Origin of the sequence: Luteibacter anthropi (assembly GCF_023699965.1) — a bacterium.
Taxonomy (GTDB): Bacteria; Pseudomonadota; Gammaproteobacteria; order Xanthomonadales; family Rhodanobacteraceae; genus Luteibacter; species Luteibacter anthropi.
Map to the genome: position 1 here is coordinate 3,568,780 of NZ_CP077072.1, position 115,343 is coordinate 3,684,122.

At 63.1% G+C, this 115,343-nt stretch carries 100 protein-coding genes, 1 tRNA gene and 1 riboswitch (1 of these 102 running past the window's edge); of the genes, 43 read left to right on the top strand and 58 right to left on the bottom strand.

Annotation, left to right across the window (positions count from 1 at the left end; all coding sequences use genetic code 11):
• Positions 1-13 precede the first annotated feature (13 nt).
• From KR767_RS15365 to KR767_RS15410, 10 genes are all read left to right on the top strand, one after another.
• A complete protein-coding gene (locus KR767_RS15365; protein WP_250876874.1) occupies positions 14-2,341 on the top strand; it encodes a DNA translocase FtsK in 2,328 nt (775 codons plus the stop codon).
• Positions 2,342-2,347: 6 nt separating this feature from the next.
• Complete coding sequence (locus KR767_RS15370; protein ID WP_166948406.1) at positions 2,348-2,776, top strand: hypothetical protein; 429 nt, start codon at positions 2,348-2,350, stop codon at positions 2,774-2,776.
• 31 nt (positions 2,777-2,807) lie between these two features.
• A complete protein-coding gene (gene lolA, locus KR767_RS15375; protein ID WP_250876875.1) occupies positions 2,808-3,455 on the top strand; it encodes an outer membrane lipoprotein periplasmic chaperone LolA in 648 nt (215 codons plus the stop codon).
• A gap of 153 nt (positions 3,456-3,608) precedes the next feature.
• Positions 3,609-6,437, top strand: coding sequence for a DUF2339 domain-containing protein (locus KR767_RS15380; protein WP_250876876.1), 2,829 nt, complete (start codon positions 3,609-3,611; stop codon positions 6,435-6,437).
• A complete protein-coding gene (locus tag KR767_RS15385) occupies positions 6,427-7,782 on the top strand; it encodes a DUF3999 family protein (RefSeq protein WP_250876877.1) in 1,356 nt (451 codons plus the stop codon). The genes KR767_RS15380 and KR767_RS15385 overlap by 11 nt, the downstream gene beginning before the upstream one ends.
• Before the next feature lie 56 nt (positions 7,783-7,838).
• Positions 7,839-9,170 carry a replication-associated recombination protein A gene (locus tag KR767_RS15390; protein WP_250876878.1) on the top strand — a complete coding sequence of 444 codons (1,332 nt, stop codon included), beginning with the start codon at positions 7,839-7,841 and terminating at the stop codon, positions 9,168-9,170.
• Between the two features lie 166 nt (positions 9,171-9,336).
• Complete coding sequence (gene serS, locus KR767_RS15395) at positions 9,337-10,617, top strand: serine--tRNA ligase (protein WP_250876879.1); 1,281 nt, start codon at positions 9,337-9,339, stop codon at positions 10,615-10,617.
• Positions 10,618-10,705: 88 nt separating this feature from the next.
• Positions 10,706-10,795 (top strand) — tRNA-Ser (locus tag KR767_RS15400).
• 204 nt (positions 10,796-10,999) lie between these two features.
• Complete coding sequence (locus KR767_RS15405; RefSeq protein WP_250876880.1) at positions 11,000-11,356, top strand: hypothetical protein; 357 nt, start codon at positions 11,000-11,002, stop codon at positions 11,354-11,356.
• An 85-nt stretch (positions 11,357-11,441) separates the two neighbouring features.
• Complete coding sequence (locus tag KR767_RS15410; RefSeq protein WP_250876881.1) at positions 11,442-11,870, top strand: NTF2 fold immunity protein; 429 nt, start codon at positions 11,442-11,444, stop codon at positions 11,868-11,870.
• Between the two features lie 199 nt (positions 11,871-12,069).
• Here the strand turns inward: KR767_RS15410 and KR767_RS15415 are convergent, their stop codons facing one another.
• Complete coding sequence (locus tag KR767_RS15415; RefSeq protein WP_250876882.1) at positions 12,070-12,651, bottom strand: DUF308 domain-containing protein; 582 nt, start codon at positions 12,649-12,651, stop codon at positions 12,070-12,072.
• Positions 12,652-13,070: 419 nt separating this feature from the next.
• On the opposite strand from KR767_RS15415, the gene KR767_RS15420 reads away from it, so the two are divergent.
• A complete protein-coding gene (locus KR767_RS15420) occupies positions 13,071-13,658 on the top strand; it encodes a TetR/AcrR family transcriptional regulator (protein ID WP_250876883.1) in 588 nt (195 codons plus the stop codon).
• A gap of 45 nt (positions 13,659-13,703) precedes the next feature.
• On the opposite strand, the gene KR767_RS15425 is transcribed toward KR767_RS15420, so the two are convergent.
• From KR767_RS15425 to KR767_RS15435, 3 genes are all read right to left on the bottom strand, one after another.
• The gene (locus KR767_RS15425) at positions 13,704-13,940 is read right to left on the bottom strand and encodes a hypothetical protein (protein WP_250876884.1); all 237 of its coding nucleotides are present in this window, start codon (positions 13,938-13,940) and stop codon (positions 13,704-13,706) included.
• Between the two features lie 397 nt (positions 13,941-14,337).
• Positions 14,338-14,979 carry an NAD(P)H-binding protein gene (locus KR767_RS15430; protein ID WP_250876885.1) on the bottom strand — a complete coding sequence of 214 codons (642 nt, stop codon included), beginning with the start codon at positions 14,977-14,979 and terminating at the stop codon, positions 14,338-14,340.
• Positions 14,976-15,770, bottom strand: coding sequence for an inositol monophosphatase family protein (locus KR767_RS15435; protein WP_166948267.1), 795 nt, complete (start codon positions 15,768-15,770; stop codon positions 14,976-14,978). Before KR767_RS15435 ends, KR767_RS15430 begins: the two co-directional genes overlap by 4 nt.
• A 71-nt stretch (positions 15,771-15,841) precedes the next feature.
• Here KR767_RS15435 and KR767_RS15440 point away from each other — a divergent pair, with 71 nt between their 5' ends.
• On the top strand, positions 15,842-16,492 hold the full coding sequence (locus tag KR767_RS15440) for a TetR/AcrR family transcriptional regulator (RefSeq protein ID WP_166948265.1): 651 nt from the start codon (positions 15,842-15,844) through the stop codon (positions 16,490-16,492).
• Positions 16,493-16,656: 164 nt separating this feature from the next.
• Positions 16,657-17,094, top strand: a complete 438-nt coding sequence (locus tag KR767_RS15445; RefSeq protein ID WP_250876886.1) for a hypothetical protein — start codon at positions 16,657-16,659, stop codon at positions 17,092-17,094.
• Between the two features lie 49 nt (positions 17,095-17,143).
• Here the strand turns inward: KR767_RS15445 and KR767_RS15450 are convergent, their stop codons facing one another.
• Complete coding sequence (locus KR767_RS15450; protein WP_166948261.1) at positions 17,144-18,037, bottom strand: MASE1 domain-containing protein; 894 nt, start codon at positions 18,035-18,037, stop codon at positions 17,144-17,146.
• Between the two features lie 378 nt (positions 18,038-18,415).
• Between KR767_RS15450 and KR767_RS15455 the strand changes: the two genes are divergently transcribed.
• The 6 genes from KR767_RS15455 (at position 18,416) to KR767_RS15480 (ending at position 27,945) form a co-directional block, all read left to right on the top strand.
• On the top strand, positions 18,416-19,660 hold the full coding sequence (locus tag KR767_RS15455; protein ID WP_250876887.1) for an MFS transporter: 1,245 nt from the start codon (positions 18,416-18,418) through the stop codon (positions 19,658-19,660).
• 5 nt (positions 19,661-19,665) lie between these two features.
• Positions 19,666-20,643 (top strand): GlxA family transcriptional regulator, encoded by a 978-nt coding sequence (locus tag KR767_RS15460; RefSeq protein WP_250876888.1) that lies wholly within the window; start codon positions 19,666-19,668, stop codon positions 20,641-20,643.
• A 52-nt stretch (positions 20,644-20,695) separates the two neighbouring features.
• Positions 20,696-21,652 carry a GlxA family transcriptional regulator gene (locus KR767_RS15465; RefSeq protein ID WP_250876889.1) on the top strand — a complete coding sequence of 319 codons (957 nt, stop codon included), beginning with the start codon at positions 20,696-20,698 and terminating at the stop codon, positions 21,650-21,652.
• A 421-nt stretch (positions 21,653-22,073) separates the two neighbouring features.
• The gene (locus KR767_RS15470; protein WP_250876890.1) at positions 22,074-23,291 is read left to right on the top strand and encodes an efflux RND transporter periplasmic adaptor subunit; all 1,218 of its coding nucleotides are present in this window, start codon (positions 22,074-22,076) and stop codon (positions 23,289-23,291) included.
• Positions 23,292-23,293: 2 nt separating this feature from the next.
• Entirely contained in the window at positions 23,294-26,464 is a 3,171-nt protein-coding gene (locus KR767_RS15475) for an efflux RND transporter permease subunit (protein ID WP_250876891.1), read from the top strand.
• A 5-nt stretch (positions 26,465-26,469) separates the two neighbouring features.
• Positions 26,470-27,945, top strand: a complete 1,476-nt coding sequence (locus KR767_RS15480) for an efflux transporter outer membrane subunit (RefSeq protein WP_250876892.1) — start codon at positions 26,470-26,472, stop codon at positions 27,943-27,945.
• Here KR767_RS15480 and KR767_RS15485 read toward each other — a convergent pair.
• Positions 27,887-28,336 carry a hypothetical protein gene (locus KR767_RS15485; RefSeq protein ID WP_166948247.1) on the bottom strand — a complete coding sequence of 150 codons (450 nt, stop codon included), beginning with the start codon at positions 28,334-28,336 and terminating at the stop codon, positions 27,887-27,889. The genes KR767_RS15480 and KR767_RS15485 overlap by 59 nt on opposite strands.
• 408 nt (positions 28,337-28,744) lie before the next feature.
• Between KR767_RS15485 and KR767_RS15490 the strand changes: the two genes are divergently transcribed.
• From KR767_RS15490 to KR767_RS15500, 3 genes are all read left to right on the top strand, one after another.
• The gene (locus KR767_RS15490; protein ID WP_166948245.1) at positions 28,745-29,638 is read left to right on the top strand and encodes an SDR family oxidoreductase; all 894 of its coding nucleotides are present in this window, start codon (positions 28,745-28,747) and stop codon (positions 29,636-29,638) included.
• A gap of 158 nt (positions 29,639-29,796) precedes the next feature.
• A complete protein-coding gene (locus KR767_RS15495; RefSeq protein WP_250876893.1) occupies positions 29,797-30,099 on the top strand; it encodes a helix-turn-helix domain-containing protein in 303 nt (100 codons plus the stop codon).
• Between the two features lie 95 nt (positions 30,100-30,194).
• Positions 30,195-31,346, top strand: coding sequence for an AI-2E family transporter (locus tag KR767_RS15500; protein WP_250876894.1), 1,152 nt, complete (start codon positions 30,195-30,197; stop codon positions 31,344-31,346).
• Positions 31,347-31,362: 16 nt separating this feature from the next.
• Here the strand turns inward: KR767_RS15500 and pdeM are convergent, their stop codons facing one another.
• From pdeM to KR767_RS15570, 14 genes are all read right to left on the bottom strand, one after another.
• Positions 31,363-32,019, bottom strand: coding sequence for a ligase-associated DNA damage response endonuclease PdeM (gene pdeM, locus KR767_RS15505; RefSeq protein WP_250876895.1), 657 nt, complete (start codon positions 32,017-32,019; stop codon positions 31,363-31,365).
• Positions 32,016-34,457, bottom strand: a complete 2,442-nt coding sequence (locus KR767_RS15510; protein WP_250876896.1) for a ligase-associated DNA damage response DEXH box helicase — start codon at positions 34,455-34,457, stop codon at positions 32,016-32,018. Before KR767_RS15510 ends, pdeM begins: the two co-directional genes overlap by 4 nt.
• Positions 34,414-36,006, bottom strand: a complete 1,593-nt coding sequence (locus KR767_RS15515; protein WP_250876897.1) for an ATP-dependent DNA ligase — start codon at positions 36,004-36,006, stop codon at positions 34,414-34,416. The genes KR767_RS15510 and KR767_RS15515 overlap by 44 nt, the downstream gene beginning before the upstream one ends.
• A complete protein-coding gene (locus tag KR767_RS15520) occupies positions 36,006-37,028 on the bottom strand; it encodes a ligase-associated DNA damage response exonuclease (RefSeq protein WP_166948235.1) in 1,023 nt (340 codons plus the stop codon). The genes KR767_RS15515 and KR767_RS15520 overlap by 1 nt, the downstream gene beginning before the upstream one ends.
• 87 nt (positions 37,029-37,115) lie before the next feature.
• Positions 37,116-38,102: a phytanoyl-CoA dioxygenase family protein gene (locus KR767_RS15525; RefSeq protein ID WP_250876898.1), complete on the bottom strand. Its 987-nt coding sequence runs from the start codon at positions 38,100-38,102 to the stop codon at positions 37,116-37,118.
• Between the two features lie 8 nt (positions 38,103-38,110).
• A complete protein-coding gene (locus tag KR767_RS15530) occupies positions 38,111-38,890 on the bottom strand; it encodes a YkgJ family cysteine cluster protein (RefSeq protein ID WP_250876899.1) in 780 nt (259 codons plus the stop codon).
• 185 nt (positions 38,891-39,075) lie between these two features.
• Positions 39,076-39,846 carry a 3-keto-disaccharide hydrolase gene (locus tag KR767_RS15535; RefSeq protein ID WP_166948229.1) on the bottom strand — a complete coding sequence of 257 codons (771 nt, stop codon included), beginning with the start codon at positions 39,844-39,846 and terminating at the stop codon, positions 39,076-39,078.
• 20 nt (positions 39,847-39,866) lie between these two features.
• Entirely contained in the window at positions 39,867-40,772 is a 906-nt protein-coding gene (locus KR767_RS15540) for a hydroxypyruvate isomerase family protein (protein ID WP_250876900.1), read from the bottom strand.
• A complete protein-coding gene (locus KR767_RS15545; protein WP_250876901.1) occupies positions 40,769-41,830 on the bottom strand; it encodes a sugar phosphate isomerase/epimerase family protein in 1,062 nt (353 codons plus the stop codon). Before KR767_RS15545 ends, KR767_RS15540 begins: the two co-directional genes overlap by 4 nt.
• Before the next feature lie 3 nt (positions 41,831-41,833).
• A complete protein-coding gene (locus tag KR767_RS15550; RefSeq protein WP_166948223.1) occupies positions 41,834-42,424 on the bottom strand; it encodes a gluconate 2-dehydrogenase subunit 3 family protein in 591 nt (196 codons plus the stop codon).
• A gap of 10 nt (positions 42,425-42,434) precedes the next feature.
• Positions 42,435-44,126 carry a GMC oxidoreductase gene (locus KR767_RS15555; RefSeq protein WP_166948221.1) on the bottom strand — a complete coding sequence of 564 codons (1,692 nt, stop codon included), beginning with the start codon at positions 44,124-44,126 and terminating at the stop codon, positions 42,435-42,437.
• Positions 44,127-44,169: 43 nt separating this feature from the next.
• Positions 44,170-45,042, bottom strand: a complete 873-nt coding sequence (locus tag KR767_RS15560) for a sugar phosphate isomerase/epimerase family protein (protein ID WP_166948219.1) — start codon at positions 45,040-45,042, stop codon at positions 44,170-44,172.
• 30 nt (positions 45,043-45,072) lie between these two features.
• Positions 45,073-46,290 carry a nucleoside permease gene (locus KR767_RS15565; RefSeq protein ID WP_166948217.1) on the bottom strand — a complete coding sequence of 406 codons (1,218 nt, stop codon included), beginning with the start codon at positions 46,288-46,290 and terminating at the stop codon, positions 45,073-45,075.
• Positions 46,287-47,483, bottom strand: a complete 1,197-nt coding sequence (locus tag KR767_RS15570) for a Gfo/Idh/MocA family protein (protein WP_250876902.1) — start codon at positions 47,481-47,483, stop codon at positions 46,287-46,289. The genes KR767_RS15565 and KR767_RS15570 overlap by 4 nt, the downstream gene beginning before the upstream one ends.
• Before the next feature lie 343 nt (positions 47,484-47,826).
• Between KR767_RS15570 and KR767_RS15575 the strand changes: the two genes are divergently transcribed.
• From KR767_RS15575 to KR767_RS15585, 3 genes are all read left to right on the top strand, one after another.
• Entirely contained in the window at positions 47,827-48,918 is a 1,092-nt protein-coding gene (locus KR767_RS15575; RefSeq protein ID WP_250876903.1) for a LacI family DNA-binding transcriptional regulator, read from the top strand.
• Positions 48,919-49,051: 133 nt separating this feature from the next.
• The gene (locus KR767_RS15580) at positions 49,052-49,810 is read left to right on the top strand and encodes a hypothetical protein (protein ID WP_250876904.1); all 759 of its coding nucleotides are present in this window, start codon (positions 49,052-49,054) and stop codon (positions 49,808-49,810) included.
• Between the two features lie 212 nt (positions 49,811-50,022).
• On the top strand, positions 50,023-51,237 hold the full coding sequence (locus KR767_RS15585) for a peptidoglycan-binding domain-containing protein (protein ID WP_250876905.1): 1,215 nt from the start codon (positions 50,023-50,025) through the stop codon (positions 51,235-51,237).
• Positions 51,238-51,383: 146 nt separating this feature from the next.
• Here KR767_RS15585 and KR767_RS15590 read toward each other — a convergent pair whose 3' ends face one another.
• The 3 genes from KR767_RS15590 to KR767_RS15600 are packed head-to-tail and all read right to left on the bottom strand — an operon-like array spanning position 51,384 to position 55,288.
• Positions 51,384-53,408, bottom strand: coding sequence for a GMC family oxidoreductase (locus tag KR767_RS15590; protein ID WP_250876906.1), 2,025 nt, complete (start codon positions 53,406-53,408; stop codon positions 51,384-51,386).
• Positions 53,405-53,914, bottom strand: coding sequence for a hypothetical protein (locus tag KR767_RS15595; protein ID WP_250876907.1), 510 nt, complete (start codon positions 53,912-53,914; stop codon positions 53,405-53,407). Before KR767_RS15595 ends, KR767_RS15590 begins: the two co-directional genes overlap by 4 nt.
• Positions 53,915-53,932: 18 nt before the next feature.
• Positions 53,933-55,288, bottom strand: a complete 1,356-nt coding sequence (locus KR767_RS15600) for a hypothetical protein (protein WP_250876908.1) — start codon at positions 55,286-55,288, stop codon at positions 53,933-53,935.
• A 336-nt stretch (positions 55,289-55,624) separates the two neighbouring features.
• On the opposite strand from KR767_RS15600, the gene KR767_RS15605 reads away from it, so the two are divergent.
• Entirely contained in the window at positions 55,625-56,374 is a 750-nt protein-coding gene (locus KR767_RS15605) for an SDR family oxidoreductase (RefSeq protein WP_250876909.1), read from the top strand.
• Positions 56,375-56,381: 7 nt separating this feature from the next.
• Here the strand turns inward: KR767_RS15605 and KR767_RS15610 are convergent, their stop codons facing one another.
• Positions 56,382-57,821: a hypothetical protein gene (locus KR767_RS15610; protein ID WP_250876910.1), complete on the bottom strand. Its 1,440-nt coding sequence runs from the start codon at positions 57,819-57,821 to the stop codon at positions 56,382-56,384.
• Positions 57,822-58,033: 212 nt separating this feature from the next.
• Here KR767_RS15610 and KR767_RS15615 point away from each other — a divergent pair, with 212 nt between their 5' ends.
• Positions 58,034-60,172: a TonB-dependent siderophore receptor gene (locus KR767_RS15615; RefSeq protein WP_250876911.1), complete on the top strand. Its 2,139-nt coding sequence runs from the start codon at positions 58,034-58,036 to the stop codon at positions 60,170-60,172.
• A gap of 35 nt (positions 60,173-60,207) precedes the next feature.
• Here KR767_RS15615 and KR767_RS15620 read toward each other — a convergent pair whose 3' ends face one another.
• From KR767_RS15620 to KR767_RS15670, 11 genes are all read right to left on the bottom strand, one after another.
• The gene (locus KR767_RS15620) at positions 60,208-60,867 is read right to left on the bottom strand and encodes a ChrR family anti-sigma-E factor (protein ID WP_250876912.1); all 660 of its coding nucleotides are present in this window, start codon (positions 60,865-60,867) and stop codon (positions 60,208-60,210) included.
• Positions 60,864-61,442 (bottom strand): sigma-70 family RNA polymerase sigma factor, encoded by a 579-nt coding sequence (locus KR767_RS15625; RefSeq protein WP_250876913.1) that lies wholly within the window; start codon positions 61,440-61,442, stop codon positions 60,864-60,866. Before KR767_RS15625 ends, KR767_RS15620 begins: the two co-directional genes overlap by 4 nt.
• 158 nt (positions 61,443-61,600) lie before the next feature.
• On the bottom strand, positions 61,601-62,149 hold the full coding sequence (locus KR767_RS15630) for a lipocalin family protein (protein ID WP_345779879.1): 549 nt from the start codon (positions 62,147-62,149) through the stop codon (positions 61,601-61,603).
• A gap of 12 nt (positions 62,150-62,161) precedes the next feature.
• Complete coding sequence (locus tag KR767_RS15635; RefSeq protein WP_250876914.1) at positions 62,162-63,250, bottom strand: SAM-dependent methyltransferase; 1,089 nt, start codon at positions 63,248-63,250, stop codon at positions 62,162-62,164.
• Positions 63,231-64,028, bottom strand: a complete 798-nt coding sequence (locus KR767_RS15640; RefSeq protein WP_250876915.1) for a DUF1295 domain-containing protein — start codon at positions 64,026-64,028, stop codon at positions 63,231-63,233. The genes KR767_RS15635 and KR767_RS15640 overlap by 20 nt, the downstream gene beginning before the upstream one ends.
• A complete protein-coding gene (locus KR767_RS15645) occupies positions 64,025-64,561 on the bottom strand; it encodes a DUF2878 domain-containing protein (protein WP_166948196.1) in 537 nt (178 codons plus the stop codon). Before KR767_RS15645 ends, KR767_RS15640 begins: the two co-directional genes overlap by 4 nt.
• 20 nt (positions 64,562-64,581) lie before the next feature.
• On the bottom strand, positions 64,582-65,850 hold the full coding sequence (locus tag KR767_RS15650; RefSeq protein WP_250876916.1) for an SAM-dependent methyltransferase: 1,269 nt from the start codon (positions 65,848-65,850) through the stop codon (positions 64,582-64,584).
• Positions 65,847-66,653 (bottom strand): DUF1365 domain-containing protein, encoded by an 807-nt coding sequence (locus KR767_RS15655; protein WP_250876917.1) that lies wholly within the window; start codon positions 66,651-66,653, stop codon positions 65,847-65,849. The genes KR767_RS15650 and KR767_RS15655 overlap by 4 nt, the downstream gene beginning before the upstream one ends.
• Positions 66,650-67,930: an NAD(P)/FAD-dependent oxidoreductase gene (locus tag KR767_RS15660; protein WP_250876918.1), complete on the bottom strand. Its 1,281-nt coding sequence runs from the start codon at positions 67,928-67,930 to the stop codon at positions 66,650-66,652. The genes KR767_RS15655 and KR767_RS15660 overlap by 4 nt, the downstream gene beginning before the upstream one ends.
• Before the next feature lies 1 nt (position 67,931).
• Positions 67,932-68,888 (bottom strand): acyl-CoA desaturase, encoded by a 957-nt coding sequence (locus KR767_RS15665; protein ID WP_250876919.1) that lies wholly within the window; start codon positions 68,886-68,888, stop codon positions 67,932-67,934.
• Between the two features lie 57 nt (positions 68,889-68,945).
• A complete protein-coding gene (locus tag KR767_RS15670) occupies positions 68,946-69,749 on the bottom strand; it encodes a hypothetical protein (RefSeq protein WP_250876920.1) in 804 nt (267 codons plus the stop codon).
• A 206-nt stretch (positions 69,750-69,955) separates the two neighbouring features.
• Between KR767_RS15670 and KR767_RS15675 the strand changes: the two genes are divergently transcribed.
• The 5 genes from KR767_RS15675 to KR767_RS15695 all read left to right on the top strand — a co-directional run bounded on the left by KR767_RS15675 (position 69,956) and on the right by KR767_RS15695 (position 77,746).
• Positions 69,956-70,807, top strand: coding sequence for a CheR family methyltransferase (locus KR767_RS15675; RefSeq protein WP_166948184.1), 852 nt, complete (start codon positions 69,956-69,958; stop codon positions 70,805-70,807).
• Positions 70,804-71,973: a hybrid sensor histidine kinase/response regulator gene (locus KR767_RS15680; protein WP_250876921.1), complete on the top strand. Its 1,170-nt coding sequence runs from the start codon at positions 70,804-70,806 to the stop codon at positions 71,971-71,973. Before KR767_RS15675 ends, KR767_RS15680 begins: the two co-directional genes overlap by 4 nt.
• A 71-nt stretch (positions 71,974-72,044) precedes the next feature.
• Positions 72,045-72,782 carry a response regulator gene (locus KR767_RS15685; protein ID WP_250876922.1) on the top strand — a complete coding sequence of 246 codons (738 nt, stop codon included), beginning with the start codon at positions 72,045-72,047 and terminating at the stop codon, positions 72,780-72,782.
• 25 nt (positions 72,783-72,807) lie between these two features.
• Entirely contained in the window at positions 72,808-76,221 is a 3,414-nt protein-coding gene (locus KR767_RS15690; protein ID WP_250876923.1) for a response regulator, read from the top strand.
• A 65-nt stretch (positions 76,222-76,286) separates the two neighbouring features.
• Positions 76,287-76,348: riboswitch (Fluoride riboswitch) on the top strand.
• Between the two features lie 81 nt (positions 76,349-76,429).
• Positions 76,430-77,746, top strand: a complete 1,317-nt coding sequence (locus KR767_RS15695; protein WP_250876924.1) for a voltage-gated chloride channel family protein — start codon at positions 76,430-76,432, stop codon at positions 77,744-77,746.
• On the opposite strand, the gene KR767_RS15700 is transcribed toward KR767_RS15695, so the two are convergent.
• Together KR767_RS15700 and KR767_RS15705 are read right to left on the bottom strand one after the other, a co-directional pair.
• On the bottom strand, positions 77,743-78,996 hold the full coding sequence (locus KR767_RS15700) for a phospholipase D-like domain-containing protein (RefSeq protein ID WP_250876925.1): 1,254 nt from the start codon (positions 78,994-78,996) through the stop codon (positions 77,743-77,745). The two genes, KR767_RS15695 and KR767_RS15700, sit on opposite strands and share 4 nt — an antisense overlap.
• A 27-nt stretch (positions 78,997-79,023) precedes the next feature.
• Positions 79,024-79,965 (bottom strand): aromatic alcohol reductase, encoded by a 942-nt coding sequence (locus tag KR767_RS15705; protein WP_250876926.1) that lies wholly within the window; start codon positions 79,963-79,965, stop codon positions 79,024-79,026.
• A gap of 106 nt (positions 79,966-80,071) precedes the next feature.
• Here KR767_RS15705 and KR767_RS15710 point away from each other — a divergent pair, with 106 nt between their 5' ends.
• Both KR767_RS15710 and KR767_RS15715 read left to right on the top strand, forming a co-directional pair.
• Positions 80,072-80,458, top strand: a complete 387-nt coding sequence (locus KR767_RS15710) for a winged helix-turn-helix transcriptional regulator (protein WP_250876927.1) — start codon at positions 80,072-80,074, stop codon at positions 80,456-80,458.
• Positions 80,409-80,939 carry a hypothetical protein gene (locus KR767_RS15715; RefSeq protein WP_250876928.1) on the top strand — a complete coding sequence of 177 codons (531 nt, stop codon included), beginning with the start codon at positions 80,409-80,411 and terminating at the stop codon, positions 80,937-80,939. Before KR767_RS15710 ends, KR767_RS15715 begins: the two co-directional genes overlap by 50 nt.
• A gap of 96 nt (positions 80,940-81,035) precedes the next feature.
• Here KR767_RS15715 and KR767_RS15720 read toward each other — a convergent pair whose 3' ends face one another.
• From KR767_RS15720 to KR767_RS15730, 3 genes are all read right to left on the bottom strand, one after another.
• A complete protein-coding gene (locus tag KR767_RS15720) occupies positions 81,036-82,937 on the bottom strand; it encodes an asparagine synthetase B family protein (protein ID WP_250876929.1) in 1,902 nt (633 codons plus the stop codon).
• 46 nt (positions 82,938-82,983) lie between these two features.
• A complete protein-coding gene (locus KR767_RS15725; RefSeq protein ID WP_250876930.1) occupies positions 82,984-84,498 on the bottom strand; it encodes a hypothetical protein in 1,515 nt (504 codons plus the stop codon).
• 151 nt (positions 84,499-84,649) lie between these two features.
• A complete protein-coding gene (locus KR767_RS15730) occupies positions 84,650-85,822 on the bottom strand; it encodes a serine hydrolase domain-containing protein (protein WP_250876931.1) in 1,173 nt (390 codons plus the stop codon).
• Between the two features lie 76 nt (positions 85,823-85,898).
• Here KR767_RS15730 and KR767_RS15735 point away from each other — a divergent pair, with 76 nt between their 5' ends.
• Positions 85,899-87,068: an SGNH/GDSL hydrolase family protein gene (locus KR767_RS15735; RefSeq protein ID WP_250876932.1), complete on the top strand. Its 1,170-nt coding sequence runs from the start codon at positions 85,899-85,901 to the stop codon at positions 87,066-87,068.
• Positions 87,069-87,109: 41 nt separating this feature from the next.
• Here the strand turns inward: KR767_RS15735 and KR767_RS15740 are convergent, their stop codons facing one another.
• The 4 genes from KR767_RS15740 to dmeF form a co-directional block, all read right to left on the bottom strand.
• Positions 87,110-87,991, bottom strand: coding sequence for a GNAT family N-acetyltransferase (locus KR767_RS15740; protein WP_250876933.1), 882 nt, complete (start codon positions 87,989-87,991; stop codon positions 87,110-87,112).
• A 224-nt stretch (positions 87,992-88,215) separates the two neighbouring features.
• A complete protein-coding gene (locus KR767_RS15745) occupies positions 88,216-90,621 on the bottom strand; it encodes a TonB-dependent receptor (RefSeq protein ID WP_250876934.1) in 2,406 nt (801 codons plus the stop codon).
• Between the two features lie 77 nt (positions 90,622-90,698).
• On the bottom strand, positions 90,699-91,127 hold the full coding sequence (locus KR767_RS15750; protein WP_166948160.1) for an S-adenosylmethionine decarboxylase: 429 nt from the start codon (positions 91,125-91,127) through the stop codon (positions 90,699-90,701).
• A 609-nt stretch (positions 91,128-91,736) separates the two neighbouring features.
• Complete coding sequence (dmeF, locus tag KR767_RS15755; RefSeq protein ID WP_250876935.1) at positions 91,737-92,714, bottom strand: CDF family Co(II)/Ni(II) efflux transporter DmeF; 978 nt, start codon at positions 92,712-92,714, stop codon at positions 91,737-91,739.
• 55 nt (positions 92,715-92,769) lie between these two features.
• Between dmeF and KR767_RS15760 the strand changes: the two genes are divergently transcribed.
• The 3 genes from KR767_RS15760 (at position 92,770) to KR767_RS15770 (ending at position 95,537) form a co-directional block, all read left to right on the top strand.
• Positions 92,770-93,036: a metal/formaldehyde-sensitive transcriptional repressor gene (locus KR767_RS15760; protein ID WP_166948156.1), complete on the top strand. Its 267-nt coding sequence runs from the start codon at positions 92,770-92,772 to the stop codon at positions 93,034-93,036.
• Positions 93,037-93,138: 102 nt separating this feature from the next.
• Positions 93,139-94,938 (top strand): FAD-binding oxidoreductase, encoded by a 1,800-nt coding sequence (locus tag KR767_RS15765; RefSeq protein WP_250876936.1) that lies wholly within the window; start codon positions 93,139-93,141, stop codon positions 94,936-94,938.
• Positions 94,939-95,195: 257 nt separating this feature from the next.
• Positions 95,196-95,537, top strand: a complete 342-nt coding sequence (locus KR767_RS15770; protein ID WP_250876937.1) for a hypothetical protein — start codon at positions 95,196-95,198, stop codon at positions 95,535-95,537.
• A 5-nt stretch (positions 95,538-95,542) separates the two neighbouring features.
• On the opposite strand, the gene KR767_RS15775 is transcribed toward KR767_RS15770, so the two are convergent.
• Together KR767_RS15775 and KR767_RS15780 are read right to left on the bottom strand one after the other, a co-directional pair.
• On the bottom strand, positions 95,543-96,547 hold the full coding sequence (locus tag KR767_RS15775) for an SGNH/GDSL hydrolase family protein (RefSeq protein WP_250876938.1): 1,005 nt from the start codon (positions 96,545-96,547) through the stop codon (positions 95,543-95,545).
• A 364-nt stretch (positions 96,548-96,911) separates the two neighbouring features.
• Positions 96,912-97,934, bottom strand: coding sequence for a zinc-dependent alcohol dehydrogenase family protein (locus KR767_RS15780; protein ID WP_250876939.1), 1,023 nt, complete (start codon positions 97,932-97,934; stop codon positions 96,912-96,914).
• A 118-nt stretch (positions 97,935-98,052) separates the two neighbouring features.
• On the opposite strand from KR767_RS15780, the gene KR767_RS15785 reads away from it, so the two are divergent.
• Positions 98,053-98,976, top strand: a complete 924-nt coding sequence (locus tag KR767_RS15785) for a LysR family transcriptional regulator (RefSeq protein WP_166948148.1) — start codon at positions 98,053-98,055, stop codon at positions 98,974-98,976.
• A 147-nt stretch (positions 98,977-99,123) separates the two neighbouring features.
• On the opposite strand, the gene KR767_RS15790 is transcribed toward KR767_RS15785, so the two are convergent.
• A complete protein-coding gene (locus KR767_RS15790) occupies positions 99,124-99,486 on the bottom strand; it encodes a DUF4180 domain-containing protein (protein ID WP_345779880.1) in 363 nt (120 codons plus the stop codon).
• A gap of 226 nt (positions 99,487-99,712) precedes the next feature.
• On the opposite strand from KR767_RS15790, the gene KR767_RS15795 reads away from it, so the two are divergent.
• Positions 99,713-100,045 (top strand): acyl carrier protein, encoded by a 333-nt coding sequence (locus KR767_RS15795; protein WP_250876940.1) that lies wholly within the window; start codon positions 99,713-99,715, stop codon positions 100,043-100,045.
• Positions 100,014-101,273: a beta-ketoacyl-[acyl-carrier-protein] synthase family protein gene (locus KR767_RS15800; protein ID WP_250876941.1), complete on the top strand. Its 1,260-nt coding sequence runs from the start codon at positions 100,014-100,016 to the stop codon at positions 101,271-101,273. The genes KR767_RS15795 and KR767_RS15800 overlap by 32 nt, the downstream gene beginning before the upstream one ends.
• Before the next feature lie 695 nt (positions 101,274-101,968).
• Here KR767_RS15800 and KR767_RS15805 read toward each other — a convergent pair.
• The 5 genes from KR767_RS15805 to KR767_RS15825 all read right to left on the bottom strand — a co-directional run bounded on the left by KR767_RS15805 (position 101,969) and on the right by KR767_RS15825 (position 108,581).
• A complete protein-coding gene (locus KR767_RS15805; protein ID WP_250876942.1) occupies positions 101,969-103,168 on the bottom strand; it encodes a histidine-type phosphatase in 1,200 nt (399 codons plus the stop codon).
• On the bottom strand, positions 103,165-105,636 hold the full coding sequence (locus KR767_RS15810) for a TonB-dependent receptor (protein ID WP_250876943.1): 2,472 nt from the start codon (positions 105,634-105,636) through the stop codon (positions 103,165-103,167). The genes KR767_RS15805 and KR767_RS15810 overlap by 4 nt, the downstream gene beginning before the upstream one ends.
• 106 nt (positions 105,637-105,742) lie before the next feature.
• On the bottom strand, positions 105,743-106,810 hold the full coding sequence (locus KR767_RS15815) for a FecR family protein (protein WP_250876944.1): 1,068 nt from the start codon (positions 106,808-106,810) through the stop codon (positions 105,743-105,745).
• The gene (locus tag KR767_RS15820; RefSeq protein ID WP_166948136.1) at positions 106,803-107,318 is read right to left on the bottom strand and encodes an RNA polymerase sigma factor; all 516 of its coding nucleotides are present in this window, start codon (positions 107,316-107,318) and stop codon (positions 106,803-106,805) included. Before KR767_RS15820 ends, KR767_RS15815 begins: the two co-directional genes overlap by 8 nt.
• 69 nt (positions 107,319-107,387) lie before the next feature.
• The gene (locus KR767_RS15825) at positions 107,388-108,581 is read right to left on the bottom strand and encodes an MFS transporter (RefSeq protein WP_250876945.1); all 1,194 of its coding nucleotides are present in this window, start codon (positions 108,579-108,581) and stop codon (positions 107,388-107,390) included.
• 104 nt (positions 108,582-108,685) lie between these two features.
• Between KR767_RS15825 and KR767_RS15830 the strand changes: the two genes are divergently transcribed.
• Positions 108,686-109,120 carry a winged helix-turn-helix transcriptional regulator gene (locus KR767_RS15830; protein ID WP_425602752.1) on the top strand — a complete coding sequence of 145 codons (435 nt, stop codon included), beginning with the start codon at positions 108,686-108,688 and terminating at the stop codon, positions 109,118-109,120.
• 6 nt (positions 109,121-109,126) lie between these two features.
• Here KR767_RS15830 and KR767_RS15835 read toward each other — a convergent pair whose 3' ends face one another.
• From KR767_RS15835 to KR767_RS15845, 3 genes are all read right to left on the bottom strand, one after another.
• A complete protein-coding gene (locus tag KR767_RS15835) occupies positions 109,127-110,110 on the bottom strand; it encodes a threonine ammonia-lyase (protein ID WP_250876947.1) in 984 nt (327 codons plus the stop codon).
• A gap of 211 nt (positions 110,111-110,321) precedes the next feature.
• A complete protein-coding gene (locus tag KR767_RS15840; RefSeq protein ID WP_166948128.1) occupies positions 110,322-111,590 on the bottom strand; it encodes a carbohydrate-binding protein in 1,269 nt (422 codons plus the stop codon).
• Positions 111,591-111,932: 342 nt separating this feature from the next.
• A complete protein-coding gene (locus tag KR767_RS15845; RefSeq protein ID WP_250876948.1) occupies positions 111,933-112,754 on the bottom strand; it encodes an SDR family NAD(P)-dependent oxidoreductase in 822 nt (273 codons plus the stop codon).
• A 113-nt stretch (positions 112,755-112,867) separates the two neighbouring features.
• Here KR767_RS15845 and KR767_RS15850 point away from each other — a divergent pair, with 113 nt between their 5' ends.
• Positions 112,868-113,815 (top strand): LysR family transcriptional regulator, encoded by a 948-nt coding sequence (locus tag KR767_RS15850; RefSeq protein ID WP_250876949.1) that lies wholly within the window; start codon positions 112,868-112,870, stop codon positions 113,813-113,815.
• Here KR767_RS15850 and KR767_RS15855 read toward each other — a convergent pair.
• The 3 genes from KR767_RS15855 to KR767_RS15865 all read right to left on the bottom strand — a co-directional run.
• Positions 113,769-114,020, bottom strand: coding sequence for a hypothetical protein (locus tag KR767_RS15855; protein WP_166948123.1), 252 nt, complete (start codon positions 114,018-114,020; stop codon positions 113,769-113,771). The genes KR767_RS15850 and KR767_RS15855 overlap by 47 nt on opposite strands.
• A gap of 9 nt (positions 114,021-114,029) precedes the next feature.
• Complete coding sequence (locus tag KR767_RS15860) at positions 114,030-114,287, bottom strand: hypothetical protein (protein ID WP_250876950.1); 258 nt, start codon at positions 114,285-114,287, stop codon at positions 114,030-114,032.
• A 169-nt stretch (positions 114,288-114,456) separates the two neighbouring features.
• Positions 114,457-115,343: the 3' portion of an efflux RND transporter permease subunit gene (locus KR767_RS15865; RefSeq protein ID WP_250876951.1), read on the bottom strand. It continues 2,257 nt past the right edge of the window; 887 of the gene's 3,144 nt are visible here — the last part of the coding sequence; the start codon falls outside the window, past its right edge — the gene reads right to left on this strand; the stop codon is at positions 114,457-114,459.

Here is a 115,343-nt window from a genome sequence, read left to right on the forward strand (position 1 = left end):
CAGCGCGAAAGTCGTGAAAAAGCAGGCCAAGGCCCAGGTCAAGGCCCAACGGGAAGGACTGAGCGACGAGCTCAAGCGCCGGCTGCGCGAGGCCGGGGCGCTCCTGTTGCTGCCGCTCGCCCTCTACCTGCTGGTGTGCCTGCTCAGCTACAACGACCAGGACCCCAGCTGGGGTCACATGGGCGTGGCCGAGCACGCCACCAATTTTGGCGGCCCCGTGGGCGCCAATATCGCCAACATGCTCCGCTACATCTTCGGGCTGGTGTCGTACTGCTTCCCGTTGCTGCTGCTGGCCCTGGGCATCCAGGTGATTCGCCATCGCGGCGAGCGCAACGTGCAGGCATGGGAGCCCTCGCTGCGGCTTATCGGCTTCGTGTTCTTCTTCATCACCGCGCCGGCGCTGGCCTACCTGAACATCGACATGCCCGTGCTGCCCGAAGGCCCCGGCGGCATCGTGGGCAAGTGGGTGGGCAGGGGCCTGCACAACGCCTTCGGTGACAAGGGCGCGCCGCTGCTGTTGCTGGCGGTGGGCCTGATCGCGGTCACGCTGGCCACCGGCCTTTCCTGGTTCAAGCTGATGGACTCCACTGGCGAGCTGGTGGTGCGCATGGGTGGCTGGTTTGGCGGCAAGGTGCGCCAGGCCCCCGAGGTGATGGCCGCACGCTCGGCCCGTGCCGAGCGCGAGGTAGTGAAGAAGGCCGAGGCGGTCAAGCAGGCCAAGCGTGAGCCGGTGCGCATCGAGTCGCCGGTGAGCACCGTGGTGACCAAGAGCGAGCGTGCCGTTCGCGAAAACCAGATTCCGCTGTTCACGGGCGCATCGATGGATGGCGAGCTGCCGCCGCTGTCGCTGTTGGACGACGCCCCCCCGCAGGGCCCGGGGTATTCCGAGGAAACCCTCGAAGTGCTCTCGCGGCAGGTCGAGCTCAAGCTGCGCGACTTCAAGATCGAAGCCCGCGTGGTCGGCGTGTATCCGGGCCCGGTCATCACCCGTTTCGAACTGGAGCCCGCCGCCGGCGTGCGTGGCAGCCAGGTCTCCAGCCTCGACAAGGACATCGCCCGCGGCCTGTCCGTGGTGAGCGTGCGCGTGGTGGACGTCATTCCGGGCAAGAACGTCATCGGCCTGGAAATCCCCAATACCAAGAAGCAGATCGTCTACCTTTCCGAAATCCTCAAGTCCGAGCGCTACGACCAGGTGAAGTCGCCCCTGGCACTGGCGCTGGGCAAGGACATCGGCGGCAAGGCCGTGGTGGCCGACCTGGCGAAGATGCCTCACCTGCTGGTTGCCGGCACGACGGGTTCGGGCAAGTCCGTGGCGGTGAACGCCATGGTGCTGAGCCTGCTCTACAAGAGCAGCCCGAAAGACGTGCGCATGATCATGATCGACCCGAAGATGCTGGAGCTGTCGGTCTACGACAAGATTCCGCACCTGCTGGCGCCCGTGGTCACCGACATGAAGGAAGCCGCCAACGCGCTGCGCTGGTGCGTGGCCGAGATGGAGCGTCGCTACAAGCTCATGGCCGCCGTGGGCGTGCGCAACCTGGGTGGCTTCAACAAGAAGGTCCGCGAGGCGGAAAGCGCCGGGCAGCCCCTGCTCGATCCGCTGTTCCGCGCCAACCCCGACATGCCGGGTATGGTGGCCGAGCCGCTGGAACCGCTGCCGCACATCGTCATCATCATCGACGAGTTCGCCGACATGATGATGATCGTCGGCAAGAAGGTCGAAGAGCTCATCGCCCGCCTGGCCCAGAAGGCCCGTGCGGCCGGCGTGCACCTGATCCTGGCGACCCAGCGCCCGTCGGTGGATGTGATCACCGGGCTCATCAAGGCCAATATCCCCACGCGCATCGCCTTCCAGGTGTCGTCGAAGATCGACTCGCGCACCATTCTCGACCAGTCCGGCGCCGAAGCCCTGCTGGGTCACGGCGACATGCTCTACCTGCCGCCCGGCACCGCCACGCCCGACCGCGTGCACGGCGCCTTCGTGGACGACCACGAGGTGCACAACGTGGTGGAATGGCTGCGCGCGCAGGGTGCGCCGAACTACATCGAAGGCGTGCTGGAAGAAGTCCAGTCCACCGCCGACGGCAAGATCATCAACGAATCCGGCCTCCCGCAGGACGCCGACGGCGATGCCGACAGCGACAACGCGCTCTACGACCGCGCCGTGCGCGTGGTGACCGAGACGCGACGCGCGTCCATCTCCGGCGTGCAGCGTCATCTGCGCATCGGCTACAACCGCGCCGCCCGCCTCGTCGAGCAGATGGAGCAGGACGGCATCGTCAGCGCGCCGCAGCACAACGGCAACCGTGAAGTGCTCGCGCCGCCGCCTCCGAAGGACTAACACCCCATGACTCCCATCAAGCCGGGGACGCTGCGCCAGCGCCCCTGGGGACTGCTCGTCACCGGCGATCTCGTGCCCACCGACGAGGTGCTGGACGAAGTGCAGAGCATCTTCGAGCTGAATCCCTCCATCCCGGGCCTGGAACTGCGTGCCGACGATGGCCGCGCCTGCTCGGTCGTGCGCGAGTACGCCAGTGGCCACACGGCCGAGGTGGACGATGCGCTGGAAGTGATCTTCGCCGAACAGGCCGAGATCGCCGAGATCGTGGTGGTGGGCCAGGAAGCCCGCCCGCTTCATATCGCCACCCGCGACGCGCCGTTCTGGCATCGCGACGGCAAGGCCATCGCCGACATCAGCGAGAAGATGGAGGCCGGCGAGATATCACCCGCCGAGGCCATCGACATGCTTAAGTCGCTGTTCGAGACCGATCGCTGACAATCGCGCCGACACTTACGGAACCCATGCCATGAAACGCCTGCTGCTTGCCGCGACGATGTCCCTCCTCAGCCTGCCGACCTTCGCCGCCGGTCCGGCGCGTGACCGCCTCGATGCGTTCGCGAAGGGGCTGCATTCGATCACCGGACGCTTCAGCCAGACGCTGAGCAATGCCAACGGCGACGCGGGCAAGACGAGCACGGGCACACTGGCCTTGCAGGCCCCGCGCCAGTTCCGCTGGGAGACCACGGCACCGTACAAGCAGACCATCGTGGCCGACGGCAGCCGCGTGTGGTTGTACGACCCCGACCTGGAGCAGGTCACGGTGCGCAGGCAGAGCAGCGAAGAAGCGCAGAGCCCGCTCACGGTGCTTACCGACCTGTCGCAGCTCGACAAGGGCTTCAAGGTGACGGAGCAGGGCGAGCGCGACGGCCTGCAGTGGCTGCGCCTCACCTCCACCAGCAAGGACCCGCAGTTCGATCATGCGGACCTCGGCTTCGACGCCGGCGGCCTCGCACGCATGGAGTTCAAGGACCAGCTGGGCAACACCACCCGCATCCAGTTCGCGGGCTGGCAGAAGAACGCCGCCGTGCCGGCTGACACCTTCAACTTCGTGCCGCCGCAAGGCGCCGACGTCATCGGCGACGCCCCGGTCATCCAGACCCAGCCCATTCACTGATGCTTCCCCTGTCGGAGCGCGCCTCGCGCGCGACCGTGCATGCCGGTACATCCGGTCGCGCGCGAGGCGCGCTCCTACAGGGGTGATTCCACCCAAATATGACGGTTTCATGCCAGACTCCGCCCCGAACATCGGATGTGGAGGTGCTGGGGCATGTATGTCGTCTGGGCCATCGTTGGCACAATCATCGGCGTATTCGTAGGTCAGAGCGTTGCCGGCGCGGTTGCCGGTTTTGCCATCGGCCTGCTCTGGGCACGAACCTCCCAACTGAGCCGTGACCTCGACGAAGCCGTCCGCAAGCTGACGGAATCGGCAACGAAGCCGGCACCCGTGCAGCGCTCCGAGCAGTCAGTCACGTGGCCCACGGCGGACGAGGTCCTGGCGCGCCAGCCGGGCAGCCCGACGCACCCATCCGATCTGACAGGCCGGCCCCCGGCGCCCATCGGTGCAACAGCCTCCACGTCAACGCGATCGGTGCCCCCGCCGATGCCCGCCGAGGTCGCTACTTCTGCGCCCGCGCCCGCATCATCCACCTCCACCTCCACCTCCACCTCCACCTCCGCCTCCGCTTCGGCACCGGCACCGGCGCGGGAGGCTTCAGCGATACCCGCCGCACCCGCCGGCCCATCCTTCGCCGATCACGCCGCCTCGGCGGTGAAGCGCTGGTTCACCGAAGGCAACGTGCCGGTGAAGGTCGGCATGCTCGTGCTGTTTGCCGGTGTCGCCGCCTTCCTCAAGTACGCCTCCGACATCGGCCTGCTGCGCGTGCCCATGTCCGTGAGGCTGGCACTGGTGGCGCTCGTGGCCATCGCGGGTGTCGGTTTTGGCTGGATGCAGCGCGAGAAACGCCGGGCTTTTGCGCTGTCGTTACAGGGCGGCTCGCTCGGCGTACTGGTGATGACGGTATTTGCCGCTTATCGCATGTACGACCTGATCGGCCCGCTGCCGGCCTTTGCACTGCTGGTGATCTTCGTGGCCGGCCTGTGCGTGCTGGCCGTGTTGCAGGATGCACTCGCCCTGGCCGTGCTCGGCCTGCTGGCCGGGTTTGCCGCGCCGATCATCGCGTCGAGCGGGCAGGGCAATCACGTGGCCCTGTTCTCGTACTACGCCGTACTCAACCTCGCGATCCTGGGCATTGCCTGGAAGCGCTCCTGGCGCATCCTCAACGTGCTGGGTTTCGTGGCCACCTTCGGCATCGGCACCGCCTGGGGGGCGCTCCGTTACGACCCGATGCTGCTCAACAGCACCGAGCCTTTCCTGGTGCTGTTCTTCCTGCTTTACCTCATCGTGCCCTGGCTGCACGTGCTGCGTTCGCCGGACCGGCGCAAGGCGATCCTCGATGGCTGCCTGATGTTCGGCAACCCCATCGCCAGCCTGTTCCTGCAGGCGGCGTTGCTCGACTGGGCGCCCATGCCGCTGGCGGTATCCGCCCTCGTGGCGGCCGCGATCTACGTCGGCATCGCCTTCGCCATCCGCAAGCGCGACGACATGGGCGTGTTGCGCGAGACCTGGGCCGTGCTTGCCGTGGCCTTCGCCACCATCGCCGTACCGCTCGCACTGAGTGCCAGTGTCACTGCCAGTGTCTTCGCGCTGGAAGGCGCGGGCCTGGTGTGGCTGGGCTTCCGACAGTCGCGCCGCCTGCCACGCTGGTCGGGCGTTTTCCTGCAATTGCTGGCGGCAGGTGCATGGGGGCTCAACGCGCTGTTCAATCATCACTACGGCGACATGCCGATTCTCAATGCACAGTTCATCGGTGCATTGCTGCTGATGATCGGCGGTGCGGCAAGCGCGTGGCAGTTTGACCGCCATGGTCGTTCGCAGGGCGTGTCCAGCCTTGCTCGCGTCGGTCTCGCCTCGTGGGCACTGCTGTGGTGGTTCGTAGGCGTGGGCGTAGAGATCGCAACATTCGCCACCGACGACACCACGGCTGCGGCGTGCTGGCTGGCCGTGATCGGCATCATCGCGTGGCCCGTGGCCGAGGCCAGTCGTCGTGCGCACAAGCTCGACCTCGGCGTAGTGCTGGCTTTCGTGGTGCCGCTGTCGATCTTCGCCGGCGTGCCCGTGCTGATGGGCGCGGGGCAGAGTGGCGTGCAGCCTTTCAGTGTGTATCCGCTGATCGCCGTCGCAATATCTGCCATCAGCAGCTGGTTGGCGATGCGCGCCATCACGGCGCACCGTGTTGCGGCGGTGGCGGCGAGCGTCGCCTGGTGGCTGCGCTGGCTGGTGTTCATCGGCGTCGGCACCAGCGTGGCTTACGGCTTCCGCATGCCCATGCTCGTGGCGGATGGCTGGGTGAGCGCGGCTTTCGTTCTGCCGACGCTTGTGCTGACGGCGCTCGCACTATGGTGGCCGCGTCCGGTGGTGGCACCGTTGGCGGCGCACGCGGAGGCGATTCGCGCTGCGCTTGGTGGCTTGCTGTTCTTTGCGACGGCCTTGATCGGCATCGGCCTGCTGTTCGTCTCCGGGCAGGCGGCGCCATTGCCTTTCATTCCCGTGCTCAACCCCGTGGACCTGCTGCTGGTTGCGGTGCTTGTACTGGTCTTCCGCGCACTGTCCGACGACACATTGCCGCACGGCGTGCGCGTGACGCGACCGGTGGTCTTTGCCGTGTGCTTCTTCGCCTTTGCCACCAGCGCGACCTTGCGCGCCGTGCATCACCTGGCGAGCGTGCCGTGGGACGACACGATTACCCGATCCAGCCTTGCGCAGCTTTCGCTCACCGTGGTGTGGAGCGTGATCGGTGTGCTGGCCTGGGTGCTGGGCTCGCGTCGCGGGCAGCGCATGCTGTGGATGGCCGGTGCGGGCATCATGGGTCTCGTACTTGCGAAACTGCTGCTGGTGGATCGCAGTCACCTCGGCAACCTGTTCGGCATCGGTTCTTTCATGGCGTATGGCCTGCTGTGTACCGTCATCGGCTATCTCGCGCCGGCACCGCCGCGCCAGAGTGTTTCCCCTTCCGCGGAGCCTCCTCATGCGTCGTGACTGGCGTATCGCCTCGTTCCTTTTCGGCCTGACGACCACCCTTGCCGTGGCCGCCGATGCGCCGGGCTTCGCCTGGGCCTACACGCTCGATACGCCAGCCGGTGCCAGCGCCTATCTGATCGAACTGCCGCAGGACGCCTACGCCTGGGCCAGCCCCGATGCCGGGCTGGCCGACGTCATCGTGGTGGATGCAGACAACCGCCCCGTGGCCATGGGCCCGTATTCGGCTGCTGCCCCGGGCTTTCATCCCGTGACGCTGGATACGCCATTGCGTGCCGTCCCGCAGACGGCAAGTGGCGTGGCGGGACCACGTATCCAGCGCAACACCAACGGCGACATCGTGATCGATCCCGGCGCACCGGTCGTGCCGGGCACACCGACGCAATGGCTGTTCGACGCCCATTCGCCGGTCTCGGCCGAGCGCCTGGAATTCCCTGCATCCACGCACGACGTAAGCCTTACGGTGGACGTGGATGCGAGCACCGACCTGCAAACGTGGAGCCCCATCACGCGCGGCGCTTCCATCGTGACCCTGGGGCAGGGCGAAGGCGCGGTGGATGCGCGCGTGCTGAAGCTCAGCGGCTCCCCGATGCGCTACTACCGGGTCAGCGTCACCAAGGGCGAGGCACCCTGGGATATGGGCGGCGCATCGTCGGTGACGCTGTCCGGCACCGTGGAAGATGCCTCATCGAAGGACGAGGCGGCACTGCAATGGACAGCCGTCACGTCATCCGACAGCAAGACCAGCGGGCAGGGCGTCGATTACGACTACGACCTTCCCGCCGCGCTACCGGTAAGCCGCATTCGTGCCCGACTCGGCGGCGGCGACAACGTGGCCCGTCTGGACATCACGGCCGTGCAGGGGCCCATGAGTGGCGAATCGCTCGGCACCATCGTGCTCACCCCGGGGCAGGCCGCCGATCACCCGCTGGAAGTGCCAGTAGCCCGTCGCCAGCACCTGCGCGTGCACTCCGGCACGCCACTGCGCGAGCCGCCCAGGCTCGACGTGGGCTGGCGTGCGGACCGCTTCGTCTTCCTGCCCGAAGGCAAGGGGCCTTATCGCCTGCTGGTCGGCAGTCGCAGCCTGCGCCGCCCCAGCTGGCCCATTGCCGAAGCCATCGCGTCGTTGCGCAAGGGTGCCGACGCCAGCTGGCGCCCCGCGCTGGTCCGGGTCGACCCGGGTGAAGAGCTGGAAGGCCGCAAGGCCCTCGACGCCCCGGCGGCGCCGTTCGACTGGACCCGTCCGCTGCTCTGGGTGGTGCTGCTGCTCGGCGCGGCCGTGGTGATCGGCATGGCCACCAGCCTGCTGCGCAAGCCGCCCCCGCCGGATTCAGGGGAGCATTGAGGCATCGTGCACGGTGAACGCGCGATAATGCGCGTTCACCGAACGTAACGAGCCTCATGTTTTCCCAGTCCCCCGGTCTGTTCGCCGAACCCGAAGCGCTGAAGCCCCTGGCCGAACGCATGCGCCCCCGCTCCCTCGACGAGGTGGTGGGGCAGGCGCGCGTGATGGGCGAGGGCAAGCCGCTGCGCCGCGCGCTGGAAGCAGGCCGCGTGCATTCCATGATCCTGTGGGGCCCGCCCGGTTGCGGCAAGACCACGCTGGCCCTGCTGGTGGCGCGCTACGCCGACGCCGATTTCCGCGCCATTTCCGCCGTGATGAGCGGCCTGCCCGATGTGCGCAAGGCGCTGGCCGAAGCGGAAGGCAATTTTGCGCAGGGTCGCCGCACCGTGCTCTTCGTGGACGAGGTGCATCGCTTCAACAAGGCGCAGCAGGATGCCTTCCTGCCCTACATCGAGCGGGGCGTGATCCTGTTCGTGGGCGCTACCACCGAAAACCCCTCGTTCGAGCTCAACTCTGCGCTGCTCTCGCGCTGCCGCGTGCACGTGCTCGACGCCGTGAGCGTGGATGCCATCGTGGCCGCGCTGCGCCGCGCACTGGAAGACAGCGAACGCGGCCTGGGCGAACTGGGCCTCGACGTGGACGACACCACGCTCAAACTCATCGCCAGCGCCGCCGACGGCGACGTGCGGCGCGCGCTCACCCTGCTGGAAATCGCCTCCGAACTCGCCGAAGGCGGCAGCATCGACCAGACCACGCTGGAGCAGGTGCTGGCCGACCGCACGCGTCGTTTCGACAAGAGCGGCGAGCAGTTCTACGACCAGATTTCGGCCCTGCACAAGTCCGTGCGCTCGTCCGACCCGGACGCCGCCGTGTACTGGCTCACCCGCATGCTCGACGGCGGCTGCGATCCGCTCTACCTCGCCCGGCGCCTCACCCGCATGGCGGTGGAGGACGTGGGCCTCGCCGAACCCCGCGCCTGGCGCATGGCCCTCGACGCCTGGGACACCTTCGAACGCCTCGGCAGTCCCGAAGGCGAGCTAGGTCTCGCCCAGCTCGCCATCTGGCTGGCCGTGGCCCCGAAGAGCAACGCGGCCTACATGGCCTACAACCGCGCCAAGGCCGTGGTAAAGGAAATGGGCACCCTCGACGTCCCCATGCACCTGCGCAACGCACCCACCAAGCTGATGAAGAACCTCGGCTACGGCACCGGCTACCAGTACGACCACGACGCCGAAGGCGGCATCGCCCTCGACCAGCAATGCCTGCCCGACGAACTCGTCGACACGGTCTTCTACGAACCCGTAGACCGCGGCCTGGAACTGAAACTCCGCGAAAAACTGACCGCCCTCCGCGCCGCCCGCACCAAAGCCCGCAAACCCAAACCGTAGGAGCGCGCCTGCGCGCGACCGGTTTTCGCGAAAAACCAACATTTCGCCCATCCCGGTCGCGCGCAAGCACGCTCCTACAGCCCCCGAAACCCCAGATTCCATCCCGGCGCACTCCACGGGACCGAATTTGCGATAATCACGGGTCGAATCAAATGGAACCCGACCCATGCTGGATCCCGCCCTCCTGCGCGGCAAACTCGCCGAAACGGCCGAGCGCCTCCGCGCCGCTCGGAAGTTCGACCTCGACGTAGCCACGATCGAGCGCCTCGAATCCGAGCGCAAGGCGCTTTCCACCGAGACGCAGGAGCTGCAGAACCTGCGCAACACCCGTTCCAAGGCCATCGGCCAGGCCAAGGCCAAGGGTGAGGACGTCGCCCCCCTGATGGCCGAGGTCGCCGGCATCGGCGACAAGCTGAAGGCCAACGAGCATGCCCTCACGGAAGTGCAGGCGAAGCTCACCGATATTGCCCAGGGCATTCCGAACATCCCGGACGAGTCCGCCCCCTTCGGCAAGGACGAGACCGAGAACACGGAAATCCTCCGCTGGGGCCAGCCCCGCTCCTTCGCCTTCGAAGTAAAGGACCACGTAGACCTGGGTGCCCGCCACGGCTGGCTCGACGCCGAGGCCGGCTCGAAGCTGAGCGGCGCCCGCTTCACCGTGCTGCGCGGTCAGCTTGCGCACCTGCACCGTGCGCTCGCCCAGTTCATGCTCAACCTGCACACGGTCAAGCACGGCTACCTCGAACACAACGTACCGCTGATCGTGAACCCGGACGCCATGCAGGGCACCGGCCAGCTGCCCAAGTTCGAGGAAGACCTCTTCCACACCCACGTGGGCGAAGCCAGCCGCTACCTCATCCCCACGGCCGAGGTGGCCCTGACCAACCTCGTGCGCGAGAGCATCGTGGAGGCCGACGCGCTGCCCATGCGCTTCACTGCCCATTCGATGTGCTTCCGCGCCGAGGCCGGCAGCTACGGCCGCGACACCCGCGGGATGATCCGCCAGCACCAATTCGAGAAGGTGGAAATGGTGCAGATCGCCACCCCGGACACCAGCTTCCAGCAGCTGGAGGAAATGGTGGGCCACGCCGAAGCCGTGCTCCAGGCCCTGGGCCTGCCGTACCGCAAGGTGCTGCTGTGCACGGGCGACATGGGCTTCGCGGCGGTGAAGACCTACGACCTCGAAGTGTGGCTGCCCAGCCAGAACACCTACCGCGAGATCAGCAGCTGCTCCAACTGCGGCGACTTCCAGGCCCGCCGCATGCAGGCCCGCTGGCGCAACCCCGCCACCGGCAAGCCGGAGCTGGTACACACCCTCAACGGCTCCGGCCTCGCCGTGGGCCGCACCCTCGTGGCCGTGATGGAGAACTTCCAGCGCGAAGACGGCAGCATCGAGGTTCCCGAGGCCCTGCGCCCGCTCATGGGCGGACTGGAAGCCATCGCTTAAGCGTTCAGGTACAATCGTCGCGCTGGGGCAACCCGGCGCGACGACGCGACATCACGTGAGGCTGCAATGGCCGGCGTGCGAAAAACACGGAGAGATGGCCGAGTGGTTTAAGGCAGCAGTCTTGAAAACTGCCGTAGGTGCAAGCCTACCGTGGGTTCGAATCCCACTCTCTCCGCCAAATTAAAGTTCTTCTCGCTCTATCCGACGCTTACAAGTGCCTTTATTAGAGCCGGCCGGGCCGCTCGGCTGGCTAACTCCAGGTATGCATTTTTCTCATTGCCTCTTGCGGCAAGGAGATCAGGCTAGCCATATTCCCTTCTTGGCGAGGACCAGACGATACGGCCCCATCGGGCAACCCTGGCAAGGCCATAGGACTACCTACATGACGATCCAAATACGCTTAGGCGCTTGGGCAGTGATCGCCGCACTGGCGCTTTCCGGCACGGCCGGCGCCAGCGACCATGGCTCTATCAGCGTCCGTACTGAGACCTATCCTCGGCCGCCATATTCTGGAGCGACCTATTACATCTACGAGCGGGATGGAAACGTCATCTGCACGAAACTAGCCGTATGTAACAAATACGACGAATGCGACACGAGCTATCACGCTGGAGTGTTCAAGGATCCGGAGGATGTCCAGACCGGCGAACCTTACGGCGGTTCGCCAGCGGTGACCATCCCGGAAGCGAAGTTACGTAAGCATCAATGCGTGACCAAGTTCGTGCCGGATGCACTCTAAGCTACCAGCCGTTTTGAAGGATCACGACGCCTTCTAGAACGGGCGAAAGGATCCAGGGAGTAAATTCAGCAACCAAGGATTCGAGATGACGGATGATGATTTGGAACAAGCGCGAAGCGCTTTGCGCACATTCATGTCGGACATGAAGCGGTGGGAGTTGGGTTTCTATCATGAAAAGCTCGACGCAGTGAAAAACGGGCGCGACGCCACACTCATAGACAATCAAGGTCGTAAAGAGCTTTCGGAGGTTCTGGAAAAATGGTCGCTCCAGGATAAAACAAACCAAGGTCGTCTAATTGATCTTGGTTGCTCTGATCCATCGACGTATGACCCGGACAGCGATATTGAAGGTAGTGCGGAATTTACTGATGGTGATGCGATTTTCACCATTCACCAGAAAACTGGACTCCAAACGATATCTCGATTCACATTGAATCTCGAATCTGGCGCGTGGAAAATTAAAAGGAAAGAATTCCTCAACTACAAGGATAAATGGCAGCGTTCTGTACTGTGAGTCCAGCCTTGCTAGATGTGCTGACGGCAGGATGTGTTACCTCACGATGCATGATTGAGAGCAGTGCGCGATCACGTTCGGGTTATCGAGGTGCCCCTCAGTAATGTCAGTTCGCATGTCTGACCGTGAGGGCACCTGAAGAGTTCAAGTGCGCTGTCAATGCACGACAACGCATTCCATGTCCGGCATCCAGCGCCCTTCAGTCGGCCAACGCGGATCGCTGGCGAAAATTCTTTACAGTCATCCAGACCGCCGAGATGAGGAAGTAGAACGCGCCAAAGGCGGCGTAGGGCGCAATCGTGGTCACGTCCAATGGTGCGCCGCTATGCGCCTGATGAAACATGAAGCCGCCTGCAAGCGCTGACTGAGTGCCGCTGAGAACCATCGGCCATTGGCCGCTCGTGGTTTTCCAGCGCCGTACGGCAGTGGCTAGCTGCAATAAGCCGGAGAAGATTGCCCAGGCGCCGAATACGGTGATGACGGCGGGCATGCCGACGGTAAGCGCCCAGCAGACGGCAAGCGCGATGACGATGCTGACGATGAAGTTGAACTTCTGCGATGGATTGGCGCCAAGACCACCGCTTCTGCGGGCATCGAGATAATTGGCGAACGCGTCCCACGCCGGGTAGACGACAAGCAGGGTCGCTCCGATAGCGGGGTTGTGCCTGCCCACGAGTGCCGCCAGAGCGATCCATGCTATCGAGGCTCCCGTTCGCAGGAAGTAGTAGGTCTGGAGCCATTTATTTAGTGATCGATCAGCGGCTGGGGCGGGGCTTTGCATGTCAGTTCTCCAGGAGGTTGGCGATGTAGGAATCGCGTATATCTAGTAGTAGGTAGGTTACGGAATCGTAGCGTCCCTGGCTTTTGCCGAGAGGCCGGGATCAAGTTTCAAAGCATCAAGCTAGGGGTTGTCTGAATGGAAGCGCTTTTCCGTCACTTTTTGAGCGTGCCCATAGATGCTAGCCTACTAGTAGGTAGATATTCAATATGCCGCTACGGGGCCGTCGGTCGGTGTTAACAAGCCTCACGAGCTGCGCTGCCTTTCTATTCCGGGCAAGCCCAACCAAGGGCCGGAATAGTCGATATACAGCGTATATTGCTGACGCAGACTGGCGCAAAGAATCCGCCACGGCGGCTCGATTTTGATCAATTACCTACCTACTGGTAGAATCGTTCAAGAGCAACTTGGATGGTATGGCCATGTACGCAGAGCTTTCCCCGAAAGCCGCCGAAATCGTGTCGGTCACTCGCGCACTGCTGGAGACGGGCGGATATAACGGCTTCAGCTATGCGGACATATCCGCAAGCGTGAAGATCAGCAAGGCCAGCATTCACTACCATTTCCCCGCCAAGGCGGACCTGGTACGCGAGGTGATAGCGCGGTATCGGGCAGAAGCCCGCGAAGGGCTAGCCCTGCTGGATCGGCAGATCGCCGACCCGGCGGCAGAGTTGAAGGCTTATGCCGACTACTGGTCCACGTGCATCAGGAATCGCACGTCTTCGTTCTGTATCTGCGCCATGCTGGCCGCGGAGATTCCGAGCCTTCCCGCCGAGGTGGTCTCGGAGGTGCAGGGGCACTTCGAGGATCTTACGGCGTGGCTCACGTCGATCCTGGAGCGCGGGGTGGCCAAGGGACAGTTTCGTCTGAAGGCCAGCCCTCTGATCGAAGCGAAGTTTTTCATGTCTTCGATACATGGGGCCATGCTGGCCGCGCGAGGGTTCGGGGATCCGCGCGTGTTCGAGTCGCTGGTACAGGTATCCATGCAGCGTCTGACCCTGAATACCTGAGTGCCTGGCGGGTATCGACAGCTACGCTTCACCATCGCGGGAAGTTCAAGTCAAACCGAGATTCCTGCCAACGGCAAAGGTGGCGAACAACAGGCCCGCGGCCAATGCCGCGAAGACGACGGCCACTACAGCCAGCTTGCCAGCCACGCGTAGTAATGCGCGCCTGTCGATCTTCCGTCCCTTCTTCCCCTGGTCGTAATGCCACTTGATGGCCAGGAACATGCCTGTACCGAAAACGAGAACCTTGAAGGTGATAAAGGCTATGGGGATCCAATCCAACATGGTGTATTTCCAGGCTATTGCTTGTCACTGTCGATCATGAGGATCCTTCCCTAAGACGCTGCTTCAGCAGCTCCATTTCTAACTATTACCAAGGCGTCGTAGTTAAATCTTTATCGCACCAACCCAGGAAATGACGCCGGCATCCGGCGAGTGTTACGACGAAGTAGATGAAAGGGGGGGAAGCGCCAGGGCCTGCCATACATGAGTGATGCTTCACCCTCTAAACCATGCTACCTAAAAACAATTTCCATACATCGGGACAAATTGTCCCAGCTCTGAACGGAGGTCGCAGGCAGGTCGCTGAAGGCGGATGCCACGCTTCATCGTCGGGATTTTCGAGGTTGATACGCGTCACCCGGTGACGGAAGGCACGTCGTCATGGATGTTGGCCAGGGCATCAGGCGTTTCTTTCTGAGGCAACATCCCAGGTGGCACCCTCGTAGAAAGTCCCTGCCTCGGCTGCGTGCACCATGAGATACGCCAGTTCCTGACGGGAAATGTGTGGCTTCATCCCCAGTCGCTGGCGCGAGCTGGGCTTGAGCGTGCTGCCATGGGTCAGCTTTGCGTCATCCAGCCTCGGTGCGCGCACAATGATGTAAGGGATGCCGGATTGCTTGAGGGCCTCCTCGCGCTCAAGCACGTTCTCCTGCATGCCTGGTTTTACGGCGTTGAGTAGCCACCAGATCCACGAGAAATCCTCGGCACCGATGACGGAGAGGAGCACGAAGCGCCGGGCGCCTTTCTTGATCGCGGCTTCCATCGCATGGATGCAGCCGCGGACCATGACGCTATGGATATCGGCCCTGGGCTTTCGAAACCCATGCGTGTCGACGGTAAAGAATACGGTGTCGATCCCATCGCCTAGTGCCTTTTCAAGCGAAGCTGCGTCCTGGACATCGGCAGCCACCGGGGTGACATTGTCCCGGGCTGCCACTGGGCGCCGGGATATCGCGATGACGTGATCCCCACGGGCCGACAGCAATTGGGTGATCGCTTCGCCGGTGCCGCTGCTTGCCCCGACTACGGCATAGCGAGTCATGCCATCTCTCCGAGGCCATGCAGCACGTGTGGATGTAATGCCGGGCCGCTTGCAACAAAGCCCTCCGAACCAAGGTGCCAGTCATTGCCGGCGGTGTCGGTAACGATGCCACCTGCCTCGCGTACCAGGAGCGCACCTGCCGCCAGTCCCGATCCAACGCCGGCATGCTGCCAGAACGCGTCGATTCGTCCTGCAGCCAGATCCAGTAGTTCCATGGTGGATGGCACGGACGTGCGTACGAGAAGGGCTCTGTCGAGCATGCGCTGAAACATCCGCGACATCGCCTGGTGGACGGACGCATCCTGGAAAGGTTTTGCCTGGGCGGTGGCGACAATCGACGCGCGCAACTCGCTCTTGCCAGACACATGCAGGGTCTGCTGCCGCTCTGTGGCGCCATGGCCGGCTTCTGCGGTGAACAGTGCTCCCGACAAGGGCACATAGATGGCCGCCAGTACGGGCCTGCGCCCCTCCAGCAGGCATGCGGTAACCGCCCAGCCTTCGCGTCCGTGGACGTGGTTGACGTTGCCTTCCACGGTGTCCACGACCCAGCCATGACCGCCATCCTCAGAGGGCAGGGGCTCTTCATCGTCCAGCAGGATGCTTCCGGGAACGGCTGCGAGCAGGGCGGCTTCAAGCGTCTTGCCGACAGCCTGTTCATTGGCGGAAGCCGCTTCCATCAGCGCTTCCATCGTCGAAGGGCGGGCGCTTGTATCGAAGCGCTTTAGCAGCATCTGGCCGGCGGCCTCGATAGCGGCGCAGGTAGCGGCAAGGGTTGTCGAGGGGTAAGTCATGGACATTTCCTGGGGACTGAAGACCCTTCTATAATGTGAGTCATCACTTAGGTTTTCTACTCGCATTCCCTATGGACAAGCCTTCCCGCCACACGCCTTCGCGCCCCCGCAAAAAGCCTGTCCAGGCCCGTTCCCTGGCCACGGTTACGGCCATCCTGGATGCGGCAGCTCACATTCTGGAGTCGGCGGGTCCATCGGCCTATTCGACCAACGCGGTGGCCGCCCTGGCCGGGGTAAGCATTGGATCGGTGTATCAATACTTCCCGACCAAGGACGCCATTACGCGGGCACTGATAGATCGCGAGACAGGCGTCTTGCTGGAAGACGTAAGTCGTGCCGTCGAGAATGCCCATGGCGCGGAGGCCCTGATGGCCTTGATCGGGGTGGCCGTGCATCACCAGCTCCGGAGACCTGCGCTGGGCAGGATTCTCGACTACGAAGAAGCAAGGCTGCCCATGCAGGAAGACATGGCGCAGGCAGCCGAGGGAGCCAGGGTCCTTATCCTTCGGTGTCTGCAAGAGCTGAAGGAACGCGTGGAAAAACCGGCGGAGGCTGCCGCCGACGTCATGTCGATCATCAAGGGCATGGTTGATGGAGCGGGTCAGCGTGGGGAGGTCGATGAAACAGGATTGCGTTGCCGCGTAGAGGCGGCGGTGACCGGCTACCTTGGACAGATCTCGGCCAAGGGATCAAGTCGTCCGGCTTCGTCGCGCGGTTCGTGATGGCGATGAATGCCGACACGAGCCTCGCAGAATAAGGACCATTTGACGGGTCACATGGATAGCTCGATATATGCGTGCTCCGGAATCCTGCCGTCAGCACAGGCGAAGAACGGCTCATCTCCGCTACGCTCGCACCTCCAATACCTATGAAAGGAGTCAGTCGTATGCGTAGCTCTCGTTTCGTGTCCTTCCTGGGTCTGCTGAGCGTATGTGCCGTGGCCGGAACCGCTTCCGCCGCTGCCGCCACGTCCTCGGGTACCGGTCTGGGGCAGTCATGGCCGAATGTCCCTGACGTCAGCAGAAATGGCAGTTTTCATGCATATGTGTTTGAGCGCAATGGAATTCGCTTCATCCAGATCAATGACTCCAACGGTGCGGTACGGGGTGCAGTAGCCTACGTTGCCGGAGAGGTCCTGACGCTGCCCATCGGACTCGATGCCGGAAACGTCGTCGTGGGTGAGGATGGTTCGGCTCCGTCGGGAGGGCAGTCTGTCTATCAGGATGGTGAGGTTTCCATCAACGTATCGGGTCAGCCGAATGGAGCGATGCAACTCATGGTCGAGCCCTGCAATCCGCTGGTCTGCTCAGTAAAGGGGCAGTGACTTCATTGATGCATTTGGATGGAGGAGGGTGATAAACCATCCTCCATCATTATGATTTAAGTATCCGACGCGCAGTCTGCGCAGATGCCGAGCGTGCACGGGTCAGCAGCGCACCTGAGATGATCAGGGCCAGGATCGCCTGGGCCTGAAGCGTTGAAGGGTCGACGAGCAGTGTCGGCGCGGTAAGCGCGAGTGCAATGCTCGCAGCCATGCCGCCCAGGGCCGTTCCGTGCCACCCATGTCGCCAGGCAACGCCAAGCATGGGAACCATCAACAGCAGGCGACACGTCTGGCGGAGCCCGGGCTCATGAGCATGCAGCGCGAGCCACGTCATGAAAGCCATTGCAGGTATGGCCCACCATAGAAGGTCGCGGAAGAGCGCACTGCGCCAGATTCGCATGCCGCTCACCGCTTCGCCCCCGAGATCCCGATAGCGTTCATGGAGCGCAAGGATGGCTGGTGTAAGGGTCAGGGCCCCGAGATAGGCGCCAAGTGTGTATGCGAGCAGATATCCCGGCCACGCCGTATTCGGATCGGGCCATTCGCCTGTGGGTGAACTCAAAATGGACGCAAGCGCGGTAAGGAGCGTTGCAACTGCGGTGATGGCTGCCACGCCCAGCGCGGCGCCGAGCATGAGCGGCATGCAAACGCGGCCGTTGGCATCATGTAGCGCCCATCGCTGTCGTAGCGGCTTCATCAGGGCCATCCACAGAACCACCATGGGAACCGATTCGGAAATGGCCCATGGAATGCCCAGATCCGAAACGCAAAGCAATGAGGTTTCCAGAAGCGGGATTCCTTCGCCAAGCGCCAGCGCGGGCCAGTAGCGCAAAGGCAAAAGGAACAGGCAGGCAAGGCGTAGGCCCGCGGTAATCATCCACTGGGGAAAAGAAAGATGGCGTGCGATCTCATAGGCGGCGCCGTAGGCTGCCGCGATCGCCATGTGTTGTCCCCAAATGCTCCAGTGCACGTGAGTGCTGAACCGATGTCCTGCGCTTCCCTTCACTCCCGTCCCCTAGGTCGTGTTGCGATGGTAGTCCTTGCTGATCCTTCACCCCATCAGGAAATCATGCCACGAAAACAACCATAAGTTGGGTGTTTGCGGAATCTGGCGTGGCGACCTGCCGAATATGCATAAACTGGCCGTTGGATGAGCCACTCGTAACGTAGCCACACGTTAACCGGGCTCGCCTGCCTGCAGGCATGATAGTCCCGCGATCCCCACGCCGCTGTCCTGAAACAAGGGAACCACGTCCTTTCGTCGTTGCATTGCCCGAAGCGACAATGCCGCCCATCTCCCTGAGCCCGACGAAGCCGTTCCATGACAACATCCCCGCTGCGCGAAGCCGCCCCGCGTACAGCGACACCGGATTTAGTGCCCTCGACGCAAACCGTGGTATTGGCCATCGCACAGGCCTTTTTCACTGCGGCATTGGCGGTCGATCTTACTCTTACCGGCATCACGGGCTACCAGTTGGCGCCCTATAAAGCCCTCGCCACGCTTCCCTTCGCCACCATCACGGTAGCCGGCGCACTGGCAACATGGTTCGCCGCGCAACTCATGCGTCGCATCGGGCGCCGTCGTGCCTTCATCACCGGGGCGGCGACCTGCGCGGTGGGTGGTTGCGTCAGCGTCTGGTCGGTTATTCATGGCGACTTCTGGTTGTTCTGTCTCGGTACGGCCGCCGTGGGTGCGTTCCAGGCCTTCGCCCAGTACTACCGGCTGGCGGCTGCCGACTCGGTGGGCGCAGGTGCCAAGGCGCGGGCCATTTCCACCGTGCTTGCCGGCGGCGTGCTGGCCGCGGTGCTTGGTCCTTTGCTCGCTGCCTGGAGCCGGAACTGGCTGTCGACGGTTTTTGCGGGTTCCTACCTCGCCGTGGCCTTGCTGGGCACCGCGTCTGTCGTCCTGTTCCTGATCGCCTATCGCGACCAGCCCGATGATGCGGGGCCTGTTGTCGTCGGTGTGGAGGATGTGCGCACGTTGCCTGCCATCCTCACCACGCCGATCTCGCTTGCGGCCCTCGCCAATAACGCCATCGGCGGCGTCGTCATGATGTTCATCATGACAGCGGCCCCGCTTGCCGCGATGGAAGCCCATTATTCGGTGGACGACGGAGCCTCCGTCATCCAGTGGCATCTCGTGGGCATGTATGCGCCGTCGCTGTTCGCGGGTCGCCTGATTGATCGCCTGGGTCTTCCATGGGTGCTGTTTGCGGGCATCGTGCTGAGTGCGCTTTGCCCGCTGGTTGCACTCGCGTCGGGTACATTGATCGCCTATCACGCGGCGCTTCTGTGCCTGGGTATCGGCTGGAATTTCATGTTTGTCGGTGGCACGGCGTTGCTTGCATCGTCCTACCGGCCTGCGGAACGCACGAAAGTGCAGGGGGCCGCGGAGTTGCTGCGCTATGCCACCACTGCCGCCGCAACACTGGCTGCGGGGCCTGTGCTGGAGCGCTTTGGCTGGGTGGCGCTTAACGTCTGCATGCTTCCCTTGCTTGTTCTCGCCACGGTGATGACGCTGCACTGGGTACGAAGCACTTCGCGCACAAGCCGCTACGTGGGATGAGCGCAGTGCGCAGCCACGATGTCGCTTTCGTGGTCTTCCCCGGGTTCCAGATCCAGGATCTCGGCGGTCCGCTCGCCGTATTCGAATGTGCCGGCAATCTGGTAGATAGTGCGCCATATCGCTGCCATGTGGTGTCGCAGTCAGGCGGCCCCGTGGCAAGCAGTTCCGGGCTTGTGGTGTTGACCACGCCGTTCAATAGCCAGCGCTTCGATACCGTGGTGGTTACGGGCGGGGATGTGTCGAACGAGCCATCGGGTCATCCCGTGCTCGCGGCGCATCTGGCGCGCCTTGCCGCTATCGGCAAGACGCGTATGGCCAGCGTCTGTACGGGTGCTTTTATCCTGGCCGAGTCTGGCCTGCTCGATGGTCGCCGTGCAACGACACACTGGCGCTACGCGCTCCTGCTCCAGCGCCGTTTCCCGGCTTTGCGGGTGCATAGCGACGAGATGTATATCAACGACCGGGGTGTATGGACGTCTGCAGGCGTTACCGCGGGTATCGACCTGTCACTTGCACTGATAAGCGACGATCTTGGCGTGGATGTCGCGAGGGAGACATCGCGTCAGATGGTGTTTTCCCATTACCGACCGGGTGGTCAGGCACCGTTTGTCTCGTCGAACGAACGGGAGCCCGTCACCGATCGGATGCGTGGGGTGATGGACTATATGTCAACCCATCTCGCAGAAGACCTTTCGACCGGACGTCTTGCAGGCATGGCAAGACTGAGCCCTCGGCAGTTCTCCCGGGCATTCTTCGCCGAGACCGGCTACACGCCGGCCAAGGCGGTTGAGCGTTTGCGCGTGGAAGCGGCCACCCCGCTCGTAGAGGCGGGTCATGAGCCCATCGAACGTATCGCGACAAACGTCGGCTTCATCGATCCGGAGCGCATGCGCCGCGCGTTCATCCGGGTCACCGGTCATCCGCCGCAAAGCATCCGCCGCATGGCCCTGCACTCGGGTTCAGTCCCTCGGCCGGTCGGCTGATGGACAAAAGGCCGCATGGCGTGAATTGAGGAACTCCCTTATAAAGGGACGCATGAACCGAATCGCGTTTTTCGTATCCCCCGGTTTCTGGCTGCTCGATCTGGCCGGCCCCATGGGAGCGTTCGAGGCTGCGTCGGCGGTGGCGGAGCAGCCGCTCTATGAACTCGCCATCACGTCGGCAGAGGGTGGGGCGGTGACCAGTAGTGCAGGAGTGTCGCTCCCCACCATGGCCCACGGCAGCTTCTATGCCGACACTGTCGTATTTGTCGGCGGCCAGATCGAACCCATGATCGCGCCGGAGGTGGTCAATGCGGCGAAAGCGCATGCCGCGCACGCCAGCCGCGTCGCCAGCGTGTGCACGGGTGCGTTCCTGCTTGCAGAAACCGGCCTGCTCGACGGCCGGCGTGCCACCACCCACTGGAAGAAGGCCCTGCAATTCCAGCAACGCTACCCGTCGGTGCGAACAGAGGTCGATGCCATCTTCGTGTCCGACGGACCCATCTGGAGTTCTGCGGGCGTCACGGCGGGTATCGATCTCGCCCTGGCGCTTATCGAAGCCGACCAGGGTCCGGAGATCGCACGCTTGGTCTCGCAAAGTCTCGTGGTCTATCACCGTCGTTCCGGTGGGCAGTCGCAGTTTTCCGAGATGTCACAGATGGAGCCGGCATCGGACCGGATTCGTCGCGCGCTCACCTTTGCGCGGGAGCACCTCAACCAACCCCTTCCCATCGAGCGCCTGGCCGAGGCTGCGAATCTGAGCGTGCGACAGTTTGGTCGTGCGTTTCGCCAGGAGACGGGCGAGACCCCGGCAAAGGCCGTCGAGCGCTTGCGCGTCGAGGCGGCCCGCTCCCGGTTGCGCGATGGCGCGGAGCCCGTGGAGCGGATTGCTGCGGCGGTCGGTTTCCATGACCCGGAGCGGATGCGCCGGGCCTTCGTCAAGATTCATGGCATGTCGCCACAGGCCATGCGCCGTGTCGCCAAGGGCATGCCCGAAGAACAACACGCCTGACGCCGGATTCCCCTACGGCTTCTTCTGCTGTGCTGGGGTGACTCAAGATACGTCAACGGCGCCGAGATACACGTCAATGGCGGGCAGCACGTCTAGCAGAAACCACATCATGTGGTGAGAGATGCAGGATTCTGTGTCTCTCGGTACGTCTTCACATCTTCAAGCGGGAGCGCACTCACACGACATGTCTTCGTGTGATCGATGCTGCGCATTGATATGCGCGATGCATGGGCAAAAACGAGGGAAGTTCGTCCTTTCGTCATGAGCTGGCGTTGACGAGAATCCGGGCCTTGATCGGCATACGAGACAAACCTCCCATGAAACACATGATGTTGCCTGGCCTGCGGGGCATGACCGCATGAGCAAGCCGTCTGAAAAATCAACCGTCCCGAATAGTGCATCGAACATGCGGTGGCGCTCCGTGGCGTCACTTCTGTGCATCGCTGTTCTGGCGGGCATTGGCATCGTCGTCGTGCCCGCTACGAAAACATCTGCCGCATCGGTAGCGCCGCTGCCCACGGTATCCGTGGCCAAGCCGCTACATCGCGAAATTACCCAATGGGACGACTACGTTGGACGCTTCGAGCCAAGCCGCACGGTCGATATCCGGCCTCGCGTCTCGGGTCAGGTGGCCGCGGTCCATTTCACGGATGGTGCGCTGGTGCACAAGGGGGATCTGCTTTTTACGCTCGACAAGCGCCCCTTCGAGGCAGCACTTGCCGAAGCCCGGGGCAACCTCGCTTCGGCGCAAAGCGACCTGGTGCTGGCCCGCGCCGACCTCACCCGCTCCGAGCATCTGGTCGGCGATGACGCCATGGCTCAGGGTGAAATGGATCGCCTGAAAGCGCGCGTGGGTGCAGCGACGGCGGCGGTCACGAGTGCGACGGCCCGGGTGCAGGGCCGATCGCTGGACCTTGAATTCACTGAGGTCCGTTCTCCCATCGACGGTCGTGTATCGGACAGGCGTGTCGACCCCGGCAACCTCGTGGCCACCGGCGACGGTCGCAACGGCACGCTGCTGACGACGGTCAATGCACTCGACCCGATCTACTTCGTGTTCGATGCATCGGAGGCGATGTTCCTGAAATCCCGGCGTGCGGAAAATGCAGGGAAGAGTGAGGCGGTAGCCGACGTCCGGTTGCAGGATGAAGCCGACTATCGCTGGCATGGCCGGGTGGATTTCATCGATAACGGACTCGATCCCCGCGCGGGAACGGTTCGCATGCGTGCCGTCATCGATAACCCTGCGTACTTCCTGACGCCGGGCATGTTCGGAAACATGCGCCTGGCGGATCGTGGTGCGGCGTCCGCGTTGCTTGTGCCGGATGAAGCCATCCAGACCGATCAGGCCGACAAGCTTGTCCTGGTCGTGACCACCGATGGCACAGTCAAGGCGCAGCGCGTGCAGACCGGTCCGCTGGTTGAAGGACTTCGTGTCGTCGAATCGGGGTTGTCAGGCAACGAATCGGTCGTGGTCAGCGGAGTGCAGTACGCAACGCCGGGCTCGAAGGTTGAAGGCAAGCCCGTGACCATCTCACCCGTAGCGACACCCCCCGGCGTGGCGGCACCCCTTGCGGCTAGTGAGGCGACCCTCGTCCCGCAAACGTCCCCGCATCGCCTGACATCCCAGGGATCATAGCCATGCGTCTATCACGATTCTTCATCACGCGGCCGATTTTTGCCGGTGTGCTGGCCGTCATCATCACCATCATCGGTGCCATTTCCTACTTCCGGCTGCCTGTGTCGCAGTACCCCGACGTCATTCCTCCGCAAGTCGTCGTTTCCGCCCATTTCCCGGGTGCCACGGCCGAGACGGTGGCCGAAACGGTCGCTGCGCCCATCGAACAGGAGATCAATGGTGTCGACAACATGCTCTACATGTCGAGCCAGTCAACAGGCGATGGCAAGGTAGCCATTACCGTCACTTTCAGGATCGGCACGAAACTGGATGCGGCACAGATGCTCGTCCAGAACCGGGTCGCATCCGCCACGCCGCGACTGCCCGAGGAAGTGCAGCGCCTGGGCGTGACTACCCGCAAGACGGCGCCCAGTGCGCTGATGGCCGTCAATCTCGTTTCTCCCGACGGTACGTTCGACCAGAGTTACATCTCGAACTATGCGCTGACGCAGGTGCGCGACCGCTTGAGTCGCATCGACGGCGTCGGCGATGCGGTGATCTTCGGCAGTCGCGAGTTCGCCATGCGAATCTGGATCGACCCGGGTCGCGCTGCAGCGCTCAATCTCACGGCCGGAGAAATCGTTGCAGCGCTTCGCGCGCAGAACGTCCAGGTGGCCTCGGGTGCCATTGGTGAGCCGCCCGTCTCGGATGCCAACGCATTCCAGCTGAGCGTGCGCACCCTGGGGCGGTTGAAGGACCCGTCGCAGTTTGCGGATATCGTTATCCGTACGGACGCGGCAGGCCGTCAGGTGCGCGTCCGGGACGTGGCGAGGGTCGAGCTGGGCGCGGCCGACTACAGCACCAACGCCTATTTGTCGGGCAAGCCGTCCGTGATGATCGGCATTTTTCAGCGACCCGGTTCCAACGCATTGGAGACCGGCAAGGCCGTCGAGCGGGAGATGGACGAGCTGACGAAAACATTTCCGCGTGGCCTCGAATACAAGAGCATGTGGAACTCGACGAAGTTCATCGAGCAGTCGACCGAGGCGGTCATGCACACCTTGTTCGAAGCCGCTGCCCTGGTCGTGCTCGTGATTTTCGTCTTTCTTCAGAACTGGCGGGCGGCCGTTATTCCCATCGTGGCTATTCCGGTCTCGCTGGTCGGCACCTTCGCTCTGCTGGCCATTGCCGGGTACAGCCTGAACAGCCTTTCTCTTTTTGGCCTCGTGCTGGCGATTGGTATCGTGGTCGATGACGCCATCGTGGTCGTGGAGAACGTGGAGCGAAACCTGGCCCTCGGTCTTGCACCCGTGGACGCGGCGCGCAAGTCGATGGATGAAGTGTCGGCTGCACTGGTAGCCATCGTGCTGGTGCTCTGTGCGGTCTTCATTCCCACGTTCTTCCTTGAGGGCCTCTCGGGTGCCTTCTACAGGCAGTTTGCGTTGACGATTTCCGGCGCCACGGTCATCTCGCTCGTACTTTCACTCACGCTTTCACCCGCACTGGCAGCACTGCTCCTTCGTCCGCATGCCGAAAAGGCAGCCAGCCATCCCGTCGTTGCCGCGCTCCATCGCGCAGGTGATTCGTTCAACAGCCGCTTCGATAGCTTTGCCGCGGCGTATGGCAGGCTCACCACCCGGATGGTCGCGAGGCCCAGGGCCGTCATGGTGTCCTATGCCGCGCTGATTGCCGCAACCCTGGGGTTGTTCTACGTGACGCCTTCGGGCTTCATTCCTGCCCAGGACCAGAGCTACCTGATTACCATCATACAGTTGCCGCCGGGTGCTTCGCTGGCGCGGACAGATGCGGTCGTCCAGGAGGTCTCCCGGCGTGTGCTGGGCATCGAGGGGGTACGCGGCACCATCATGCTGCCGGGCTGGGATGCCGCCTCCAACACCAACGCGCCCAATGCCGCAACGGCGTTCATACCACTCAAGCCCTTCGCCGAACGCTCCCGTCACGCCAGCGACATCCTTGCCGAGGCCCGGCAGAAGACGGCAGGCATCACAGACGCACGGGTCCTGGTGATTCCGCCACCGCTTATCGACGGCATCGGCTCCGCAGGCGGGTACCGCATGATGGTGCAGGACAGGGGAGGGAGCGACTACCACGCACTCGGCCAGAAAGCCGGCAAGCTCATCGAGAAAGCCAATGGCACCCAGGGTCTGGCGCAGGTCTTTACCTTCTTCAATACACTCACGCCGCGCATCTTCGCGGATATTGATCGCCGCAAGGCCGACATGCTCGGCGTACCTCCGGAGCGTGTGTTCGAAACGCTGCAGGTCTACCTTGGCTCGGCCTATATCAACGACTTCAACCTGCTCGGACGCACGTTCCATGTCACCGCGCAGGCTGACCAGGCCTTCAGGCGCAGCCGTGCCGATATCGTCAACCTGAAGACACGCTCGGACGGTGGAGCCATGGTGCCCATCGGTGCCGTGGCGACGCTCAAGGATGAAACGGGGCCGTATCGTGTCGTTCGCTACAACCTGTTCCCCGCCGTCGAGGTGGATGGCGATACGGCTCCCGGCTATTCAACGGGTTATTCGATGGCCACGATGGAAGCGCTCGCCACGCAAGTACTCGGTCCGCGCTATGGCTTTGAGTGGACCGGCATCGCCTATCAGCAGAAGACGGTGGGCAATACCGCGGGCCTGGTATTCCTGCTTGCAGTGGTTTTCGTCTTCCTTGTACTTGCGGCGCAATACGAAAGCCTGACGCTGCCGCTATCGATCATCCTCATCGTGCCGATGTGCCTGTTCGCGGCCATGATTGGCGTCAATATCCGCGGGATGGACAACAACGTCCTGACCCAGATCGGCCTCGTCGTGTTGATTGCACTGGCCGCCAAGAACGCCATCCTGGTCATCGAATTTGCCCGGCAGGCGGAGGAGCAGGACGGATTGAGTCCCGGGATGGCCGCTGCCCGTGCCGCGCAGATGCGCCTTCGGCCGATTCTCATGACGAGTCTTGCGTTCATCCTGGGTGCCGTGCCGCTGCTTGTAGCCACGGGCGCCGGCGCCGAGCTGCGTCAGACTCTGGGTACCGCGGTGTTCTTCGGCATGCTTGGTGTTACCGGCTTCGGCCTGCTCTACACGCCTACGTTTTACGTGGTCTGCCGCGCCCTGGCCCTGCGTCTGGAACGCCGCCGCCTTGGCCGGACGCCGGCATCCACGCTTCTGACTTCGGACTGAGACCCATGCGGATTCGTATCTTTACCCTGTCGACTATCACGTTGGCCCTGTCGGCTTGTGCGGTCGGTCCGGATTACAAATCTCCCGATGTTCCGTCGTCTGCGCAAGGCCCGTTCCTGATGACCAGCGCTACCGTGTCGGCGGATGCGCCCGCGAACGATTATTGGTGGAAGCTTTACAACGATCCGGTGCTCGACCGCCTCATCGACGACGCGCTGCGCGCCAACACGGATATCCGCGTTGCTCTTGCTCGTCTTGATCGCGCAAGGGCTGATCTGCGCGAGGCCAGGGCTCAATGGTGGCCGTCCACGGATATCGATGTCAGCGCCAACCGCCAGCAGCTCCCGGCAGTGCAGATGTTGCCGGGCTATGCGCGGGACAATACCTATGTCGATGCGGGGCTCAGCGTCGCCTATGAGGTGGATCTTTTTGGTCGGATACGTCGGCAGGTGGTGGCTGCGCGTGGGAACTACGGTGCCGCCGAGGCGGACGTCGATGCCGTACGGGTAACGATCGTGGCCGACACGACAAAGGCCTATGTGGATGCTGCCAGCGCTGCCCGGCGCCTGGACGTGGCACGACATATCGTCGCCTTGCTCGACCGCACCCTGGGCGTGACCAGGGCACGGCAGGAGGCAGGCCTGGCCGGCGTCCTGGATGTCACCCGCATCGCCGCACTCCGGGAGCAGCGCAACGCCGATATCCCGATCATTGCCGCCGAGCGCCAGGCGGCTCTGTTCCGTCTTGCTGTCCTGACCGGCAGGGCACCGAAGGATCTGCCGGCGGAGGCGGCTGCCCGGGCCACGGCACCACGCATGGACGAGCCGATCCCGACGGGTGACGGCATGCAGCTGCTCGGTCGCCGCCCCGACGTGAAAGCGGCCGAGCGACGTCTGGCGGCTGCAACGGCAAACATCGGTGTTGCCGCGGGCGACCTGTACCCCAAGGTATCGCTGGGTGCTTCCGTCGGTTCGACTGCTTACGGTTTCGGTGACTACTTCGGGCAGGGGCCCTTGCGCTGGATGCTTGGCCCGCTGATTTCATGGTCGTTTCCCAACCAGGGGCACGTTCGCGCGCAAATCGACCGCTCGAAGGCCGACACGCGGGAAGCGCTGGCACGATTCGACGGCACGGTGCTCCAGGCCCTCGGAGAAACGGAGACGGCATTGTCGAACTATGCGCGCGTCCTTGAACGTCGTCAGGCACTCGCTTCAGCACGGCATGAGGCCGAGCGAGCGGTCAACATCGTCCGGGCACGGCAGCGGGAAGGGCAGATCGACAATCTCTCGCTGCTGGATGCCGAACGGACGTTTGCAGATTCCGAAGCCGATCTCGCTAGCGCTGATGCCCGTGTCGCCGATAGTCAGGTGGATCTCTTCCGGGCACTGGGCGGCAGCTGGTCGTCGGCAGCGGCGTCCGGGGTCAATCCTCCCCTCGGGATAGCCATACGCGAGGCAGGTATGCCTTGGCGCACCCCTTGAAACAGACCAGTTGCCCCTGCGTGCCGGTAAACGACAGCAGCGTGCCGTCAGCCATCTTCAACTCCAGCAGGCCGCCCGGAACCGGCGAATGGATGACGCCGTCGTGCACAAGGGTGACCGGCATGGCGAAGGTCTTCTGCCCCCACCGCCAGTACGCCATGCCTTTGTCTCCCTTGATCGAGATCTCGGCGGTATTGGGGCCATATCCTTCCTTGTCGTAGAGGTGGATTTCCTTTGACCTGCAAGCGACTAGCAGAATGATGACGGAAGCCACCGTCAGGGATTGGACAAGCTGCATGGCAACTTCTTCCTGGTGAAGATCGGGTGTGTGAATGTTTACTCGGCAGACGATCACGGACGGGGCCGGTTCGCCATGATCGTGGCCTTTCATACCGGCCAGTCGGTGAAATCCAGGGCTACGTATCCCCGTGGCGATGGCGGGGGAGACGGCGCGCAATAAAAAACCCGCAGAGGGGAGTCTGCGGGCCTTGGGGAACTCCATCCAAGCCAGGCAAGCGAGCAGGGGAACTCAGAGCCATGGCGGTGGGAACGTCGCCTCGCGGCGACCTGAGGTACAAGCTATTCCCCTGGAAGTTAACGCCACCTGAGTTTTCATGGATGAGGCTGGGTATGTTCAGCATCCATACCATGACGCATTTTCTTGCGCATGAGGGGGATCTTGCGCCGAGCCTTATGGATGCTCTTCATTCTTGTGTACCGGCTTTCACTGGAGAAGGACGTCGCAATGCCACCGGCGGCCCGACCTTTGGAGGCTCACTCAAGTACCGGAAACCCTCGCATGTCGAACGCCCCCATCCTGATCGATCCGACCACCCGGTTCCCAGGGCCGCCGTTTCATACACCGAAGCAATCTGCTCCAGGGCTTGCCGCAAAGCTCGATCCGCCCGCCGACCATGGAGAACGCTCGTACAAAGGCAGCGGCAGGCTGCAAGGACGCCGCGCTCTTGTCACGGGCGGCGATAGTGGCATCGGGCGTGCTGTGGCCATCGCTTTCGCGCGGGAAGGGGCTCACGTCGTCATCAATCATCTGCCCGAGGAAGAAGCGGATGCGAGAGAAGTCGTGACCCTTGTCGAGGCGGAAGGCGTTGTCGGAAAAGCCATCCCCGGTGACCTGAAAGACGAGGCATTCTGCAAATCCCTGGTCGGCCGTGCCGCTGAAGCGATGGGCGGCCTGGATATCGTCATCAACGTGGCAGGTCGCCAGACTCACCAGGCAGGCATCGAAGACCTGACCACTGCGCAGTTCGACGAGACCTTCAAGGCCAACGTCTATGGCCTATTCTGGATTTGCAAGGCCGCCATGGCCTTGCTTCCCAGGGGAGGCACCATCGTCAATACCGCTTCCATCCAGGCATATCAGCCTTCGGACATCCTGCTCGACTACGCCTCAACGAAAGCCGCCATCGTGGCGTTTACGAAATCGCTGGCGAAACAGGTAGCCGAAAAGGGCATCCGGGTGAACGCCGTGGCACCGGGCCCGATCTGGACGGCACTCCAGCCGTCGGGCGGCCAGCCTATGGAGAAGATCAAGAACTTCGGCGCCAGCGTCCCCATGAAACGACCGGGACAGCCCGTGGAGTGTGCCCCGCTGTATGTCCTGCTGGCCTCGAACGAGTCCAGCTTCGTCACCGGCGAGACCTATGGCGTGACGGGCGGCAATCCGCTGCCCTAGTGTGTTAAGCCGCGGGTGGGGCGCGGAGGCATTCGCGCAACGATGCGGTTTTACGGGATTTATATGGGATGACGATTTCCCGTTACTCCAAACGCTTGCCTGCCTTCTCATAATGAGTGGGCAGGCTGATTTCACCAGGCGTTTCGTGGAGCAGAGAAATGGCGCATCCGTCCCATATCGGCATGAATATCCGTCGCGAATGCAGCAACCAGAACATCACACTGGATGAGCTGTCCAGGCGGACCGGACTTTCGGTGGGGCGCCTATACGAAATCGAAGAGGCGGGAGGGTGCCCAAGACTGTCCGAGATCATCGGTGTTTCCCGGGCGCTGGATGTTCCCTATACGGCGCTTCTGGTCAGTACGGCAAGGCCGGGGAACACTTCGGGTCGGTCGATCGTATCGGGTTCGCTGAGGCTGCATCGCCAGCCGCATGGTATGAAGCACGCCTCGCCCCGGTAAGCGACGCTGGGGTCAGCGTCTCCCCCGGAGACAAAAGTCTCACGCGCAACCAGCGACATTCGCCCCTGCACCAGTTTCCACAGGGAGAATGTAACGTGACGAATGACGCCGCTCCGCCGCCGGAGATCGATGTGCCGCCCCAGCCAGTGGCGGAGGTGGAAGCGGAAGAGATGCCGTTGCCCAACGATCCCAAGACGGTCTTCCTGGGCATACTGACCGTCATTGCGGTGCTGGGCTGTGCCTATGTTGCCCGGGAGGTGATCCTCCCGGTCGTCCTGGCCTTCATCCTGAAACTGCTCCTCCAGCCCCTGATGCGGTTGCTTGCCAGGGTACGGGTTCCGCGGCCGGTGGCGGCCTTGCTGCTGATCGTGGCGCTGTGGGGCCTGCTGGCCGGGCTGGGAGGCATGCTGAGCGGTCCGGCGCAGAGCTGGGCGCAACGGCTCCCCGAGGGCCTGCCTCGCCTGCAGGAGCGCGTGAAGGTCATCAGTGCCCCGCTGGACAGCCTGAAGGGGATGCTGGCGCATGCCAAGGGCATGATCGGGGCATCCGACGAGGGCACGGCGGGTCATCCGGCGGCCGCTGGCATCGATTTCCAGGGCGCTATCCTGAGTGGGGTCCAGACCTTCGCGTCTGAATTCCTGACGATGTTCCTCGTGCTCTTTTTCCTGCTCAACTCCGGCGATACCTTCCTGCGCCGGCTGGTCGAGGTGATGCCCCGGTTCCGGGACAAGCGTCAGGTGATCGACATTGCCTGGCAGGTGGAGAGCGACGTGTCGTCGTACCTGGTCACCATCACCATGATGAACCTGCTCGTCGGCATCGCCACGGGCCTGGCGATGTGGGCATTGGGACTGTCCGATCCCATCCTGTGGGGGGCTGTGGCGTTCCTGCTGAATTACGTGCCGATTCTTGGTCCGCTGGTGGGCGTTGTTACCTTCCTGGGTGTGGGCATGCTCAGCCTCGATCCGTTGTGGAAGGCCTTCATGCCCATGGTGCTTTACGGCGCGATCCACGTGCTCGAAGGCGAGACCATCACGCCCATGCTGCTGGCGCGACGCTTTACGCTGAATCCCGTCATCGTGATCATCGCGCTGCTGTTCTGGGACTGGATGTGGGGTGTGCCCGGCGCCATCCTTGCCGTACCGATGCTCGCCATCACCAAGATTCTCTGCGACGGCATCCGTCCGCTGGCTGCGTTCGGGCATTTCCTCGAAGGGGATCGTCGTAAAGCGGCCGACGAATCGTAGCGAGCGGGCAACCGGTTTATGCCCGCTCGCCCCGTATAGGAATGAGTCCACCTGGTGTCACTGCAATCACGGTGTGTGCGGCACGGATATCCATCTCCTGCAGGCCCGTCATGGTACCGAATGCCGGAAGTATCCCTGCGGTGTCGTCGAAGACGAACGCGGGCAGGCGATGCTTGCGCCATCCATCTCGCACGATGACGCCGGGGTGGACATGCCCTGATAGAACGTAGCCACGAGGATCGGTTTCCGGATGGTGGGTGAGAACGAACGGTGGCTCCATCACCGGTTCCCGGAGCACGCGGATGCCGAGTGAGCGTGCGTCGAAGTGGCGGTCGTGATTGCCTTCCACCAGCAGCATGTCGATGTCGGGATGCCGATGTCGCCATGCACGCATGGCCGTCACCCATTCGCTACCGTCCGTGGCCTCGCCGTGGGCAAGATCGCCCAGGATCACCAGCCGGCGTGGGGTGAACTCGTCGATGAGCGCATCCAGTCGCCCGATGTCCGTATAGGTATCGCCACTGGGCACGGCGATGCCGGCGCGGCGGAAGACGCCGCCCTTGCCGAGGTGGACATCCGCGACCATCAAGGTGCCCGTATCCGGCCTGAAAAGTGCGCGTTCTGCGTGGGCGATAAGGCGCGCGCCTGCAATAGCCAGCTCATACGTCATCATGTGTCTGCCTTCGCTTCAAGGCTGGCTCGCATGCGTTCCACGCGCGATCGCCAGTCGTCTGCGGAGATGCCGCCGCGCAAACGTTCTACCCATAACGGAAACGACAAGGGGGTAAGCCGGGGCGGCTCCTTCCATACCAGCTGCGAGCGGGCCATGCGCAGCATGACGCGGCGCAGGCGCTTCACCTCCAGATGCAGTTCAAGTACCTCGTGATCGGCCTGCCAGAGCAGGGGATGGTCGGGATCGTGCCTGCGCAGCACGTCGTAAAGCAGGCCGCTCGATGCCTGGAGCTGGCGCAGTGTCTTCGAATGGGCGGGATAGCCGCTGAAGACCAGTCCGGCCACGCGGGCGATTTCCCTGAACTGCCTCCGGGACAGCTCGATCAGGTTGATGCTCCGCACGATATCGGTAGCGAGCCGTGATGGGTGCAGCAAGCTTCGCATGGTGGCCGTATCCAGTGGCGGAAGCGTCGCGGCGGTGATCGTGAGCCCGTAATCGTTCACGGCATAGCCGTAGTCGGCCGGATGGATGAGCGACAACCGGTAAGCGAGCAGGGCGGCCATGCCCTCGTGTGCGAGATGGCCGGCGAAAGGATAGAGGAACAGGTAATCGCCATCCCGGGTACGAATCCGTTCGCACAAGGTTTCCTCCGTGCCCGGCACGGCGGATTGCCTTCGCTGGATGGCAAGCAGGGGTTCAAGCCGTTTCATTTCAGGCGATGCGGTGGCCTTCGAAGCCAGCGCGTGTCGCAGGTGGTCGGACAGTTCGCCCGACAGGGGCAGCCTGCCGCCTTGCCAGCGAGGCACGCCACCACGACGGCTGTTTGCCGCGCGTACGTACGCCGTCATGTCGCGGACGCGGACCAGCTCAAGGTTGCGGCCGGCAAAGAGGAATCGGTCGCCGGGCCGCAGGCGCGCAATGAATGACTCCTCGACGCTGCCAAGGCGTGCGCCCTTGAGATATCGCACCTGGAGGCTGCCGTCGGAGGTGATGGTACCGATCGAAAGGCGATGCATGCGTACGATGCGCGGTGCGCTCGCCACGTATCGACCATGTTCAAGCACCAGCTTCCGGTATTCCGGATAAGCCGCCAGGGCGCTCCCTCCGGTCACCAGGAAACGAAGCGTTGCATCGAAGCGCTCCCGTGGCAGGGATGCGTATGGCCATGCCGAGGTAACCTCCGCATAGGCTTCGTTGGCGTCGAAACCGCCTGCCACTGCGAGTGTGGTCAGGTGCTGGGCGAGAACATCCAGGCATCCCTTGCGTGGATGGCGGGGCTCCAGATGACCCTGGCGCAGCGCATCGCGGGTGGCGGCAATGTCGGCCAGTTCGAGCAGATGCGTCGGTACGCACAGGATGCGCGAAGGCGCACCGGGTTGATGCCCGCTGCGCCCGGCCCTTTGCAGCAGACGGGCGATGCTCTTGGGGCTGCCTATCTGGATCACCTTCTCGACACTGGAGAAATCCACGCCAAGATCGAGGCTGGACGTCGCCACCACACATCTCAGCCTGCCTTCGCGCAAGGCTTCTTCGGTCGCGAAGCGCAGCCTGGGATCGATCGAGCCATGATGCAGGGCGAGTGTGTCTGGATCTTCGGGCCACACGGAGGCAAGCGCCTCGTGCCAGAGTTCGGCTTGCGAGCGTGTGTTTGCAAACACGAGGCTGCTACGTGCGCTCATGAGCGTAGCGAGTACGCGCGGCAGCTGTCGCAGGCCCAGGTGCCCAGCCCAGGGAAATCGTTCGCCGGCTTCGGGAATGGCCGATTCGACAATGATTTTCTTGGGCGAGGAAGCACCTACCAGCACACCACGGGGCGTGAGCGCGGCCAGTGCTTCGTCAAGGTTGCCCAGCGTGGCTGACAGCCCCCAGATCCTTGCATCGGGCCGATAACGGCGCAGGCGGGCCAGGCCAAGGAGCAGCAGGGTTCCGCGCTTGTTGCCGATGAGTTCATGCCATTCGTCGACGACGATGCCCTGTAGTCGCGAGAAACGATCGGCAGCATCGGGATAGCTGAGCAGCAGGGCAAGGCTTTCCGGCGTGGTGACCAGCAGTTCGCAGGCGCCACGTCGTAGCCGCGCGCGCTCGCCGCTACCGCTGTCGCCGGTACGACGAAGCACGCGCCACGGCAGTTCCATGGCCTCGACGGCGGCGCTCAGGTGCTGCGTGGTATCCGTAGCCAGTGAGCGCAAGGGAGTGATCCAGAGCAGTTGCAGCCCTGCCGCGGGATGAAGCACGCCATGGATGAGCGGGCCGCCGGCCGCTGCCAGCGTCTTGCCGGTGCCCGTGGGGGCATGGATCAATCCATCCTCGCCAGCTGCCCAGTGTCGCCATGCTGCGCGCTGGAAAGGCGCCGGGCGGCGGCCCTGCGACGCAAACCACGCCAGCAGGCGTGATTCAGCCCGTCGCCAGCTTGCGGAGGTCGGCGAGGTGTTCGGCATCGTGGATGGACAGGTCGGTTCGCCAGCGGAGGATGCGCGGAAAGCGCAAGGCCACACCGGACTTGTGGCGGCCGGACAACTGGATGGCTTCGAAGGCGAGTTCGAAAACGTGAGTGGGCGTGACCGAACGGACCGGGCCGAAACGTTCAATGGTGTTGGCCCGGATCCATCGATCCAGGGTGGATATCTCGGCTTCACTGAGGCCGGAATACGCCTTGGCCACGGTCACCAGTTGTCCTTCGTCCCAGGCGCCGAAGGTGTAGTCGGTAAAGAGCCCCGAGCGACGGCCATGTCCGGGCTGGGCATAAAGCAGCACGCAATCGACCGTATAGGGATCGATCTTCCACTTCCACCAGTCGCCGCGTTTGCGTCCCACGCGGTAAGGCGAATCCAGGCGCTTGAGCATCAGGCCTTCGGTCTGGCGCGCACGCGATTCTTTCCGGACCGTCTCCAGCTCGGCCCAGTCGGTCGCGGGAATGATGTCGGAAAGGCGGAAGGTCGCGCCCAGTTTACTGACCACGGCTTCCAGCTGGGCGCGGCGCTGATACAGCGGCTGTTCGCGGATATCCTCGCCGACGATCTTCAGCAGGTCGTAGGCCACGAAACAGACGGGAACCTCGGCCATCAGGCGTGCACCGGGTGCCCGCTTGTTGATGCGTTTCTGTAGTGCGGTAAAGGGCATGGGCGCGGTTGATCCGGGTGTCCATGCCATGATTTCCCCATCCAGCGCGCATCCGTCGGGCAGTGCCAGCGCGGCCTGTTCGATTTCCGGAAAACGCCCCTCAAGCAGCTCGTTGCCCCGGGACCAGAGAAAGCTGTTGCCATGTCCACGTATGAGCTGGGCACGGATACCATCCCACTTCCATTCGGCCTGCCATGCTTGTGGGTCACCGAGTTCGGAGACGTCCCTTTCGAGTGGCGACGCAAGGAAGAAGGGGTAGGGGCGCTCATTGTCTTCATCGGCACCTTCCGGCGCCGTAAGCAAGGCGAAGCTATCTGCCCCGGGAGTCCAGTCGCCGCTGAGGCGATGTGCCACGAGGTCGGCGGGGATCGCATAGGCGTCGGCGATGGACTGGATCATCAGCCGCTGTGACACGCCTACCCGCAGGGACCCCGTGAGCAGCTTGTTCACGAGGAACAACTCGTCTTTTCCGAGTAACCGCCACCACTGGCGGAGGCGTTCCACGCGCTCAGCGGACTCCATCGCCCGCAAGGAAGGAAGTCGGGATGTCATCCACTCCTGCAAGGCTGCGTTTTCGCCCGGCATGTCCGAGACCGGCAGCATGAGGGTGATCGTTTCGGCGAGGTCGCCTACCTGGGCGTAGCAATCGTCGATCAGCCACGTGGCAAAACCGGTTTCTTCCGCCAGCGCCACGCGCATTTCACTGGAAGTCGCGGTACGTTTGAGTTTGCCACCACTCAGGATATAGACCGCCCAGGCGGCATCCGCCGCCGACGTCTCCAGCAGATAGGCGGCGATGGCCTCCCGTTTGGCCAGGGTCGATGTCGTGCGGTCGAGCTTGCCGAACAGGTGGGCGAAGCGATGCATCAATCGCCCTCCTCGGATGAGCGCGGATTCAGCACCACATCGCCCAGGGACGACAGCGGCCGCGCATCATGGCCAGCTTCGCGCAGGTAGCGGATAAGCGCTTCGCCGTCGCCATGGGTCACGTAGATCCGGCTGGCGCCGGAATCCTGCACACTGCGAACCAGACCATTCCAGTCGGCGTGGTCTGACACGATGAAGCCCCGGTCGTAGCCGCGCCGGCGCCGGGCACCGCGTACCTGCATCCACCCGGAAGCGAAGCCGGTCGACGCCTGGGCGAACCGTTTCATCCAGGGCGAGCCGGCCGCCGAGGGCGGGGCGAGGATCAGCTCGCCGGCAAAGTCCCGGCCGCGGGGCGATTCACCGACGGAAGCCGTAGAAACCATCGCGACGCCCGCTTCGCGGTAGACATCGACCAGACGTAGCATGGCGCCGTGCAGGTGCACGGTACGATCCGTTCTCGCCGCCAGTTCGGCCAGCAGGCGCTGGGCCTTGCCCAATGCATAGCAGAACAACACAGCGGGTACCTGCCGGGCCGCGCAATCGTCCCACCAGGCCAGCAGGTCCGTGATCACCTGGGTCATCGGGGGCCATCGGTAGATGGGTAACCCAAAGGTGGATTCAGTGACAAAGATATCGCAAGGGACCGGCGTGAACGGCTCGCAGGTAGGGTCCGGATCGCGCTTGTAGTCGCCGGAGACGACGGCCACCGTGCCGGCCGCCTCGATCCGGATCTGCGCGGACCCCAGCACATGTCCTGCCGGATGCAGGGAGACCGTGGTCTCGCCCAGCTGGAAACGCTCGCCATAGGGGTGTTCGATCAGCGCAGCATCTTTACCCAGGCGCTCACGAAAGAGGGGGAGCCCTGTCTCGCTGACGTGATAGAGCGCGCTACCGGCGCGGGCATGGTCGCCGTGGGCATGCGTGATGACGGCGCGTTCCACCGGCCACATCGGGTCGATGAAAAAGTCTCCAGCCGGGCAATAAAGCCCTTCCTTACGGGGCTGGAGAAGATATTCGTTCATTCGTGGGAGGCTAGGGTGCCCTCCGTCAAGAGTCCGTGTCGGAAACGAGTTGCCTGCAAACGGGCCTTCCAGGCTGAATCGTCGTGGTTACGCGACCCAGTCCACACAGTGAGCGAAGCGTGTGGGCCGCAAGGACATGTACTGAGCCACACGCGGGCGTTGCGCGCGGTTCGGGCTACTGCCGTGCGGCAGGAGATGGTGCCAGATGATCATGTCGCCCCGCCTGGCGGCGATCGGCTTCATGGTAAGCGTTCGTCGTGCGTGGTCTTGCGCGCTGGTACCTTGCGGAACGCTTTTCAACCACTGTTTCAGCGAACGGTGAAAACCAGGTACGCAGCTGAAAGCGCCCTGGTCCTCGTCAACATCGGCCAGATACAGGATGCCCTGCATGTCGAGGCAATGTGGCTCGGCCAGCGTGGCATCCCAATGCAGATGGGGCCCCGGGAAGGGCCAGTTTTCGCGTTCCGGAGGATTCAGACCGCCCTGGTCAATCGTGACCCAGAGATCTTCACGACCCCAGAGCTGGGCATGGGCCTTGTGGATGCGTGGCGCGCAGCGATTGGCTACGAGTGCAGGGTGCCGGAGCAGGGGCACCCAGATGGAATGCCCCAGTGATTCGCGATACCAGGACTCCGGATCGTCACGGTCCATTCCCAGGTAATCGTAGATGGCCTGTTCCGCGGCTTCGGCGGCCTGCGCGCTGATGGCATTGCGGAGGATGACGTAGCCATGTTCGTCCCAGTGCGCCAGGTCTTTCGCACTGAGGCCTTCCACGTGATCGAGGTTACCAACTTCGGAGCCGACGGTTTCTCCTTCCAGCGCCTTCCTGAGCCGGTCCAGCGATGCTTCAGGCAAGCCGCCGCCATTGCATTCGCAGACCCATGCTTCGAACTGCTCATAGCCAGGGCGCTGATAATGGAGATACCGCAGGGTTTCCAGAACGTTGAGGCGCAAGCCCGCCAGAAGAGTCTTCTCGACATCCTGCGACAGTGGTGCGACAGACCCGGGTTCGCACTGGAGAGCCCAGTACGTGTGCAACTCTCTGATGCCCAGTTTTGTCGTCATCGGGGTCATGTAAGCACTCAGGCAGCCACGTCACCGGCAAAGAAGCCCAGGTACTTCACGTGCCCGGCTTCTCGCTCATGTGAAGCCGCCGAATCCGTGCCGGCCGAGCGAAGCAGGTCCAGCGTGGCCTGTCGATTGGAAAGGAATGTCCACGATACGTCCGGCGTTTCGTCACCACTCATCGCCGCAGCCGCTTCAAGTGCTTCAAGAAGCTGTGCCGGGGGCACGGACAAGGCGACGATGCCTTCGTTGGAAAGCCCGGTCGTCGCATGGTCGAGCAACTGGCACAGGAGGGCCTTGGTCGCCGTATCGCGCTGGTCGGCCGCATGGGAGGCCTTGATGGCGTTCACCGTATCGGGATCAGTCCACTGGCCGGACGCATCGCGGATGATTTCTTCCGCCTGCCAGGCTTCGGGCGGGCATAGCTTGTTCGAGGGTTCAAGCTCGATGAAGGGATTGAGCTCGGCCGGATAGACGCGGCACACCTGGGGCCGTGTCTCATACACACCGCAGCGCATGTCGGGCAGCAGGTTGGGGCATGGGCCGTCGAAAGAAGCTACGAGGGTGGCGATGACCCGGACGGGCATCTGGGCACTGCGAGCCGCGAACGACCGGCGTCGCTTGTGCTGGGCCAGTCCGTTCTCCATCGGCGGCTCTTCGGGCCAGGGGATGGCTTCGCTGAAGAGCTGTACCTCGCCCCCGTTGCGCAGCCAGCGGATGGCTTCGTCGACGCTCAACGGTAGTCGCAGGTCGTGGCAGCAGCGGCCGCACATGGTGCAGGAGAAGTGGACAGTCATCGATACACGCCGGCGGGTAATGATTCGAGACGGGGAGGCCGCGGCGTTTGTAACGCCGCTAAAACCCTGGGGTCTCTGGATGGTGCGTAAGCGTACTGGAAAAAGAAAGCCCCGAAGGGGATCGGGGCTTATGGCCGGTTATGTCCAGCGGGTCGATGCGGGGCGGTCGCGCGCGAGGCGCGCTCCTACAGGGGTCTTATCCAGATGTTGCGGAAGCTGATGGGTGCCGAGGGGTCGCCGTGAGCCTGTAGCTTGACCGGTGCGTCCGTGTACGGGTTGTACCTTGGCTTGCCAATGTAGAGGGTTTCGCCGGTGAGCTGGGTGTGGTTCTGTACCAGTACGCCGTTGTGGAGCAACGTGACATAGGCGGGCGACTTCAACGTGCCGTCGGCCGCGAACACCGGTGCCGTCCAGATGATGTCGTAGGTCTGCCATTGGCCCGGAGCGCGCATGGCGTTCACCAGTGGCGCGGTCTGCTTGTAGACGCTGGCGGCCTGGCCGTTGACATAGGTGGGATTCTTCCACGAATCCATGATCTGGATTTCGTAGCCTTCGTCGCCGGGACCGGTGGAGGCGAGGAACACACCGCTGTTGCCACGTGCCTGGCCTTCGCCAGTGATATTGGCTGGCACCTGCCATTCCAGGTGCAGCTGGTAATTCCTGAAGTGCTGCTTCGTCTGGATGTTGCCGGTGGTCTTGTCCACCGTCAGCACGCCGTCATGGACTTTCCAGTGAGCGGGGGAATGATCCTTGGAGGCCTCCCACTGGTTGATGTCATGACCGTCGAACAACACGATGGCATCGGAAGGCGGCGCGCTGTCCTGCTTGCCGGTCGCTACGACCCTGGGAACCGGCTCCCATTGCTCGGTTGCCTTGGGGTCGGTCTGCGCCCATGCGTTACCCGTTGCGGCGACTGCCACAAGAAGGGCGGGGGCAATGAGGTTTTGCCGTTTCATGGGTTTTCTCCGGTGCGAGTTCATACCGCGCATATCTTGAACGCCTCGGCAAACGAGTTGAACGGGTCGGGGTGTGCCGGCATGAATTCATGCGCGATGTAGCCCTGGAAATTCAGGTCGGCGATGGCCGTGGCAATGGCCCGGTAGTTCAGTTCCTGGCTGCCGTCGATCTCATGGCGTCCCGGCACGCCGCCGGTGTGGAAGTGGCCGATCCATTGGATGTTGTCGCGGATGGTGCGTATCACGTCACCCTCCATGATCTGCATGTGGTAGATGTCGTAGAGCAGCTTTACGTGGGGTGAGTTGATGCCCTTCATCACGGCCACGCCGAAGGCCGTGCTGTCGCCCTGGTAGCCGTGGTGATCCACCTTGCTGTTCAGCAGCTCCACGCATAGCGTGATGCCATTCTCCGCCGCCAGCGGGGCAATCTTCGACAGGCCCGCCACGCAGTTGTCGAGGGCCTGGCGATCATCGATGCCCGCCTTGCGATTGCCGAACATGGTGATCATATTGGTCAGGCCGGCCTGCTTCGCGAGGGGAATGGTGGTTTCCAGCTCTTTCAGCAGCGTGGCGTGGTTGGCCGGGTCGTTGAATCCCATGGCGATGAAATCATCTCGGCGCGAGGGATAACCCATCGACACGGCCATGCCGTTATCGGCCGCCACGGCCCATTCGTCTGCATACAGCAGGTCGACGCCCACGAAGCCGATGGCCTTCAGCCGTTTGCACAGCTCGGGTAACGGCGCATCGGAGGTCCAGCGGCTCAGCGATTGTTTCAGTCGTCCTGCGGGTACCTTGCCCGCCGCGGCCTTGCCGGGCAGCGTTTTTGCCGACGCCAGCAGCGGCAGGGCGCCAAAGGCCGCTGCCGCTGCTGTCAGCTGATTCAGCGCGGTGCGTCGTGCGGGATTGGCGGGGGAGGTGCTCATGTCGGTTCCAGTCCCAGGATGGCGCGATTGAAGGCGCGGTCGCTGCCGCTGGCGGCGAAGTCGTCGAACGCGCGCCGGGTCACTTCGATGATGTGGTCGCGAATGAAGAGGGCACCTTCCTTCGCGCCTTGCTGGGCATCCTTGATGCAGCATTCCCATTCGAGCACCGCCCAGCCGGGGTAGTCGTATTGCGCGAGCTTGCTGAAGATCGCACGGAAATCGATCTGTCCGTCGCCCAGCGAGCGGAAGCGGCCCGGGCGATCGATCCAGTTCTGGTAACCGCCATACACGCCCGCGCGGCCGTTGGGCCGGAACTCGGCGTCCTTAACGTGGAAGGCGCGGATGCGCTCGTGATAGAGGTCGATGAACTGCAGGTAGTCCATCTGCTGCAACATCATGTGGCTGGGGTCGTACAGGATGTTTGCCCGGGGATGATGATCCACGGCATCCAGGAAACGCTCGAATGTGGCCCCGTCGTGCAAGTCTTCGCCGGGGTGCAGTTCGTAGCAGACGTCCACGCCCACGTCGTCGAAGGCATCCAGGATAGGCCGCCAGCGCCGGCCCAGTTCGGCGAAAGCCTCGTCGATAAGGCCTGCCGGCCGTTGCGGCCATGGGTAGAGCAGGTGCCAGGCCAGTGCGCCCGAGAAGGTCACGTGCGAGGTCAGGTTGAAATGCCTGCTGGCCTTCGCGGCCAGTATGAGCTGGTTGGCGGCCCACGCCTGGCGTTCCGGCGTGTTGCCGCGCAGGGCATCCGGGGCAAAGGCGTCGAACAGGCGGTCATAGGCGGGATGCGACGCGACGAGCTGCCCTTGCAGGTGCGTGGAAAGTTCGGTGACTGACAAGCCATGCTCTGCCAGCATGCCGGCGATGTCGTCGCAATAGCCCTTGCTCGCCGCTGCCTGCTCAAGATCGAACAGGCGCCGATCGTTGGTGGGAATCTGCACGCCGACAAAGCCAAGCGATGCCGCCCAGCGGGCGATATCCGGCAGGGTATTGAACGGCGCCTCATCCGCTGCGTACTGGGCGAGGAATATTCCCGGGCCCTTGAGTGTCTTCATGCATCAGATCCTGAGTTGCGTTTCGATGGCCCAGGCGCGTCCGTTCCCTGCCTGGGACAGGGGAATGTCAGACCTGAGGGCACCCGGGACCGGGTCATACTGGAGAATCTGCGTGCAGCCGGGCTGGGACATGAAGAAGGCCAGCATGGTCAGCTTCTTGGTCATCAGCACGAAGTCGGCTGCGGGTGGCGGAGTGCTGCCATGTTTCGTGGCCAGGGCTTCGCCATGGAGCTTGTTGACCAGGGCCTTGCGCTGGGTTTCGTCCAACTGGGCGAAAGGCTTGCCGCCGGCCTGGTCGAAAGCTTTCAGGGCGCTGAGGTAACGCTGTTGCTCGGCCTTCGTGTAGACATCCTTGAACATCTGGTCGATGAACAGGGGGGCGCCGATGTCGATGGCGCCCGGCGTATCGGTACGGGGAATCACGATGTCCGCCACTGACGCAATGACGTCGTTCTGCGGGGGACTGAAGAATCGCGGTCCGGTAGCCGGCTTCTGCGAGGCGGCATGCGCCTCGAACACGGCAAGCAGGGATGGCCCGGCGATGGCGCCGACGGCCAGGGCGGACATGCTCTTCAACCATTCACGACGGTTCATGGCCATATCCTCAGATGTTGCCGCGCTTGAGTTCTTCCACGGCGTAGTTGGCCGCGCGTGCGGTCAGGGCCATGTAGGTGAGGGACGGGTTCTGGCAGCCGGACGAGGTCATGCACGAGCCGTCGGTGATGAAGACGTTTTTCACGGCGTGCATCTGGTTCCAGCCATTGAGCACGGAGGTCTTGGGATCGCGTCCCATGCGCGCCGTACCCATCTCGTGGATGCCCGCGCCGACGTTGGCCTTCATCGAGTACGAGGTCACGTTGCGATAGCCGGCAGCATTCAACATTTCCATCGCATCGCTGATCATTTCCTTGGTCAGCAGAAGCTCGTTTTCACGGTGAGCCGCATCGAAGTTGAGTGCGGGCAGGCCGTATTTGTCCTTGATGGTCTTGTCGAGGGTGACGAGGTTCTTGTGCGAAGGAAGCATCTCGCCGAAGCCCATCATCGATATCGTCCAGGGACCCGGTTTCTCCGCCGCATGCTTGAGTGCATCGCCCAGCAGGGGTTCGTCGACCAGTCGTGTCCAGTCTTCGCGTCCGGCGCCGCCCTGGAAGCCGAAACCACGCAGGTACTTGCGCTTGTCGGCACCCACGTTGCGATAGCGCGGGATATAGAAACCATTCGGGCGACGTCCGGAGTAATAGCGATCTTCATGGCCGTCGACATCGGCGCGCGCGCCATTGCCGAAGATGTGATCCATGATGTTATGGCCCACCTCGCCGCTGTCGTTGCCAAAGCCGTTGGGGAAGCGGCTGGACACCGAGTTGAGCAGGATGTGCGTGGTACCGAAGGTGGACGCGCACAGGAAGATCACGCGGGCGAAGTATTCAGTCTGGTGACCGGTTTCGGCGTCGAGCACCCGTACGCCGGTGGCCTTGCCCTTCTCGTTGTCGTAGATCATCTCATAGACGATGGCATTGGTGACCGTCGTCAGGTTGCCTGTCCTCTCGGCCGAGGGCAGGGTGGACGAATTACTGCTGAAATAACCGCCGTAAGGGCAGCCACGCATGCAAAGGTTGCGGTACTGGCAGGTGCCGCGCTGCGGGCTCTGGTCGTGTTTCAGCGGGGCGGACAGATTGGCCGTGCGCCCGATGATGAGCTTGCGGTTCATCTTGCTTGACAGCTTGCCCTGGAAATCCTTCTCCACGCAGTTGAGTTCCATGGGCGGCAGGAAGTCGCCGTCCGGCAGCTGGGCCAGGTGATCGGTATTGCCGCTGACGCCGATGAAATGCTCCACGCGGTCGTACCACGGCGCGATGTCTTCATACCGGATCGGCCAGTCCACGCCCACGCCTTCCTTGCCATTGGCCTCGAAGTCCATGGGGCTCAGGCGGTAGCTCTGGCGTCCCCACATCAGCGAGCGACCGCCCACGTGGTAGCCACGGAACCAGTCGAAGGGCTTGGTTTCTTCATACGGATTGTCGATGTCGTCGACGAACCAGTGCTTGGTGGACTGGGTGATGCCGTAGAACGAGGGGCGGGTGTGTTTCGGATGGCGCGCGATGTCTTCCTGCGTCGGCTCGTCCGCATAGGGCAGTTCCCACGGCGCTTTCATGGCGGTGGGGTATTCACCGTGGCGGACCATGGGGCCACGGTCGAGGATGAGGGTCTTGAGTCCCTTTTCCGTGAGTTCCTTGGCGGCCCAGCCGCCACTGATACCGGTGCCGACGACGATGGCGTCGTACGTGTTCTTTTCCATGCGTGTGCCTTCAGACGAGGTTGCGATCAGGAAAGGGGGCGCTTCAGCGCAGGGGGCGCAGGTAGTCGTAGTCGACGCGCGCGGCTTCGAGCTGGCTCATGCGGGCAAACGGACCTTCCTGCTCGACGAAGCAATGCTTCAGTCCGGCAGCATCTGCCGCCGCCATGATCGGCTTGTAGTCCAGCGTGCCGCGGCCCAGTTCCGCGCCGGGGTAATCCTTGCTGTTGCCGGGCAGGAAATCCTTGGCGTGCATAAGTGGGATGCGGCCGGGGTTGGCCTTGAAGTAATCGGCGGGATTCTTGCCGCCGGCATGCACCCAGCCGCAATCCATTTCGAACTGGACGAGCTTGTGGTCCGTTTCCTTCAGGAGCACGTCGTAGAAGGTCTGGCCACCACCCACGTCGGAGAACTCCAGGTGATGGTTGTGGTACGCGTACTGAAGACCCGCCTTGCGCGCCTTCTCGCCGAGCTGGTTGGCATAGTCGGCCGTGCGCTTGGCACCATCGAGCGAATAGTCGGCATCGGCCGTGTTGCGCTCCTTCTGCATGATGGCAGGCAGCATGCTGCTGACGATGTAGCGCGAGCCCAGCACATGCGCGGCCTCGATGCCAGGTTCGAAGCCCAGGCTGTCGTAATGCAGGCTGGGTGAGCTCAGGCCGGCTTCCTTCAGCTGGTCGCGCAGGGTCTTCGCCGTCGTGGTGACGATGGCCTCGATTTCCGAGTAGCCGATCTTCTTAAGCGTCTTGAGCGTGCCGATGGGGTCGTCCTGATAGGCCTTCAGCACCATGTAAAGCTGTATGCCCAGGGTCTTGCCCTGCGCGGCAGCGGCCAGGAGTTTTCCGGGCGCGCCGAGGGTAAGCCACGCTGCCGTGCCGCAGAGCGCGGAGCGGGTCAGGAACTGCCTGCGATTCATCATGGAGGGATCTCCTTGGATAACGTGTTCGGGTCAGGTGGCGCTGGTGACCGGTTCGCTGGCCGTTGCCTTGCGATCCTTGAACAGCAGCACGAAGAGGACGAGCACCACGGCCGCGCAGGCGCCGGCAATCATCCAGATGGCATACCAGTCGTGCGTGGTCACGCCCTGGGCGTTCGTACGCGAATAGGTGTCTACCGCCACGCCGGAGAGCCACGAGCCGACGAACATGCCCAGGCCATAGGTGAGGAAGGTGATCAGGCCCTGGGTGGCCGCACGCAGCGCGAAGGGCGCTTCGCGATCGATATAGATCTGGCCCACGACGAAGAAGAAGTCGAAGCAGATGCCGTGCAGGATGATGCCCAGCCACAGCATCCACATCAGCTCACCCGGATTGCCGAAGGCGAACATGGCGTAGCGGATCACCCAGGCCAGCATGCCGACCGCCAGCATGTACTTCACGCCCAGCCGGCGGAAGAACCAGGGGATGAGCAGCATGCAGAGGATTTCGGACATCTGCCCACCGGTCATCTTGCCGGCCGCATTCACCACGCCCACTTCATTGAGGAAGAGGTTGGTGAAGGCGTAGTAGAACTGGAGGGGGATGCAGATGAGGAACGAGGCCAGGGCGAATACCGCCATGGAGCGGTTGCGCAGCAGATGCAGGGATTCCAGCGGTAGCGCATGGCGCATCGTGAAGCGCTGTGGGTTGGCCAGCGGCGGCGTGGCGGGCAGGGTGAAACAGTAGCCCGCCATGACGATGGAGAGCGCCGCGGCGAGGTGCAGGGGCGATGCCGTGGCTTCCACGCCGAGGGCGCCGACGACCAGACCGACGGCAATCCAGCCCAGTGTGCCGAACACGCGGATCGCACCGAATTCCTCCTGCGGATCGCGGATATGGCGCATCGCGAGCGAGGTGGTCAGCGCCAGGGTAGGCATGTAGCAGAGGCTGTATGCCAGCAGCGCGGCATAGAGCACGCCGAACGAGCTCTGCTGTGCGGCAATCACCAGCAACACGGCGCCGACGATGTGCAACATGGTCAGCACGCGACGCGTATCGAACAGGCGGTCGGCGAGCAGGCCAACGAACAGCGGCGAGATCATTGCGCCGATGGCGGTGGTGCCGGCGATGGCGCCGATTTCCGTACCACTGAAATGCAGCGTCTGGCCCAGCCACGTTCCCACCGTGACGTACCAGGCGCCCCAGATGGCGTATTCGAACAGCATCATCAACCTAAGGCGCCATTTCATCCCCGTTTCCCCTTTTTGCGTGATGTTCCCAGAGGGTCTTCGATGTGTTGCCAGACGCCGCCCGCGGCGTGGCTCTTGAGCATTGCGTCGATCACCAGGCTGTTGCGGTAGCCATCGGCGAAGGTGGGCAGCGCATCGGGCCGCGTATCGGCCGTGCCGCCCTGTCGTATCCAGGCATAAGCGTCGGCGATCAGGTTGCGAAAGGCATCGGCCCAGGCTTCCGGATGACCCGCCGGCAGGTGTGCATAGCCGCGTCCTGCCGGGTCGAGCAGGGCAGGGTCGCGCGTCAGCACCGTATTGGGCTGGGCGTGATGCCCCACCCACAGATCGTTGGGCTGCTCCTGGCGCCACGCCACCGAGGCGAGTCGCCCGCTGACCTCCAGGCGCAGGTCGTTCTTGTGGCCGGGAAGCACCTGGCCCACCGTGACGCAGCCGCGTGCTCCGTTGTCGAAGCGCAGCAGGACACTGGCAAGGTCTTCGCTGGTAATTTTTACCTTGCGGCGCGTAGCTGACTTTGCCGCGCTGGCGAACGCTTTCGTCGATGTGGCAGGTGCTTCGCGTGTCGGTACGGCGGTGTGCAGATCGGCCAGCACGGAAACGATGCGCGCGCCGGTGACGTGCTCGGCAAGATCGCACCAGTGCGAGCCGATGTCGCCGAGCGCTGAACTGGCACCGCCGCGCTTGGGGTCCAGTCGCCAGGAATAGGCGCGCTCGTCGGTGAGCCAGTCCTGCAGGTAGCAGCCATGCACGAATACCGCCGGGCCTATCTGGCCTTTGGCGATCATGGCGCGTGCCTGCTGGACGAGGGGGTAGCCGCGATAGTTGAACGTCACCACATGCGCCACGCCCGCTATGCGCGCCGCTTCGTAAAGCTCGCGCGCTTCGTCCGTCGTGCCAGCCAGCGGCTTGTCGGAGACCACATGCTTGCCGGCGCGGAGCGCTGCCAGGGATACGTCTCTATGCAGGTGATTGGGCGTGGTGTTGTGGACCACCTGGATCGCGGGATCGGCCAGCAGCTCGTGATAGCTGGCATACGCCTTTGCCACGCCCAGCTCGCGCGCCCGTTTCCGCGTGGATTCCGGACTGGAGCCGGCGATGCCGACGATCTCCACGTCGCCAAGGCGGCGCACGGCATCGAGGTGATGGGCTGCAATGAAGCCGGGGCCGACGAGACCCATGCCGAGCTTCTTCATCGGTCTGCTGCCCTGGCGCTGGTCTTCAAGGACTGGCCTGCCATTTCCCCTCCACTGTGCCGATGTCACCAAATGTATTCGATTACATTTGCATGAACACCCGCACCGGCTGTGCTGGTTGTCTTCGTACTGGTGCGCCGCGCCCGCTGCCCCATCGATGCGCGTCGTGAAATGTGGCAACGTATGTAGCAGATGTCCAAACGCAGTTGCAACGATTTAATGTAATCCATTACATTGCATTGCAGCATAAGCGACAGGGAATACGAGGCCATCGTGCCGTTCCGGCCCGCACCCGGCTGCTATCGTGCGCGGCACGTTGGCGACAAACCGAAGAGGAAAGCGCGTGAGCGAGGCGTCACCGAAGCGCAGGAAGCAGGGAGCCAACGGCGGCAAGGCCGATGCTGCGGTGCAGCCTGTACGCGTGCGCACGGTCAAGGAGATCGCGGCGGCGGCCGGCGTATCGGTGGCCACGGTGTCGCGCGCCCTTCAGCGGCCGGAGGTCGTAAGTGAGAGCACGCGCCAGCGCATCCATGAGGTGGTCAAGCGGCTGGGCTATACGCCCAATGCCCTGGCGCGCAATCTGCGCACCTCGCGTACGCGTCTGATCGTGGCCCTGGTACCCGACATCGCCAATCCGTTCTTCTCCGAGGTGATCCGCGGCATCGAGCAGGTGGCGCATGAGAACGGCTATTCGGTGCTGCTGGGCGAGACGCAGGGCAGCCTGGTGCGCGAACAGGCGTATGCCGACATGGTTGCGGCACGACAGGCGGATGGCATCATCACCATGTCACCCCGCGTACCGGCCATCCCCATCGATGGCCGCCTGCCCGTGGTGAATGCCTGCGAGTACGTAAAGGACAAGGACATCTCAAGCGTCTATATCGACAACGTCGCCGCCGCCGTGGCGGCGATGGATTATCTGGTTGCCCTGGGGCATCGGGAGATCGCCTTCTTCGCTGGCCCGGCATCGAGCCCGATCTGCGTGGATCGCGAACAAGGTTATCGCCTTGCATTGCAGAAGGCGGGTATTGAGCCGGACCCGTCGTTGACGGTGGTGGGGGACTTCTCCATCGAGGCGGGCGAACGTGCCGTTGACCTGCTGCTTTCACAGAGCCGGCCATTCAGCGCCGTCTTCTGCTCCAACGACGAGATGGCGATAGGCGCCCTGCGTGCGCTGAGCGCAAAGGGTGTGCGCGTACCGGAAGATGTTTCCGTGGTGGGCTTTGACGATATCCGCTTCGCGCGCTACACCTCGCCTTCGCTTACTACCATTGCCCAGCCAAAGAATGCACTGGGGCGCGAGGCGATGAGCATGATGATCGAACTGCTCAATGACCCTTCGGTGCCATCGCGCAAGCGGGTGTTATCGGCGGATCTTGTTGTTAGAGGGTCAACAGCGCCCGCAGGAACGAATAAACTCGGTCGTAATATCTGAGATTCCTGTAGGTCAAGGGAATCCGGGTATTGAGGTCGTCAGTTTCTTGACGCGTATGCGCTATGATTTTCCTCCGCCGAGGCGCATCACTGCGCGCCAAGGTTGGGCTGAATATCAAAGGCATGGAAATGATATGGATAAGAATATCCTGGCTTTAACTGTTCTGGTAATCACCGTGACTGGCTTTACTTCGACGGCGTCTTCGGAGGACGTCGATAAAAGCAATATCGATCGAATCGTTAAGTCAGTGATGAATGACGCTTACGGCCAGAACTTCAATGCGCCGAATAATTGCTGGTCTTACAAGTGGAAGGACGAGCAAGGTAATCTTCTCGACTACTGCATGCGGCCAGCTACACCCCGGGTCGTAGAAGAACCTCGTGGCAGGTTTCTCTACCTGCACACCTCCAACGCGACGGATATCCGGGGCGACGCAAGATACGGATATAGCCAGGTTCAGCCCGGTCTGATGGGCGCATTTAAGATCCGAATAGGTGGCCCTCAAGGGTGGACGTATGACGCATTGGATGCTGCGATGGACTATGGCACCGCGGGCGAGTGCGGATGTGCGCAGGCCAGACTCGTAAAGCTCAGTGGTTCGGGAAATTATGGGTGGATCTTTGCGAGTGGCGGAACCTGGCAGGGCCTGACAGTAGCAAATTACAGTATTGTCACCGCCATCAAGGGGCGCATCAAAGATATTAGTCGTATTCCGCAGGTGACAGAAAAAGATCAAGCCGTCAAATACGTGTTGAGCGTGAATGATGTCGCGGGCGAAAAGGGCTTTTACTCCCTGCATATTGTGAAATCTGGACAGGAAGGTCAGCCGGAAGTATTCGATGTCGCCTTTGACCCGGTGAAAATGGTATACGCCCTTCCATCCGGGCGCTGATGCTCAAGTTTGGATATTAGCATAAGGATAATGTAATGACGGATGAGAATCTCATTAATCAACGCTGGGATGCAGCTCGCCAAAATCTTGTGGACGCAGCAAGCGCAGCCGGAGTATAAGCTGGCGTCCTCGTCAAAATTGCAGGCTTCGAGTCACAATTTAATCCGCAGGCCAGACCTGTTGCAGGAAAGAAACGCGAAGAACTCAATACAGTGACCCAGTTCGATGGTACGAAAGCCATGTCGAGCGCATACGGTTACGGCCAGTTTCTGGATGCCACCTGGGTTGACATGGTCCGAAATCATGGAGAGAAGTATGGTGTTACCAATGCTTCAGTTCTGCCAGCGGATGAGATCAATAGCCCCGAGATGCGAAACAACGCTCGTCTCCAGGCCGGCATGCTCGCTGAATTTACCAGGAAGAACCTCGAGACAGCGGCTTCGCTAGGGGGAGCGGATGCCTCTGCGAATGCTTATGCGTTGCATAACCTTGGTGGATCGGATGGTCAGAGATTTTTAAGGGCGATGGCGGCTGATCCGGACGCTCGTGTCGATAGCGTGCTCTCATCGAATGTGATTACGAGAAATTCATCTTTGTATGGGGATGGAAGCATTTCTCTTTCCAATGCTTATCAGAATATGGGGGCGCAAATGGATCGTTATGCATCCTATGCGAGCCAGGTCGATGGGTTGAGTACGCAAACTCACGAGCCCGAGCCTCCCCAGAGTCAGTCGACGAAGTCTGTATCAAGTGGCGGGCTGGGTGATGCAGATGCCCGGATCATGAGCGAGGGAATGCGCGGTGATGACGTGCGATCCCTGCAAGTGAAATTACGCTCGCTTGGATTCAAAGGCGTTCACGATGAGCCGCTGAAGACAGATGCAATGTTTGGCCCCTCTACCAAGGCGGCGGTCCAGGCTTACCAGGCCAAGTCGCATCTGGTAGTCGATGGCAAAGCGGGGCCGGCTACTTTAAATCACCTTGAAGCCCAGTCTGCGAGGAACTCCATTGATCCAGCTTCAGTGAACGAAGCAAAAGTACTTTTGGATGATCCTGTTCATCCAGGCCATGAAATGTATCGACAAGCGCTTCGAGGCATGGAGATGATTGATGCGGATCAAGGTAGACGATCCGATATGACGACGTCAAAAATTGCAGGAGCCATCGCGGCTGAATCGATTAACCAGGGCCTTGATCGCATCGATGTTGTGGCGCTAAGTACGGACGCAAATCGCTGCTGGGCCATGCAAGGTCAGACCAATGATCCCTTCAAGAAGCTTGCTTCCGTTGACATAAAAGAGGCAGTGAATACATCTCTTGATCAATCGTCTGAATCTTTTAACGCGGCGAGTTGGCGGCATGCGAATCAACAGGTGGATCAGGTCCAGCAGGCTGCGCGCGAACAGCCTGTAACGATGCACCGGTAGTGGTTCAATATGGCTGGTATGGAAGTGGCGCGTTTCATGCCATGGGCGCGGTTGAATTGCCTCTGGGAGAAAATCCTTGTCACGCCCATATCTTTCGGAGTGACAAGGATTTTTGAGTATTCATCAAGCCAGGGCTAGTTCATGGGTCATGATGCATTTGAGGTTACTATTTCTGACCCTGTATTGGTCTTCGGGGCGTTCAGGTCTTTCAGGATGTTGTCTGCCGCCTGGAATGCCAGGGCGGCGATGGTCAGCGTGGGATTACCGGTTGCTACCGTGGGGAACACGCCACTGCCCACCATGTACAGGTTGCTGTGATCCCATGATTGCTGCCGTGAATTGAGCACGGACGTTTCCTTCTTGTCGCCCATGCGATAGGTGCCCACGATGTGACCGGCGCCATAGAAAGTGAAGGTGTCTCCCTTGTAGTCGAAATTGGTGGCCGTCACCTGGTCCGGGGTGCCGTAGAGCACGGGTGAGGGTGGTTTCATCGTGTATTCCGTGGCGCCCATCGCATTGAATATCTGCGTCGATACGGCCTTGGCTGAGACGAAGGCGTCGCGTTCGTAGTTGCTGCGGATGCGATAGGTGACGTAAGGGCGGGGCAGGCCGAGATGATCTTTCGCCGTCGCTGACAGTTGCACCCGGTTGTCCGGGTCCGGAAGCTGCTCGATCAGGTAGCCCAGGCGAATCTGCCGGATGTAGATGGCATTGAGCGTCTGGGTGAGCTGTGCGCCGAAAAGCGTGCTGTTGGCGGGTAATGAAGGATCGAAGCGTAGCGGCTTGCCTTGCTGGTTCTTGGAGTCGCCGTTGAGCTGGGTGTTGTTCTGCCCGAACACGAAGTCTGCCAGCGTGGTGTACGGATCGTTCGATGCCCACTGCCAGCCTTCGTTGCCGATCTCGATACGATACGCCGAGCGGTTGCTGCGGAACGTGCCGTCGCGAAGCGACTCGAAGCCCGAGGTCGAAAGCGGGCCGCGATAGGCATAGATCGGATCTTTCGCCAGCGCCCAGGCCAGGTACATGACATGGTCCATCAGGTTGCGGCCCACCTGGTCGCTAGAGTTGGCGACTCCGTTCGGAAAGTTCCTGTTCTTGTTCGACATCAACAGGAGCCGCGGCGTTTCTATGGCATGGGCGGCCAACAGGTACGTGGTGCCAACGGCCGTGCCGGTGCCCGTCTTGTCCCCGAGATGGTCGTCATAGGTGATGTAGTCGATGCCGATGACCTTGCCGGACTTGTCATCGACACGGATATTGCTCGCCACCGTCCGGTAGCGGATCTCCACGTTGCCGGTCTGCAAGGCATTGGCGAGGGTGACCGTCGCATCGTATTTGGCCTGGATGGGACAGATGGGAATGCAGTTGGTGTTGCCTGCACACTGGCGGCGATCGCCGGGCAGGGAATTGCGCCCCTGGGGCGTCGGGGTGGTGAAGAGGTTGATGCCATCGACGGTCACGTTCTGGACCTCACCGAACGCCGTATCGACCAGTGATTCCACGATGGGTGGCATCGGATAGTTATAGTTGGGCCCGTAGGTGCCGGAGGGCTCTACACCGAATTGCTGGTAGATCTTGTCCAGGGCGACCTTGTCGCCCGCTACGCCGATTTCGTTGGTGGCTTTCTCGTAGTAAGGCACCAGGCCCTGGTAGAACGTCTTGCCGCCGGGCCAGTCCACGCCATGGCCGTATCGCGTCTTCAGTTCGAAGTCGCTGGGGAAGAGCCGCAGGCTGGTTCCCAGCCAGTGCCACGTGGTGCCGCCACCGATGCGCTCATAGGAACTGCCGAAGGCGAACACGGCCTCCGGGCTGTCGGTCTTCAGGTTGGGCGCTTGCGGCGGGTAGGTAAAGTAGCACTGGTCCGGTTTGCGCCAGGCGCCTATCTGGAGCACGGTGTAGCGCGGCACGTTTTCCAGCGACGGGTTGGGTAGCCCCAACGGGTTTTCCGGCGTGGACTGTTTCGGGTCCTGCGTGGTCGGCGGATAGGGTGACTCGGGTGTCTTTGCATTGGCCTTGAAGAACGTGCTCATGTAGCCGCTGCGATCCACCGGTACTTCCTGGCCGGCTTCAAGGATCAGCACCTTCTTGCCCTGCCTGCCCAGTTCATAGGCAACGATGGAGCCGGAGATGCCCGAGCCCACGATCACGATGTCATAGGTTTGCGTGGTCATGACTGGCCTCCCGGATTGCCCGTGTAGTCGCTGAGTGGCACCGGGTCTTTTGCCCAGTAGCCGTAGCGGTAGTTGGAATCGCCCATGGGGTGGGACTGCATCACCTGCCAGACGAGGCTCGACGTATAGGCGTCCTCGGAAATGATGTCGCTCACGGTACTCGCCGGCGTTGTCGCCGTGGCGGGGATGACGGTTGGCCACGCGCCCGCGTACCACATGAAGATCAGCTTACGGCAGGCGAGCACGAATGCTTCGCCATTGGCAGAATCCAGCATGGCCTGCCCGATTTGTTGCGGCGTGAGCTTGCTGGCCTGGAGGCCTTCGAACTTCTGGAAGATCTGGCTAGTCAGCGACGGGTTCCCGCTCTCCTGCGCAATCTTCTGCGTGAACAGGGGCAGGTACACCGATTTGATATCCACCGGGTCGAGGTCGGGCGCGATCACGCTTTCATTGAAACCCGTGAGCACCGTGCTGAGGCCGATGAAGTTATCCATATCGCTATTCATGGCTCGTCTCCTTGGGAGCTACTGGGCGCGTTGGAGCAGATAGGTGAAGTCCGAGAACTTCCCCTGCGTGGTGGTGGCGTTGTTGTGGCAGGCCATGCAACTGCTCGAGGTCTGCTTCACGCGGCCCTGGATGTAGGTTTCCAGCGTGGTGTTGGCGAGGAAGGACGGCGCGGGCACACCCGTCGGGTCGACCTTGCTCTGGGCGTTGGTGGGCCACTGGGTGCTGACCAGCTGGTAGTTCAGCCATACCGAGTCGGGATTCACTGCCGCCAGCGCCTGGTGGTAGGACGCATTCAACTGCTGCGCGTCGTCGGTGATGGCTATCACGCGTTGCACCTGGCTGGGCTTCGTGTGCGGATTGCCCGGGTTCCAGGGGCGTGCCGGCGGTTCGTTGACCTTGCAATCCTTGCAGCTCGGGTCGAAGAAGTTGTATGCGCTCAACGTGGGTTTCTGTCCGGCCGTCGGCACGTTGCTTACGTGCTCGAACGTGGACCAGATCCATTGCGGCTCGGCCGTGGTCTTGTGGGCAATATGAAAGCCGACCAGCCCGACCTGGGTCAGCACGCAGGATGGCTTGACGCCGGCTTCTTCCGCCGGGTTGTCGTAGACCAGCGCATAGGTTGTGTAGAACTTCGAAGGGTCGTACTTGCCGCCCATCTTGACCCATGCGGTCTTGATCATGATGGAGCCGAGCTGCTGCGATTTCGGGTTGCTGGCCGGGAAATCGGCATCCGCTCCGAACGCCTGCTGACCTGCCTTGGAATACAGCTTGTTGGTAAGGATGTAGTTGAACATCACCTCGTTGGTGGAAATGGCGAAGCGGGTGTACTGGCCGTTCTGGTCGATCAGGGGGCCGGTCTTGAAGGGCTCGGCACTTTCGTCCAGCACGTTGGGCGTCTTGCCGACCTGGGTCAGGTGCATCGTTCCCGGCGGGAGGTGTTTGGGGTCGATGTTCTTGCAGACGTCGGGGAGAGGGCTGTCCTGGCCCCAGGGTGCAGGTGTGGCGCCGCCGGCAAGGAAGATGCTTCGACTTTCCCGGTAGCTTTCCCACACGGTGGGACTGTTGGTGGACTGGCCGATCTTTACATTGTTATTCGGCGTGCCGTCGGCATTGGCCGGCCAGTTCAGTGCAACGAACGACTGCCAGGAGAAATCGTCGAAGTCGTGTTGCAGGGAGGCCAGATCCGGCGGTTTTTTGCTGAGCGTGATCTCCAGTGGAATCTGCGATGAAAGCGTGGGCACGACAGGCGCGGGCGGCGACGTCCCGTCGGCGGCATGGGTGACCTGGGCGGTCAGTAAGAGCGATAGGCCGAATAACACCGGGTAAATGCCATATTTGCATTGCCCCGTGGAAATCAGGTGTCTGGATGTCATTGCAATCGTCCTGGTCCACAATGGTTCGGAAAAAACCATGGGGCGTTCCGGCACAAGAAGGAGCGCCACCACTCGTAGGGGCGAAGCCTGCGCAGTCATGAAGCATTCGAAGACGGCAGCTCTGGCCACCGGGCCCCATTGTCTGGCGCGGGTGCGTGGGCCGGTACACGTTTTCCCTGGCCGGAATGTGCGTTAGCGGCAGCGGAGTGGCCCCGAGCGTGACGCTTTTGTCTGTCAGGCAGTTTCGTGCGCCGGCACCGCAAGAAACGGAGTGTCGGGCGTGGCCGGTAAACCTAGAGTGCTCCCTGGCATTTCAACCAAGAGACAGCGACTGACATGATTCAACTCGACGCAAAGGTGGCCATCGTGACCGGTGCCTCGGCAGGTATCGGCCGCGCCATCGCAAGGATGTTCGCTGCACAGGGCGCCGCCATCATCCTTACCGCCCGCCATCGGGAAGCTCTGGAGGTGGTGGCCGGAGAAATACGTGCTGGCGGCGGCAAGGCCTATGTCGTGGCGGGGGACGTGTCCCATGCCGAAACCCACGAGCAATGCGTGGATGCCGCCGTCCGCGAGTTCGGAGGGCTGGATATCGCCATCAACAACGCTGGAATGGTTGGGCCTATCCTGCCCCTGGCCGAGATAGCACCGGAGGACTGGCAGCAGACGCTCGCCACGAATCTCACGGCGGCCTACCTGGGTGCCCGCGCCCAGATCCCGGCGATGCTGAAGCGTGGTGGTGGATCGATCGTCTTTACGTCTAGCTTCGTCGGAACGAGCGTGGGCCTTCCCGGAATGGCTGCGTATGGCGCCGCCAAGGCCGGATTGATGGGACTCGTGAAAGGCATCGCAGCGGACTACGCTGCGCAAGGCATTCGTGCCAATGCACTCCTGCCCGGCGGCGTGGATACCGCCATGGCGGGTGATCAGCAACAGAAGGATTGGGCCGCCGGTCTGCACGCCATGAAGCGGATCGCCCGGCCCGATGAAATCGCTTCGGCGGCTCTGTTTCTCGCCAGTTCCATGTCGAGCTTTGTCACCGGCTCGGCCCTTTTCGCCGATGGCGGAAATGCCGCCGTGAAGTGAAGGATGATCACCGTAGCCCGATCATGCCGTTGTCATAGTTCATGAACATCGCATGTCGCTCGAAAAAGGCGATGCCTACGCAGGTGCGGATATTCATGTCCTGATTGATCACGATTCTGTCGGCTCCGATATCGCCTACGCGTGAGCTGTAGACGGTATCGGGGCCGATGGCGAAACGAAGGATCGCGTTGTCTGCCAGCGTGGCATCGAAACTCGCACCCTTGGGTACGTTGATGATGGTCTTCGGATTACCCGAGTCGAACATGACGCTGCCGTGGTATTGATAGCCATCGGCCGATATCGTTGCGTTGCCGATGATCTGCGAGCATACGTTGAGCGGTCCCCGGTTGCCGATGATCCCGCCACGGCATCTGGCATAGACCCTGGCAAAGCCACTCGACATGTTGTCGGTGAGCCCTACGGTCAGCAGGCGGTCCAGGGGGCAGTGCTCCAATTGCGAAAGGGGGCAGTCTGACATCGAAACACGGTTCAGAAGGAAGCCCTGCCCGATGCCTGTCGCGAATGCCAGCTTGCGGAAGGGGCTGCTGAGACCGCAATCCGTTACCACGCGTTCGTCGCAGACCACGGCGGTGCGTGGTGCCTTGTTACCGTTTGCGCCGTCGTCTTCCGGATCCTTCAGTGCATTGACGTCGGCATTGATGCCAATGATGTTGGCCGTGGAATTGGTCGGGGCAAACGGATGGTATCCCTTGTCATTGCCGGCGGCATAAGCAAACAGCACGGGAACCAGGCCGGTGACGACCTGGCCGTCCTTGCCAAAGGTGATCTGCGCAAAGCCGAGGTTGCCCTTGGAAGAATGAGCCTTGTCGCCGCGCCCGCCGTATTTCTTCTCTATGACGACATCGGTGACGATGATTCCGTTATAGGAGATGCGCCGGCTGCCCGGGGGAAAGTGGAAGCCATCCCTGGAAAGGATCGAGGGCGGAAACACCTGGAACGCATTGAGTACGACACCCGCCGAACCCGTATCGATAAGTCCGTGGATTTGCCTTGCGTCATCTCCGACCCGGATGGGGGCAAAAATGCGGTCGATCCTGGGCTCGATACGCGCTGCGTTGAGTTCCACGGCCACGGGCCGTGTCACGAAGCTTTCGCAGTAGATCGAGACGGTATAGTCCACGCCATGGCCGGCGAGGTTGTCCACCACGCACATCTGGCCGGCTGGCTGTCTTGCAATGTCGACGGAGGCAAGCCCCCGCCCTGGGTCTACGGTGAAGCGTGTTTCGCGAGGTGCCAGGGTTACCTGGTTGCTGCCAACGCGCAGCACGAGGCCCTCTCCCTCCAGGTGGTGGATACGCCCGGCGACGGGTCCGGTGGCCGGCCGGCTGTTCTCGATGACATTCGACGAAGCGGCCGTCTGGCATCCGGACAGGCACAGTAGCGCGCTGGTTGCGAGTAGTTTCAGGAGGGGGTTCGGGCGGACCATGCGCTTTGGTTCTCGGGATGAAGCAGGGTGCGGGTAAGTAACGCCAGGCGAAGGGGCGAAGGGGCGGAGCAGGGGTGGCGCGATGCTATCGGAGGGGCGCTGGTTCTGATTGACCGTTGCGATCACGAGCGCAGGAAAATCCATTTCCAGACCCATGGTAAACGAGGATAATTCTCATTTAAACTCGCCCGCTGATTTCAGGGGTGCGTGTAGTGAAGCGAAAAATTGCGATTCTTTCGGCTGCCATCGTGGTGGCGTTTTCGGGCACGCCTGGCCGGGGTGCCGACGTGGACCCGCCGTCGGAGCCGTCCAAAGCGAAAGCCCTGCCGGGCGTGGAAGTCACGGCAAACCGGGGCGCCGAAGGTCGTTTCGTGATCGATACCGCCGACGGTGTCGCCAAGACGGATGTGCCCGTCCATGAAACGCCCCAGTCGATCAGCGTGATCGGCCGCGACCAGCTGGATGATCGCAACGTACAGACCCTGAACGATGCACTGCATTACACGGCGGGCGTCGCCACGTACTACAGCAACGATACCCGCAACGACGCCTTCACCCTCCGCGGATTTGGTGCGGAATTCATGTATCTGGACGGTACCCGGCTGGGCGCCGTCGCCGGCCGCGGGCTGGATCAGTGGCGCGTGGATCCTTATCAGCTCGACCGAATCGAGGTGGTCAAGGGCCCTGCCTCGATGCTGTATGGCCTGGGCGAGCCGGGCGGGGTGGTGAACATGGTGTCCAAGATGCCAACCGAAGATGCGCGCCACCAGGTCGACATCACGGCGGGCAGCTATAACCACTATGGCCTGGGTATAGATACCTCCGGCCCCCTGAGCGACGATGGGCGCCTGCTCTATCGTTTCATCGCGCAGGAGAGCTACAGCGAAAACCAGGTGGACTACGTACACGGTACACGCACGCTGCTCGCGCCATCGCTGACCTGGCGCCCGGATGACAGGACGTCGCTGACGGTCATGGCGACCTACCTGCACGACGACACGATGGACAGCAACAACTTCCTGCCGCGCATCGGGACCCTGGTTTCCAATGACCTGGGGCAGAAGATCTCCACGCGGCTGTCCACGAGCAACCCGGGTTACGAAAACTACGACAAGACCCAGGCTTCCATCGGGTATCTGTTCGAGCGCGAACTCAGCGAGGCGTGGCGCTTCCGCCAGAACTTCCGTTACGCATACCTGACCCTCGACAACCAGGCCCTGTTCGGCTTCCGTCTTCTGGCGGACCAGCAGACGATCCTGCGCGCGGCGATGAACCTGGGTTCGAGCTTCAACAATGTGGACCTGGACAATCAGTTTCTCGGCAAGCTCGAAAGCGGCCCCGTGAAACACACCGTGCTGCTTGGCCTGAATGCCACCAGCCAGAATTTCGCCGATAACGAAGGCTACGACTACGGCTATCCCCTGAATCTTTATCATCCGGTCTACGGGCCGGTGCAGCGACCGGATTACAACGATACCCGCACCCGCCAGCTGCAACAGCAGATCGGCCTGTATGCGCAGGACCAGATGAAATACGACCGGTGGGTGTTGGCACTGAGCGGTCGCGAGGATGCGGTGCGCTCCACCACTCACGATTATCTGGGCGACACCCGCCAAACGCAGACCAATCACGCGTTCAGTGGTCGTGCCGGCCTGATGTACCTGTTCGATAACGGACTGGCCCCTTACGCCAGCTATTCAACCTCGTTCCTTCCCGTTGCTGGCACCGATGCGTACAGTCACCCCTATCGACCGCTGACATCCCATCAGGTGGAGGTGGGGCTGAAATACCAGCCTGCGGCGATGAATGCGACCTTCTCAGCCGCCGCCTTCGACCTGCGCCAGAACAACACCCTGACCCAGGTCGACAACCCCATGCTCAATGGCAGCGTGCAGCAGGGGCAGACTCGCAGTCGCGGTATCGAACTGGAAGCGACGGCCGAGCTCACCCCGCAGCTGAAGCTGCTGACGGCCTACACGCTGCAAGAGGTGAAGGTCACCAAGGGGAGCATCGATGATCCGACCGTGGGCAAGGCGCCCTCGGCAACACCCCGCCACCTGGCGTCCGTATGGCTGGATTACACGTTGCCGCGCGGGCCTTTCGCCGGCCTTGGCTTCAACGCAGGTGCCCAGTATGTCGGCGCAAGCTATGGAAACAGTGCAAACAGCTTCCAGGTGCCGTCGTTCACCGTATTCGATGCGGGCCTGCACTACACGCTGGCGCAGTGGCGCTTCGTGCTCACCGCCAATAATCTGACCGATCGCATCTATGTGGCCAGATGCGGTATCGATACACGCTGCCAGTACGGCCAGCGGCGCAACGCCATGCTGACCGCCCGCTACAGTTGGTGATATGGCAGAACACGCTTCGCCTGCGTGCTTCGGTACTACAGCCGCACCATGGGTTGCAGCATCCTCGCCAGCCAGCCGGAGAACCGCAACGGAGCGTCGGTTGCCGCGACACATATGCACGGTACCCCGGGAGCCGTGACCGGCTGGTGCTCGGTATCGCAATCCAGGTCGGCCATGTCGCCGGGAGCGAAGTGGCCAAGGGTGTCGTCGTAGGCACCGCGCAGGATCATCGTCAGCTCGTTGCCGCCATGGGTATGCATCGGCAGGCTGCGGCCCGGGGCGACACGCAGCAGCATCAGGTGGTCGTCGGTTACGTCGCGTGCGCGGATGTGATGGATGCCCGGGCCGATCCACTTCCACGGTAGCGCACGATATGAACGCCCGAAGTACGACCAGAGCGGGGCAGGCAGCAGGTCGGGGTCGTGCCGCGCAGGTGTCTCCGGTGGAGCGGGTACGGCCTCCGGCGCGTGTTGCTGTATACGGGCGAGGAGTTTTTCGTGTGCGCCCGGCGAAAGCGGCATGCCTTCCTGCTGGTTGAGCAACTGGCCCCCGATGGCATCAGTGTCGCGCAGGCGGTCGCGGCAGGTGCGGCAGACACTCAGGTGCGCGGAGACGACGGCGGAGAACGCGCTCGACAGCGCTCCGGCGGAGTAGGCCATCAACGTGGCGATATCGGGGTGGTGGTGCGGCTTCATGGTGCTTTTCTCAGTGTCCCCTGCAAGCGGGCGAAGGCCCGTCGCAGGCTGGACTTGACCGTGCCAAGGGGCTGGTTCAGTTCCCTGGCGATCTCGCTATGGCTCTTGGCTTCGAAATAGGACATCCGGATCATCCGGGCCTGCTGGGGAGGCAGGTCGTCGATGGCGCGATCCAGGCCGCGTCCGTCCGCGAACGATTCGGCGCTGGTAGCGCCGTCTTCGGACGGCAGCGCATCCAGCATCTCCAGATCGTCCTGCACGGCCAGCCAGTGAGGCTCGCCGCGTATGCTGTCGATGTACAGGTTTCTGGCGATACGGAACAGCCATGTGGACACATTGGCCCGGCACGGATCGAACTGGGCGGCGCGGCGCCACACGCGGAGCATGGCCTCCTGCACCAGCTCCTCCGCCTGCGACGGTGGCACGCCCATGCCGGTGAGGTAGCGCTGGAGGCGTGGACCGAAGTGGGCGAAAAGGCACATGAAGGCATCGGTATCGTGTTGCGCGCCTATGCGGCCCACCTGCGCAGACCAGTAGGCCGGATCATCGGTGTCCTGGGGTGCTTGAAGGGGCACGCGACGAACCGCCTCGATCGGAGTGACTTTAGGATGGGTCAGGTCTGGTCGCATCATACCGGTTCGGCGAAATCCACACAGTCGGTCGCCAGGGATCGTTACTGGCTATACGAAGAAGGAGGATTTTTGGATGCATTTCGCCGCCAGACGCCAACGTTTTAACGTGGGGCTGCCTCCGGCCACTGCTGGGGCACCTTCCGCAGCTGGCTCACGTCATATCCCATGGCGGCGACCCGCCCGGCGAGGGCGGCATAGTCCGCGCCGCTGATGGCCGGCTCGTGCGCCATGATCCAGACGTAGTCCCGCTTGTCCCGTGCCACGATCACAAAGCGGTACCCGGGGTCCAGCCACGCGATGACGTATTGCGCCTTGATCGGCCAGATGAACTGCATGCCCCACACGGCATTGCGTTCCCCGGGATGAGCGAAGCCGGTGGCATGCATGGTCTTCAGGTCGCCGTCGGCCTTTTCCTTGCGATATCGGAAGGTGGTCTGGATGGTGCCGTCCGCCGCCAGGCGGTACGACTCCACGGCATTGAAGGCACCCTTCTCGAAACGGCTGGGAATCGATGCGATCACGTACCAGTCGCCCATGTAGCGCGCGACGTCCACGCTGGATGTGCGCGGTACCGGCGGTTGCGTGGAGCAGGCAGCCAGCGGGCAGAGCATCAGGCAGGTGCGTGCAAGGTGCAGCGGCAGGATGTTCATGGCTTGCCTCCCTTAGCGTTGGCGGACGAAGCGGTAATGCGCCACCAGCCACTGCTGGCCATGGTCATAGCCAAACAGCTCGGCACACGACATCCAGAACATGCGCCAGCGTTGGAACCAGAGCCGCCCCAGTGAATTCGAACGATAGGCGTCGGACAGGATCTGCACTACCGCATCGCGATGACGATCCTGATTGGCCAGCCAGGCATTGGCCGTGCGTTCGTAATGGGTGCCATCGAGCAGCCACTGTTGATCGATGCGCAGGTCGCGCTGGAACCAGAGCAGGGTGTCGGCAGCGGGCATCATGCCGCCGGTAAAGAAATGCCGGCCCATCCAGTTGTCCTCGCCCGCGGTCTCGAACAGGTAGGCGGTCTGGCGATGAGCGAAGATGTGCACAAAGAGCGAGCCGTCCGGGCGTAGCCAGCCGGCAATGCGGGCCATCAGCGCCTGGTGATTGCGCACGTGCTCGAACATTTCCACCGATACGCAGCGATCAAACTGCGCTGGCGGCAGCTCCAGAGCGTTGATGTCGCAGGTGATTACGTGGATGTTCTGCAGGCCGCGGCGCTGGGCTTCGGCTTCGATATGCTCGCGCTGGGAGTGCGAGTTCGATACGGCCGTGATGCTGGCATCGGGATAGCGACCGGCCATCCACAAGGTGAGCGAACCCCAGCCGCATCCCAGTTCCAGGATGTCCTGCCCATCGGCCAGTTGCGCACGTTCGGCATAGAGCTGGAGCATGGCGTGTTCGGCCTGGTCCAGCGATTCGCGGCCCGTGGGGAAGTAGCACGACGAATACTTCAGGCGCTCGCCGAGGCAGTGCTGGAAGAATGCCGTCGGGACTTCATAGTGCTGGGCGTTTGCCGCATCGGTATGGATCGCCAGCGGGGCCTGCATCAGGCTCTGCACGAGTGCCTGGTGACGCGCCTGCTCCGCTTCGATGCCGCCGGCCCGGCATTCGGCCAGGCGTTGTGCGCAGAGGCGGCGGATACCCAGGCGGATCAGTGCATCGGGAAGCTGTCCGCGTTCTGCCAGGCCAAGGATGCCGGGCGCCGCATCGTGGGTGGACAGGGCCTGATGGTCATTGACGATCGTGTTCATGGGATGCTCCGGCAGGAAACCAGGGAATGAGCATGGGGGTGGTCCGCTGGTAGTCGCGGTAGTCGTCGCCGCGGGTACGCAAGGCCTGCGCCTCCGTAAACGGGATGCCGCTGACCCAACGCAGGAAGGCGTACATGACGACAGGCCCGCTCCACGCCAGCCAGCCGATGGGCGAACCGATGGCGAGCGCCACGTAGGCAAACCAGTGCAGCCACTCGAAGAAATAATTCGGATGCCGCGAATAGCGCCACAGGCCGCCACGGAATGTCTTGCCACGCTGACCGGGCTGCTCGCGATGACGCGACAGCTGGCGGTCGGCGATGGCTTCGCCTGCGACGCTGACAAGCCACAGCAGCACCGCGAGGATCATCCAGGGCGAATAAGGCAGGCGGTTCGCAGCGACGGCGAGAAACGGCAGGGCGAACAGCGTGACGAGAATCGCCTGCGCCTGGAAGAAGACGAAGAACTTGCCCTGGTGACCGGCCCAGTGCGAGCGCAGGTAGCGGTAGCGGCCGTCTTCTTCTTCGGAGCGCACGCGTCGCCAGAGGTGCAGGGCAAGTCGGGCTGACCACAGGGCGCCGAGGACGCCCATCAGTGCCCGTGGCAGGAGGCTCCCTTCTCCGGCAACGGCCATGAGGACTGCGGCAAGGCCCAGGCCGGAGGCCCACAGTACATCGACGATGCCGGCGTTGCGGTGACGCTGTTGCCACCACCAGCCGGCGGTCATGATCACGCTCATCAGGGCGGTCAGGACCAGCAGGGGGAATGCGTAGGTCATGAGGGGCGCTCCACGAGCTGCGGGTGGGCCAGGGCCGCCATATGGGCGAGCACGGGCAGTGCAATGGCCCACGTCACGGCAAGCCAGGCCACCGCCAGGTGGCTGGGTGAAGGAAGTGCCACGGCCTGCCATCCTCGTGCGGCGCCCAGATACGCCAGCGGTGCGCCGATGGCACCGAGGACCGCAGCGAGCAGGGGGCGAAAAAGCACGAATGAAAACGAACGGTTCAAGGTGGTGGCAAAACAGAGCCAGAGCATCAGTATCCAGGCGGGCGCGCCGCCCGGAGGCAGTGAAGGTGCCGGCGTGGCGTAGCGCCACCAGCCCAGCATGGATGGCACGCCGTCCACCACCATGCCGAACAGTAAGGCCATGCCGAGCAGGCGGCATTCAGCCGCAGCGCCGGGAGAGAACGCGAGCTGGATGCTTATGAAAAGCACGCCAGCCAGGAGGGGCCAGCCTGTCTGTCCACGGCCCGCACCGATCACCAGGGCAAACCACAACGCCTGGTAGCCGACCAGGTTGAACCACTTCATCGTCGTGGTCCGTGCGTTTTTCACGCCACCCACCGATCCGTCGCCGGGCGTGCCTCGGGGCGGGCGAGCAACAGGTGGGACACACCGATGGAGCGCTCCAGGAAACCACCCTCGCAGTAGGCGAGGTAGAACTCCCACAGCCGTGTGAAGCGCGTATCGAAGCCCTGTCGATGAACCTCGTCGAGTCGTTCGAGGAAACGCTGGCGCCATGCATGCAGGGTTCTTGCGTAGGAGAGACCAAAGTCCTCCTGGTGCACGAGGGCAAGATCGCTGCTGCGCGTCTTTGCCGCCAGCATGGCACTGACCGAAGGGATGAAGCTGCCCGGAAAGACATGGCGCTTGATGAAGTCCACCGAATGCAGGGCCTGTGCGTAGCGATGGTCTTCGATGGTGATCGCCTGGACGAGCGCCACGCCGTCCGGCTTGAGCAACTGACCGATCTTCGCGAAATACGTATCCATGTAGCGGGCCCCGATGGCCTCGATCATCTCGATGGATACAAGGCGGTCAAAGCGGCCTTCGAGGTCGCGATAGTCCTGCTGGAGCACCGTCACCCGGTCATCAAGACCTGCCTCCTGTATGCGCGCGCAGGTCAACTGATATTGCTCGGCAGAGATGGTGGTGGTGGTGACCTGGCAGCCGTAACGCGAGGCCGCATGCATGGCGAAGCCACCCCAGCCGCTACCGATTTCCACCACATGCATCCCGGGTTGCAGGCCCAGCTTCCGGCAGATCACGTCGAGCTTGCGCGTGGATGCCGCATCGAGCGTATCGGTATCGGATGCCCACAGGGCCGACGAATACATCAGGTCGTCGGAAAGAAACAGGCGGAAGAAATCATTGCCCAGGTCGTAGTGGGCGGCGATGTTGCGCCGGCTGCCCGCCTTCGTATTTTCGCGCAGGGCATGCCAGGCCCGCATCGCCATGCCGCCCCAGCGGGCGAGACCGGTTTCCATGCCATCGAGCAGATCACGGTTGCGTACCAGCAGGCGGATAAGGCCCACCAGGTCGTTGCATCCCCAGCAGCCTTCGATAAAGGCTTCGGCCGCACCTACGCTGCCGTGCGTTGCCAGCATGCGATAGAAGCGCAGATCGCTGATCTCGATGTGGAGGCTTGCACCCTGGGAGGTGTTACCCAGTTCCGTCGTGCCGAGAGGGTCGCTTACCACGAGGCGTCCGTGGTCAATGGCGGCCAGCGTGCCCAGCAGCTGACGCCGCAGGAAGCGGTCGAGTGGGGAGGTGTCGGACGAACGTGCAGCCAGGGGCGGGTTTTTGATGAGTTCGTTCATGACGCGTCTCCGGGCGAGTGCCCGTCATGGGCGCTGGCGAGTGGGGGCGTGGCGGGATGATCATGGACAGGCGTGCGCTTCAGCCACAGGCGCAGGGCCTGCCAGTGAATGGCACCCATGACCTTTGCGGTCATCAGCGGATAGCGCCAGAGCACGCGTGCGAGCGATGCCCCGGTGAGCGGGCGCCTGTCCAATGCCAGGGTGGCGTCGAATTCGCAGGCATCCGCACGATGTACCTTCATATGGACGCGGAGGTCATCCCCGGGGGCCGTGAACCGCCAGTCGTAATGGCGATCCATGGCCATGAAGGGCGATACATGGAATGCCTTGGCGAATTCCCAGGCCATGGCACGACCATGGTGGGATGCACGGTCCACAGGAAGCACATAGGCATGCCGCTCGCGCCAGGGCGTGTTCGTGATCTCGGCAACGATACAGTCGAGTGTGATGCCATCGGTGGCATAGCAGTAATAAAACACCACGGGATTGAACACGTAACCTGCGTAGCGCAGATGCGCGAGCATGCGGATGGGGCCGCCGGGCCGATGGCCAGTGTCGCGTTGCACTTGCTCGCGAATGGCATCGGCCAGCGGTACATCCGGCGCGCCGAGGTAGTCGCTCCGCCGCCATTGCGCAAGATTGGGCCGGCTCGCAGACCAGAACCAGTGCGAACGAAACACATCGTCGATTTCGTCGAGATCCAGGTACAGCTGCGCCATGCGGTAGGTAAACGCATGCGGGTGGGGCAGGTGACGGCGATGCGTCACGCTGCCTTCGTAGACAGCGCTGGCCCAGGCAGTCATGTGCAGGCACTCGCCGCGAGGGGCATGCCAGGGCCGTGACCGATACCGCGAATGCCGTTCACGACATCGACGGCACTGCGCATGCCATCCTCGTGAAAACCCCAGCCCCAGTAGGCGCCTGCAAACCAGGTGTGCCGTTGACCCTGGATGTCGTCCTTGCGTGCCTGTGCGCGAATTGTCGCTTCCGTGTAGACAGGGTGCGCATAGGTCATCCTGCGCAGGATCTGCGTCGGGTCGATTCGCGCGGTCTGGTTCAGGCTCACTACGAAGGGGCGCGGCGAATCGATCCCCTGGAGCAGGTTCATGTTGTAGCTGACGGTGCAGTGTTCTCCGGGCCCCTCGGGGATCAGGGCGTTCCAAGCCGCCCAGGCCTTTCTCCGGCGGGGAAGCACGCTGGCATCGGTGTGCAATACGGTGTCGTTGACCTGATATGGGATGGCACCGAGGATGTCGCGCTCTTGCACGCTGGCGTCTTTGAGCAAGGCGAGCGCCTGGTCACTGTGGCAGGCCAGCACCACCTGATCGAAGGCCTCTTCGCCCGCGGCGGTGCGGAGCATGATGCCGTGCGCCCGGCGAATTACCGCATGCACCTGGCATCCGATGCGCTCACTCACGTTCCAGCGTCTGCGCATCGCATCGATATACGTTGCCGAGCCACCCTCCACGACCTGCCATTGCGGACGATCCGCGACCTGGAGCATCTGGTGGTTGGCCATGAAGCGCACCAGGTATTGCACCGGAAACTTCAGGATCGTCTCTGCCGGTGAAGACCACAGGGCCGATGCCATCGGCAGCAGGTGCTCATCGCGGAAAGCTGCGCCATAGCCGTTTTCCGCCAGGTAGTCACCGAGGCCGGCATCACCGGATGCATCGTCCAGTACGCCCGGCGCCTCCCGGTAGAAGCGCAGCAGGTCGCGCACCATGCCGATGAAACGCGGTGACAGCAGGTTGCGGCGCTGGCAGAACAGCGTGTCGAGCGTGGTGGCGTTGTATTCCAGTCCGGTCGCCGCGTTGCGCACCGAGAAACTCATCGTCGTCGGCCGGGAGGTTATGCCGAGTTCGTCGAACAGCCCGTGCAACAGGGGATAGTGCCGAGGGTTGTGGACGATGAAGCCCGTGTCTATCCGGTAGTGCCGTCCATCCAGCGCGATGTCGTGGGTGTGGGTATGGCCGCCGAGATAGTTGTTGGCCTCGAACAGCACGACCTCGTGGTCCTTGCCCAGCATCCAGGCGCTGGCCAGTCCCGAGATGCCCGAGCCGATGATGGCAATGCGCATGTCACTTCCCTGCCTTTGCGTGGACCCAGGTCGGGATCGGCTTCAGGTCCCATACCAGCCCGAGCGCCTGCATGGCTTTGAGGCCGTACCAGGTGATGTCCACTTCCCACCAGCGGAATCCCTGCCGGGCCGATCCGGGGTAGAAGTGATGGTTGTTGTGCCAGCCCTCGCCGAAGGTCAGCAGGGCCAGCCACACGTTGTTGCGACTGGCATCACGCGTCTTGAAGCGCTGCCTGCCGAACTGGTGGGCCAGCGAGTTGATCGTCACCGTGGCGTGGAACAGCACGATGGTGGAGACGAAGAAACCCCACACGAGCATCTGTGGTCCCGTGGTGCCCAGCGCCGGCCAGTACGTGGCGAGCAGGGCGCCTGCCACGTAAAGCGCTATGGCCAGCACGACGGGCACGACGAGGTCGTAGCGGTCGAGCCAGCGCAGTTCCGGATAGCCACGCAGATCGGGAAGACGGTCGAGATCCGTGGCAAAGGCGGCCGGGGTCAGGAACCAGCCGGCATGGCTCCAGAGAAAGCCATGCACACGCGGGGAATGCGGATCCTGCGGCGTATCGGCGTGGATATGGTGATGGCGATGATGAGCCGCCCACCACAGCGGGCCGCGCTGTACGCAGGCGGCGCCGATGATGGCGAACACGAACTGGACGGTGCGGGACGTCCGGAAGGCGCGGTGCGAGAAATAGCGGTGATAGAAACCGGTCAGCGCGAACATGCGCACGGCGTAGAGCGAGGCGGCCACGACAAGCGCGACCGGCGACACCCCGACCCAGATCACGCACAGGCAGGCCAGGTGCATGGCCAGGAACGGCGCGGCGCGTATCCAGTCGATCCGCTGGTCGTCGGCCGTGGCCGCCACGGCCTGGCTGTCGAACCACAGGCGCAGGCTGGCGAATCGACCCCGTCGCACCGTCGGGGTGGCAGGAGAGGAAGGTGCGATGGGGTTCATCAGGATGTCCCGTGCCGGTCTTGATCCACTTACGTGGAATCTGACCGAACGGATGCATCACTGTGTACAGCGTGACACCAGGGGCACGCCGCGCGCGGCGGCGATGTCCTGCGCAGATGCGGGAGGCAGGTCATCGGCAGCAGCAAAAACGATGCGTACGCGCTGCGACTGGCCGCTATCGTCGCGGATATTGCCCGTGCCCTCGAACTGGACCAGACGATGCCCGGCCACGGTATAGGTCATCACCACGCTGGGTGCGATGACACCCAGCAGGCCGCCCAGGGCCATGCGGAAATGCCGATATTGCGGGGAAGCGGGCGAGTCGTCGTCAGGGCCGAGCTTGATCCGGAGGGCATCGAGCCGGCTCGGCACGACGAAGCGTGCGGTCGTTCCGGCGTCACGATCGATGGCCGCCCAGTGCTCACGGACGAAATCGTCGAACCCGGCATCCACGACCGTGTCGGGACGCAACGGCAGTTCCGCCGACTCGGCACGTTTGCCTGGATTGCGTTGCACGACAATCTTCAGGCGGGCGTCCTGCGCATGCACACTTTCCCGGTATCCCGTTCGCTGGTCTTCGAAGTCGATGTCGGGAGCCCACGGATCGCCGCGATATGTCAGGAGCTTGCGGGCAAACGGAGCGCCACCGGGGCAGCGGTAGAGCACAAGCCGGTTCCGCACCCCCGCCTCGTCGAAGACCCAGTGCTCTTCCCGATAACGAAGCTCATCGGTGCCCAGCCGATAGGCCGTGCCGGTGTAATGCGCCTGGGAGGCCGCTTTCAACGGGGGAGCCAGGGCCAGGAGTCCGGAACCCAATCCAAGAGCGGCGGCAAGGCGGCCTAGCGTAAGTACGGGTGTCATGGGGCATCCACGGAGGAAAGTGCCATCGCCCCTGGAGCCCGAGCGAGCGGATTGTTCCCCGTGTCTTACGTGACCTTCCGTGATCCGGATGCATCGGCGCCAGCCCTGTTACCCTCTCCACACTTCCTTCACGCCGGTATCCGGTTAAATTCACGGCTGCCAAATTTGTACGACTCCCCGGCTGGCAGGCTCGGGGCCCGCTCTCCATGTCCGGAAGTCCGCCGGTGACCGATGAATCGACGCAACTTTTCGATCTGGAGCTCAGGCTCCTGCTGGAAGCCGTCTACCTGCGCTATCACTTTGATTTCCGTGGCTATGCGTTGAGCTCGATCCGCCGACGGGTGCGCCATGCGATGACCCGGTTCGACTGTGCCCGGGTGAGCGACCTGCAGCACCGGATCATCCATGAGCCGGCATTCTTCGCCGAGGCTATCCAGTACCTCACCGTGCAGGTCTCGGAGATGTTCCGGGACCCGGCCTATTTCCGCGCCCTGCGCGAGGATGTGCTGCCGGTACTGGCGACGTATCCGTCCATCAAGGTCTGGGTGGCCGGGTGCAGCAGTGGCGAGGAAGTGTGGTCGCTGGCGATCATGCTGGCCGAGGAAGGGCTGCTGGAGCGCACGGTGATCTATGCCACCGACATCAACGCCGATGCGTTGACCCGGGCGGAGCAGGGCACCTACCGGGTGGAACGCGTGGCCCAGTTCAGCCGTAACTATGTGGCGGCAGGCGGTCGCGGCTCGCTGTCGGACTACTACACCTCGGCCTATGGCAACGCGGTGTTCAACCGGCGCCTGACGAAACAGGTGGTGTTTGCCGACCATAGCCTCGCCACCGACTCGGTGTTTTCCGAAGTGCACCTCGTGTCCTGCCGCAACGTGCTGATCTATTTCAACCGGGATCTCCAGGATCGGGCGGTGGGTCTGTTTTCCGAGGCACTGGTCCGCAAGGGCTTCCTGGGACTGGGCAGCAAGGAATCACTTCAGTTCGGTGTCCACGCGCCGATGTTCGAGCCGTTCGTTTCCACGCAGCGCATCTACCAGAGGAGGGCATCGTGAGCTTCATCATCGGAACCCCCGTGGCCGCTCCCCGGCCCGAGCGCAGCACCCATTTGCTTATCGTCGACGACATTCCCCAGAACCTCACGGCGATGGAGGCATTGCTGGCGCAGGAGGGCGTGACCATCCTCAAGGCATCCTCGGGTGCCGAAGCGCTGGAGCTGTTGCTCAGGTTCGACGTGGCCCTGGCCCTGCTGGACGTGCAGATGCCGGAGATGGACGGTTTTACCCTTGCCGAGCTGATGCGCGGATCGCAGCGTACGCGGCATGTGCCGATCATTTTCCTCACGGCATCGCCCGATGACCCGGCGCGCTCCTTCAAAGGCTATGAGACGGGCGCCGTGGATTTCCTGCACAAGCCGGTGGAGCCCCGGGTCATCCTGGGCAAGGTCGGCGTGTTCATCCAGTTGTACCGGCAACGGCTGGAGCTGGAGCGGCGCAACGAACAGCTGGAACGCGCCCTGGACCTCAACCAGACCATGATGGCCGTGCTCACCCACGACCTGCGTACGCCCTTGTCGGCCGTGACGCTGTGCGCCGACCGCCTGATCGAGGAGGCCGACGGCACGACCTTCGCTCGCACCGCCTCCTATGTGCGCACCAGCGCGGCCCGCATGTCGCGGATGATCGAGCAGATGCTCGATTTCTCGCGTATCCGGTCATCCACGCTCACCATGGATCTTCAGCCGGCGGACCTCGGCGAGGTCTGCGACGAAGTGGTGGCAGAGATGCGTCGGGCCCATCCGGAGCGGGTCATCGCCCTGTCCACGGCCGGCGACCTGCGCGCCACCTTCGACACCGTGCGGATGGGGCAGGTGGTGACCAACCTGCTCGGCAATGCCGTGCAGCATGGCGAGGGCGCCGAGATCACGGTGCACGTGGATGGCTCGCAGGAAGACATGATCGGTTGCTCGGTGCGCAATGCCGGCCGTATCGCGGATGCGTTGCTTCCGCGATTGTTCGAGCCGTTCAAGGGCACGTTCAACCCAAGCACCGGGTTAGGCCTGGGCCTGTACATCGTGGATCAGTTCGTCAGTGCCCACGGCGGCTCGGTGCATGCGGAGAATAGCGAATCCGGCGTGCGCTTCGACGTGCGTCTTCCGCGCCGGCGCGCTGCCGGCCGACTTGTGCCGGTCGAGGCGAGGCTCACGGAGCGCTCTGCCTGATGCGTCGTCCCACCGAACCCGCCGATGCCGAGCCCGTCGCGGCTACACTCGCGCATCGATCCGGAGCCAGCATGCCCCACACCCGATTCCCTCGCATCATCGGTTTCGAGGTGCCACCCCTCAAGCCCCAGGTGGACGTCATCCGTGACGCGCCCATCGTGGCGTTGCTTGACGTTGCGCCCTCCGATGACTGGGTTCATGCCTTTAATGCCGAAGTGGCAGGCCTGAAGGGCGAACTGGGCCTTGCCGAGGTTTCCATCGAGGCCCACCGTATCTTCTTCTTCGGTTCCACGGCCAATGGCCGGCGCCTGTCGGGTGCCGTGCGCGGGCTCGTGGAACAGGTCACCCGGCTTACGATGGACAGCCGGCTTGCCGGCGGCACGGTCGACACGCCACCTTCCGCGACCGGCACGGGCGACGAGACGTCGTTGGCCGGCTCGCTGGGTACGGTGCTTGTGGTGGAAGACGACGAGATCCTGCGCACCATCGCCTGCGATGTGCTTGCGGGGGCCGGTTGGGAAACACGGGAAGCGGCCGATGCGGCCTCTGCGCTGGCCGTGCTCGCGGCCGATGCCGTGAACGTCGTTTTTACCGACGTCGACATGCCGGGCACCATGGATGGCCTCATGCTGGCGGACCACGTCTTCAATCACTGGCCGGCCATCGGCCTGGTGGTGACGTCCGGTCGCTATTCGGTGGATGCCAGCCGCGTTCCGCGTGGTGGCGTCTTCCTGTCCAAACCCTATCAGCGCCGGCAGTTGCTGGCGGTCATCGATCTGGTGACCCACGCCGCGTCCAGACGCGCCTGATCGTCCCACCTTGCCCTGGTCCTCCATGACTTCCGACCCGAAGCCCCGCCGTCCGTCGCGTCGCGCCACCGGCGACACGCGTACCCTCATCGCCCTGGCGATCGTCATCGTGTTCTTCGTATGCAGCGGCCTGATCGCGGCGTCGAACATACGCACCATCCGCGACGACAACACGCTGGTGATCCGTTCGCAGGAGACCGTAGGCGCCCTGGGCGACATCCTGTCCAGCGTGCAGGATGCGGAAACGGGGCAGCGCGGCTTCCTGCTCACGGGCAACGAGCGCTACCTGGAACCCTACCGCAACGCGCTCGCGATCATTCCGGCACGCATGGATGCCATTCGCAGCGGGGTAAGTGGCGACTCGGGTCAGTCGATGCGCCTGCGTGAACTGGGTTCGCGCGTGCAGGACAAACTGGACGAACTGAACCAGACCATCGAGCTTCGGCGCACTCGTGGCCTGGAAGCGGCCCTGGTCGTGGTCAATTCCGATCGTGGCAAGGCTGCGATGGACGATATCCGCTCGCGCCTGGGTTCGATGCGTGCGGCCGAGTTCGACCAGCGCACCCGGCGCCTGGCGGAAATGGAAACCGCGTACAGCACGGCGTGGACCTCCGGCGCGGCCAGCGCCTTGCTGGGCATCGGCCTGACGTTGTTCGTGGGCATCCTCATCCGTCGCAATGCTGTCGCGCGCGAACGCGAGGCCTGGTTGCAGGCCGGGCGCCTGGAGCTGGGTGCCGCCATGGCGGGCGACAAGGACATGAGCGAGCTGGCGGGCGTGATCCTGTCCTTTCTCGCCCGCTTCCTGCGCGCCGAGGCGGGCCTCCTGTTCACGCCGTCGGCTCGCGGTTTCGAACGCGCCGGCGCCGTGGGCGTGGCACCGGAAGAGCCCGGCACGGCAAGCCGCACTACCGGCAGCCTGTTGAGCCGGGCCGTCGACGAGCGCCGTGTCGTGGTGGTGTCCGACGTGCCGGAGGGCTATTTCCAGGTGGGTTCCGGACTGGGCAAGGCACCGCCGCGTCACCTGGTGATCGTGCCGACGATCGGTGACGACCAGGTCCAGGGTGTCGTGGAACTGGGCTTTTTCAATCCGGTGGACGCCGAAGTAGTCGCCCTGCTGGAGCAGGCGTCGCCGGCCATCGCCATCGCGCTTCGCTCGGCCGCGTACCGCGCCGAATTGTCCCGTCTTCTCGAAGAGACCATGCGCCAGTCCGAAACCCTTCAGTTGCAGGGCGAAGAGCTGCGGGCGTCCAATGAGGAACTGGAAGAGCAGAGCAGGGCCTTGCGCGAATCGCAGCAGGAGCTGGAATCGCAGCAGGCCGAGCTGGAGCAGACCAACGCCCACCTGGCCGGACAGTCGCAGCAGCTGGAAGCCCAGCGCGACGAGCTGGCGCTCGCCAACGAAGCCATCGAGGCAAAGGCGCACGAAGTGCAGCGCGCCAGCCAGTACAAGTCCGAGTTCCTGGCCAACATGAGCCACGAACTGCGTACGCCGCTGAACTCCGCGCTGATCCTTTCCAAGCTGCTGGCAGACAATGCGCACGGCAACCTCACCGAAGAACAGGTGAAGTTCGCCCGCACCATCCACGCCTCGGGTGCCGATCTGCTCACGCTCATCAACGACATCCTCGACCTGTCGAAGATCGAGGCGGGCCATGTCGAGGTCCGTGGCGAAACCTTCGAGGTGAAGGGTCTGCTGGACGATATCGCCGCGTTGTTCTCGCCGGTGGCGAACGAGAAGGGCCTCACGCTCGACGTATCGTCGGCTACTGACTGCCCGGCATTTATCGAGAGCGATCGCCTGCGTATCGAGCAGGTGCTCAAGAACCTGTTGTCCAACGCCCTCAAGTTCACCGAAGCCGGAAGCGTGAATCTTTCGGTGCGAGCCGGCGCGAAGGGCATGGTGGTCTTTTCGGTCACCGACACCGGCATCGGCATCGCTGCGGACCAGCAGGCGCGCATCTTCGATGCGTTCCAGCAGGCGGACGGATCGATCAGCCGCCGCTACGGCGGCACGGGCCTGGGCCTGTCCATTTCGCTTGAGCTGGCGCGCCTGCTCGGCGGCGATATCTCCGTCGCAAGCGACCCGGGCCGGGGCAGCATGTTCACGCTGACCATCCCCGTGCGGCTCGCGAGCGCCCAGGCCGTGGTTGCGCGCGCACCGGCACCGGCCGTCGTTCCGATGCCTCCTGCACACCGCCCGGTCATGGCGCCCGCACCTGTCGCGCAGCGTGCTCCGGCGCCGGTATCCATCGATCCGCGCCATCTCATCCTGGTCATCGAGGACGACGTGGCGTTTGCCGGCATCGTCAGCCAGCTGGCCGAGGAAATGGGCTTCCGCTCGCTGGTGACCTCCACCGCGTCCGAGGCGCTGGCCGTGGCACGCGAGCAGATGCCACATGCCATCGTGCTCGACGTGGGGCTGCCGGACCAGTCGGGTCTGTCGGTGCTGGATATCCTCAAGCACGACGTGCGCACGCGTCATATCCCGATCCATGTCGTATCGGCGGAAGACCATTCGCGCACGGCGCTGTCGCTGGGCGCGGTGGGTTACCTGGTGAAACCGACCACCCGCGAGGCGCTGGCCCGCGTTCTGGATTCGCTGGAATCGCGACTGTCGCAGCGCCCCCGTCGCGTGCTCGTGGTCGAGGACGACGCGGTGCAGCTCGATGCCATCCGTCACCTGCTGGCGTCGGCGGATGTGGAAACCATCGGTGCCTCGTCTGCCGCCGATTGCCTCTCGTTGCTCAGCCACGAGACCTTCGACTGCATGGTGCTCGACCTGTCGTTGCCCGATACGTCCGGCTTCGCACTGCTGGAAACGCTCAGCAGCCAGGATACGTACGCGTTCCCGCCGGTGATCGTCTACACGGGGCGCGTGCTCTCCGCAGCAGAAGAAGACCGCCTGCGTCGTTATTCCAGCTCGATCATCATCAAGGGCGCGCGCTCGCCGGAACGCCTGCTCGACGAGGTGTCGTTGTTCCTGCATCGCGTGATTTCGGAACTGCCCGAGCCGCAGCAGGGCATGATCCGCGCGGCGCTGAATCGCGACGCCACGCTGGAAGGCCGTCGCATCCTTCTGGTGGAAGACGACGTACGCAACGTCTATGCCCTGATGAGTGTGCTCGAACCGCACGGCTGCGAGCTGACGATTGCCCGCAACGGTCAGGAGGCCATCGACGCGCTCCACGCGTCCGTGGATGGCGCGGATATCGACCTGGTGCTCATGGACATCATGATGCCGGTGAAGGATGGCCTGACCGCCACCCGCGAGATTCGCCAGGATCCGCGCTTTGCCGATCTGCCGATCATTGCGCTCACCGCCAAGGCGATGCCGGACGACCAGCAGCAGTGCCTGCAGGCAGGTGCGAACGATTACGTAGCCAAGCCGCTCGACGTGGACAAGCTGCTGTCGCTGATCCGCGTCTGGCTTACCGCCTGACCTTCGACGGGCGAGGCAAGGCGCAATAACCCGCGGCTTTAACAAGCCCGGGTGACCCGCTACACTGGCGGCACGGAGATGGCATGCCTCCGCGAACCGCCCTCGGGCTGATGATGCCTACGTATCCTGGAATCCTCCGGGGCGTAGGCTCGTGCGTTTCTCGCCCCGTTATTCCAGGTGTTTCAACGACACACCTTTTGGAATCCGCATGCGACGCCTTCGTTCACTGGAACAATGGGAACTGCTTCCCTACATGGGCAAGTGGCTGCTCATGGCTTGCGCGGCTGCCGTTCTGGCCGGCTCCGCTTCCGCTTTCTTTCTCCTGGCTCTGGAATGGGCGACGAACACCCGCGAGGCATCGCCGTGGCTGATCGGCTTTCTTCCCTTGGCAGGTTTCGTGGTGGGCTGGGCGTATCAGCGTGTGGGCAAGTCGGTGGAGGCGGGCAATAACCTCATCATCGACGAGATCCACGACCCTCGTAAGATCATCCCCCGGCGCATGGTGCCGCTGGTGCTTATCGGCACGGTGGTATCCCATCTCTTCGGCGCATCGGTGGGACGCGAGGGTACGGCCGTGCAGATGGGCGGTGCGCTGGCCGACCAGCTGACTCATGTATTCCGGCTGCGAGCCGACGACCGGCGCATCCTGCTGATGGCCGGCATGAGTGGTGGTTTTGCCGCAGTGTTCGGCACGCCGCTGGCAGGTGCATTGTTTGGCCTGGAAGTACTGGCTATCGGGCGCATGCGCTACGACGCGCTGTTTCCCTGCGTGATTGCCGCCATCGTGGCCGATCAGGTCTGCCTGGCGTGGGGTGTTCACCACACCCACTACGTGGTGGATCATGTCTGCGCACTCACGCTGCTGCCGGTGCTGGGCGTGATCGCGGCAGGTATCGTTTTCGGCCTCGTGGGCCTGCTCTTTGCCACGGCCACACATCATCTGGGTGGCTGGATGAAGCGGCGGATTGCCTATGCGCCACTACGCCCGTTGCTGGGTGGTGCGGTGATTGCGCTGTCTGTCAGCGTCCTGCCTGCATGGCGGTATATCGGACTGGGCATTCCGACCATCGTGGAAGCCTTTCAGCATCCTGTTGCGCCCTGGGATTTCGCGGGCAAGTTTGCCTATACGGTCGCGTCGCTGGCGTCGGGCTTCAAGGGTGGCGAGGTGACACCGCTGTTCTATATCGGCGCCACGCTGGGTAATGCGCTGGCACCTCTGCTGCATCTGCCTGTCGGGATGTTGGCCGGGTTGGGTTTCGTCGCGGTATTCGCCGGCGCGGCGAACGTGCCGCTGGCCTGCACGGTGATGGCGATCGAACTGTTCGGGCCGTCCATCGCGCCGTTCGCACTGATTGCGTGCGTTGTGAGCTATCTGTTTTCCGGACACGCAGGCATTTATCACGCCCAGCGCCTTGGCCGGGCCAAGCATGTGCGGCACCTGCCGGAGGATCTGCGGCTGGCCGAGGTCAAGGCATACAGGAAGAAGCTACGCGAGACCCCGGCCGTGACGGACGACGTACCTTAAGGCTGTTTCGCGGTGGGCTGGAATGCGCTTAGCGGCTTGACGTAAGGGCCGTTCCAGTCTGCGTCGAAGATGCGGCCAAGGGGGCGCACCAGCGGGCCGTGGATGAAGATCGAGGCATTCACGGCACTTTCGAAGTAGCTCCAGCTCCAGTTGCCGGTGCCGACAAAGCCCGACTCGTCGTCGACGAGAGCGTACTTGGCATGTTCGACACGGGCGTAGGGAATGGGGCCGGACGACGCCTGCGGCAGGCTGGAATACTTCACTTCCACGCCGGGCATGAGCGCCAGGCTTTGCAGGTAGGCGAGGTCATGGCCGCGCAGTGCCCAGTCGGCCACGATGACCTGTACCTGCACGCCGCGTGCGGCGGCATTGCGGATGGCAAGATCCAGTGCGGTCCAGTAGCCCTTGGGGCCGAAGTCCTTGAAGGCCGACATCGTCATCACCTGGATGCGGATGCGGGTGCGTGCCTGGTCGAGCATCTGCGTCAGCGTCGGTGCTTCCAGCGTCAGCCAGGACGGCTGGAGCGCTGCGGGGCTGAAGGCGGGGAAGATAGTCGACGGGCCATCGTCCTTGCCGTTGATGACGACGGGGGAGAGCACGGTGGCCGGTTCGAACGAGGGGGCGGGTACGAGCGGTGCGGCCACCAGCGCATCGGCCGGTTTTTCGGCCAGGTGCCACAGGTGGTCGAATTCCGCACGGAACGTCTTGCCGATGCGTTCGTCGCCGATATGCACGCCCACTTCGTGGATGTGCTGGATGGCACGCCAATCCCAGTTCTGGCTGCCCACGAAGACATCGCGATCGTCGATCTCCATGAACTTCACGTGCAGCACGCCGCCGGTGAGGTCCTTTACCGGCATCTGGCGGATCGTGATGCCGGGCAGGCCCGTCAGTGCATCGACCCAGGGCTGGCTTTCATGCATGAAGCTGGTGTCGATGAGCAAGTTCACCCGCACCCCTTTCTTCGCCTGCGCGACCAGCGCATCCACGATGGGCGAAAGCGCATGGCCGGGCGGGTTGGTCAGGTAGAAGGCGGCGATGTCGATATGGTCTTTCGCGCCCTTGATCATCGACAGCCAGGTAGGGCCGGTGCGTGCCGTATCGGGCAGGCCGTAGCTGGTTTCTTCCGGAACGCTCTCGACCCATTCGAAGGTGCTTTGCTGGCGCGCCGCCGGAGCCGCATGGCTCGACAGGGGAATCAGTGCAAAAGCGGCGGCAAGGGCCAGCAGGGGACGGCGGGTTGAGCGCATGCGGAGGAACCTGGCGAGTGTTGATCGTTATAGAGTAACACCGCCGTGTGACGGTTGGTTCGCGTGCGCCGCAAGCCACGCAGGAACCTCGGTCACCGCGATATCCTGCGCTGCGTTGAAGGTGACGGCCTTGTCCCAGGCAACGCCGGTATCGCGCGCGAAGGCCAGGTGGTACCGGCGCATCTTGTCGTGCGGATGGGCCTGCACGGCGTCGCGCAGTGCGTCGACGGTCCACAGGTTGCGCTGCGTTTTCCTGCCCAGGTAAGCGTCCACCATGTCGGCCAGGCGTTCGTAAGTAAACGTGTCGCCCGCCACGAAGATCACCTTGTCGTCGATGCGAGGCTCATGGGCGAGGATGGCAGCGGTGAGCTGCCCGATGTCTTCGGGCGTGGTCACGGTGAGGCGGTTGTCCCAGCGCCCCAGTGCATTCACTTTCGCCGCTTCGAGATCGACAACGCCGAAGGCAGGTTCAAAGAGGAAACTGGTGAACATGCCGGTGGATACGATGACCCAGTGCGTGCGCGACTGCGCCCGCAGCATGTCGCGCACGTCGAGCTGTTCGTCGAAGATGCCCTGGTCACTGCCGCGTCCCACGACGTCGTAATCCACGCCGAACTGCCAGGGCACGTAGCGATCCACCCCCGCGCGAAGCACGGCGGCAGTGATGCGGCGTTGCGTGCCCGCGCCGCCGACGAACCCCGTGCAGCAGATGACCGTGGCGTAGGACGCGAATATACCGGCAAGCTCTTCTTCCGGTGCGCTGGCGAGGTCACAGCGGACGATATCCACGCCAAGCGCACACAGGGCAGCATCGCGGGTCGAATCCGTTTCGTGTGGCCGGGCAGGTCGTAGCAGCACGCTGAGCCTGCCCTTGACCGGCTGCGCCGCGAGGGACTTCAGTACCGCCATGCCCAGTTCCCCCGCGCCGATGACAAGGGTGTGCTGTTCCGTGGTTTTGATCGCGGGCATCGTTTTTCGACTTCTGTGGGGAGACGTGGCATAAGCTGAGGTGCGGGCGATTCGCGGACAAGAAGGCACACGAGTGATACCGGACGACATTCCCTTCGCAGAGGTCATGGCGCGCTCACGGGCGGCCTGCGAGGCACTGAGCGACGAAGACGGCGGCCTGAAGCGCGAGGTGCTGGCCCATGCGGGCAATCGCTGGTCCCTGGGCATCGTGTACGAGCTGGGCGTGGCGGGGACGCTTCGCCATGCCGAACTCGCGCGTCGGCTTCGTGGCGTCACCCAGCGCATGCTCACCAGGTCGCTACGGCAGCTTGAGCGCGACGGGCTCATCGCACGGCACGACCATGCCGAAGTGCCGCCACGGGTGGATTACACGCTTACATCGCTTGGAAAAGGCCAGCTGACGGGGATGCTGCCGCTGTGGACGTGGGTTATGGATAACGCAGATGCCTTCCGCGCCGCACGTCACCGCTTCGATGGTGATGACGCGACCTGACCGGAATCGTTACCATGCCCGGCTGACAGACGTATTGGAGATACCGGTGACGCAAGTTCCTCCCCAGAGCGTGACCGATGAGAGGGTATTCCAGGCCCGCGTGGAGCAGGCCTGTGCGACGAATGCTGCCGTCGCTTCGTTATTGTCAGACGCCGGAGTGCTGAATCCGGCCGGCACCTGGCTGGTGCAGGTGTTGAAAGGGCAGGCTGCGGTCACGCAGGCGGCGCACGATACGGCCCTGGCCGCCGACGAATTGCGCAAATACCAGAAATTCGCGCGCCCCGGTCAGCCCAGTCCGCATATCGTCCAGCTCCGGCAAAAACAAGCCGCGGCACGCCAGGCCTCCGCCCGGGGCAAGCAGGCGTATACCAAGGCCGCGATGGAATTCGCCCGCACACTGCCGCTGACCATCCCCCCACGCGAATCGCTGGACAGCGTAGTGACACGCTGGATCACACTGAACATCCCCATCCAGAAATAAGCCACCCTAACCCGTCATTCCTGCGAAAGCAGGAATCCAGCGCCCCGGTAGCCGTTTATCGCCGACGCATCACATCGGCTCCTGCTCCGCCCATCCTCACGGCCCTGGGCTCCTGCTTTCGCAGGAGCGACGACTCTGCTGCCACGCCTGAAACATCAGCACCGGCCATAGATGTCCGTGCCACTGCTGTCGCCCTTCAAGAAACGCCTCCCATATCGGCAGGATTTCCTCCGGATCGAAAATACCCTGCTGTTGCAGGTAACGGCGATTGAGCAAGTCACCGGCCCACTCGCGCAAAGGCCCGCGAAGCCACGCCGCAACCGGTGCTTCAGCGATGGGCTTGTGTGTCGCCAGCAGTTTCTCCGGGAGATTTCGTTCCGCCAGCCTCTTCAGCACCAGCTTGTGCTCCCGGTATCCGTACCGGTAAGCCACGGGCAGGCGCCATGAAAAGCGCCACACCGATTCATCCATGAACGGAAAGCAGGGCGTCACGCCATGCGCCATGCAGGCTGCTTCGGCGGAAGGCAGCAGCCCCTCGCCAAGCCGCATACGCTGGTCGACATACTGGAGCCGGTCGGCCGTCGCTTCCGTATCCAGCCATTCGTCGGGCCGGGAAAACACGGTGGGATAGGCGTCCGTTCCCGGTACGGCAAGCCCGGGATGCTGCCAGAGTGTCGTCGCATCGTGGTAGTGGTCTTCCACGGACGTGGCTGCGAGTTTCACAAAGGGGTCGCGCGCATGACCACTCCACGCGTGAGCCTTCCTTGCCAGTTTGAATGATCCCAGCCGCTGCCGGAAACGCATCGGCAGGGAGCCTACGAATCGTGCCTGGCGTGTCGCACGTCGGTAGGCATCATGGCCGAAGAACAGCTCATTGGCGCCCTCGCCAAGCACGATCTGCTTATGGGCATGACCAGCGGCCCCGGCAGCCATGCCAAGTATCACGGCGGAAGGCAGGCACGGCGGCTCGCTGGCCGTGCTGATGACCCGCTCGACCTGTGACAGGACATCGTTGTGTCCCAGCACCACCGGATCGAAATGGCAGCCCAGGTAGCTCGCGATCCTGTCGGCGCGTTCCAGGTTCTGGGTCTGTCCTTCGAAGCCGACGGCAAACGTCTGTAGAGGCTCTTCCTGCTGAGCCTGGAGCATGGCGGCGATGACGCTCGATTCGACATCACCGGTCAGCAGGGCGCAGGACTGCCTTCCATGGCGTGCCTCGATCGACATCGCCAGTACGTCGCGCAGATCCGTTTCGGCTGTTCGCAGTCCGTCGGATCGCCGTTCTGCGATTTCTCCCAGCACCTCCTTGCGAACGTCCCAGTAACGCCTGAATGGCAGGTCGGTAACGTGGGCCGGGGGAGCACCATCAAGCTGAAACTGCACGAAGCAGCCGGCCGGCAATCTGGAAACGTCCTTGTAGATGCTATGAGGCGATGGGATATACCCATGCCTCAGCAGTGTGGCAACGGCACTCCTGTCGATCGCAAGTGGGCTGGCCAGTTGCTCGATGGCATTCACTTCGGTGGCAAAAAGCAAGCCGTCTGCCGTGCTGGCGATGTACAACGATTTCTCGCCCATCTTGTCGCGCGAGAGGGTAAGGGTGGCTTCGACGCTATCGATCACGGCGACACAGGCGGATCCACGTATCTGTGCGATCGCACTCCCGACGCCTTGCGAGCGGATGCGTCGTATCAGCCTGTCCGCCGGCGAATCCAGGTCCTGCATGGCCCACATGACGGGCGATTCATCGCGGGAAAGCGTGAGGTCACCGGCAACGACCACGATGTAGCGACCGTCGTTGGAACGGGCGGTGGTCGCAGAGACCGGACCGTGGGCCGGCCGGCATGCGGCGATGGCAACGCCGAGAGGTGCATGGGCCTGCACATGACGCACATGACCTCGATGTGGCATGGCCGACAGCATGTGCCCGGACAACGACATCAGCGATTCTTCGGACATCGGGCGATAGGCTCGCCACACGCCAGCCAGACCGGACATATCGATCACCTGCCAAGAGAGGGGTATTCAGGAGAGGGGCGGAGCATCAACCGCGCGAAGAGGTTGCGCTGCCGCGCCATCGGGCATGCAGGGCAGGCGGCGCGATGGTGGCGAGGATGCCGGCCACGGCCAGGCTGATGCACAGGATGGCGAGTGAGCCGTAGATGCTCCCGGTAACGGAGGTGGCGATGAGCGAAGGGTAATCGTCGTTCGGTCCCGTCCTGTCCAGCACGGTCAGGGCTTCGGCCAGGCGTAGTGGGCGCCCTGGCGGCAGTGCCTCATTGGGACCGGGCAGCAGGCCGCCGATGTAGATCTGGTTCATCAGAGAAAACGCGCCCACCAGGCCAAAGGTTCCACCCAGGAACGCGGCGGCCAGTCCCAGCCGGAGCGGATTGCGCGAGCCATCGCCGGGGCTGAGGCTGGACAGTCGCATCATGCAGCATGCGATGGCACCGCCCAGGGCCGTACCCGCGATCATCGCGAAGCCGACCCAGCTCGCCTGGGATCGCGTGAGATAGAGGCCGAAGCAAGCGGCCGACGTCACTGCGATGCAGATGGGTATGAAGGCGTGTCGCAATGGACGCGGCACATGGGCCCATAACAGGGGGCCTGCGACGAAAGCACTGATGACGAAGACACATAGCCGGACTTCCGGTCTCATCGATCCGGGTGGATCGATATCCGGGTTGCCGATCGAGAGGATGACCAGGATCGCCAGCGCGGATACCCCGCAGCTCAGCAGGGAAAGCAGGGCGCGCCTGAGCGGAGTGGACCACAACGAGCGTGGCGAGACCTTGATGCCGCGCGTGGCATTCAGGCGGGCGAGATAGAGCCCTGCAAAGATGAGGCCGTCGATCAGCAGCATGGCGGACGACAGCACCTGCTTGCGGTGATCCACGTTGCGCACGAACGCAAGGCAGAACGAGATCAGGGAGACGGTCGACAGCAGGGCAAGCCAGGGGTCGATCCTGAGCCGGTGGCCCTGCTTTGCCGGCCAGGTGACCGGGCACAGGATCAGTGCTATCGACGATGCCGCCACGGCCACGAGGAAACCGCCGTCGGGCGTGCTGATCGTGTCGATCAGGGGAAGGACATCGGCTGTCAGCAGGTAGAGCGCCACCGCAGGCAGTGCATGCAATGCAACCCGGGAAGCCGCCTTCGGTGCAGGAAAGAGATGGGTTGCGTTCCTGGCCAGCCAGATGAGGTGCAGGCCGATACCCGCGCCATAGGCGAAGCTGGCCGCCAGCATGAACCAGATGTCGATGCCACCGTGAAAGGTTGCCGAGGCGAGGCCTGTAAGCACGAAACCCGGAAGCAGGCCACTGCGGATACCGGGCGCGATGGGGTCGGATCGTAGCGACAGGAACACCACGGACGTGCCCATGGGCATCATGGCCAGCACCCACTCACCTTGTTCCCAGGTGATTCCACGCTGCCAGAGATAGTCGGACGTCCATGCACCGAAGGCCGCCAGCGGCATCACGATGAGCACGATGACGAGACAGGCAATGGCATGGTCGGTGAATCCACCTGAGCGGGCAGATGTCGTGGGTTTGCTCATGTAGGCGCTCGGTGATGGGATGTCCAATGACGGGAGGCATCCTAAGGTCGCTATGTCCGGGGTCCATGGACGTTTTATGGACGACGCATGGAGACCGGGGCAGCCAGGGAATGTGTTCATGTGCGCGCCATCAGGCACGCCAGAGGGCGCTTCAGTCGAGCAATGCGGCGCCGCCAAGCAGATCGTGCGTGACCCGGTCCCTGAACCGGGCGCTCCGGCGGGAGCCGTCGACGTTCATCAGGACAACGACGGCGTGGCGCCGGTCATCGCTCAAGGCGACCATGTTCGATGCACCGGGATCGCTGCCGCTGTGGCCGATCACCTGTCTTGCGCCCACGTCCTCCGAAACCCAGCCCAGGCCCTGGTACGGAGCGATGGTCGGATCGACCTGGGATCGCAGCATGCGTGCCAGGGTCTCATCGGAAGCTATCGCGCGCGCTGAAGCCATTCCCGGTAGCATGGCGTTCAGCAGCGTGGCGAGCTGGTGTACCGAGCAGCGCAGCATCCCGGCGGGCACATCCGGGTAGCCTTGTTGCGGCAGAGGGGTGAAAGCATTGGCTTCGACCACGTAAGGCGTGGCCAGGACGTCACGGCCGAATGCAGCGATCGACCAGTGAGCGCCCTCGATGCCCAGCGGGGTGAAGACGTTGGCCTGGACATAGGAGGCGAAGCTCTGGCCGCTGACCGCCTCGACGACATGCCCGGCCAGGGCCATGCCGACATTGGAGTAGGACCAGCTTGCTCCTGGTGGGTGTGGCAGGAACGATCCATCGCGGGACCAGGTGTTTCCACCTTCGACCAGATAGCCACTCAGGAAATCGGAGAGCTTCTGCGGCGAATCGCCCGGGTGGGTCAGGTCGCCATAGCCTTCATCTGAAATGCTGGAGGTGTGGGTCAGCAGGTGATGGGGCGTGATGATCTGCTTTGGGTACCGGGGGTTTCTCACCGGAAAATCGAGGTACCGGTCCAGGCCCTCGTGCAAATCGTGCCCCTTGCGCTCGAACAGCTGGACAAGCGCGAGCGCCGTTGCCAGCTTGCTCACCGACGCCAGATGCATGGGCGTGGTTGCCGTCAACCGTCGTCCTTGCTGGATATCGGCCATGCCGAAGGCGGCGGTGTAGTGATGCGCGCCGGGTGCCGTGATGGCCACGGCGGACCCAGGGACCTTTGCTGCCCGCATGAGGGAAGGCATGCCTGCCTCGAAGTCGCGTCGCCATGCGTCGAACCGGGTTGCCCTGGAAGGGTATCCAGCGACGGGCCGAAGCGGGAAGAGCAGCATTCCGCCCAGCCCCAGCTGAAGTAGCGAGCGGCGTGTCAGTGTCATGAGCCATTCCTTCCCGTACGCGGGACGTGTTCCTGATGAGGGGACACTCTAGGAACGCCATGTGCGGGAGCCATGGATGTTTCATGGATACCGCGTGGAGCGCAGCGAACGGCCGCATCACGATGCCCTGGAAATCAGTTTTTTCCCGATGGGCGAGGCCCGCGCCGCTGGCGATAGTGCTGCCACGAGGTTCTTCCTGGCCTCGTTTCAGCCATCGAATGGCTTCATCCATCCATGCATCGAGGGACTATTTGCCATGCCCAACATCGCCATCAAACGACTGATCGTTTTCGGGGACAGCCTTTCCGACATCGGCGTCAAGCGCAAGACCGTGGCCGGCCAGTTCGCCGCACTCTTCGGACTGATGCGCACCAACCAGGTCAACCGCTTCAGCGACAATCGCAACTGGACCGACTTCATCTGGGAGTGGGCCGGCGGCCAGCCGCTCATTACCGTCGACAAGCCCACGTCGGAGGCGGCCGCCACGCCGCATCTGCGCTGGAGTCAGAACAGCAACCGCGCATCACGCACCGATAATCCGCTGTTTTACGTGAACTACGCCGAAGGCGGTGCGATGGGTGGTTCCGATCGCTGGGGTGCCGGCCTGGGGACGTTCCGCGAACAGTTCGATCGCTATCGTGCCGACTTGCGCGCCTATGGCCCCACGCCGGGTAATGGCCTGTATCTGATCTGGTTCGGCCTGAACGACCTGGTGACCAACGGCCGCGATCCGGCCGACATGAAGGCTGTGGCCCAGCAGATGAGCCAGGTCTGCCAGGAGATCATTGCGCTTGATCCCAATGCGTACTTCCTCTTCGGCAACCTGCCCAATCCACAGGAGGCGGTGCGATATCTCGGCCAGGAAGCGACGGACAAGGTGCTCGGCTTCGCGGATGGTTCCTTCAACTTCAGCCATGAGCTGGCCAAGGAAATCAACGAGAAGTTCCGGAGCAACCCGGCACATGTCGTGGACATCTATACACGGATGGACCATGTCTGCCGCAACCTCAACTCCTACGGCTTCACGAAGGAGAAGCAGCCTACCGGCATCGAAGTCCGTTATGGCGCCCCGCCGAGGAACCAGCTGGCCGCCTATTGCACGACCACCAGCGACGGCGCGCATCCGACCGAGGAGGTCTACAAGGTGATTGCGCAGATCTGGGCGGACGAGATCCGCAAGCACTACGACGTGGGCGTGCTTACGCCGAATACGGAAGCCCGTTTCACCACGAAGGGCAGCAACTGACCACAAGCCCCGCACCCTTCCGGCGTGCGGGGCCGCGATGATCAGATCAGGGAGCGACCCAGGCGATGCTCATGGCTCCACATTTTTTTATAGGACCATTTCTCATAGGCGCCGCCAAGGCTGAAAATCATCTCCTTGCCCAGGCCAGCGCATTGCTCGCGAGCCGTCTGGATGTTCAGCCATAGCAGGATGCTGCCCAGACCGAAGTGATTCAGTTCCGGGTCCATTGCGCCGTTGTGGTCGTCGAAATAGACCCAGCGGGGACACTCGGCCCGGTAGATCAGGTCATAGGCGCAGGGGCGACCTTTGTAGAAGAGCACATGCCCGAACATCATGGAGCGGATGGCACCGATGAACGCCGCCAGCTCGTCATGGCGATGGCCCGGGTGACCGCCCGGCCAGCGCATGATGAACAGTTCACGGTAGATACGTGCCAGCTCGTCGTCGCCGAAGCTATCCACGGAATGAATCTCGCCACCCTGATCGAGAAAGCGATTGAGCTCGGCACGGCGGTTTTTCCGCGTCTTTTGCGAGAATTCGTCCTTCACCAGGCAGATGGTGCGCCGGTTCACGGCGCCATAGGCGAAGTTGAGGAATTGCCCGCGATGTCGATGGGACAGCCGCTTGGATCGGGCAGGCAGGTAGGTGCGGTGACCGGGGTCCATCGGCAGGATGATGTTGTCGAAGATCACGGGTGCCTTCGTCGCCGGATGGGCAATGACATCGTTGCTGTCGACGAAGTAGGCGCCGACGATCTGGCCTTGCACCTCCTTGTGATAGAAGGCCACGGGTCCGGCGCCCCGGCTGTCGAGGTGGGCAAGGATCGCCGGATGGGCGCAGAGGCTCCCTCCAAACCGCTCATAGGCACGGCGATAGGTGTCATGGTCCGATCGTTGCCATCCGGACAGGATCTTCTTGAGCATGGGGGCGGACTTGCGGGGGATGTCCGCACGTTATGACGCCCATGTTGTAAGCCCATGGACGAACTGTGGAGTCAGTATGGAGACCCCAGGCCATAGCCGACAGTGATACATATCGCCACGGCCAAAACCCAGGCAACAAGCATCCAGGCATGGCGTCTGATGAGGTCCAGCATGGTCATGATTCCTGCGGGAGGCGGCACCGGAACCCCGGTGCCGCGTCGTGGTCAGTACCGCGCGGACACGCTGAACAGCACCTGGCGGGGCGCGCTGCGCTGCAGCGTCTGGTAATCACCGGAGAACGGCGAACCGGCAATCGTGGCCGTGCCGATGTTCTTCCGGTTGATCAGGTTGCTGGCATCCAGCCGGAAGCTGAGCTCCGGGCGATTGCCCCTGGCCGGCACCGTATAGCTGGCATAGGCGTTGACCTGCCAGTAGTTCGGCACGTAGATATCATTCTCGTACGAGAAGGGCTGACGCAGGTACTCGGTGCTGGTGGCACCGAAGCGCCAGGCGTTGAAGTGCGCCGATACGTCGGTGACCAGCGAGACGATGGGATAACCCGGCTGGGCCTTGCCCTTGATGGGAAAGACATTGTCGTCCACGACGAAGTCGCGATCGTAGAACGACCGGGCGACGGCCACGCCCTGGTACACCTGCACATGCCTGGACAGGTCGGCGGTAAGGCCAAGATCGCTGCCGAAGATATGCATGCGCGGCATCACGCCCACCGTATTCACCTGGGCAAACTGGCTGCCCACCGCGGCGGAAAGCAGGCGGTTGCGGATCACGCTATAGAACGCATCGTAAGTGAGGGTCACGTTGTCGAAGCGATGAGCGACACCGGCGGTGAGGTTCCAGTCGGATTCGGGGCGGATCGACTGGACGGCCTTGTCGAATTCGTCCTGGCTCGACACGGTCCACACGGATGCCGTGTAGCCGATATTGCCGCGCTGGGCTACGCGATAGCCGTTCTCGGACTCGGCGAGATCCACGAAGACATCGGTTTGCGGTGTCGGGCTCCAGAACAGCGAAAGATGCGGCAGGAAGTTGTTCTTCACCCGCAGGGTGCCGTACGGAGCCTGGTCGGCACCGATGCCGCCACCGGTGGTGGAGAAGCTCACGCCCTTGAAACCCATGCCAAGGGTCAGCTCATCATTGATGGCGTAATCGTCGTGCAGGTAGAACTGGCGCGAGCGGGTACGCCAGTGCGATGCATTGGCGATCTGGAACGCCGGGCCATACGTGGTATACGGTCCCGTGGTGTTCAGCGGCGCACCCTGACCGAGCAAGGGTTCGTTATACCAGGAGGTTTTCGCATCCGAGTTCGTGCGCTCCTGCCAGAAGCCGGCTGTGAGCGTATGGTTTCCGGCTGTATACGTGAAGTTGAGCATGCCACCGAAGCGATTCACCTTCGGGCTCTGCACCTGCTCGGAAAACGGCGCCCCGGTGGGCGAGGGCGTATTGGGGTCGGCGAGACTGGCGTAGGTCTTGCTGTTCGCTCCATAGAGCTGGACGCTTCCGCTCAGGTCCGGCGAGATGCGGAAATGATGGGTGATGGATTCGATGTAGTCGCTGGTGGTCTGGCCAGTGTCGTAGGGCAGCAGGGAAGTGAGCTTGCCGCAGGTATAAACGCCGCACGATGCATCGGCGTTCTCAGGAAGTGCGGCGTTATAGGCATCGGCATAGTTCGGATACCGGCTGTCCGCCTTCCAGCCCAGGTTGCGGATCATGTCGAACGACAGGTTGTTGTAACCCCACACCTCGGCATGGCTGCCGGAGAAGAAGAAGGTGAAGTCGCCCCATGACACGTCCTGCTTCACCTTCAGGTCGCCACGCAGGAAGTGCTGCGTACCGGCAGCCTGGTACTTGTTCGCCGATACCCGTTGCAGGTCGGCCACGATTTCCGGACCGTTCTCGCCCAGCTTTCCGGTCTGGCCGGAGAGCGTCGTTACGAGCGTCCGGTTGCTTCCATAGGCCTGCTTTACCGTCGCGCCCGCTGTTGCCGAAGGCTGCACCAGTGCATAGGCGATGCCACCACCGTTGGCGCTGCTTGAAAACAGGCTTTCGCGGGCGGAGCCCGGTGTGATGTCGATGGAGCCGACCGCATCGGGCACCGCCACGTTGACCACGCTGGTACCGGTCATCGAGAGGAAGCTGCTGTCATTGAGCGGCACGCCTTCGAACGTCACGCCCATTTCGCTCATGCGGAAGCCACGCACGAACAGGCTGGTGGCCGAGATATCCAGGCCCAGGCCATCGGTAGCGGTATAGGAGGCACCCGGCACTTTCTTCAGCAGGGCAAGCGAATTGTCTCCGCTGAGCGAGCCCTCGAAATCACTGCGATTGAGCACGTAGGCGTTGGCGCCCACCGGCTGGATCGACGCGAGTGCCGCGCCCGACGTGGGTGCGGCCACGGACACCCCGTCGAGCACGACCGGCGTGTCATCGTTCTTCTGCTTCTTGGTATTTTTCGTTGTGTCCTCTGCATGTAGCGGCAAGGCATGCAGGCCAAGTCCGATGACCAGCATGGGAAGACGAAGGCCATATAGCAGGCGGGCTGGGCGCGTTGCGCGAATCGACTGGGCGCGCGGGCAGGCGGAGGAAGCATTCTTGATCGTGCGGAAAATCATGGGTACATCCAGGTGCGGGTACGGACGCCGGTCAGGGCCGGCGTGGGCGTCTTGGCGAGAAAGGTGCGAGGCGGTGGTCAGGCCGCTCGCCAGCTGGTGAATCCGGAACTGCGCGTGGGCCTGACCGGCGTGCGGCCCATGACCTGGGAGTCGGTGCCGTGCTGGACCCGGTGCAGCATGGTGCGAGTGGGCTTGAAGTCGTCGCAGAGATCGGACAGCAGGTGGAACACCATGCCGATGTCCGCGTTGTGTCGTGACGACGCGTACAGGTCGATGTCGACGGCGTGCCGATCGGGGAACGTGCGCAACACGATGTGCATGTCGTCGGCCATGATGGTGCCGACGACCCCTTCGTGGGCCGAAGCGGCGAACAGGTCGCCCGCAATGCTCACGTGATGGCGCATCACATGCTCCACGCAAAGTGCGCGGATGGATGCAGGGTCACGAAGGGCATCGACAGACGTGCGGCAGCCTAGCCATTCGCCAAGGAAGTGAATGCTGTGCATGGGAAGTACTCGCTGAAGGCGTGACGGGACGCGCGGGCTCGTATCGCGAGGTGGCCGTAAAAGGCGCACGGTCACGCGACAGGAGGGCCTGCGTTATTTCAGAGGCAGTGAGTTGTCACGACGACACAGAACGTGCCGGCGCGCGACGATGCGGCGTGGCCGCGTCGTCGGTCAGCGAGATGGAGGGCGCATGTCAGCGTGGATGTTGCAGCGACGCGCCCGGGCATGGCCCGGACGTGGCAAGGCGCGGACGCAGGTCCGGCTGATCAAGGGGAAAAGAGTTGTTTTCATGGCTCATCGCCTGTGCGCCGTAGGCAGCACAGACGACGGCCGGACTTCCCTAGGCGAGGAAAGCGCCGGTCGACCGGATGCGGCCGCTGCTGGCGTCCAAGTTTTCATTAGGCACCGACATCGGAGCGATGACTCCGTTATCGGTGCGGCTACTAGGGTAACTGTCCATTTCTCGCAGGTGGGTAACCAGACAAGTGCCACGGGAGACCCGTAAGGCCGGGGCACGATACTCAGGCTCGCAGGGGCCTGTCAACGAAAATCTCCTGCATTGCAGCAATGTAATGCGGGTTTGCGGATGGACGGCCGAAAACAATCGCCTCATGCAGGCGTGGCCATGTCATGCAGCGTGGGTTCCGTTGCGTGATAACCGCTGATTTCCACCGTGACGTGCACCAGTTCTTCATGAACGGACAGATGCCTGCGCACGGTATCCGCAGACAATGGTCGTTCGCTCACGACAGCGACGATGCAAGCGAAACGACCATTGCCCACGCGCCATACATGAAGGTCGCTGATGGATGCATGGGGAAGCTCCTGCGCGAAGACCTCGCGAATCTCATCGACCACGGGATGATCCATGTCGCCGTCGAGCAGGATGCGACCCGATGTACGAATCAGGCTGATGGCCCACTGCGCGACGAGGAAGGAGCCCAGGATGCCCATCACCGGATCGAGCCAGGCGATGCCGAACAGCTTGCCACCCAGCAGCGCGAAGATTGCCAGTACGGAGGTGGCGGCATCGGCCACCACATGCAGATAGGCGGAGCGAAGGTTGATGTCTTCATGGTGGTGATGCGCATCATGGCCGTGATGGTCGTGACCATGATGATCGTGCCCGTGATGGGCACCCTTCAGAAGCCATGCGCAAAGCAGGTTCACCAGCAGGCCGACCACGCCGATGGGGAGGGCTTCGTCATAGCTGATGGGTACCGGATGCACGAGATGCTCGATGGACTGTACGAGCATGAAGATCGCCACGACGCCCAGCAGGAGCGCGCTGCTATAGCCCCCCAGCACTTCGATCTTCCAGGTGCCGAAGGCGAAGCGGCGATCCGAGGTCAACCGGCGAGCGATGACGTAGGCGGCGGCAGAAATCCCCAGGGCCAGCGCATGGGAACTCATGTGCCAGCCATCGGCCAGCAGGGCCATGGAGTGAAAGAGGTATCCTCCTGCAATCTCCACCACCATCATGACGGCGGTGATCGCGACGGCTATCAGTGTGTTCTTCTCGGCGAGGGGATTGCCTTCGTTGAAGTGATGGGAATGCTGGAAGGGGCGCGGATCGGGCGTCATCATGGCTTGGCCTATATAGGGTACCCCCCTATACTATCCACCCGACGAAGAGGTTGTCATGTCCCATACCATTGCCAACAAGAAAGCCCTTATCACCCGTGTCCGGCGGATCAGCGGCCAGGTGGCCTCGCTGGAAAAAGCCCTTGAAGGCGATACGGGCTGCGATGCCGTGCTCCAACAGGTGGCATCGATTCGCGGCGCCGTACAGGGGCTCATGAGCCAGATGCTGGAAGACCACCTGCGCGAGCATGTGGCGGAGAGTAATCCGCATGCCCTGCATGAACTGGAACCCGTGCTGGCGGTGCTGCGCAGTTACTTGCGCTGAAACACGCGAGGATGCGGGTAAAGGGGCGTAAACCGCCATGACGGTGGTACGTATGGGCGTCACAATGTGCGATGACCTGCTCCCCTATGTGAAGGAAGCCCCATGCGTCGCCGCGATCTCCTGAAGGCCGGACTGGCCCTCCCGCTCCTGCCTGCCGCCTTTTCGACCATGGCCGGAGCCTTGCGTGGTGGCGCCATGTCTCGGGTACGGCCTGGCGATGCCGCATGGCCGGATACGGGGGCATGGGAGGATCTTCGCCGCCAGGTCGGTGGCCGGTTGCTCAATCCGGTATCGCCTTTTTCCGGCGCGGCCTCGGCCACGTCACGGGCCGAGGCGCTGCGCAACCTGCACAACCCGTACTACCTGGGCGATCAGGTGAGCCTGACGCAGACCAGCGGCTGGTTCGGCGCATGGACATCCCAGCCCAGCCCCTGGGCCGTGGCGGCAGAGAGCGCGGCGGATGTAGCGGCGGCAGTGAATTTCGCCCGCACGCATCGCCTGCGCCTGGTGGTGAAGGGCGGCGGTCACAGCTATCAGGGCACCTCGTGCGGCGCCGATGCGCTTCTGGTCTGGACCCGTCCCATGAATGCCGTGACCCTGCACGATGCCTTCGTGCCCGAGGGTTGCGAAGGCCATGCCGCGGAACATGCTGTGAGCCTGGGCGGTGGGTGCATCTGGATGGATGCCTACGATGCCGTGACCACGCGGGGCGGTCGCTATGTGCAAGGCGGTGGCTGCCTGACCGTGGGCGTGGCCGGCCTGGTGCAGGGTGGTGGTTTCGGGCATTTCTCCAAGCGCTTCGGCAGCGCGGCCAGTAATCTGCTGGAGGCCGAAGTGGTGACAGCCGATGGCCGTGTGGTCATCGCGAATCCAGCGAGAAACCCCGACTTGTTCTGGGCGTTGAAAGGCGGTGGCGGCGGGAGTTTCGGCGTGGTGACCCGGGTCACCCTGCGCACGTATGAACTGCCGCAGTTTTTTGGTGGCGTGGGAGGAAGCATTCGTGCGGCGACGGACGAGGCGTTTCGTGCATTGCTTGATCGCTTCTTCGCGTTCTACGCCAGTGACATGTTCAATCCGCGCTGGGGCGAGCACATCACCCTGCGCAAGGACAACGTGCTCAACCTGACGATGATGTTTCAGGACATGGACGATGCCGCAGTGAAGCATGCCTGGGCACCGTTCATCGACTGGGTGGGCCAGCGCGGCGAATACACGCTGGAAGAGCCGGTCAATGTGCTGACCGTGCCCGCGCAGCATCTGTGGGATGGTGCCTATTTCCACGAACATTTCCCGGGGCACATGCTCAACGACGAGCGTCCCGGTGCGCCGGCACGGAACATCATCTGGAACGGCCAGCAGCATGAGGCCGGCTGGTTCATCCACGACTATCGTTCGATCTGGCTGCCGTCTTCACTGCTGGACGATCATCGCCGTGCAGTGCTTGTGGACACCCTGTTCCGTGCCACGCGCCACCATGGCATGGAATTGTTCTTCGGCAAGGGCATGGCCGGAGGCACGGCGGAATCGATCCGGCGCACACGGGACACGTCGATGAATCCACAGGTGCTTGATGCCTTTGCCCTGGTCATCATGGGTGCGGATGCCGAGCCTGCGTATCCGGGCATGGACCCTGTGCATGTCGATGCGGCGCAGGCCCGTCGCGACCAGCGTGACCTTGGCGCGGCGCTGGCCGAATTGCGCAAGGTTGCCCCGGCCGGCGGTGCCTACGTGTCCGAGAGCGATTATCACCAGCCCGACTGGCAGTCGGCCTTCTGGGGCAGTCATTACCCGCGCCTGCTCGCCGTGAAGCGCCGCTACGATCCCGAGGGCCTGTTCGTGGTGCACCACGGGGTGGGCAGCGAGGATTGGAGTGCGGATGGCTTCACGCGACGGATGGGCTGAAGCCGATCCATGCCATGGGTATGCCATGATTCTGCCCTGCAAGGGCGTTAGGCTGCGCAGCGCGCCAGGTGGTACCTACACAGGGAAACGACGGAATGGTCTTCAGGGGAATTCGGGCAAGGGGTGCTGTCATAGCCCTGGCAATCGCTGGACCATGGTCCGCTCATGCCTGCACGTATGAGAAGGCGCACTACGTTTATTCATCCAATCCGTCATTGAGCGTGTCGTTCACGAACATCGGCAAACGCGAGAACGTGTTGTCGACGATCGCCTTGCAGCTGAGCGATAAACAGTCCGGTGCCTCGTTCTGGTTTCTCTTCGATGCTGGCTCGGCGCGCTACATCACCATGATCTCCACGAGCGACGTGAGATCACCAGAATGGGAGCCTCCCACGGATGGTTCGCCGAGGTTGCTGGGCAGCATGCATTTCTTCGCATGGTCCAAGCGCATGGTGTTCGATGAAAACCTGCCCATGGCTGGGGCACGGGCGCCGGACACTATCTTTCTTCCTGACCTGTCCGAGACGCTCTGGTACCGGGCTGAACCTCGCATCGGCATCGGACACGGCGTGTTCACGCTAAAGCGTTGCGGACGCTAGCGAGTTCAGAGAACATCCCGGCGAGGGAAAATGCCCTTCGGGCCGAACATCTCTGCGGCGAACCGCCCGGCTATCAGGCGATGCGTGGCGGCATCAGGGTGCAGGCGGTCGGGCAGTGGTAGTGCATCGTGATCGGCTGCTCCGTAAAGAACCTGCCCATCCAGATAGTGCAGATGAGGGTCAGTTTTCGTTCGTTGCGCCATGATGTGTGCGAGTTCGCGGCGAATCGTTTCGAGGGTGAGCTTGCCGGCGGCGCTTTCGGCGGGGTTGCCCGTGGCTCGAAACATGACCTTGCCTTCCATCAGTGCTTCGGTATCGAAGGCGCCGGGACCCGGCGTGGTTTCGTGGATCGGGCAGTACAGCGGGGAAATCACCAGCAGCGGTGTGTCCGGATGTCCTTCGCGCACAGTATCGAGAAAACCATGCACCGCAGGCACGAAAGCACGCAGGCGCATCAGGTCGGTGTTGACCAGGTTGATGCCCATTTTCACGCTGATGAAGTCGGCTGCGGTATCGCGCAGCGTGCGAGCGATGAATGGATCGAGCAGGGCGCTGCCGCCGAAACCCAGGTTGATCAGATCGACGTTGCCCGCAAGGGATACGATTGCAGGCCAGATGGTGCTCGCGCTTGCGGCGTTGGAGCCCTGGCTGATGGAGCTGCCGTGATGCAGCCAGACCTTGCGGCGTTCATCGGGGATGGCCATGGCGGGGGCATTGGCACGCAAGCCCACCACTTCCGTGATTTCGTTGTAGGGAAGCCATATCTCTATACGCTTCTCGCCCTGCGGCAGGTCGGGGAAGCGCAGGTTGGCGACGGGGCCTTCCTGCCGGCTTGCCTGGCCCGTGCGCATGTCGATCGTGACCACATCGCCGCCTTCGGCCGTTGCCTGAGCGGTGAGCTCGCCATCGATCAGCAGGTCATAGATGCCTGGCGGACGCGCAGGCACGCCTGCGTAGACATGGCGGGTGGGTAGCGTATCCAGTTCCAGTATGGTTGCGCTGGTGCGCATCACAAGGCGCACGCCTGACGGCTGCACTTCCGCCATCGTGAGTTGCGGGTCTGGGTATTGGGCCCGGGCCCAGGCCGGAAGGCGGTGTAACAGGAGACCGCGCGCGGTTGTTTCGATGTCGATGGCGCCTCGGAAGAAATCCGCGGAAAGAGGGACGGCAGTCAGTCCGTCGCTTGCAGTCGTCATGGGGATATCGTTTTCAGGGGACATGGGATTGTATCGATTTGCCATGCATTCTGTTGTGCGAAAGCCTGGTGATAATGCACCCAAGGCCATCATCTCGCCGGACGCTCTGGCAGGCGACAGCCTTTTGCTGGAAGGACACGTGCTGCGCATCGTTATGTCATGGCCCTGAGGCGCTACCTCAATCGCCCGGCAACGTAATCACCACCTTGCCGAAAGGTCCTCGCCCCAGATGATCGAAAGCTGCGAGCGCGTTGTCGAACGCATAAGTGGTATCGATGACAGGCTTGATCCGGTGGTGATCTATGGCGCGGATCATGTTTTCAAGGGATGTACGGTGCCCCACGGTGATGCCCTGGATCACGGCACGCCGCAACATGAGAGGCAGCACAGGCAGCGTGATATCTGCGCCGTCGAGGAAGCCGATCTGCGCGATCCGGCCGCCGCTTGCCAGCGCGCTGGCCGATTGCCTCAGGTTGTCGCCACCTATCAGTTCAAGGATGTGATCCACGCCGCGTCCTTCCGTGAGTTCCAGCGCTTTTACGGCCCATGCAGGGTTCGCACCTGTATCGATGATGGCATCGGCCCCCAGGTCACGTGCCCGGGCAAGTTTTTCCGCACTGCGTGAGGTCACGATCACCTGTGCGCCCAGAGCCTTCGCCAGCTGAAGACCGAAGATGGCGACGCCGCCGGTTCCCTGGACGAGGACGGACTGACCGGCATGCAAGCGGCCGGTTTCCACCAGGGCAAACCATGCGGTGAGTGCGGCGATAGGCAGGGTGGAGGCTTCGGGAGCACTGAGCGATGCCGGTGAATGCACGAGCACGTCTTCGTGAAGAATGATGTATTCGCTCAGGACCCCAGGCAGCGGACCGCCCAGTGACAGACCGTGACGGGTCATGTCGGGCGGTGGTTCGCCCTCGATCCATGGGGTCCAGAAATTGGCAACGACCCGATTGCCTTCGCGGACGCGACTCACGCCGCTTCCTGTGGAAACGACTTTGCCAGCCATGTCGGAGGTCGGTACGAAGGGCATGGCCGGTGGCTCGGGCAACAGTTCTCCCTGGATGACCAGCCGGTCACGGTAGTTCAGGGAGACGGCCTCTACACGCACCAGGACTTCACCGGGGCCCGGCTCAGGCACGAGGACGTCCGTCAGATGCAGGTTCTCCAGACCAAAGGCGGCAAGCTGCCAGCGTTTCATGGTGCGATTCACGAGGGTGTGCTCGGCTTGAAATAGGAAGCCCGCATCCTATTGACGATCCGGGTTCTCTGGCTGCGCTATATTTTCCGATTATTGGAGCGGATAAGGCGTCAATGACATGGGGCAGCATCTGCATTCGCACCTTCAGGGGCTGTCGGCGTTCGTGCATACCGTGGAGACGGGCAGCTTCACGGCTGCCGGGATACGCATGGGCATGTCGAAGTCGGCCGTCGGCAAAGCCGTTGCCCGCCTGGAAGAGCGGCTTGGTGTCCGGTTGCTGGAACGCACGACGCGCAGCCTCAGCGTCACGGCCGAGGGGCGAACCTATTACGAAAGTTGCCTGCGCGTCATCGACGAACTGGGCACCACGGAATCCCTGCTGGCTGCGCGACACAACAGTGTTTCGGGGGTATTGCGGGTCAACCTGCCGCTCTCGTTCGGTCGTTCATGCGTCATGCCGGTGCTGCTCGAACTGTCGCATCGTCATCCCGGTCTGGAGCTGGATGTTTCCTTTACGGATCGGTTCGTGGATCTGGTGGAAGAGGGCGTGGATCTCGCGGTGCGCCTGGGTGGCGTGGGTGATCACGCCACCTTGGTTGGACGCTCGCTCGGCATGCAGCGCTCGGTCATATGTGCCGCGCCTTCTTATCTTGAGCGCAAGGGACGTCCGCTGTCGGCGGACGACCTGGCATCCCACGACTGTGTGGCCTTCGCCAAGGATGGGCGTCCATTACCGTGGACGGTGCGGGGTGCGGACGGGTTGCCGTTGATGATGGCGGTTCGACCTCGACACACGGTTAGCCACGGCGAGGCGCTGCTCGATGCCGTGGTGGGTGGGCTTGGCGTTGCCTGCCTGTCGACGTGGCTGATTGCCGGGGAGCTGCTCAAAGGCACGCTTGAAGTGCTGCCAGTGGGCTTGCCGTATGGCGATGCACCCATAACGGCGTTATGGCCTAAGTCGCGTGATCTGGCGCCGAAGGTGCGTGTGGCGGTGGATGCATTGGTTGCGGCGTTTTTGCCGGTGCCGCCCTGGGACAGGTGAGGTGCATCGTTCTGATGTGACGGTCGCGCGCAAGGCGCGCTCCTACAACGCACTGATGCCCTTGTAGGAGCGCGCCTCGCGCGCGACACCCGCCAAGGCGAATGCAAAGCCCTGTAGGAGCGCGCCTCGCGCGCGACCGTCCTGTCCTCAGCCCAGCCGACGCGCCATATCCTCCATCGATTCGACGAACCAGAACGCATCTCCCTGATTCGCCTCGCGAACGAAGTCACGCAAGGCCTCGCTTCGCTGCACCGCGGCAGAAATGTCGCCGACGAAAACGAGGCGTATCCGGTAATTGACGAATTTCTGGACGATCGCACCCGCCACACCGCTGCGCAGCCGCAGGAAATCCTCGCCAAGCCTCGCCGCGGGAAAGGCCACCATATCGGCGCGCTCATCCATGGCAGCCATCAGCAGTTCCTTGCCGTCGGCCTCCGTGGAGAGCATCGGGCCTTCGGTCGGGCAGACCAGGACATGATGTCCATGGACAGAATGGATCGCTCCGTGCATCGGTGGATTCTCCTTGCGTGCGAGTGCGCTTAAACGGCCATCACCATAAATGGATCACGCATCCGGGTCGAGACGGCCTGTCAAAAAAGCACCGGTAAACCGATTGGTGGATTGACGGGGATTGTTACGGGTTGGTAATACCTGTGTGCCGGAAAGGCGCTTGTAAGCCGGGCGGAGTAGATGCCGTGGCATGGGTCGAGCCGGACAATCCCACCAGGAGAGGCTGATGAACGACGACGATATCCTGCACGTCATTGCCGTGAACGTGGTCAGGAAGACCCAGGGTGATCCTAAGGCGATCACTCGTTCATCCCGGCTCACCGAGCTTGGGCTGACGTCGATCGACGTCATCGAGGTGCTTTTCGATGTCGAGGAAGACCTGGGCAAGGCCTTGGGACGCCCGATCAAGCTTGATGACGCGGATATCGCAGGCGAGACCGTCGGTGACCTGGTGGAAGCGGTGAAGAAGACGCTGACGCCGCAGCCTGCGGGCGGCCATGCACCGCCACCGCATGGAACGCCCCCCCATGGCACGCCGCCGACCGGCAGGCATTCCTGACGCCATGTCGATGCGCCGCGTAGTGATTACAGGCATGGGCGCCATCAGTGCGCTGGGCGAGGGCGCGGAGGTGCTGTGGGAGGCCGCGCGGGATGGCCGCCATGGGCTGCGTCCGCTGCATCATCCGGAAGCCGGCCAGATCCGGGCGCCGCTTGCCGCACAGATACCCCATGACTGGGACCCTTCCCGGCATTTCGAGGCTCGCCAGTTGTCGATGCTGGACAGGGTTTCGCAGTTCGCCTGCATTGCGGCGAACGAGGCATTGAAGCAATCGGGCCTGGATCTGCACAAGGACGGCCTGGCGGACCGTACGGCCGTGATCGTGGGCACGGGTGCCGGAGGCGACACGACGCACGACGAGCAGGCCCGCCAGCTATATGCGGGTAACTCCGGGCGCATCCATCCGCTGACCATCATCCGCCTGATGATCAACGCACCGGCAAGCCAGATCAGCATGGCCCATGGCACCCGTGGGCCGGCGTTTGCCGTGGCCAGTGCCTGTGCATCGAGCAATCACGCCATTGCCCAGGCTCTATCGCTTATCCGCAGCGGCATGGCGGATGTCGCCATCTGCGGCGGCACCGAGGCGTGTTTCAGTTTCAGTGCGTTGAAGGCCTGGGAGGCGATGCGGGTCATGGCAACGGATACCTGCCGGCCATTCAGTGCGAACCGCAGTGGTCTGGTGCTGGGCGAGGGGGCCGGCATGTTCGTGCTGGAATCGCTGGAACACGCGCGGGCGCGTGGCGCGACCATCCTCGCCGAGCTTGCCGGCGCCGGCATGAGCGCGGATGCGGCGGATATCGTGCATCCCGACCCCGGCGGCAGCCGGCTCGCAATGCAGCGTGCGCTGGCCGATGCGGGCTTATCTGCGGATGCCGTGAATTACATCAATGCCCATGGCACGGGTACGCGTGCGAACGATCCGGTGGAGACGCGGGCAATCCATGAGGTTTTCGGTGAGCATGCGAGGCGCTTGCTGGTGTCTTCTACCAAGCCGGTGCATGGGCATGCATTGGGTGCTGCGGGTGCGCTGGAGCTTGTGGTTACGCTGGGTGCGCTTCGTGAGGGCATCGTGCCACCGACGTTGAACCTTGAGGTGTCCGACCCTGAGTGTGATCTTGATTATGTGCCCCTTGAGGCACGCAAGCATGCAGTGCGCGTTGCGATGAGCAATTCGTTTGCGTTTGGTGGGCTTTGTGCGGTGCTTGTGGTCAGGCGGGTGGATTGAGGGGCTTGTTTTCGATGGGGCGGGGTCGTGTTGCTGGGGAGCCGGGGCGCTGGGTTCCTGTTTTCACAGGAACGACGGGTAGGTGGGGTAACGACAACCCCACCCGAAGCCGTCGTTCCTGCGTACGCAGGAACCCAGTGCGATGCAGTCGGTTGTCGCGGCGGTATCTCCTACGTAAAAGCCGATGCAGCGCCTTTGTCGTGCTGGTAAACCGGGGCGCTGGGTTCCTGTTTTCACAGGAACGACGGGTAGGTGGGGTAACGACAATCCCCCCCGAAGCCGTCGTTCCTGCGTACGCAGGAACCCAGCGCGGTGCAGTCGGTTGTCGCGACGGTGTCTCCTACGTAAAAGCCGATGCAGCGCCTTCGCCGTGCTGGTGAACCGGGGTGCTGGGTTCCTGTTTTCACAGGAACGACGGGTAGGTGGGGTAACGACAACCCCATCCGAAGCCGTCGTTCCTGCGTACGCAGGAACCCAGCGCGATGCAGTCGGGTGTCGCGACGGTGTCTCCTACGTAAAAGCCGATGCAGCGCCTTCGCCGTGCTGGTGAACCGGGGCGCTGGGTTCCTGTTTTCACAGGAACGACGGGTAGGCAAGGTAACGACAGCCCCACCCGAAGCCGTCGTTCCTGCGCACGCAGGAACCCAGCGCGATGCATCGGGTTTTCGCGAATGCGCCGCCTTACGTAACGCTCTTCAAGGCACCACCGACTGCAGGTTCATGGCAGGCAATGCCGCATCGGTCCTGTCGTGATTCAGCCGCTTTCCGGCTGCGTTGACGAAGACCTGCAACGGACACTCCCCCGGCACGGCACAGCCCTGCACACGCACGGGACGTCGCACCATCCCGTCATAGCGATTCGTCCGCAAGGCATCCATGGACGGCATCATCTGCCTCACCAGCACAAACTCGTGCCCCTGGCGTTCGACCAGCGTAAACGAAAGCGCGCCACCGGGCGGGTAATCGTCCGGTCGTGCGGCATCGTGCCAGTCCAGTCCGAAGACGCCGGCGATATTGGCGAGGTTCGTATCATGCCCGACCAGCACGACCGCGCCATAGCCGCCTGCGATAAGCGGCGCAACGACAGGCTTGTCCCCTGCGGCCACCTGCAGCGTGGCAAGGATGTGCGCGGCGAGATTGGATCCGGCAAGGCTGGCGGCCGGCAAAGCCTTCTTGCCCGCGGCGAACTGCGCGTTATGCAATTCGATCAAACGGCCCAGAAGGTCCCTGTTCCCCCGCCCGAATGCCACGGAAGACATCGGCATGCCTTCAGCGTAGGCCAGCATCAGGTTTTCGCTCAACGTCCCGGCAAGTTTCATGGCAGCCCCCGGCTCTACCGGCAGCAGCTTCCTGCCTTCCTGCTGGGCCACCTCTGCGCAGTGATCTGCATGGCAATCGAGTAGCAGTGACTGCAACGCCTTCAATGCATCGTGCGCGGGCGCCTGGTTGGTCGCACCATCGTCGTCATCGTCCTTGCGATAGTGGAAGAGGGCGTTGTTTTCATCGCCCCTGGTGGCGAGATAGCCTGCCTTGCAGCCCGGCGCCAAGCCCCGGACAAGGGCCGCGCTGCTTTCCCGGTTGCGTGGCGTGCTGTCGCCGATGACGACTGGGGACGCGGAGCTATCGCAGGAAGAGGCGGCCAGCCCCTCCTTGTCCAGTTCACTCCTCCAGCGCTCACCGATGGCGCGCATGCCTTCGCTCCCGTGTGCGGTAAGCATGCCCGGCGCCACCGGCCACGCAGGCCACTCGCCATGCGCATAAGCCGCATACGTCTCGCCCGGCTTCGTGGGCGAACGCACGCCGTGACGGATCAGGATCACCTCCGCACGCACGACATCGGTGGCATGTGCCGCCGTGGCGAAGCCCAGTGCGAATATCAGCAGGGCCGCCTTCACAGCTTCACCGACAGGTCGAGGAAGATGCCCCGGCCCGGCAGGCCGAAGTAGAGCGGTGCACCACCTACCGACTGCGTGCCCGCATAACCCGTGATCTTGTGGACGTTGAACAGGTTGTTGACGTCGACGCTGATCGAATAACCCTTGGTGCCTGCCGGACCATGATCGGTGCGATAACCCGCAGCGGCATCCACGCTGAAGTAGCCCGCGATGCGGTTGGCATCCTGGAACACCGGATGGCCGCTCTTGTCCACGGTATTGTCCACGCCGTACTGGTGGCCGAGGAACTTGCCCATCAACGAACCGAAGTAACCGCTGCTGGCGCTGTAGAGCAGGCCGAGTGCGGCCGTCACCTTCGGTGTGCCGGCTACCTGCACGTTGCTGCTCTTGTACGTGGCTTCGTTATAGCTGGCATTGCCGTAAAGGCTGAGCTCGTGGGTCAGGGCAAAGGTCGCTTCGGCCTCGGCTCCCTTGTAGATCGCGCCGCCACCGTTCACGTAGGCATTCTCGTTGCCATTGCCGGTGGCTACCTGGGTTTCGGCGATGAGATTGGAGAAATCGATGTAGTAGACGTCGGCGCCGAAGGTGAGCTGGCGCGACGCATAGGCCGTGCCAAGCTGGTAGTTCTTCGTCAGTTCCGGATCAACTCCCTTGGGACCATTGACCTGGATCACGTCGATGGGCGGCGCAAGAAAACCCTTCGCGGCCTGCGCATACGCCGACCACGAATCGCTGATGCTGTCATGAATGCTGATCGAGGGAAGGGTGGCGCTATAGGTGGCCTGCGCGGTGAGCGGTACGGGCGGCGAGACCTTGTTCAAAGGCGCATCGATGCGCCGGGTCACCTCGGAGTAGCGCACGCCGGGGCTCACCGTAATGCTGTCGGTCACTTTCCAGTCGTATTGCAGATAAGGCTGGAAGGTATCGGTGCGATCGTCCAGCTGATAGTTGTAGGTGGGGCCATACTTGGTGCCCGTTTGCGCGCCGGTGGTCAGGTCCAGCGGCAACTGGTAGCGCGCATCGATGTTACGCTCCAGCCACGCGCCCGCGAGCAGGCGGCCCGGGCCGAGGTCGCGGCCGAAGCGCAGCACGTCGCCGAAGGCGTGGAAACCCGAGTCGGATTGCTTGCCCGGCAGGTCGGCAGCGATGGTGGCGACCTTCTTGCCCTTGGCGTTGTAGAACGTCACGCCGTTGTCTGCCGGGTTGATGTCGGTGGCATCGGCAGCCTTGCGTGCCCAGTGGTCGAAGGTGTTCAGGTACACCTTGTTCTCGATATCCCACTCGCCCACATGCGTGTCGAGGCCGAGGTAGGTAAAGCTGGAGTAATAGGCTGCGTTGTTCGCACCCTTGTAGTTCTGCACCGTGGGATCGTCTCCCAGGCCGAAACGCCAGCCGTACTTCGCGATTTCGCCCAGCGTGGCGCCTTGCACGGTATTCTGGTGCTCGCGGTTGTAGCTGGTGACGAAGGTCAGTGTCGTGGCCGCGCCGAGCTGGCTGATCGTCTTGATGAAGATATGATCGCGTTTGTCGTCGGTGCCCTTCAGGTAGGTGTCGCTCGACTCCTTGGAAATATCCGCGAACACCCTGGTATTGCCGATGGTTTCGTCCGCCGAGACACCACCGGCGCGCGTGTTCCAGCTGCCGATCGTGAGATAGGGCGTGATGCCCGGTTCATCGGACGGATCGCGCGAGCGCAGGCCGATGGTGCCACCGAAGGTGGCGTTGCCGATCGTGCTGCCGCCGCCCGGGCCGCGATCGATCTGCGCCTGGCCGAGCACATGATTGTTGAAATAGGCGGACGTCGTGTGATGCAGGTCGCTGGCGTCGCCGAAGGGAATGCCATCGAAGGTGATGTTGAACTGGCCATCCTGGAAACCGCGCAGGCTGATGCCTTCGTTCTTGCCCAGGCCCGGACCTTCCGGCGAGGTCACGGTGACGCTCGGTGCGTACTTGATGATGTCGTCGAAGTTGGCGTTGAAGCGCAGGCCGTCGCGGATGAAACGCTCGTCGATCACCGAAGTCGGCTGCGATGCGTCCAGTGGGGGAGCGCTGGGCGCAAGCGTATCCACGGCGTTGGCGCTGACACTGACGGGGGCAAGATTCCTTGCCGTATCACGAGTGTCGATCGCCGGCAGGGAGGCTTCGGCCGGTGCGGCGCCGGCGGAGACGTTTCCCGGGACGATCTTCGCCGTGGTCGGTGCCACCAGGCGGTAATCGAGGTGGGTATCGCGCAGCAGGGCCGTGAGGCGCTGCGCAGGCGCCAGACCTGCCGGCACTGCGTGGCTGCGCACGCCGTCGGGAATGGCATCGTCGTACACCACCTGCCAGCCCGTGTCATGGCTGAACTGGTCGAGAGCCTGTGCCAGCGGCATGGCGGCAATGGCCGTTGACGGCGTAGTCGCCTGGACGACGACGGGTGCCGCGCTGGCGAGGGCCAGGGCGATGCACATGGCGAGCGAGTGACGCATGCGGGTACTTCCTTCGAGGGGTGGGAGAGGACACGTGTTGTCGTCCGACCTCATCCAAGAGTCCCGGCGCGGTGGGATGGGTACCGCCGATTCGATGAAATTTTTCTTACAGCGTGCGCGTGGACTGGATCCTGATGCGATCCGGTTCGCGCTGCACACGCACGCCGGAAAGGCTGCCGAGATAACTCACGAAGGCTTCGGGATCGTGCGCGTGAAACACACCGCTGATGCGTTTTTCCGACAAGGCGGCATCCTCGATGCTCAGGGGGCGTGTCGTATACGCATTGAAACGTCGTGCGACGACCCCGATGGGCGTGTCGTGGAAACGGATGTCATCCGGTAGCCATGCGGTGGCGGCGGAGGTATCCAGCACGCTGCGATCCAGCACATGGCCGTCACCGTCGACGTGCAGCGATTCGCCACCGGCGATATCGGCCACGCGGTTGCCTTGTGTCGCATGCCCGAGCAGACGGCGTGCGCCACTGTCGATCCATGCCGAAGACATGCGCCAAACGGAAACCTTGCCGCTGATCACGGCCACACGGGCACCGTCGCCATCGCGATCCACGTCGAACACGGTGCCGATATCCTCGATACGCTGCCTGCCCACTTCCACGCTCAGGGGGCGCAGCGGATCGTGCCCTACATCGAAGGACGCCTTGCCTGCCACGAGAACAATGCGCCGCGCGTGGCTGTCGAAGTCCACATCCACGATGCCGCCAGGTGACAGGTGCAGCAAGGTATCGTCGGGCAGCTTCACCATGCGCACCTCGCCCGTGTCGGCGGCGTAGCGCAAGGGCGTTGTGGCGGCAGGCACCCAGGCCCATGCCATGCCGATGGCCAGTAGCAGCGATGCGGCGGCCGCCACGTAGCGCAACCGTTGGCGCCGTACGGCGACAGGTTTTACCTGCGGGCGTGGATGTTCAGCAAAAAGCGGCACCACGCGTGACTCGGCCATGGCGGCGGCAAGCAGGTCAGCGGCAGGCGTTTCGTCCAGAGCGGCGGCGGCATGCATATCGCCATGCAGGCGGGCAATGGCGAGGTATTCGGCGATGTGGCGGGGGGAGTGCCGCAGCCATGCCATGAAGCGATCACGGGCAGTGGCATCCGGCTCGTCACGCATGTCCAGATACCAGGAGGCGGCCTCTTCGGCGATGCGACGGGTGTCATTCATAGTGCTGCATCCCTTGCCGGCACGCGGCCAGTCCCTTGACGATGTACTTCTTGACCATGTTGGTGGAAACGCCCAGTGCCTCGGCAATGTCGCGGTAGGGCATGTCGTCGCGGTAGTGCATGACCAGCACCGCACGACACTTCGGCGACAGCCGGCCGATCACATCGGCAAGGCGGCGACGACGCAGTTCCCTGTCCACGTCGGCACCGGCCTCGCAGGGCGTGGCCAGCCGTTCGATGACCTCGTCGATATCCTCGCCCGTCACCGGAGCACGCTGGCGTAGCTGGGCATGCTCCTTGACCAGGTTGGCAGCCACGGTGAACAGGTAGGCCTCGGGATTTCGCACGGGCTCGTTCTGCGTGCCTGAGCTGCGCAACAGGCGCAGATACACCTCCTGCACGAGATCCTGCGCGTCCCAGCGATGGGCGACGCGGCGCAGGAAATAACTGGCGAGCTTGGGACCCTTGTCGGCGAGAAGGTGCGCCCAGCCCTGGGGCGTATCGGTCACGCGGCGACTCCAGGTTCGTCGCGGCAGGATGGGCACGGAGTATGTCCGTGGTGTGACGGCGCCCGTCTTTTACCGGTGCCTGCCGGTGACACCGCGGGTCACCCACCAGAAAATGAGGGCAAGCAGACTGATGGCCGCACCCAGCCAGCAGACACCTTGCCAGCCGGCGTAGGCGTACATGGCCGTGCCGGCCGCCGCCCCGGTACCGCTGCCCACGGCGTAGAACAGCATGTAGAGCCCCACCATGCGGGCATGGGCTTCGGGACGCGAGGCGAACACCATGCCCTGGTTGGTGACGTGAATGGCCTGCCCACCCATGTCCAGCAGCACGATGCCAAGCATCAATGCCGCCATGGAATGTTCCATCAGGCTCAGTGGCACCCATGCGCCCAGCAACAGCAACAGTCCGGCGGCGCTGGTACGCGCACCGTAGCCCTGGTCGGCCCAGTGACCTGCGCGGATGGCGGCCAGGGCCCCGAGCGCACCCACCAGGCCGAATGCGCCAATGACCGTATGGGAGAACGCGCGTGGCGGCGCGCTCAGGGGAAGCACCATCGCGTTCCAGAAAATGTTGAACACGGCGAACATGAGCAAGGCCAGCACGCCGCGTACCTGCAATACCCGTTCTTCGCGAAGCAGCCCCGGCATCGACGCAAGCAGGGCGAGATAACCCATGGGGCGCTCCGGTACAGCGCTTCTGGGCAGCTTCAGGCGCAGCGGCAGGATCAGAAGCAGGGAGAACGCGGCGGATACCAGGAACGTACCCCGCCACCCGGCGATATCGCCCATGGCACCGGAGAACACGCGTGCCAGCAGCAGGCCCATCAGTACGCCACCTTGCGCGATACCCACGACCCGGCCACGGCTACCGGGTGGCGACACGCTGGCGGCATAGGCGATCAGGCCCTGGGTCATGGCCGTTGCCAGCATGCCGATACCTGCCATGCCCGCCAGCAGCAGGTACCACTCGTGCACCATGGCGACACAGGCCAGCAGGCCCGACAACAGCAGGGACTGGATCACCATCAGGCGGCGTCGCTCGACGCGATCACCCAGCGGCACCAGGAAGACCAGCGCCAGGGCGCATCCGACCTGCGTCGCGGTCATGACCTGTCCCAGCCGGGCATCCGACACGCTGAATTCCCGGCCGATGGCATCGAGCAGGGGCTGGGCGTAATACACATTGGCGACACAAAGGCCGCATGCGAGGGCGAACAGCAGCGCGACGCCGCGCGATGGCGGCACCGACAAGTCAGTGGACATGGGGGCTTCCTTAATGGTTGCAAATTGAAACTAGTGGAAGGCTAGGCTACATGGTTTTAAAATGCAACCTTGCTGACCGGAGTCGCAGAACCATGAGCGAGCGCATCCACCCCACCAGCGCCATCTGCCCGGTGGCCCGTTTTCTCGATGCGATCGGTGATCGCTGGTCCTTGCTGATCGTGCGCGATGCCTTCGACGGTTCACGGCGATTCGGCGACTTCCAGCGTGAACTGGGCGTGGCCCGCAATATCCTCACCGACCGTTTGCGACGACTGGTGGATGCCGGTGTGCTGGAGCTGCAGCCGGCGTCGGATGGCAGCTCTTACCAGGAATATGTGCTTACAGCGGCGGGAGAACAGCTCTTCCCCGTGGTGGTGGCGATGCGCCAGTGGGGTGAAAAAAACCTGTTCGAGCGTGGCGAGCGCTGCTCGCGGATGGTCGATACGAAAACCGGAAAGCCCGTTCCCTACATGGCGCCCCTGGCGAGCGACGGCAGCGTACTGCCCGCCGCTCGCACGGAAATCCGGCGCCCGGGGTGAGGCGGTTCAGCCGTCTTCGCGAAGGATGCTGGCGTAAAGCCCGGGGTCGGCATTGGAGCCGGAAACCACGATGGCCGTGGCTCCGCCATGCACAGGGGCCTTGCCGAAAAGCAGGGCAGCCAGTGCCACGGCACCGCCGGGCTCGATCACCAGCTTCATCGAGCGGAAGGCGAAGCGCATGGCATCGCGTACTTCGTCTTCGCTTACGATCAGGCCGCCGCTCAGCAGCGCCTGGTTGATCGGAAAGGTGAGTTCGCCGGGTGAGGGCGTCATCAGTGCATCGCAGATGGTGCGGGCGTCCTTTGCCACCACCTGCCGGGTGCCCGTGGCGAGTGAGCGCGCGGTATCGTCGAAGGTCGCAGGCTCCACGCAGTAAACGTGCGTTTCCGGGCGCGTGCCTTTTACCGCCGTCGCGACACCGGCCGTCAGCCCGCCACCGCCGCAACAGACCAGCACGCTGGTGACATCCACGCCCATGGCGGCAGACTGCTCCATGATTTCCAGTCCCACGGTGCCCTGGCCGGCCATGATGTAAGGGTCGTCGAACGGCGGCACGCGCACGGCGCCCCGTGACTGCGCGATACCGGCAGCGATGTCCTCGCGCGATTCGTTGAAGCGATCGTAGAGCACCACCTCGGCACCGAGCCGGCGGGTGTTCTCCAGTTTGTTGGCGGGTGCATCGGCGGGCATGACGATGGTGGCGGGAATACCGAGGCGACGGGCGGCGGCTGCGACGCCCTGGGCGTGGTTGCCGCTGGACCACGCCACGACGCCGGCCTTGCGTTCCACATCGTTGAGTCGCGAAAGACGGTTATAGGCACCACGAAACTTGAACGAACCGGTGTGCTGGGCACCTTCGAACTTCACGAGCACGCGGTGGCCGGCATGATCATTGAGGGTGTCGAATTCGAGCAGCGGCGTGCGCACGGCCACACACTTCAGTTGTTCGGCGGCCGAGTGGACATCGGTGATGTCGATGGCGAAGCTCACGGGCATTTCCTTGGCGGCAGGCGATCTGCCGAAGCTTAGCCTGTCGAAGCAACGCACCGCCACGCTACCCTGTAGGAGCGCGCCTTGCGCGTGACCGCTCTTCGCGAAAACCTGTCGCGCGCAAGGCGCGCTCCTACAAAAAATCCCACGAGCGGTGAGAGACGGCCAGGGAAAGTCCGGGAGCCGTGAGGGGCGGCTCCCGGAGGGTGGGTTACTTGCCCAGGTTGCTCAGGAAGCGCTTCGTGTACTGCAACACCGTGGTGGACGGCAGTGAGTTGCAGGTGGGCGAGGCGGTGCCCTGCGAGCACGGCGTGTCGCGGTCGAGCGACCAGAAGTGCACGCCCGCCAGCTTGTTGGTCGCCGCGTAGCTGGTCACCTTGTCGATGTCGGCGATCTGGAACACGTTGCTGGAGACGTCGTTCACGCCGATCATCGGGGTGATCTCGATCTTGCTCAGCGGAATGCCGTAGGTGTGCTGCAGGTTCTGCACGGCCTGGATCGCCGACTGGCCCATGTCGCAGACGCCACCGCTCTTGACCACGCAGACACTGGGAATACCGCTGCCGTAATCCATGGTCATCAGGTTGATGGTGTAGTTCTGCAGGCCGGAGGCCTTCACCAGCTTCACCACGGCATCGCCCGTGCTGTTCACGCCACCGTAGCTGCCGTCGGAAGCGCCGAGCGTGGCAAGGGTGAACGAGAAGCGCAGGTTCGGGTAGAAGCCGGCGGCATATACCGCGCCGTTGACCAGCGACTGCAGCTGGGCCTGCGACTGGCCGGCTTCGATGTCGAAGTCCACGCCCACCAGGTGCGCGCCGTTGTAGCGGTCGATGAAGGCCTTCAGGTTCATCGGGCTGCCGCAGGTGAAGCTGCCTGCTGCACCACCGGTGGAAATCACATAGTTGATACCCGCGCTGTTGATCCGCGCGATGTTGGCGCTGGCGAACGCCGCGCCCGGCACGCCACCCCAGTTCTCGCTGCCGCACTCGCCGGTGGCAAAGGCCAGCGTGATGGCGCCGAGGTTCGGTACCTGGGTGGATACGAGGCTGCCTGCACCGACCACGGGAATCCGCGTGCCGGTCACGCTGGTCGAGATGATGTTGGTGTTCCAGTCCATGTTGATGGAGGTGTCCTTGTACGGACTGAACAGCAACGTGCCCGGGGTGGGGGGCGGGTTGTCCGGCGGCGGATTATCGGGCGGGGGCGTGCTGCCGCCGCCATCGCAGGCTCCCTGAGAGGTCCAGGGCTGGCCGCTGCCCGAAGGGCCGCTGTGCGTGGACGGGTCGTCGCCCTGGGTCCACCAGTTGGCCACGTAGTTGTTGCCGTTCTGGCTGGCGGTATTGCCGCCGGTATAGACACTGGATGCGCTCCATGCCGCCGCGCATGCGGTGGCAGCGTGGGCCGATTGCGCAGGGAACAGCGCAGCGGCAATGGCAAGGGCGAGCGTGGCGGAACAGCCGCCGAGGACTTTCAGTGACATCGGACACCTCCCGGTTCGAGTGATGGATCCCGAACGGGAAGTGGCCAGCCTCTCCCCGAACGAGGTACTGCCTGCACGACGAAGCGGGGAGGGGTTTAGTCCTGGATGACAACGTTGTCTACTTTGTCCATGACAATTTGTGACGGCTGCCGTGAACGCCGTTTGCTGCCTTGCCGCGTAGCTTTGCCATTCGTGTCGCGAATGAGGCCGTCATGGCCCTGCTGCATCGCGACGAGGCAAGGGCAAGTAAAGAGACAGATGATGACAACGATGGTCACCATTCTGTCCGATCCACCGGGGACGACCCCGCCCGTGCTTGCCGAAAACGGGGTCGTTTCGTGATCAGGCGTGGTCAGTCCCGGCCGTCACCGATTCCCAGGCGTCGATCTCAGCGATCACGGCGTCCAGCTTCTCGCGGGCACGGTGCAGGGCATCGGGACCCAGCAGAAGGTGCAGCGGCGGCTCGCTGGCGTTGACCGCCTCAATGATGGCCTTCGCGCCCAGCACCGGATCACCGGCCTGGCGACCGGCCATGGCGGCCAATGCTGCGCCGCCCCGGCCCACGCTATCCGTATAGGCGGCGTCTTCCTTTTCGCTGCGCCGGATCGAGTGGTCCGAGAGGAAGTCGGTACGGAAGGCCCCCGGGGCCACCGCCGTGACGCGGATGCCCAGCGGTGTCACTTCCCGCGCCAGGCTGGCGGAGAAACCTTCCAGGGCGGACTTCGCGGTGGCGTAGAGCGCGGAGCCTGCGCCCGGAGCGCGCCCGGCGATGGAGGTGATGTTGACGACGTGTCCGCTGCCTTGCGTGCGCAGGTAAGGCAGTGCGGTGCGCACGATACGGATGGGGGCGAATACGTCTACTTCGAACAAGCGGGCCATCTCGTCGTCGGTGGACTGTTCCAGCGCACCCAGCAGGCCGTAGCCGGCGTTGTTCACGATGACGTCCACCTGGCCGGTGATGCCGAAGGCCTCGCGGGTGGCCCGTTCGGCCTCGCCAGGCCGGGAGAAGTCGGCATGGATGACGTGCAGGCGGTCGCCGGCATGCGGCACGTCCGGGTGGCCTTCGCGCACGGTACCGATGACGCGGTGGCCCTGTTCCAGGAGCAGGCGGGTCATGGCAAGGCCGAGGCCGCGGGAAATACCGGTAATGAACCAGGTTTGCATGGGATGTCCTCCGTGGGTGATGGGGAGAACGATAGGTCAGGCAGCGGAGCTAATGAATATCCAATTTTCTAATCTAGCTTGTAAGCCATGCTGAATAATGCTCTGCTTCCGCCATGGACTCCCTGCCTTCCAGTGCCGACTACAACCAGCTGCGTGCCTTCGTCGCCGTGGCGGAAGCCCTCAGTTTCTCCCGGGCCGCCGAAACGCTGGGAGTCACGCCGTCGGCACTCAGCCAGACCCTGAGGGGGCTGGAGACCAGCGTCGGCGTGAGGCTGCTGCATCGTACGACGCGCAGCGTATCGCTCACCTCGGCCGGCGAGCGCCTGCTTCAGGAGGTGACGCCGTCGATCCAGGGCATCCGCGAGGCGATGGATACCCTGCGACGCAACGGCGGGCGGCCTTCGGGCCGCCTACGCATCCACACCTTCCGCTCCGCGGCGGAAAACTACATCGAGCCGATCCTGGGCGCCTTCGCCCGCGACTACCCCGAGGTGGTGCTCGACATCACGCTCGATGACGAAGTGGTCGATGTGGTGGGTGGAGGCTACGACGCCGCATTACGTCTGGGCGAGGTCATCGAGCGCGACATGATCGCCGTACCGCTGGGGCCGCCGATGCGCCAGATCGCCGCGGCCTCGCCGGACTATCTCGCACGTCACGGCGTGCCGCTGCATCCGCGCGACCTGTTGCAACACCGCTGCATCCGCTGGCGATGGCCCGGACAAGCCCATGCCTATGCCTGGGAGTTCTTCGAGAACGGCGCCTGGTTCGAGGTGACCGTGGACGGACCACTGGTGGTCAGCGACAAGACCATGGCCGTGCGTGCCGCCGTGCAGGGCGTGGGCATCTGCTTCACGGTGGAATATGCCTTGCTGCCGGCGTTGCACACAGGCGAACTGGTGCCTTTGCTTGAGGACTGGTCGCATCCGTTTCCGGGGATGTACCTGTGTTATCCGCAGCAACGCCAGATGGCCCCGGCACTGCGTGCATTCATCGATGCGGTGCGCGACGAGGCTAGTCGCGTAGATGTCCCAGCAATTCGCTCACTTCTTCCTCGGTAAGGCCCACGCCCTCCACGGACAACCACACGGGAAGCCCCGTACGCCGGTTGGTGAGCTGGCAGGCCCCTTCGGGCGGAACGATGCCGATCAGCACGTCTTCCAGTGCGATCGTGCCGTCGTAGATGCTGGCGATGGCAAACCCGTGCTCCTGTTCGAGTACCGCGAACTGAAGTTCCGAATGCCACCAGACGACGAGTGAAGCCATGCGCGCGCTTCAGTACGTGGTGGCCAGGGAGGCGAGGGCGTGCAATCGGTTCGCGTAATCGCTGAAGCCGAGACCGCTGGCGGTCGGATCGTCGCTTTCGTCGAACAGATAGATGCCCTCCATGGCGATACGCGCACCCAGTGCTTCCAGTTCGAGCAGCACGGCTTCGTCGAGCTGGAGATGGATGGGCACCGCGATGTCAGTGTCGTTGCGGGGTTCGCCGCTGGGCTGGGGAAGGCCTACCGGCTGTCCGTCCACATTAAGCACGACAAAGCGATCCTCTGCAATCTGTCTCAGGCAGTAGGGAAAAAAGCGACGATAGAAGGGACGATGCACGGGTTTGCACTGGGGGAGAGCCGGCGCCGGTATCGGTGCCATGACCACCCACTTTACAGTGGATGGCCGTAGCGTGGCGATACCGGTGCCGGCCACCGCATCATGTGCCGGGGGCCTCCCTGCGCAGGCGTCGGCGCATCAGCCAGCGCCATGCCACCGGCAAGACCAGCATGGACAGCAGGGGCGCGGTGACCATGCCACCGATCATCGGCGCGGCAATGCGCTGCATCACCTCCGAACCGGCACCGTGACCCAGCAGGATCGGTAGCAGGCCGGCGAGGATTACCGCCACGGTCATGGCCTTCGGCCGCACGCGCTGCACGGCGCCATGGACGATGGCCGCATCGAGCACGTCAAAGCCGGCATCCGGGTCCGCGCGATGGGCGTGCTCCCAGGACTGCCGCAGGTAGAGCAGCATCACCACGCCAAACTCGGCGGCCACGCCTCCCAGTGCCACGAAGCCGATCACGGTGGCGACGGAGATGGCCTGTCCCAGCCACAATACCAGCCAGAGTCCCCCCACCAGGGCGAGCGGGACGCTGGTCATGATCAGCAACGCTTCCCCCGTGCGACGGAACAGGGCGTGGATCAGCCCGAATACGATCAGCAGCGCGGCAGGGATCACCCAGGCCAGTCGTGCCCCGGCGCGCGCCAGGTATTCGTACTGGCCGGACCAGGCGAGGGTGACACCGGCCGGCAGCGTGACCTGCGTGCCGACGGCCCGTTGCAGCTCACTGACGGTGCGCCCGAGATCGCGACCATCGGTGTCCACGTACACATAGCTGGCCAGCTGGCCGTCTTCGCTTTTCAGCATGACCGGACCGGCATGCAGCGTGATGTCGGCAACTTGCGAGAGCACGAGCTGTGCGCCACCCGGGGCCACGATGGGCAGCTGGCGCAGCGCGGCGATGGAGTCGCGGTCCGGGCGGGCATAGCGCACCACGATCGGATAGCGTTCGCGACCGTCCACGACCTGTCCCACCGTAT

Coding starts and splice junctions, on each gene's coding strand:
- KR767_RS15370 (WP_166948406.1), top strand. CDS start 2,348: ATGACTCCCATCAAGCCGGGGACGCTGCGCCAGCGCCCCTGGGGACTG.
- lolA (WP_250876875.1), top strand. CDS start 2,808: ATGAAACGCCTGCTGCTTGCCGCGACGATGTCCCTCCTCAGCCTGCCG.
- KR767_RS15380 (WP_250876876.1), top strand. CDS start 3,609: ATGTATGTCGTCTGGGCCATCGTTGGCACAATCATCGGCGTATTCGTA.
- KR767_RS15385 (WP_250876877.1), top strand. CDS start 6,427: ATGCGTCGTGACTGGCGTATCGCCTCGTTCCTTTTCGGCCTGACGACC.
- KR767_RS15390 (WP_250876878.1), top strand. CDS start 7,839: ATGTTTTCCCAGTCCCCCGGTCTGTTCGCCGAACCCGAAGCGCTGAAG.
- serS (WP_250876879.1), top strand. CDS start 9,337: ATGCTGGATCCCGCCCTCCTGCGCGGCAAACTCGCCGAAACGGCCGAG.
- KR767_RS15405 (WP_250876880.1), top strand. CDS start 11,000: ATGACGATCCAAATACGCTTAGGCGCTTGGGCAGTGATCGCCGCACTG.
- KR767_RS15410 (WP_250876881.1), top strand. CDS start 11,442: ATGACGGATGATGATTTGGAACAAGCGCGAAGCGCTTTGCGCACATTC.
- KR767_RS15415 (WP_250876882.1), bottom strand. CDS start 12,651: ATGCAAAGCCCCGCCCCAGCCGCTGATCGATCACTAAATAAATGGCTC.
- KR767_RS15420 (WP_250876883.1), top strand. CDS start 13,071: ATGTACGCAGAGCTTTCCCCGAAAGCCGCCGAAATCGTGTCGGTCACT.
- KR767_RS15425 (WP_250876884.1), bottom strand. CDS start 13,940: ATGTTGGATTGGATCCCCATAGCCTTTATCACCTTCAAGGTTCTCGTT.
- KR767_RS15430 (WP_250876885.1), bottom strand. CDS start 14,979: ATGACTCGCTATGCCGTAGTCGGGGCAAGCAGCGGCACCGGCGAAGCG.
- KR767_RS15435 (WP_166948267.1), bottom strand. CDS start 15,770: ATGACTTACCCCTCGACAACCCTTGCCGCTACCTGCGCCGCTATCGAG.
- KR767_RS15440 (WP_166948265.1), top strand. CDS start 15,842: ATGGACAAGCCTTCCCGCCACACGCCTTCGCGCCCCCGCAAAAAGCCT.
- KR767_RS15445 (WP_250876886.1), top strand. CDS start 16,657: ATGCGTAGCTCTCGTTTCGTGTCCTTCCTGGGTCTGCTGAGCGTATGT.
- KR767_RS15450 (WP_166948261.1), bottom strand. CDS start 18,037: ATGGCGATCGCGGCAGCCTACGGCGCCGCCTATGAGATCGCACGCCAT.
- KR767_RS15455 (WP_250876887.1), top strand. CDS start 18,416: ATGACAACATCCCCGCTGCGCGAAGCCGCCCCGCGTACAGCGACACCG.
- KR767_RS15465 (WP_250876889.1), top strand. CDS start 20,696: ATGAACCGAATCGCGTTTTTCGTATCCCCCGGTTTCTGGCTGCTCGAT.
- KR767_RS15475 (WP_250876891.1), top strand. CDS start 23,294: ATGCGTCTATCACGATTCTTCATCACGCGGCCGATTTTTGCCGGTGTG.
- KR767_RS15480 (WP_250876892.1), top strand. CDS start 26,470: ATGCGGATTCGTATCTTTACCCTGTCGACTATCACGTTGGCCCTGTCG.
- KR767_RS15485 (WP_166948247.1), bottom strand. CDS start 28,336: ATGAAAGGCCACGATCATGGCGAACCGGCCCCGTCCGTGATCGTCTGC.
- KR767_RS15490 (WP_166948245.1), top strand. CDS start 28,745: ATGTCGAACGCCCCCATCCTGATCGATCCGACCACCCGGTTCCCAGGG.
- KR767_RS15495 (WP_250876893.1), top strand. CDS start 29,797: ATGGCGCATCCGTCCCATATCGGCATGAATATCCGTCGCGAATGCAGC.
- pdeM (WP_250876895.1), bottom strand. CDS start 32,019: ATGATGACGTATGAGCTGGCTATTGCAGGCGCGCGCCTTATCGCCCAC.
- KR767_RS15510 (WP_250876896.1), bottom strand. CDS start 34,457: ATGCCGAACACCTCGCCGACCTCCGCAAGCTGGCGACGGGCTGAATCA.
- KR767_RS15515 (WP_250876897.1), bottom strand. CDS start 36,006: ATGCATCGCTTCGCCCACCTGTTCGGCAAGCTCGACCGCACGACATCG.
- KR767_RS15520 (WP_166948235.1), bottom strand. CDS start 37,028: ATGAACGAATATCTTCTCCAGCCCCGTAAGGAAGGGCTTTATTGCCCG.
- KR767_RS15525 (WP_250876898.1), bottom strand. CDS start 38,102: ATGACCCCGATGACGACAAAACTGGGCATCAGAGAGTTGCACACGTAC.
- KR767_RS15530 (WP_250876899.1), bottom strand. CDS start 38,890: ATGACTGTCCACTTCTCCTGCACCATGTGCGGCCGCTGCTGCCACGAC.
- KR767_RS15535 (WP_166948229.1), bottom strand. CDS start 39,846: ATGAAACGGCAAAACCTCATTGCCCCCGCCCTTCTTGTGGCAGTCGCC.
- KR767_RS15540 (WP_250876900.1), bottom strand. CDS start 40,772: ATGAGCACCTCCCCCGCCAATCCCGCACGACGCACCGCGCTGAATCAG.
- KR767_RS15545 (WP_250876901.1), bottom strand. CDS start 41,830: ATGAAGACACTCAAGGGCCCGGGAATATTCCTCGCCCAGTACGCAGCG.
- KR767_RS15550 (WP_166948223.1), bottom strand. CDS start 42,424: ATGAACCGTCGTGAATGGTTGAAGAGCATGTCCGCCCTGGCCGTCGGC.
- KR767_RS15555 (WP_166948221.1), bottom strand. CDS start 44,126: ATGGAAAAGAACACGTACGACGCCATCGTCGTCGGCACCGGTATCAGT.
- KR767_RS15560 (WP_166948219.1), bottom strand. CDS start 45,042: ATGATGAATCGCAGGCAGTTCCTGACCCGCTCCGCGCTCTGCGGCACG.
- KR767_RS15565 (WP_166948217.1), bottom strand. CDS start 46,290: ATGAAATGGCGCCTTAGGTTGATGATGCTGTTCGAATACGCCATCTGG.
- KR767_RS15570 (WP_250876902.1), bottom strand. CDS start 47,483: ATGAAGAAGCTCGGCATGGGTCTCGTCGGCCCCGGCTTCATTGCAGCC.
- KR767_RS15580 (WP_250876904.1), top strand. CDS start 49,052: ATGGATAAGAATATCCTGGCTTTAACTGTTCTGGTAATCACCGTGACT.
- KR767_RS15590 (WP_250876906.1), bottom strand. CDS start 53,408: ATGACCACGCAAACCTATGACATCGTGATCGTGGGCTCGGGCATCTCC.
- KR767_RS15595 (WP_250876907.1), bottom strand. CDS start 53,914: ATGAATAGCGATATGGATAACTTCATCGGCCTCAGCACGGTGCTCACG.
- KR767_RS15600 (WP_250876908.1), bottom strand. CDS start 55,288: ATGACATCCAGACACCTGATTTCCACGGGGCAATGCAAATATGGCATT.
- KR767_RS15605 (WP_250876909.1), top strand. CDS start 55,625: ATGATTCAACTCGACGCAAAGGTGGCCATCGTGACCGGTGCCTCGGCA.
- KR767_RS15610 (WP_250876910.1), bottom strand. CDS start 57,821: ATGGTCCGCCCGAACCCCCTCCTGAAACTACTCGCAACCAGCGCGCTA.
- KR767_RS15620 (WP_250876912.1), bottom strand. CDS start 60,867: ATGAAGCCGCACCACCACCCCGATATCGCCACGTTGATGGCCTACTCC.
- KR767_RS15630 (WP_345779879.1), bottom strand. CDS start 62,149: ATGAACATCCTGCCGCTGCACCTTGCACGCACCTGCCTGATGCTCTGC.
- KR767_RS15635 (WP_250876914.1), bottom strand. CDS start 63,250: ATGAACACGATCGTCAATGACCATCAGGCCCTGTCCACCCACGATGCG.
- KR767_RS15640 (WP_250876915.1), bottom strand. CDS start 64,028: ATGACCTACGCATTCCCCCTGCTGGTCCTGACCGCCCTGATGAGCGTG.
- KR767_RS15645 (WP_166948196.1), bottom strand. CDS start 64,561: ATGAAGTGGTTCAACCTGGTCGGCTACCAGGCGTTGTGGTTTGCCCTG.
- KR767_RS15650 (WP_250876916.1), bottom strand. CDS start 65,850: ATGAACGAACTCATCAAAAACCCGCCCCTGGCTGCACGTTCGTCCGAC.
- KR767_RS15655 (WP_250876917.1), bottom strand. CDS start 66,653: ATGACTGCCTGGGCCAGCGCTGTCTACGAAGGCAGCGTGACGCATCGC.
- KR767_RS15660 (WP_250876918.1), bottom strand. CDS start 67,930: ATGCGCATTGCCATCATCGGCTCGGGCATCTCGGGACTGGCCAGCGCC.
- KR767_RS15665 (WP_250876919.1), bottom strand. CDS start 68,888: ATGAACCCCATCGCACCTTCCTCTCCTGCCACCCCGACGGTGCGACGG.
- KR767_RS15670 (WP_250876920.1), bottom strand. CDS start 69,749: ATGACACCCGTACTTACGCTAGGCCGCCTTGCCGCCGCTCTTGGATTG.
- KR767_RS15675 (WP_166948184.1), top strand. CDS start 69,956: ATGTCCGGAAGTCCGCCGGTGACCGATGAATCGACGCAACTTTTCGAT.
- KR767_RS15685 (WP_250876922.1), top strand. CDS start 72,045: ATGCCCCACACCCGATTCCCTCGCATCATCGGTTTCGAGGTGCCACCC.
- KR767_RS15690 (WP_250876923.1), top strand. CDS start 72,808: ATGACTTCCGACCCGAAGCCCCGCCGTCCGTCGCGTCGCGCCACCGGC.
- KR767_RS15695 (WP_250876924.1), top strand. CDS start 76,430: ATGCGACGCCTTCGTTCACTGGAACAATGGGAACTGCTTCCCTACATG.
- KR767_RS15700 (WP_250876925.1), bottom strand. CDS start 78,996: ATGCGCTCAACCCGCCGTCCCCTGCTGGCCCTTGCCGCCGCTTTTGCA.
- KR767_RS15705 (WP_250876926.1), bottom strand. CDS start 79,965: ATGCCCGCGATCAAAACCACGGAACAGCACACCCTTGTCATCGGCGCG.
- KR767_RS15710 (WP_250876927.1), top strand. CDS start 80,072: ATGGCGCGCTCACGGGCGGCCTGCGAGGCACTGAGCGACGAAGACGGC.
- KR767_RS15715 (WP_250876928.1), top strand. CDS start 80,409: ATGCCTTCCGCGCCGCACGTCACCGCTTCGATGGTGATGACGCGACCT.
- KR767_RS15720 (WP_250876929.1), bottom strand. CDS start 82,937: ATGTCCGGTCTGGCTGGCGTGTGGCGAGCCTATCGCCCGATGTCCGAA.
- KR767_RS15725 (WP_250876930.1), bottom strand. CDS start 84,498: ATGAGCAAACCCACGACATCTGCCCGCTCAGGTGGATTCACCGACCAT.
- KR767_RS15730 (WP_250876931.1), bottom strand. CDS start 85,822: ATGACACTGACACGCCGCTCGCTACTTCAGCTGGGGCTGGGCGGAATG.
- KR767_RS15735 (WP_250876932.1), top strand. CDS start 85,899: ATGTTTCATGGATACCGCGTGGAGCGCAGCGAACGGCCGCATCACGAT.
- KR767_RS15740 (WP_250876933.1), bottom strand. CDS start 87,991: ATGCTCAAGAAGATCCTGTCCGGATGGCAACGATCGGACCATGACACC.
- KR767_RS15745 (WP_250876934.1), bottom strand. CDS start 90,621: ATGATTTTCCGCACGATCAAGAATGCTTCCTCCGCCTGCCCGCGCGCC.
- KR767_RS15750 (WP_166948160.1), bottom strand. CDS start 91,127: ATGCACAGCATTCACTTCCTTGGCGAATGGCTAGGCTGCCGCACGTCT.
- dmeF (WP_250876935.1), bottom strand. CDS start 92,714: ATGATGACGCCCGATCCGCGCCCCTTCCAGCATTCCCATCACTTCAAC.
- KR767_RS15760 (WP_166948156.1), top strand. CDS start 92,770: ATGTCCCATACCATTGCCAACAAGAAAGCCCTTATCACCCGTGTCCGG.
- KR767_RS15765 (WP_250876936.1), top strand. CDS start 93,139: ATGCGTCGCCGCGATCTCCTGAAGGCCGGACTGGCCCTCCCGCTCCTG.
- KR767_RS15775 (WP_250876938.1), bottom strand. CDS start 96,547: ATGCGCACCAGCGCAACCATACTGGAACTGGATACGCTACCCACCCGC.
- KR767_RS15780 (WP_250876939.1), bottom strand. CDS start 97,934: ATGAAACGCTGGCAGCTTGCCGCCTTTGGTCTGGAGAACCTGCATCTG.
- KR767_RS15785 (WP_166948148.1), top strand. CDS start 98,053: ATGGGGCAGCATCTGCATTCGCACCTTCAGGGGCTGTCGGCGTTCGTG.
- KR767_RS15790 (WP_345779880.1), bottom strand. CDS start 99,486: ATGCACGGAGCGATCCATTCTGTCCATGGACATCATGTCCTGGTCTGC.
- KR767_RS15795 (WP_250876940.1), top strand. CDS start 99,713: ATGAACGACGACGATATCCTGCACGTCATTGCCGTGAACGTGGTCAGG.
- KR767_RS15800 (WP_250876941.1), top strand. CDS start 100,014: ATGGCACGCCGCCGACCGGCAGGCATTCCTGACGCCATGTCGATGCGC.
- KR767_RS15810 (WP_250876943.1), bottom strand. CDS start 105,636: ATGCGTCACTCGCTCGCCATGTGCATCGCCCTGGCCCTCGCCAGCGCG.
- KR767_RS15815 (WP_250876944.1), bottom strand. CDS start 106,810: ATGAATGACACCCGTCGCATCGCCGAAGAGGCCGCCTCCTGGTATCTG.
- KR767_RS15825 (WP_250876945.1), bottom strand. CDS start 108,581: ATGTCCACTGACTTGTCGGTGCCGCCATCGCGCGGCGTCGCGCTGCTG.
- KR767_RS15840 (WP_166948128.1), bottom strand. CDS start 111,590: ATGTCACTGAAAGTCCTCGGCGGCTGTTCCGCCACGCTCGCCCTTGCC.
- KR767_RS15845 (WP_250876948.1), bottom strand. CDS start 112,754: ATGCAAACCTGGTTCATTACCGGTATTTCCCGCGGCCTCGGCCTTGCC.
- KR767_RS15850 (WP_250876949.1), top strand. CDS start 112,868: ATGGACTCCCTGCCTTCCAGTGCCGACTACAACCAGCTGCGTGCCTTC.
- KR767_RS15855 (WP_166948123.1), bottom strand. CDS start 114,020: ATGGCTTCACTCGTCGTCTGGTGGCATTCGGAACTTCAGTTCGCGGTA.